Origin of the sequence: Perlucidibaca aquatica (assembly GCF_001676655.1) — a bacterium.
In the GTDB taxonomy this organism is placed as follows: Bacteria; Pseudomonadota; Gammaproteobacteria; order Pseudomonadales; family Moraxellaceae; genus Perlucidibaca; species Perlucidibaca aquatica.
The window spans coordinates 1-109,982 of sequence record NZ_LZDB01000003.1; the positions used below are offsets into that span (position 1 = coordinate 1).

Annotated in this window: 127 protein-coding genes, 2 tRNA genes and 1 pseudogene (1 of these 130 running past the window's edge); 86 read left to right on the forward strand and 44 right to left on the reverse strand. The window is 55.5% G+C overall.

Annotated features, from left to right (window positions below):
- The 29 genes from A8710_RS12125 to rplQ form a co-directional block, all read left to right on the forward strand.
- Nucleotides 1-123, forward strand: a 123-nt coding sequence (locus A8710_RS12125) for an EF-Tu C-terminal domain-related protein (protein ID WP_454557329.1), incomplete at its 5' end; no start/stop codon positions are given.
- 252 nt (nt 124-375) lie between these two features.
- Nucleotides 376-687, forward strand: coding sequence for a 30S ribosomal protein S10 (gene rpsJ / locus A8710_RS11150; RefSeq protein ID WP_022957085.1), 312 nt, complete (start codon nt 376-378; stop codon nt 685-687).
- A 53-nt stretch (nt 688-740) separates the two neighbouring features.
- Nucleotides 741-1,379 carry a 50S ribosomal protein L3 gene (gene rplC / locus A8710_RS11155; protein ID WP_068860819.1) on the forward strand — a complete coding sequence of 213 codons (639 nt, stop codon included), beginning with the start codon at nt 741-743 and terminating at the stop codon, nt 1,377-1,379.
- Complete coding sequence (gene rplD / locus A8710_RS11160) at nt 1,376-1,993, forward strand: 50S ribosomal protein L4 (RefSeq protein ID WP_454557330.1); 618 nt, start codon at nt 1,376-1,378, stop codon at nt 1,991-1,993. Before rplC ends, rplD begins: the two co-directional genes overlap by 4 nt.
- Nucleotides 1,990-2,295, forward strand: coding sequence for a 50S ribosomal protein L23 (rplW, locus tag A8710_RS11165; protein WP_068860823.1), 306 nt, complete (start codon nt 1,990-1,992; stop codon nt 2,293-2,295). The genes rplD and rplW overlap by 4 nt, the downstream gene beginning before the upstream one ends.
- A gap of 17 nt (nt 2,296-2,312) precedes the next feature.
- Entirely contained in the window at nt 2,313-3,137 is an 825-nt protein-coding gene (gene rplB, locus A8710_RS11170) for a 50S ribosomal protein L2 (RefSeq protein ID WP_068860825.1), read from the forward strand.
- 19 nt (nt 3,138-3,156) lie between these two features.
- Nucleotides 3,157-3,432: a 30S ribosomal protein S19 gene (rpsS, locus tag A8710_RS11175; RefSeq protein WP_068860827.1), complete on the forward strand. Its 276-nt coding sequence runs from the start codon at nt 3,157-3,159 to the stop codon at nt 3,430-3,432.
- 10 nt (nt 3,433-3,442) lie between these two features.
- On the forward strand, nt 3,443-3,778 hold the full coding sequence (rplV, locus tag A8710_RS11180; protein WP_068860829.1) for a 50S ribosomal protein L22: 336 nt from the start codon (nt 3,443-3,445) through the stop codon (nt 3,776-3,778).
- Nucleotides 3,779-3,790: 12 nt separating this feature from the next.
- A complete protein-coding gene (gene rpsC / locus A8710_RS11185) occupies nt 3,791-4,492 on the forward strand; it encodes a 30S ribosomal protein S3 (protein ID WP_068860831.1) in 702 nt (233 codons plus the stop codon).
- An 11-nt stretch (nt 4,493-4,503) separates the two neighbouring features.
- Nucleotides 4,504-4,917: a 50S ribosomal protein L16 gene (gene rplP, locus A8710_RS11190; protein WP_068860833.1), complete on the forward strand. Its 414-nt coding sequence runs from the start codon at nt 4,504-4,506 to the stop codon at nt 4,915-4,917.
- Nucleotides 4,917-5,108, forward strand: a complete 192-nt coding sequence (rpmC, locus tag A8710_RS11195) for a 50S ribosomal protein L29 (protein WP_068860836.1) — start codon at nt 4,917-4,919, stop codon at nt 5,106-5,108. Before rplP ends, rpmC begins: the two co-directional genes overlap by 1 nt.
- Before the next feature lie 2 nt (nt 5,109-5,110).
- Nucleotides 5,111-5,377, forward strand: coding sequence for a 30S ribosomal protein S17 (rpsQ, locus tag A8710_RS11200; protein WP_068860838.1), 267 nt, complete (start codon nt 5,111-5,113; stop codon nt 5,375-5,377).
- 84 nt (nt 5,378-5,461) lie between these two features.
- Nucleotides 5,462-5,830 (forward strand): 50S ribosomal protein L14, encoded by a 369-nt coding sequence (gene rplN / locus A8710_RS11205; protein ID WP_068860840.1) that lies wholly within the window; start codon nt 5,462-5,464, stop codon nt 5,828-5,830.
- Nucleotides 5,831-5,842: 12 nt separating this feature from the next.
- Nucleotides 5,843-6,160, forward strand: a complete 318-nt coding sequence (gene rplX, locus A8710_RS11210; RefSeq protein ID WP_068860842.1) for a 50S ribosomal protein L24 — start codon at nt 5,843-5,845, stop codon at nt 6,158-6,160.
- 15 nt (nt 6,161-6,175) lie between these two features.
- A complete protein-coding gene (gene rplE, locus A8710_RS11215; RefSeq protein WP_068860844.1) occupies nt 6,176-6,712 on the forward strand; it encodes a 50S ribosomal protein L5 in 537 nt (178 codons plus the stop codon).
- Nucleotides 6,713-6,721: 9 nt separating this feature from the next.
- Nucleotides 6,722-7,027: a 30S ribosomal protein S14 gene (gene rpsN, locus A8710_RS11220; RefSeq protein ID WP_068860846.1), complete on the forward strand. Its 306-nt coding sequence runs from the start codon at nt 6,722-6,724 to the stop codon at nt 7,025-7,027.
- Between the two features lie 12 nt (nt 7,028-7,039).
- Nucleotides 7,040-7,432 carry a 30S ribosomal protein S8 gene (rpsH, locus tag A8710_RS11225; protein WP_068860848.1) on the forward strand — a complete coding sequence of 131 codons (393 nt, stop codon included), beginning with the start codon at nt 7,040-7,042 and terminating at the stop codon, nt 7,430-7,432.
- 12 nt (nt 7,433-7,444) lie between these two features.
- Complete coding sequence (rplF, locus tag A8710_RS11230; RefSeq protein ID WP_068860850.1) at nt 7,445-7,978, forward strand: 50S ribosomal protein L6; 534 nt, start codon at nt 7,445-7,447, stop codon at nt 7,976-7,978.
- A gap of 15 nt (nt 7,979-7,993) precedes the next feature.
- Complete coding sequence (gene rplR, locus A8710_RS11235) at nt 7,994-8,344, forward strand: 50S ribosomal protein L18 (protein ID WP_068860852.1); 351 nt, start codon at nt 7,994-7,996, stop codon at nt 8,342-8,344.
- Between the two features lie 10 nt (nt 8,345-8,354).
- Nucleotides 8,355-8,852, forward strand: a complete 498-nt coding sequence (gene rpsE / locus A8710_RS11240; protein WP_068860854.1) for a 30S ribosomal protein S5 — start codon at nt 8,355-8,357, stop codon at nt 8,850-8,852.
- A 4-nt stretch (nt 8,853-8,856) separates the two neighbouring features.
- A complete protein-coding gene (rpmD, locus tag A8710_RS11245) occupies nt 8,857-9,033 on the forward strand; it encodes a 50S ribosomal protein L30 (RefSeq protein WP_068860856.1) in 177 nt (58 codons plus the stop codon).
- Between the two features lie 2 nt (nt 9,034-9,035).
- Entirely contained in the window at nt 9,036-9,467 is a 432-nt protein-coding gene (gene rplO / locus A8710_RS11250; protein WP_068860858.1) for a 50S ribosomal protein L15, read from the forward strand.
- A gap of 41 nt (nt 9,468-9,508) precedes the next feature.
- Nucleotides 9,509-10,840, forward strand: coding sequence for a preprotein translocase subunit SecY (gene secY, locus A8710_RS11255; protein ID WP_198341703.1), 1,332 nt, complete (start codon nt 9,509-9,511; stop codon nt 10,838-10,840).
- A gap of 36 nt (nt 10,841-10,876) precedes the next feature.
- On the forward strand, nt 10,877-10,993 hold the full coding sequence (gene rpmJ / locus A8710_RS12130; RefSeq protein WP_082968850.1) for a 50S ribosomal protein L36: 117 nt from the start codon (nt 10,877-10,879) through the stop codon (nt 10,991-10,993).
- Nucleotides 10,994-11,100: 107 nt separating this feature from the next.
- Nucleotides 11,101-11,457 (forward strand): 30S ribosomal protein S13, encoded by a 357-nt coding sequence (gene rpsM / locus A8710_RS11260; protein ID WP_068860859.1) that lies wholly within the window; start codon nt 11,101-11,103, stop codon nt 11,455-11,457.
- A gap of 35 nt (nt 11,458-11,492) precedes the next feature.
- Entirely contained in the window at nt 11,493-11,882 is a 390-nt protein-coding gene (rpsK, locus tag A8710_RS11265) for a 30S ribosomal protein S11 (protein WP_068860861.1), read from the forward strand.
- 15 nt (nt 11,883-11,897) lie between these two features.
- Nucleotides 11,898-12,521, forward strand: coding sequence for a 30S ribosomal protein S4 (rpsD, locus tag A8710_RS11270; RefSeq protein ID WP_068860863.1), 624 nt, complete (start codon nt 11,898-11,900; stop codon nt 12,519-12,521).
- Between the two features lie 23 nt (nt 12,522-12,544).
- Nucleotides 12,545-13,552 (forward strand): DNA-directed RNA polymerase subunit alpha, encoded by a 1,008-nt coding sequence (locus A8710_RS11275; protein ID WP_068860865.1) that lies wholly within the window; start codon nt 12,545-12,547, stop codon nt 13,550-13,552.
- Nucleotides 13,553-13,583: 31 nt separating this feature from the next.
- Entirely contained in the window at nt 13,584-13,970 is a 387-nt protein-coding gene (gene rplQ / locus A8710_RS11280) for a 50S ribosomal protein L17 (RefSeq protein ID WP_068860867.1), read from the forward strand.
- A 76-nt stretch (nt 13,971-14,046) separates the two neighbouring features.
- Here rplQ and uvrA read toward each other — a convergent pair whose 3' ends face one another.
- Nucleotides 14,047-16,878: an excinuclease ABC subunit UvrA gene (gene uvrA / locus A8710_RS11285; RefSeq protein ID WP_068860869.1), complete on the reverse strand. Its 2,832-nt coding sequence runs from the start codon at nt 16,876-16,878 to the stop codon at nt 14,047-14,049.
- Between the two features lie 144 nt (nt 16,879-17,022).
- Here uvrA and A8710_RS11290 point away from each other — a divergent pair, with 144 nt between their 5' ends.
- From A8710_RS11290 to gspD, 6 genes are all read left to right on the forward strand, one after another.
- The gene (locus A8710_RS11290) at nt 17,023-18,384 is read left to right on the forward strand and encodes an MFS transporter (protein ID WP_068860871.1); all 1,362 of its coding nucleotides are present in this window, start codon (nt 17,023-17,025) and stop codon (nt 18,382-18,384) included.
- A gap of 67 nt (nt 18,385-18,451) precedes the next feature.
- Nucleotides 18,452-18,970 carry a single-stranded DNA-binding protein gene (gene ssb, locus A8710_RS11295; RefSeq protein ID WP_068860873.1) on the forward strand — a complete coding sequence of 173 codons (519 nt, stop codon included), beginning with the start codon at nt 18,452-18,454 and terminating at the stop codon, nt 18,968-18,970.
- Nucleotides 18,971-19,124: 154 nt separating this feature from the next.
- Entirely contained in the window at nt 19,125-19,466 is a 342-nt protein-coding gene (locus A8710_RS11300) for an H-NS histone family protein (protein WP_068860875.1), read from the forward strand.
- A 176-nt stretch (nt 19,467-19,642) separates the two neighbouring features.
- On the forward strand, nt 19,643-20,374 hold the full coding sequence (locus A8710_RS11305; protein WP_068860876.1) for a hypothetical protein: 732 nt from the start codon (nt 19,643-19,645) through the stop codon (nt 20,372-20,374).
- A 12-nt stretch (nt 20,375-20,386) separates the two neighbouring features.
- The gene (locus A8710_RS11310; protein WP_068860878.1) at nt 20,387-21,229 is read left to right on the forward strand and encodes a type II secretion system protein N; all 843 of its coding nucleotides are present in this window, start codon (nt 20,387-20,389) and stop codon (nt 21,227-21,229) included.
- A 5-nt stretch (nt 21,230-21,234) separates the two neighbouring features.
- A complete protein-coding gene (gspD, locus tag A8710_RS11315) occupies nt 21,235-24,060 on the forward strand; it encodes a type II secretion system secretin GspD (protein WP_068860880.1) in 2,826 nt (941 codons plus the stop codon).
- Here gspD and A8710_RS11320 read toward each other — a convergent pair.
- The 8 genes from A8710_RS11320 to A8710_RS12500 all read right to left on the reverse strand — a co-directional run bounded on the left by A8710_RS11320 (nt 24,057) and on the right by A8710_RS12500 (nt 29,750).
- Nucleotides 24,057-25,361 (reverse strand): ABC1 kinase family protein, encoded by a 1,305-nt coding sequence (locus A8710_RS11320; protein ID WP_068860882.1) that lies wholly within the window; start codon nt 25,359-25,361, stop codon nt 24,057-24,059. The two genes, gspD and A8710_RS11320, sit on opposite strands and share 4 nt — an antisense overlap.
- A gap of 6 nt (nt 25,362-25,367) precedes the next feature.
- Nucleotides 25,368-25,964, reverse strand: a complete 597-nt coding sequence (locus A8710_RS11325; RefSeq protein ID WP_068861063.1) for a malonic semialdehyde reductase — start codon at nt 25,962-25,964, stop codon at nt 25,368-25,370.
- Nucleotides 25,965-25,971: 7 nt separating this feature from the next.
- On the reverse strand, nt 25,972-26,661 hold the full coding sequence (locus tag A8710_RS11330; protein ID WP_068860884.1) for a pirin family protein: 690 nt from the start codon (nt 26,659-26,661) through the stop codon (nt 25,972-25,974).
- A 107-nt stretch (nt 26,662-26,768) separates the two neighbouring features.
- Nucleotides 26,769-27,350 carry a 5'-methylthioadenosine/S-adenosylhomocysteine nucleosidase family protein gene (locus tag A8710_RS11335; RefSeq protein ID WP_068860889.1) on the reverse strand — a complete coding sequence of 194 codons (582 nt, stop codon included), beginning with the start codon at nt 27,348-27,350 and terminating at the stop codon, nt 26,769-26,771.
- A 10-nt stretch (nt 27,351-27,360) separates the two neighbouring features.
- Entirely contained in the window at nt 27,361-27,894 is a 534-nt protein-coding gene (locus A8710_RS11340; RefSeq protein WP_068860890.1) for an adenine phosphoribosyltransferase, read from the reverse strand.
- A gap of 21 nt (nt 27,895-27,915) precedes the next feature.
- Nucleotides 27,916-29,040, reverse strand: a complete 1,125-nt coding sequence (locus A8710_RS11345) for a 5-(carboxyamino)imidazole ribonucleotide synthase (RefSeq protein ID WP_068860892.1) — start codon at nt 29,038-29,040, stop codon at nt 27,916-27,918.
- Between the two features lie 15 nt (nt 29,041-29,055).
- Nucleotides 29,056-29,577 carry a 5-(carboxyamino)imidazole ribonucleotide mutase gene (gene purE, locus A8710_RS11350; protein WP_068860895.1) on the reverse strand — a complete coding sequence of 174 codons (522 nt, stop codon included), beginning with the start codon at nt 29,575-29,577 and terminating at the stop codon, nt 29,056-29,058.
- 44 nt (nt 29,578-29,621) lie between these two features.
- Nucleotides 29,622-29,750 carry a hypothetical protein gene (locus A8710_RS12500; protein ID WP_264753544.1) on the reverse strand — a complete coding sequence of 43 codons (129 nt, stop codon included), beginning with the start codon at nt 29,748-29,750 and terminating at the stop codon, nt 29,622-29,624.
- Between the two features lie 96 nt (nt 29,751-29,846).
- On the opposite strand from A8710_RS12500, the gene A8710_RS11355 reads away from it, so the two are divergent.
- From A8710_RS11355 to crcB, 3 genes are read left to right on the forward strand one after another with little or no spacing between them, the layout of a single operon-like run.
- Nucleotides 29,847-30,386 (forward strand): hypothetical protein, encoded by a 540-nt coding sequence (locus A8710_RS11355; RefSeq protein ID WP_068860897.1) that lies wholly within the window; start codon nt 29,847-29,849, stop codon nt 30,384-30,386.
- Between the two features lie 2 nt (nt 30,387-30,388).
- Nucleotides 30,389-31,792, forward strand: a complete 1,404-nt coding sequence (gene mpl / locus A8710_RS11360) for a UDP-N-acetylmuramate:L-alanyl-gamma-D-glutamyl-meso-diaminopimelate ligase (protein ID WP_068860898.1) — start codon at nt 30,389-30,391, stop codon at nt 31,790-31,792.
- Nucleotides 31,789-32,163 (forward strand): fluoride efflux transporter CrcB, encoded by a 375-nt coding sequence (gene crcB, locus A8710_RS11365; RefSeq protein WP_068860900.1) that lies wholly within the window; start codon nt 31,789-31,791, stop codon nt 32,161-32,163. The genes mpl and crcB overlap by 4 nt, the downstream gene beginning before the upstream one ends.
- 33 nt (nt 32,164-32,196) lie before the next feature.
- Here crcB and A8710_RS11370 read toward each other — a convergent pair whose 3' ends face one another.
- The gene (locus tag A8710_RS11370; protein WP_068860902.1) at nt 32,197-32,928 is read right to left on the reverse strand and encodes a TerC family protein; all 732 of its coding nucleotides are present in this window, start codon (nt 32,926-32,928) and stop codon (nt 32,197-32,199) included.
- Nucleotides 32,929-32,936: 8 nt separating this feature from the next.
- Complete coding sequence (gene ppnP / locus A8710_RS11375) at nt 32,937-33,248, reverse strand: pyrimidine/purine nucleoside phosphorylase (RefSeq protein WP_068860904.1); 312 nt, start codon at nt 33,246-33,248, stop codon at nt 32,937-32,939.
- Nucleotides 33,249-33,407: 159 nt separating this feature from the next.
- Here ppnP and A8710_RS11380 point away from each other — a divergent pair, with 159 nt between their 5' ends.
- The 3 genes from A8710_RS11380 (at nt 33,408) to A8710_RS11390 (ending at nt 36,964) form a co-directional block, all read left to right on the forward strand.
- On the forward strand, nt 33,408-34,064 hold the full coding sequence (locus tag A8710_RS11380; RefSeq protein ID WP_157686408.1) for a C40 family peptidase: 657 nt from the start codon (nt 33,408-33,410) through the stop codon (nt 34,062-34,064).
- 125 nt (nt 34,065-34,189) lie between these two features.
- Nucleotides 34,190-35,578, forward strand: a complete 1,389-nt coding sequence (locus A8710_RS11385) for a PhoH family protein (RefSeq protein WP_068860908.1) — start codon at nt 34,190-34,192, stop codon at nt 35,576-35,578.
- Between the two features lie 207 nt (nt 35,579-35,785).
- Entirely contained in the window at nt 35,786-36,964 is a 1,179-nt protein-coding gene (locus A8710_RS11390; RefSeq protein ID WP_068860909.1) for a type III PLP-dependent enzyme, read from the forward strand.
- A 79-nt stretch (nt 36,965-37,043) separates the two neighbouring features.
- Here the strand turns inward: A8710_RS11390 and A8710_RS11395 are convergent, their stop codons facing one another.
- A complete protein-coding gene (locus A8710_RS11395; RefSeq protein ID WP_068860911.1) occupies nt 37,044-38,873 on the reverse strand; it encodes a monovalent cation:proton antiporter-2 (CPA2) family protein in 1,830 nt (609 codons plus the stop codon).
- A gap of 150 nt (nt 38,874-39,023) precedes the next feature.
- Between A8710_RS11395 and ppa the strand changes: the two genes are divergently transcribed.
- Nucleotides 39,024-39,548, forward strand: a complete 525-nt coding sequence (ppa, locus tag A8710_RS11400; protein WP_068860914.1) for an inorganic diphosphatase — start codon at nt 39,024-39,026, stop codon at nt 39,546-39,548.
- Nucleotides 39,549-39,777: 229 nt separating this feature from the next.
- On the forward strand, nt 39,778-40,179 hold the full coding sequence (locus tag A8710_RS11405; RefSeq protein ID WP_068860915.1) for a hypothetical protein: 402 nt from the start codon (nt 39,778-39,780) through the stop codon (nt 40,177-40,179).
- A 122-nt stretch (nt 40,180-40,301) separates the two neighbouring features.
- Here the strand turns inward: A8710_RS11405 and A8710_RS11410 are convergent, their stop codons facing one another.
- Nucleotides 40,302-41,270, reverse strand: coding sequence for a glutathione S-transferase family protein (locus A8710_RS11410; protein ID WP_068860917.1), 969 nt, complete (start codon nt 41,268-41,270; stop codon nt 40,302-40,304).
- A 127-nt stretch (nt 41,271-41,397) separates the two neighbouring features.
- Here A8710_RS11410 and A8710_RS11415 point away from each other — a divergent pair, with 127 nt between their 5' ends.
- The gene (locus A8710_RS11415; RefSeq protein ID WP_068860919.1) at nt 41,398-42,384 is read left to right on the forward strand and encodes a putative solute-binding protein; all 987 of its coding nucleotides are present in this window, start codon (nt 41,398-41,400) and stop codon (nt 42,382-42,384) included.
- Nucleotides 42,385-42,391: 7 nt separating this feature from the next.
- Here the strand turns inward: A8710_RS11415 and A8710_RS11420 are convergent, their stop codons facing one another.
- From A8710_RS11420 to A8710_RS11435, 4 genes are all read right to left on the reverse strand, one after another.
- Entirely contained in the window at nt 42,392-42,889 is a 498-nt protein-coding gene (locus tag A8710_RS11420) for a thermonuclease family protein (protein WP_068861065.1), read from the reverse strand.
- An 85-nt stretch (nt 42,890-42,974) separates the two neighbouring features.
- Nucleotides 42,975-43,051 (reverse strand) — tRNA-Met (locus A8710_RS11425).
- A gap of 103 nt (nt 43,052-43,154) precedes the next feature.
- Nucleotides 43,155-43,628 carry a hypothetical protein gene (locus tag A8710_RS11430; protein ID WP_157686409.1) on the reverse strand — a complete coding sequence of 158 codons (474 nt, stop codon included), beginning with the start codon at nt 43,626-43,628 and terminating at the stop codon, nt 43,155-43,157.
- A 17-nt stretch (nt 43,629-43,645) separates the two neighbouring features.
- Nucleotides 43,646-44,251: a phosphoribosyl-AMP cyclohydrolase gene (locus A8710_RS11435; protein ID WP_068860924.1), complete on the reverse strand. Its 606-nt coding sequence runs from the start codon at nt 44,249-44,251 to the stop codon at nt 43,646-43,648.
- Between the two features lie 129 nt (nt 44,252-44,380).
- On the opposite strand from A8710_RS11435, the gene A8710_RS12455 reads away from it, so the two are divergent.
- The 3 genes from A8710_RS12455 (at nt 44,381) to A8710_RS11450 (ending at nt 47,489) form a co-directional block, all read left to right on the forward strand.
- The gene (locus A8710_RS12455; RefSeq protein WP_068860926.1) at nt 44,381-45,133 is read left to right on the forward strand and encodes a helix-turn-helix transcriptional regulator; all 753 of its coding nucleotides are present in this window, start codon (nt 44,381-44,383) and stop codon (nt 45,131-45,133) included.
- 68 nt (nt 45,134-45,201) lie between these two features.
- Nucleotides 45,202-47,037: an ATP-binding protein gene (locus tag A8710_RS11445; protein ID WP_198341699.1), complete on the forward strand. Its 1,836-nt coding sequence runs from the start codon at nt 45,202-45,204 to the stop codon at nt 47,035-47,037.
- On the forward strand, nt 47,034-47,489 hold the full coding sequence (locus tag A8710_RS11450; RefSeq protein WP_068860930.1) for a response regulator: 456 nt from the start codon (nt 47,034-47,036) through the stop codon (nt 47,487-47,489). The genes A8710_RS11445 and A8710_RS11450 overlap by 4 nt, the downstream gene beginning before the upstream one ends.
- Here A8710_RS11450 and ychF read toward each other — a convergent pair.
- From ychF to lolB, 7 genes are all read right to left on the reverse strand, one after another.
- Nucleotides 47,479-48,570: a redox-regulated ATPase YchF gene (gene ychF, locus A8710_RS11455; protein WP_068860932.1), complete on the reverse strand. Its 1,092-nt coding sequence runs from the start codon at nt 48,568-48,570 to the stop codon at nt 47,479-47,481. The two genes, A8710_RS11450 and ychF, sit on opposite strands and share 11 nt — an antisense overlap.
- Before the next feature lie 37 nt (nt 48,571-48,607).
- On the reverse strand, nt 48,608-49,198 hold the full coding sequence (pth, locus tag A8710_RS11460; protein ID WP_068860934.1) for an aminoacyl-tRNA hydrolase: 591 nt from the start codon (nt 49,196-49,198) through the stop codon (nt 48,608-48,610).
- A gap of 90 nt (nt 49,199-49,288) precedes the next feature.
- Entirely contained in the window at nt 49,289-49,885 is a 597-nt protein-coding gene (locus A8710_RS11465) for a 50S ribosomal protein L25/general stress protein Ctc (RefSeq protein ID WP_068860936.1), read from the reverse strand.
- A 122-nt stretch (nt 49,886-50,007) separates the two neighbouring features.
- Nucleotides 50,008-50,958 carry a ribose-phosphate diphosphokinase gene (locus A8710_RS11470; RefSeq protein WP_068860938.1) on the reverse strand — a complete coding sequence of 317 codons (951 nt, stop codon included), beginning with the start codon at nt 50,956-50,958 and terminating at the stop codon, nt 50,008-50,010.
- 30 nt (nt 50,959-50,988) lie between these two features.
- Nucleotides 50,989-51,063 (reverse strand) — tRNA-Gln (locus tag A8710_RS11475).
- Nucleotides 51,062-51,940 carry a 4-(cytidine 5'-diphospho)-2-C-methyl-D-erythritol kinase gene (ispE, locus tag A8710_RS11480; protein WP_227513030.1) on the reverse strand — a complete coding sequence of 293 codons (879 nt, stop codon included), beginning with the start codon at nt 51,938-51,940 and terminating at the stop codon, nt 51,062-51,064. Before ispE ends, A8710_RS11475 begins: the two co-directional genes overlap by 2 nt.
- Entirely contained in the window at nt 51,937-52,560 is a 624-nt protein-coding gene (lolB, locus tag A8710_RS11485) for a lipoprotein insertase outer membrane protein LolB (protein WP_068860940.1), read from the reverse strand. Before lolB ends, ispE begins: the two co-directional genes overlap by 4 nt.
- A 186-nt stretch (nt 52,561-52,746) precedes the next feature.
- Here lolB and hemA point away from each other — a divergent pair, with 186 nt between their 5' ends.
- From hemA to A8710_RS11520, 7 genes are all read left to right on the forward strand, one after another.
- Nucleotides 52,747-54,024, forward strand: coding sequence for a glutamyl-tRNA reductase (gene hemA, locus A8710_RS11490; protein ID WP_068860942.1), 1,278 nt, complete (start codon nt 52,747-52,749; stop codon nt 54,022-54,024).
- Nucleotides 54,021-55,103: a peptide chain release factor 1 gene (prfA, locus tag A8710_RS11495; protein ID WP_068860944.1), complete on the forward strand. Its 1,083-nt coding sequence runs from the start codon at nt 54,021-54,023 to the stop codon at nt 55,101-55,103. The genes hemA and prfA overlap by 4 nt, the downstream gene beginning before the upstream one ends.
- Nucleotides 55,093-55,998 carry a peptide chain release factor N(5)-glutamine methyltransferase gene (prmC, locus tag A8710_RS11500; RefSeq protein ID WP_082968854.1) on the forward strand — a complete coding sequence of 302 codons (906 nt, stop codon included), beginning with the start codon at nt 55,093-55,095 and terminating at the stop codon, nt 55,996-55,998. The genes prfA and prmC overlap by 11 nt, the downstream gene beginning before the upstream one ends.
- Nucleotides 55,985-56,740, forward strand: a complete 756-nt coding sequence (locus A8710_RS11505) for a HesA/MoeB/ThiF family protein (RefSeq protein ID WP_198341700.1) — start codon at nt 55,985-55,987, stop codon at nt 56,738-56,740. The genes prmC and A8710_RS11505 overlap by 14 nt, the downstream gene beginning before the upstream one ends.
- Nucleotides 56,741-56,745: 5 nt before the next feature.
- A complete protein-coding gene (locus A8710_RS11510) occupies nt 56,746-58,053 on the forward strand; it encodes an ABC1 kinase family protein (protein ID WP_068860946.1) in 1,308 nt (435 codons plus the stop codon).
- 112 nt (nt 58,054-58,165) lie between these two features.
- On the forward strand, nt 58,166-59,194 hold the full coding sequence (locus A8710_RS11515) for a hypothetical protein (protein WP_068860948.1): 1,029 nt from the start codon (nt 58,166-58,168) through the stop codon (nt 59,192-59,194).
- Nucleotides 59,191-60,183 carry a hypothetical protein gene (locus A8710_RS11520; protein WP_068860950.1) on the forward strand — a complete coding sequence of 331 codons (993 nt, stop codon included), beginning with the start codon at nt 59,191-59,193 and terminating at the stop codon, nt 60,181-60,183. Before A8710_RS11515 ends, A8710_RS11520 begins: the two co-directional genes overlap by 4 nt.
- On the opposite strand, the gene A8710_RS11525 is transcribed toward A8710_RS11520, so the two are convergent.
- The 11 genes from A8710_RS11525 to aroQ form a co-directional block, all read right to left on the reverse strand.
- Nucleotides 60,173-61,795 carry a response regulator gene (locus tag A8710_RS11525; RefSeq protein WP_068860952.1) on the reverse strand — a complete coding sequence of 541 codons (1,623 nt, stop codon included), beginning with the start codon at nt 61,793-61,795 and terminating at the stop codon, nt 60,173-60,175. The genes A8710_RS11520 and A8710_RS11525 overlap by 11 nt on opposite strands.
- A gap of 51 nt (nt 61,796-61,846) precedes the next feature.
- Nucleotides 61,847-64,111, reverse strand: a complete 2,265-nt coding sequence (locus tag A8710_RS11530) for an NADP-dependent malic enzyme (RefSeq protein ID WP_068860954.1) — start codon at nt 64,109-64,111, stop codon at nt 61,847-61,849.
- Between the two features lie 125 nt (nt 64,112-64,236).
- Nucleotides 64,237-65,523, reverse strand: coding sequence for a phosphoribosylamine--glycine ligase (purD, locus tag A8710_RS11535; RefSeq protein WP_068860956.1), 1,287 nt, complete (start codon nt 65,521-65,523; stop codon nt 64,237-64,239).
- Nucleotides 65,524-65,829: 306 nt separating this feature from the next.
- On the reverse strand, nt 65,830-67,428 hold the full coding sequence (gene purH, locus A8710_RS11540) for a bifunctional phosphoribosylaminoimidazolecarboxamide formyltransferase/IMP cyclohydrolase (protein ID WP_068860958.1): 1,599 nt from the start codon (nt 67,426-67,428) through the stop codon (nt 65,830-65,832).
- Nucleotides 67,429-67,438: 10 nt separating this feature from the next.
- On the reverse strand, nt 67,439-67,720 hold the full coding sequence (gene fis / locus A8710_RS11545; RefSeq protein WP_454557331.1) for a DNA-binding transcriptional regulator Fis: 282 nt from the start codon (nt 67,718-67,720) through the stop codon (nt 67,439-67,441).
- Between the two features lie 26 nt (nt 67,721-67,746).
- Nucleotides 67,747-68,748: a tRNA dihydrouridine synthase DusB gene (dusB, locus tag A8710_RS11550; RefSeq protein WP_157686413.1), complete on the reverse strand. Its 1,002-nt coding sequence runs from the start codon at nt 68,746-68,748 to the stop codon at nt 67,747-67,749.
- A 5-nt stretch (nt 68,749-68,753) separates the two neighbouring features.
- A complete protein-coding gene (locus A8710_RS11555) occupies nt 68,754-69,332 on the reverse strand; it encodes a DUF3426 domain-containing protein (RefSeq protein WP_068860962.1) in 579 nt (192 codons plus the stop codon).
- Nucleotides 69,333-69,356: 24 nt separating this feature from the next.
- Nucleotides 69,357-70,256, reverse strand: coding sequence for a 50S ribosomal protein L11 methyltransferase (prmA, locus tag A8710_RS11560; RefSeq protein WP_068860964.1), 900 nt, complete (start codon nt 70,254-70,256; stop codon nt 69,357-69,359).
- Between the two features lie 103 nt (nt 70,257-70,359).
- Nucleotides 70,360-71,700 (reverse strand): acetyl-CoA carboxylase biotin carboxylase subunit, encoded by a 1,341-nt coding sequence (gene accC, locus A8710_RS11565; protein WP_068860966.1) that lies wholly within the window; start codon nt 71,698-71,700, stop codon nt 70,360-70,362.
- Nucleotides 71,701-71,715: 15 nt separating this feature from the next.
- A complete protein-coding gene (gene accB / locus A8710_RS11570) occupies nt 71,716-72,198 on the reverse strand; it encodes an acetyl-CoA carboxylase biotin carboxyl carrier protein (protein ID WP_068860968.1) in 483 nt (160 codons plus the stop codon).
- Between the two features lie 19 nt (nt 72,199-72,217).
- Nucleotides 72,218-72,664 (reverse strand): type II 3-dehydroquinate dehydratase, encoded by a 447-nt coding sequence (aroQ, locus tag A8710_RS11575; RefSeq protein WP_068860970.1) that lies wholly within the window; start codon nt 72,662-72,664, stop codon nt 72,218-72,220.
- A 379-nt stretch (nt 72,665-73,043) separates the two neighbouring features.
- Between aroQ and coxB the strand changes: the two genes are divergently transcribed.
- Genes coxB through A8710_RS11595 form a run of 4 tightly spaced genes read left to right on the forward strand, consistent with a single transcriptional unit; the run spans nt 73,044 to nt 77,343 of the window.
- On the forward strand, nt 73,044-74,228 hold the full coding sequence (gene coxB / locus A8710_RS11580) for a cytochrome c oxidase subunit II (protein WP_082968859.1): 1,185 nt from the start codon (nt 73,044-73,046) through the stop codon (nt 74,226-74,228).
- Complete coding sequence (ctaD, locus tag A8710_RS11585; RefSeq protein ID WP_068860972.1) at nt 74,225-75,841, forward strand: cytochrome c oxidase subunit I; 1,617 nt, start codon at nt 74,225-74,227, stop codon at nt 75,839-75,841. The genes coxB and ctaD overlap by 4 nt, the downstream gene beginning before the upstream one ends.
- 3 nt (nt 75,842-75,844) lie before the next feature.
- A complete protein-coding gene (locus A8710_RS11590) occupies nt 75,845-76,393 on the forward strand; it encodes a cytochrome c oxidase assembly protein (RefSeq protein WP_068860974.1) in 549 nt (182 codons plus the stop codon).
- Nucleotides 76,394-76,425: 32 nt separating this feature from the next.
- A complete protein-coding gene (locus A8710_RS11595) occupies nt 76,426-77,343 on the forward strand; it encodes a cytochrome c oxidase subunit 3 (protein ID WP_068860976.1) in 918 nt (305 codons plus the stop codon).
- 7 nt (nt 77,344-77,350) lie between these two features.
- Here the strand turns inward: A8710_RS11595 and A8710_RS11600 are convergent, their stop codons facing one another.
- Nucleotides 77,351-77,557, reverse strand: coding sequence for a DUF2909 family protein (locus A8710_RS11600; protein ID WP_068860978.1), 207 nt, complete (start codon nt 77,555-77,557; stop codon nt 77,351-77,353).
- Nucleotides 77,558-77,616: 59 nt separating this feature from the next.
- Between A8710_RS11600 and A8710_RS11605 the strand changes: the two genes are divergently transcribed.
- From A8710_RS11605 to A8710_RS11640, 8 genes and pseudogenes are all read left to right on the forward strand, one after another.
- Nucleotides 77,617-78,912 carry an SURF1 family protein gene (locus A8710_RS11605; protein ID WP_068860980.1) on the forward strand — a complete coding sequence of 432 codons (1,296 nt, stop codon included), beginning with the start codon at nt 77,617-77,619 and terminating at the stop codon, nt 78,910-78,912.
- A 25-nt stretch (nt 78,913-78,937) separates the two neighbouring features.
- On the forward strand, nt 78,938-79,933 hold the full coding sequence (locus A8710_RS11610) for a COX15/CtaA family protein (RefSeq protein WP_157686411.1): 996 nt from the start codon (nt 78,938-78,940) through the stop codon (nt 79,931-79,933).
- A gap of 1 nt (nt 79,934) precedes the next feature.
- Complete coding sequence (cyoE, locus tag A8710_RS11615) at nt 79,935-80,834, forward strand: heme o synthase (RefSeq protein WP_068860984.1); 900 nt, start codon at nt 79,935-79,937, stop codon at nt 80,832-80,834.
- Nucleotides 80,835-80,988: 154 nt separating this feature from the next.
- Complete coding sequence (locus tag A8710_RS11620; RefSeq protein ID WP_022956916.1) at nt 80,989-81,201, forward strand: cold-shock protein; 213 nt, start codon at nt 80,989-80,991, stop codon at nt 81,199-81,201.
- A 590-nt stretch (nt 81,202-81,791) separates the two neighbouring features.
- A pseudogene (locus A8710_RS12460) lies at nt 81,792-81,986 on the forward strand (cold-shock protein); the annotation flags it as partial.
- A gap of 22 nt (nt 81,987-82,008) precedes the next feature.
- A complete protein-coding gene (gene rhlB / locus A8710_RS11630) occupies nt 82,009-83,334 on the forward strand; it encodes an ATP-dependent RNA helicase RhlB (protein WP_082968862.1) in 1,326 nt (441 codons plus the stop codon).
- A 186-nt stretch (nt 83,335-83,520) separates the two neighbouring features.
- A complete protein-coding gene (locus tag A8710_RS11635) occupies nt 83,521-83,835 on the forward strand; it encodes a DUF485 domain-containing protein (RefSeq protein WP_068860987.1) in 315 nt (104 codons plus the stop codon).
- Nucleotides 83,832-85,736, forward strand: coding sequence for a solute symporter family protein (locus tag A8710_RS11640; RefSeq protein ID WP_068860989.1), 1,905 nt, complete (start codon nt 83,832-83,834; stop codon nt 85,734-85,736). Before A8710_RS11635 ends, A8710_RS11640 begins: the two co-directional genes overlap by 4 nt.
- Before the next feature lie 91 nt (nt 85,737-85,827).
- Here A8710_RS11640 and A8710_RS11645 read toward each other — a convergent pair whose 3' ends face one another.
- The 5 genes from A8710_RS11645 to A8710_RS11665 form a co-directional block, all read right to left on the reverse strand.
- Nucleotides 85,828-86,790 carry a polyprenyl synthetase family protein gene (locus A8710_RS11645; protein ID WP_068860991.1) on the reverse strand — a complete coding sequence of 321 codons (963 nt, stop codon included), beginning with the start codon at nt 86,788-86,790 and terminating at the stop codon, nt 85,828-85,830.
- A 75-nt stretch (nt 86,791-86,865) separates the two neighbouring features.
- Nucleotides 86,866-87,339: a Csu type fimbrial protein gene (locus A8710_RS11650; protein ID WP_198341701.1), complete on the reverse strand. Its 474-nt coding sequence runs from the start codon at nt 87,337-87,339 to the stop codon at nt 86,866-86,868.
- Nucleotides 87,321-89,552: a fimbria/pilus outer membrane usher protein gene (locus A8710_RS11655; RefSeq protein ID WP_068860993.1), complete on the reverse strand. Its 2,232-nt coding sequence runs from the start codon at nt 89,550-89,552 to the stop codon at nt 87,321-87,323. Before A8710_RS11655 ends, A8710_RS11650 begins: the two co-directional genes overlap by 19 nt.
- Nucleotides 89,552-90,268, reverse strand: a complete 717-nt coding sequence (locus tag A8710_RS11660; protein ID WP_157686412.1) for a fimbrial biogenesis chaperone — start codon at nt 90,266-90,268, stop codon at nt 89,552-89,554. Before A8710_RS11660 ends, A8710_RS11655 begins: the two co-directional genes overlap by 1 nt.
- Before the next feature lie 11 nt (nt 90,269-90,279).
- On the reverse strand, nt 90,280-90,771 hold the full coding sequence (locus tag A8710_RS11665) for a Csu type fimbrial protein (protein WP_082968857.1): 492 nt from the start codon (nt 90,769-90,771) through the stop codon (nt 90,280-90,282).
- 273 nt (nt 90,772-91,044) lie between these two features.
- Between A8710_RS11665 and rplU the strand changes: the two genes are divergently transcribed.
- The 8 genes from rplU (at nt 91,045) to A8710_RS11705 (ending at nt 96,825) form a co-directional block, all read left to right on the forward strand.
- Nucleotides 91,045-91,356, forward strand: a complete 312-nt coding sequence (gene rplU / locus A8710_RS11670) for a 50S ribosomal protein L21 (RefSeq protein ID WP_068860996.1) — start codon at nt 91,045-91,047, stop codon at nt 91,354-91,356.
- Between the two features lie 30 nt (nt 91,357-91,386).
- Entirely contained in the window at nt 91,387-91,647 is a 261-nt protein-coding gene (rpmA, locus tag A8710_RS11675) for a 50S ribosomal protein L27 (RefSeq protein WP_068860997.1), read from the forward strand.
- Between the two features lie 130 nt (nt 91,648-91,777).
- Nucleotides 91,778-93,010, forward strand: coding sequence for an Obg family GTPase CgtA (gene cgtA / locus A8710_RS11680; RefSeq protein WP_068860999.1), 1,233 nt, complete (start codon nt 91,778-91,780; stop codon nt 93,008-93,010).
- Between the two features lie 86 nt (nt 93,011-93,096).
- On the forward strand, nt 93,097-94,221 hold the full coding sequence (gene proB, locus A8710_RS11685) for a glutamate 5-kinase (protein WP_068861001.1): 1,125 nt from the start codon (nt 93,097-93,099) through the stop codon (nt 94,219-94,221).
- Nucleotides 94,214-95,134 carry a drug/metabolite exporter YedA gene (yedA, locus tag A8710_RS11690; RefSeq protein ID WP_068861003.1) on the forward strand — a complete coding sequence of 307 codons (921 nt, stop codon included), beginning with the start codon at nt 94,214-94,216 and terminating at the stop codon, nt 95,132-95,134. Before proB ends, yedA begins: the two co-directional genes overlap by 8 nt.
- A complete protein-coding gene (locus A8710_RS11695; RefSeq protein WP_068861004.1) occupies nt 95,131-95,832 on the forward strand; it encodes a hypothetical protein in 702 nt (233 codons plus the stop codon). Before yedA ends, A8710_RS11695 begins: the two co-directional genes overlap by 4 nt.
- The gene (locus tag A8710_RS11700; protein ID WP_068861006.1) at nt 95,829-96,533 is read left to right on the forward strand and encodes a hypothetical protein; all 705 of its coding nucleotides are present in this window, start codon (nt 95,829-95,831) and stop codon (nt 96,531-96,533) included. The genes A8710_RS11695 and A8710_RS11700 overlap by 4 nt, the downstream gene beginning before the upstream one ends.
- 94 nt (nt 96,534-96,627) lie before the next feature.
- A complete protein-coding gene (locus tag A8710_RS11705) occupies nt 96,628-96,825 on the forward strand; it encodes a hypothetical protein (protein ID WP_068861008.1) in 198 nt (65 codons plus the stop codon).
- Here A8710_RS11705 and A8710_RS11710 read toward each other — a convergent pair.
- On the reverse strand, nt 96,813-97,529 hold the full coding sequence (locus tag A8710_RS11710; protein WP_068861010.1) for a helix-turn-helix domain-containing protein: 717 nt from the start codon (nt 97,527-97,529) through the stop codon (nt 96,813-96,815). The genes A8710_RS11705 and A8710_RS11710 overlap by 13 nt on opposite strands.
- A 131-nt stretch (nt 97,530-97,660) precedes the next feature.
- Nucleotides 97,661-97,924: a 30S ribosomal protein S20 gene (gene rpsT / locus A8710_RS11715; protein WP_068861012.1), complete on the reverse strand. Its 264-nt coding sequence runs from the start codon at nt 97,922-97,924 to the stop codon at nt 97,661-97,663.
- Between the two features lie 165 nt (nt 97,925-98,089).
- Between rpsT and murJ the strand changes: the two genes are divergently transcribed.
- The 11 genes from murJ to A8710_RS11770 all read left to right on the forward strand — a co-directional run bounded on the left by murJ (nt 98,090) and on the right by A8710_RS11770 (nt 108,997).
- Nucleotides 98,090-99,649: a murein biosynthesis integral membrane protein MurJ gene (gene murJ / locus A8710_RS11720; protein ID WP_068861014.1), complete on the forward strand. Its 1,560-nt coding sequence runs from the start codon at nt 98,090-98,092 to the stop codon at nt 99,647-99,649.
- Between the two features lie 58 nt (nt 99,650-99,707).
- Complete coding sequence (ribF, locus tag A8710_RS11725; protein ID WP_068861016.1) at nt 99,708-100,655, forward strand: bifunctional riboflavin kinase/FAD synthetase; 948 nt, start codon at nt 99,708-99,710, stop codon at nt 100,653-100,655.
- A 10-nt stretch (nt 100,656-100,665) separates the two neighbouring features.
- Nucleotides 100,666-103,503, forward strand: coding sequence for an isoleucine--tRNA ligase (gene ileS / locus A8710_RS11730; protein WP_068861018.1), 2,838 nt, complete (start codon nt 100,666-100,668; stop codon nt 103,501-103,503).
- Nucleotides 103,496-104,023, forward strand: coding sequence for a signal peptidase II (gene lspA, locus A8710_RS11735; RefSeq protein ID WP_068861020.1), 528 nt, complete (start codon nt 103,496-103,498; stop codon nt 104,021-104,023). Before ileS ends, lspA begins: the two co-directional genes overlap by 8 nt.
- Complete coding sequence (locus A8710_RS11740; protein ID WP_068861022.1) at nt 104,020-104,472, forward strand: FKBP-type peptidyl-prolyl cis-trans isomerase; 453 nt, start codon at nt 104,020-104,022, stop codon at nt 104,470-104,472. Before lspA ends, A8710_RS11740 begins: the two co-directional genes overlap by 4 nt.
- An 18-nt stretch (nt 104,473-104,490) precedes the next feature.
- Nucleotides 104,491-105,441 (forward strand): 4-hydroxy-3-methylbut-2-enyl diphosphate reductase, encoded by a 951-nt coding sequence (ispH, locus tag A8710_RS11745; protein WP_068861024.1) that lies wholly within the window; start codon nt 104,491-104,493, stop codon nt 105,439-105,441.
- 100 nt (nt 105,442-105,541) lie between these two features.
- The gene (locus A8710_RS11750) at nt 105,542-106,042 is read left to right on the forward strand and encodes a hypothetical protein (protein ID WP_068861025.1); all 501 of its coding nucleotides are present in this window, start codon (nt 105,542-105,544) and stop codon (nt 106,040-106,042) included.
- Nucleotides 106,039-106,797 carry a PilW family protein gene (locus A8710_RS11755; RefSeq protein WP_068861027.1) on the forward strand — a complete coding sequence of 253 codons (759 nt, stop codon included), beginning with the start codon at nt 106,039-106,041 and terminating at the stop codon, nt 106,795-106,797. Before A8710_RS11750 ends, A8710_RS11755 begins: the two co-directional genes overlap by 4 nt.
- Complete coding sequence (locus A8710_RS11760) at nt 106,790-107,326, forward strand: hypothetical protein (protein ID WP_068861029.1); 537 nt, start codon at nt 106,790-106,792, stop codon at nt 107,324-107,326. Before A8710_RS11755 ends, A8710_RS11760 begins: the two co-directional genes overlap by 8 nt.
- On the forward strand, nt 107,323-107,892 hold the full coding sequence (locus tag A8710_RS11765; RefSeq protein WP_068861031.1) for a GspH/FimT family protein: 570 nt from the start codon (nt 107,323-107,325) through the stop codon (nt 107,890-107,892). Before A8710_RS11760 ends, A8710_RS11765 begins: the two co-directional genes overlap by 4 nt.
- A 25-nt stretch (nt 107,893-107,917) precedes the next feature.
- Nucleotides 107,918-108,997: an NAD(P)/FAD-dependent oxidoreductase gene (locus tag A8710_RS11770; protein ID WP_068861033.1), complete on the forward strand. Its 1,080-nt coding sequence runs from the start codon at nt 107,918-107,920 to the stop codon at nt 108,995-108,997.
- On the opposite strand, the gene A8710_RS11775 is transcribed toward A8710_RS11770, so the two are convergent.
- Nucleotides 108,994-109,251, reverse strand: a complete 258-nt coding sequence (locus tag A8710_RS11775) for a PP0621 family protein (RefSeq protein WP_068861035.1) — start codon at nt 109,249-109,251, stop codon at nt 108,994-108,996. The two genes, A8710_RS11770 and A8710_RS11775, sit on opposite strands and share 4 nt — an antisense overlap.
- A gap of 71 nt (nt 109,252-109,322) precedes the next feature.
- Here A8710_RS11775 and A8710_RS11780 point away from each other — a divergent pair, with 71 nt between their 5' ends.
- Nucleotides 109,323-109,982, forward strand: the 5' end (the start) of a protein-coding gene (locus A8710_RS11780) for an NAD+ synthase (protein ID WP_068861037.1). It continues 966 nt past the right edge of the window; 660 of the gene's 1,626 nt are visible here — the first part of the coding sequence; it begins with the start codon at nt 109,323-109,325; its stop codon lies off the right edge, out of view.

The window sequence follows — 109,982 nt, forward strand, 5'->3', positions numbered from 1 at the left end:
GACAACATCAAGGTGAACGTTGTCCTGATCGCTCCAATCGCTATGGAAGAAGGTCTGCGCTTCGCCATTCGTGAAGGCGGTCGTACCGTCGGCGCGGGTGTTGTAGCTAAAATCTTCGCCTAAGGGTGAGTCAATGGGCCTGTTTCGACAGGCCCATTGAGTGGTAAACAATACTTAGCGGTATTGTGGGTGGAATATAAGGACTTTGCGTGATTAGTAGTTGCGCAACGAATAGATATCCACTACTATGCGCCACCCCTGACAACAGGGTGGTGTTACAGCCGGGGCATTGTTCCCGGACCGGTTTGTGAGAAGCCTTCCCCTGATAAGCAAGTCAGTGGTGGGCTAGTTCTTTTTTGCTTTGGAGTTGCTGGAATGGCTAGCCAGAGAATTCGCATCCGCCTGAAGGCGTTCGATCATCGTCTGATCGACCAATCGGCGCTTGAAATTGTCGAAACCGCGAAGCGTACAGGTGCCCAGGTTTGTGGCCCTATCCCGATGCCTACGCGTATCGAGCGCTTCAACGTCCTGACGTCTCCGCACGTCAACAAGGATGCGCGTGACCAGTACGAAATTCGTACTCACAAGCGTCTTGTGGACATCGTGATGCCAACGGATAAGACCGTTGACGCACTGATGAAGCTGGACCTCGCCGCTGGCGTGGATGTTCAGATCAGCTTGGGTTGATCGTTCAGCATTGAGTCTCTTGAGAGATCAAGTTGCTAAAGAGGTTTGAATAAATGGCTATTGGATTAGTCGGTCGTAAGTGCGGGATGACCCGCGTGTTCACGGAGGCTGGCGTTTCTGTGCCGGTCACTGTGATCGAAATCGATCCGAACCGCATCACACAAATTAAGTCGCTGGAAAGCGATGGCTACCAGGCTGTTCAAGTAACAACTGGTGAGCGTCGTGCTTCTCGCGTAACCAAGGCCATGGCTGGTCACTTTGCTAAGGCAAGTGTTGCAGCGGGTCGTGGCGTTTGGGAATTCCGTGTTGCTGGCGAAGAGGCTGCAGGCCTTGCCGTTGGCGGTCAGCTTGAAGTTACGCTGTTTAGCGTTGGTCAGGCCGTAGACGTTACCGGTGTTTCTAAAGGTAAGGGCTTCCAGGGTCCAGTTAAGCGTTGGAACTTCCGTACGCAAGACGCTACCCACGGTAACTCTGTATCGCATCGTGTCCATGGTTCCACTGGTCAAAACCAGAGCCCAGGCAAGGTGTTCAAGGGCAAGAAGATGGCCGGCCATATGGGTGCTGAGCGCGTCACTGTCCAGGGTCTGGAAATCGTTTCCGTTGATGTTGAGCGCAGTGTGCTCGTCATTAAGGGTGCCATTCCGGGTGCTACCGGTAACGACGTCATCGTACGTCCGTCCGTTAAGGCCTGAGGGAGATTAACGTGAACCTGAAGACTGTTTCCGGAGCAGCCTTAGAGCTCTCCGAAGTTGCCTTCGGCAAGGACTTCAATGAAGCCCTCGTACACCAAGTTGTCGTCGCCTACATGGCTGGCGCACGTCAGGGTACTAAGGCTCAGAAGTCCCGCGCAGAAGTCAGCGGTGGCGGCAAAAAGCCGTTCAACCAGAAAGGTTCGGGCCGTGCACGTGCCGGTTCGATCCGTAGCCCAATCTGGCGTGGTGGTGGCAAGAGCTTTGCTGCCCGCCCACAAGACTGGGATCAAAAGGTTAACCGCAAAATGTATCGCGGTGCCATGCAGTGCATTCTGGCCGAACTCGTTCGCCAGGATCGTTTGGTTTTCGTTGATGACTTCACTGTCTCGGCGCCAAAGACCAAAGAACTGCTGGGCAAGCTCAATGCTCTGGGTCTGAAAAATACCCTGATCATTACGGATGCTGTTGACGAGAATCTTTATCTCGCCGCACGCAACCTGCCGCATGTCGAAGTTATCGACACCACGGCTGTTGATCCGGTGAGTCTGATTGGCTTTGAGAAGGTGCTGATGTCTGTACCTGCAGCCAAGAAACTTGAGGTGGAACTGGGATGAACACAGAACGTCTGTTGCAGGTATTGCTTGCGCCGCATGTCTCTGAGAAGGCCACGATGATTGCTGAAAAGCATAATCAAGTGGTGTTCAAAGTTCGTCGCGACGCCAACAAGCTGGAAATCAAAAAGGCCGTGGAAACACTGTTTAAGGTCGAAGTTGCGTCGGTTAACACCACGCTGACTAAAGGCAAGAGCAAGCGTTTCGGCGGTTCCCTCGGTCGTCGTCAAGACTTCAAGAAGGCTTATGTCTCCTTGAAAGATGGCGCTCAAATCGACTTCGCCGCAGCTGTTGCAGCTGAGTAAGGGCCGGGAGTACTGACATGCCAATCGTAAAATGTAAACCGACTTCCCCGGGTCGTCGCTTTGTTGAGAAGGTCGTTCATGACCATCTTCACAAAGGTCGTCCGCACGCTCCGCTCGTTGAGAGCAAAAAGCGTTCCGGTGGTCGTAACAACAATGGCCATATCACAATGCGTCACATTGGTGGTGGTCACAAGCAGCTTTATCGCGTCATCGATTTCAAGCGCGGCAAGGACGGCATTCCGGCCGTTGTTGAGCGTATTGAATATGACCCGAACCGTACCGCGCATATCGCTTTGTTGAAGTATGCTGATGGTGATCGTCGTTACATGGTGGCCCTCAAGGGTCAGCAAGTTGGCGATGCTGTGATGTCCGGCGATGCCGCTCCGATCAAGGTCGGTAACGTGCTTCCGCTGCGTAACATGCCGCTCGGTTCGACCATTTGCTGCATCGAATTGAAGCCAGGCAAGGGTGCACAGTTAGTGCGCTCGGCGGGTACTTCGGCTCAGTTGCTCGGTCGCGACGGTGCATACGCCATTGTGCGTCTGCGTTCGGGCGAAATGCGCAAGATTCATGTGGATTGCCGTGCTGCCTTCGGCGAAGTGTCCAACAGCGAGCACAGCCTGCGCTCACTGGGTAAGGCTGGTGCCAGTCGCTGGCGCGGTATTCGACCAACAGTTCGTGGTATGGCCATGAACCCGGTTGACCATCCGCACGGTGGTGGTGAAGGCCGTAACAAGGGCATTCAGCCGGTGTCGCCATGGGGCACGCCATCCAAGGGTTACAAGACCCGTAACAACAAGCGTACGAGCGGCATGATTGTCCGCGACCGTCGCGTCAAGTAATGGGTAGAGGAGAGCCACTATGCCTCGTTCACTGAAAAAAGGTCCGTTTGTAGACACTCACCTGTTCGTTAAGGTGGAAGCTGCAGCGGCCGTACATTCCAAGAAGCCCATCAAGACCTGGTCGCGTCGTTCGATGATTCTCCCAGAAATGGTTGGCCTGACAATTGCCGTGCATAACGGCAAGCAACATATCCCGGTCCTCGTGACTGAGCATATGGTCGGCCACAAACTGGGTGAGTTCTCGCCGACTCGTACCTATCGTGGTCACGCTGTCGACAAAAAGTCGAAGCGATAAGGAGAGCATGATGGAAGCTATCGCCAAATTGCGTGGCGCGCCGATCTCGGCCCAGAAAGCCCGCCTCGTCGCTGACCAGGTTCGTGGTTTGAAGATTGAGCTGGCGCTGAACACGCTGACGTTCAGCAACAAGAAGGCTGCTCACTTTGTTAAAAAAGTGATCATGTCGGCTATTGCTAACGCCGAACATAACCAGGGTGCGGATGTGGACGAACTTCGTGTCGCCACTATCTGTGTGGATGAAGGCATCACGCTGAAGCGTATTCAGCCGCGTGCTAAAGGTCGCGCTGATCGTATCAGCAAGCGTACCTGCCACATCACCGTCATCGTGGCCGAAGGCAAGTAAGGGGCTGAAGAAATGGGTCAGAAAGTTCATCCAATCGGTATTCGCCTGGGCATCGTTAAGAAGCACAACGCGAACTGGTACGCCAGCCCGAAGCAATACGCTGAATTCTTGCTCGCCGACCTCCAGGTGCGCGACTTCCTGAACGAGCGCCTAAAGGCAGCTTCGATCAGCAAGATCCTCATCGAGCGTCCGTCCGAGAATGCGCGCATCACGATCTCCACAGCTCGCCCAGGCGTTCTGATTGGTAAGAAAGGTGAGGACGTAGAACGTCTGCGCCGTGATGTTGCCAAGCTGATGAAGATGCCGGTGCAGATCAACATCGACGAAATCCGCAAGCCGGATCTCGATGCGAAGTTGGTTGCAGACAGCATCGCGTCGCAGCTCGAGCGTCGTGTGATGTTCCGTCGCGCCATGAAGCGCGCTGTACAGAACTCCATGCGTGCCGGTGCTAAGGGTATCAAGGTCGAAGTTTCGGGTCGTTTAGGCGGCGCTGAAATCGCACGTACCGAATGGTACCGCGAAGGCCGCGTGCCACTACATACCCTGCGTGCAGACATCGATTATTCGATTGTTCGTGCAGAAACAACTTACGGCTGTATCGGCGTCAAGGTGTGGATTTTCAAGGGCGAAATCCTTGGTGGTATGGAGCAGGTAGCTGCCCCGACCCCAGTGGAAGAAGCTCGTCCCGCCAAGAAGCGCGGTGCGAAGAACTAAGGGGTTGAGAGATGTTACAGCCTAAGCGTACCAAGTTTCGTAAGGTCCATAAGGGCCGCAACACGGGTCTGGCACTTCGTGGCAGTTCCGTGGCATTCGGCACGATCGGCCTGAAGTCGATTGAGCGTGGTCGTATTACGGCCCGTCAAATCGAAGCTGCTCGTCGTGCAATTTCCCGTCGCGTAAAGCGTGGTGGCAAGATCTTTATCCGTGTTTTCCCGGATAAGCCGATCACACAAAAGCCACTCGAAGTACGTATGGGTAAAGGTAAAGGTAGCGTGGAATACTGGGTTGCCGAAATTCAGCCAGGCAAGATGCTGTACGAAATCGAGGGTGTTGCTGAATCCTTGGCTCGTGAAGCCTTCACCTTGGCTGCCGCTAAGCTTCCTTTGAAGACCACTATCGTGACTCGGACGGTGATGTAATGAACGCCAAAGAATTGCGTGAAAAAAGCGTCGAAGACCTGAACAAGGAACTCGACAACCTGAACCGTCAGCAGTTCACTCTGCGCATGGCTCAGGCCACTGGTCAGCTGACTCAAAACAGCAAGATCGGCGTTGTTCGTAAGAGCATCGCTCGTATCAAGACCCTTCTGACCGAGAAGCAAGGTAACTGATCATGACGGAACAGAACCAAATTCAGCGCACGCTGACCGGCAAAGTCGTCAGCAACAAGATGGACAAGTCCATCACTGTTCTGATTGAACGTAAAGTCAAGCACCCGGTGTACGGCAAGTACATCACTCGCTCGACCAAGCTGCATGCGCATGATGAACAAAATGTTTGCCAAGAAGGCGACATTGTTACGATCTCCGAGTGCCGTCCATTGTCCAAAACTAAAAATTGGACTTTGGTGGCTGTCGTCGAAAAGTCCGACGCTCGCTGAGTTTGAATTGCGGCCGAAGGCCGCATCAGTTATCATTTCGCGCCCCGCGAGTCGGGGTCCCATTTTTTGGGTTTGGAGAGAGCAATGATTCAGACCGAAACGATGCTCGAGGTCGCTGACAACAGCGGCGCTCGTCGCGTCATGTGTATCAAGGTATTGGGCGGTTCGCACCGTCGTTATGCCTCGGTCGGTGACGTCATCAAGGTCACAGTGAAGGAAGCGATTCCTCGTGGCAAGGTCAAGAAAGGCGACGTAATGAACGCTGTTGTAGTGCGTACCAAAAAAGGTATTCGCCGCGCAGACGGTTCGTTGATTCGTTTTGATGACAACGCCGCTGTGATTCTGAATAACAACAAGGCACCGATCGGCACCCGTATTTTCGGGCCGGTGACTCGTGAACTGCGTACAGAACAGTTCATGAAGATCATCTCCCTCGCGCCTGAAGTGCTTTAAAGGTAAAGAGTGATGGCAAAGATCAAGCGTGACGACGAAGTGGTCGTGATTGCAGGCAAGGACAAGGGTAAGCGCGGCAAAGTTGCAAGCGTTCTCGAAGGTCGTGTCGTTGTCGCCGGGATTAACCTGGTGAAAAAGCATGTCAAGGCCAACCCGAACAAGGGCGAGCAGGGCGGTATCTTGGAGCGCGAAGCGTCCCTCGATATTTCCAATGTCGCTTTGTTCAATCAGGCAACCCAGAAGGCAGACCGAGTCGGTTATAAGGTACTTGAAGATGGCGAGAAGGTTCGCGTATTCAAGTCCACCGGCGAAGTTGTCGACATCAAGTAAGGTAGATTGGTTGAAATGGCCAGACTGAAAGCTGTTTACAAGAACGAGATCGCGCCTAAGCTGCAGGCGGAGCTCGGTCTCAAGAATGTGATGGAGATTCCTCGCATCACGAAGATTACTCTGAATATGGGAGTGGGCGGTGCTAGCCAAGATAAGAAGCTTATCGATGGCGCCGTGGCCGATATGCAGCTGATTTCTGGCCAGAAACCCGTTGTCACGCTCACTCGTAAATCCATCGCTGGCTTCAAAATCCGCGACGGTTGGCCCATTGGCTGCAAAGTGACGCTTCGCGGCGACATGATGTACGAATTCCTGGATCGACTGATTGGTATCACGATTCCTCGTATTCGCGACTTCCGTGGTTTTAGCCCGAAGTCGTTTGATGGTCGCGGGAACTATAGCCTCGGTATCAAAGAACAAATCGTGTTCCCTGAAATCGAATACGACAAAATCGAGAAGCTCCGCGGTCTCGACATCGTCATTACCACATCGGCTCGCACCGATGAAGAAGGTCGCGCACTGCTGCGTGCCTTCCAATTCCCGTTCAAGTGAGACTGAATCATGGCTAAGAAAAGCATGTTGAACCGCGAAGCCAAGCGCGAAAAGCTGGTCGCGAAGTACTCCAAACTGCGCGGCGAATTGAAGGCCACTATTGCTAGCGTGACTGCGACTGACGAAGAGCGTTGGGCTGCCATTCTGCGTTTGCAGGATCTGCCACGTGATTCGAGCCCTTCGCGTTTGCGCAATCGTTGCGGCATCACAGGTCGTCCTCACGGTTTCTTCCGTAAGTTCGGCTTGGGTCGTATCAAACTGCGTGAAGCAGTGATGCGTGGTGATGTTCCCGGCGTCGTTAAGGCCAGCTGGTAAGAGGATTTTAGAATGAGTATGCAAGATACCGTTGCGGACATGCTGACCCGCATCCGCAATGCCCAACGCGCCGGCAAGCCGACCGTTGGCATGCCATCGTCCAAGCTGAAAGTGTCCTTGGCGAAGCTGCTGCAAGATGAAGGCTACATTGCTTCTGCTGATGTTTCGGCGGAAGTGAAGCCGGTACTGACGCTCGCCCTCAAGTATTACGAAGGCAAGCCAGTTATCGAAGAAATCAAGCGCGTGAGCCGTCCAGGCCTGCGTATTTACAAAGGCAAGGATGACCTGACCCGCGTTAAGCAGGGTCTGGGCATTCTGATTGTCTCCACCAACAAGGGCATCATGACTGACCGCGCCGCACGTGCTGCTGGCGTTGGTGGTGAAGTCATCGCTCTCGTTTCGTAAGGATGACTGAAGATGTCTCGTGTAGCTAAATCGCCGGTCACTATCCCTGCTGGGGTTACAGTGACCATTAACGGTCAGGATGTGCAGGTTAAGGGCGCCAAGGGCGAACTCTCTACCGTATTGCATAGCCTGGTCGCTATCGCTCAGGAAGGTACTGAGCTGAAGCTGAGCCCGCGTGAAGACTCGCAGGCTGCGTGGATGCAGGCTGGTACCGCTCGTGCAGTAATGAACAACCTCGTTATCGGCGTTTCTGCTGGTTTCGAGCGTCGTTTACAGCTCATCGGTGTGGGTTATAAGGCTGCGGCTAAGGGTAAGGTTCTGAACCTCGCTCTCGGTTTCTCGCACCCTGTTGACTACAACCTGCCAGAAGGTGTGACCGCGGAAACGCCAACACCAACTGAAATCATCCTGAAGTCGGTCAACAAACAGTTGCTCGGCCAGGCCGCCGCCAATGTGCGCGCTTATCGTCCGCCAGAGCCTTATAAGGGCAAGGGTGTGCGTTACGTAGGTGAAAATGTCCTACGTAAAGAAGCGAAGAAGAAGTAACGGGTAGGTATCGTCATGAACGAAAAGAAAGTAGCTCGCCTGCGCCGTTCGCGCAGCACGCGCATCAAAATTCGCGAACAACGTGCAGTGCGTCTCTGCATTAACCGCACCCCACGCCACATGTACGCACAGCTGTTTTCGGCTTGCGGCGGCACAGTTCTGGCTCAGGCTTCCACGCTTGATGCGGTTCTGCGCGATGGCGCTACCGGTAACGTCGATGCAGCCCAGAAAGTGGGTGCGCTGCTCGCTGAACGTGCTAAAGCTGCGGGTGTCACTAAAGTGGCATTCGATCGCTCTGGCTTTAAGTATCACGGCCGTGTCAAAGCACTGGCTGACGCCGCGCGTGAAGCCGGTCTGGAATTCTAAGGGTTGAATCATGGCTAAGCTTGAACAAAACGAAGGTTTCGTCGAGAAGCTGGTTGAAGTCAACCGAGTTTCCAAGACGGTGAAAGGCGGTAAGATTTTCGCTTTTACAGCACTGACAGTGATTGGCGATGGCAATGGCCGCGTTGGTTTCGGTCGCGGTAAAGCACGTGAAGTTCCAGCGGCCATTCAAAAGGCTCTGGAAGCTGCTCGTCGCAACATGATCCAGGTTGATCTTAATGGCACAACTATTCAGCACCCAATCAAGGGTCAGCACGGCGCAACGCGCATTTACATGCAGCCTGCTTCTGAAGGTACTGGCGTTATCGCTGGTGGCGCTATGCGTGCTGTTCTGGAAGTTGCTGGCGTGCAAAACGTGCTCGCTAAGTGCTACGGCTCGACCAATGCCAATAACGTGGTTCACGCTACGTTCAATGGTTTGTCGTCCATGACTAATGCTGATCAGGTCGCTGCTAAGCGTGGTCTGACAGTTGAAGAAATCCTGGGGTAATCAGATGAAAACCATCAAGGTTACGCAAGTGCGCTCCAGCGCACACAAACTCAAGAACCACAAGCTTTGCTTGTTGGGCTTGGGTCTGCGTCGCATCGGCCATTCGGTTGAAGTGATTGATACGCCGTCAAACCGCGGCATGATCAACAAGGTTCACTACCTTGTGAAGGTGGAGGGTTAATCATGTACCTGAATGATCTGCAACCGGCCGAGGGTTCGACCCACGCGCCAAAGCGTCGCGGTCGCGGTATCGGTTCTGGCTTAGGCAAGACCGGTGGCGTGGGTGTTAAGGGCCAGAAGTCACGTGGTAAGGGCAAAGTCCGTACCGGTTTCGAAGGCGGCCAGATGCCATTGTATCGTCGTCTTCCAAAGTTCGGCTTTACTTCGCTCAAGCAACAAGTAACGGCTGAAGTTCGTCTTTCCGAAATCGCTCATGTTGAAGGCGAAATCACATTGGATAGCCTGAAGGCTGCCAATATTGTTCGTAAAGACATGGTTCGTGCTCGCATCATCCTGTCGGGTGAAGTGGCTCGTGCCGTAACTGTTAAAGGCGTTGCAGTGACCAAGGGCGCGCGCGCTGCTATTGAAGCAGCTGGCGGCAAGGTCGAGGAATAAGCACGATGGCAAACACCGGTAACAAGCAACAAGCGCGTGAGATGCTCCAAAATCCTGGTATGCAAAAAGGCATGTCCGAGCTTTGGCAACGTATCGGCTTTTTGTTGTTTGCTTTGCTGGTGTTTCGCCTCGGCGCCCATATTCCTGTTCCGGGCATCAATCCGGATCAGCTAGCCGCCCTGTTTGACCGCAATAAAGACACCATCTTGAGCTTGTTCAACATGTTCTCGGGTGGTGCTTTAGAGCGTATGTCCATTCTTGCATTGGGCATCATGCCGTACATTTCGGCCTCTATTATTATGCAGCTGGCTTCGAGTGTGATTCCTTCCCTCGAAGCGCTGAAGAAAGAAGGTGAGTCTGGCCGTCGTCAGATTAATCAATACACGCGGTACGCTACGGTCTTGCTGGCATTAGTCCAGGCCATTGGTATGTCAGTTGGTCTGCAGTCCCAGGGCATTACCATCGCTACGGGTATGGCTTTTTATGTTCCCGCCATTGTCTCCCTCGTTGCCGGCTCTATGTTTTTGATGTGGCTTGGAGAACAAATTACCGAGCGCGGTGTAGGCAACGGTATTTCCATGCTTATTTTTGCCGGTATCGTTGCGGGTATGCCCAGCGCAATTGGTGGAGCACTTGAGTCTGCTCGTCAGGGTGAAATCAGTGTTATTGGTTTGATTGTTGTGGGTGTACTTGCGCTTGCTGTCGTGGCTGCTGTGATCTTTATGGAGCGCGGTCAACGTCGTATCACAGTGCAGTACGCTCAGCGTCAGCAGGGTAGAAAAGTGTTTGCGGCACAGCAAAGCCACCTTCCTTTGAAGTTGAACATGGCTGGCGTGATCCCTGCTATTTTTGCTAGCTCGTTGCTCTTGTTCCCAGCGAGCTTGGGGCAATGGTTTGCTCAGGCGCCTAATCCAAATGCTGTTCAGCGTGCCCTGCAAGAAGTATCGCTGTTGTTGGCTCCCGCACAGCCTTTGTACTTGGTCTTGTTCGCAGCCTTAATTATTTTCTTCTGCTACTTCTATACGGCGTTGGTATTTAACCCTCGTGACGTAGCAGACAATTTAAAGAAGTCGGGTGCCTATATTCCAGGTATTCGTCCGGGCGAGCAAACCAGCCGCTATATCGATTCTGTTCTTGGTCGTCTGACCCTGATCGGTGCAATTTACATTGCTGCAGTGTGTTTGCTGCCGATGATTTTGCAAGTTGCCTTCAATGTGCCGTTCTACCTCGGTGGTACGTCCTTGTTGATCGTGGTGGTGGTGGTCATGGACTTTATGTCTCAGGTCCAGTCCCATCTGATGTCCCATCAGTATGAATCCCTGATGAAGAAAGCCAACCTCAAGGGTTTCGGCCCGGCTGGCCAGATTCGTTAATTCGTTCATCACTGATTTTGTTGGAGAAGTTGAACCATGAAAGTTCAAGCCTCAGTAAAGAAAATTTGCGGCAACTGCAAGATCGTTCGTCGTAATGGAAGCCTGCGGGTTATTTGCAGCGCGGAACCGCGCCACAAACAGCGCCAGGGTTAATTCTCAGTTATTGGTTGCTTTAGACTGTTGGAGTCGTTAGACTCTCGCGCCTTTCGTGCATAGTCTGAATCACCAGTCTGATACGCCAAGAAGTGGAGTAAAGGTCAATGGCTCGTATAGCCGGCGTCAACATTCCTGATAACAAGCATGCGGTCATCTCGCTGACCTACATCTTTGGTATCGGTCGCACAACATCTGCCAAGATCCTCGAGGCAGTTGGTATTGCTCCGGCTACTAAGATTAAGGAGCTAACAGATGCGCAGCTAGATCAGGTGCGTGCTCAAGTGGCTACTGTTACAACAGAGGGTGACCTCCGTCGTGAAGTATCCATGAACATCAAGCGTCTCATGGACCTGGGTTGCTACCGTGGCATTCGCCACCGTCGCGGTCTGCCGGTTCGTGGTCAGCGCACTAAGACCAATGCTCGTACTCGTAAGGGTCCGCGCAAGGCACTTAAGAAATAAATTTCATTCATTCTGCTGAACTCGGAAGCTAAAAGATGGCAAAAGATAATTCGCGCGGTCGCAAGAAGGTGACCCGTCAGGTCACCGACGGCATCGCGCACATTCATGCTTCTTTTAATAACACCATTGTGATGATTACCGATCGTCAAGGTAACGCACTGGCCTGGGCCACCTCCGGTGGTCAGGGCTTCCGCGGTTCCCGCAAGTCCACCCCATTTGCCGCCCAGGTGGCCGCCGAAGTAGCTGGTAAAGCTGCCCAGGAATACGGTCTAAAGAATCTGGATGTGCAAGTTAAGGGTCCGGGCCCGGGCCGCGAGTCCGCCGTGCGTGCTTTAAACGCAGTGGGTTATAAAATTAATAGCATTTCAGATGTGACGCCTATCCCGCACAACGGGTGTCGTCCTTCCAAAAAGCGTCGCGTGTAAGAGGAGACTGGGAAAATGGCTCGTTATATTGGTCCCAAGTGCAAGCTCTCCCGTCGCGAAGGCGTCGATCTTCAATTGAAGAGCGGCGTCCGCGCACTGGATTCGAAGTGCAAAGCGGATACCCCACCAGGTCAACACGGCGCGTCCCGCAAGGGTCGTATGTCGGACTTCGGTACCCAGCATCGTGAAAAGATGAAAGTTCGTCGTATCTACGGCGTGCTTGAGCGTCAGTTCAGCAACTACTACAAGGAAGCTGCCCGTATTAAGGGTGCTACCGGTGAGAACTTGCTGCAACTGCTCGAATCGCGTCTCGACAACGTTGTTTATCGCATGGGCTTCGGTTCGACCCGTTCGGAAGCACGTCAGCTGGTTAGCCACCGTGCCATTTTGGTCAACGGTGTTCGCGTCAACGTCGCCTCCATTCAGGTGTCGGCTGGTGATGTGATTTCTCTGCATGAGAAAGCTAAAGCGCAGCTGCGTGTTAAGAATGCTCTGGAACTCGCTGCACAGCGCGGCATTCCAGCATGGTTGACCGTTGATGCGACGAAGATGGAAGGTACTTTCAAGTCTCGTCCTGAGCGCAGTGATCTGTCTTCAGATATCAACGAAAACTTGATCGTTGAACTGTACTCCAAGTAATCGATTGATTTGAGGTCTCTTCCATGTCACAGGTCAATGAGTTTCTGACACCGCGCAGCATTGCTGTACAGGCTGTCAGTGGCAACCGCGCCAAGGTGACCCTGGAGCCGCTAGAGCGCGGCTTCGGTCACACATTGGGTAACGCGTTGCGTCGCATTCTGCTCTCGTCCATGCCTGGCGCTGCCGTGGTGGATGTTGAGATTGAAGGCGTTGAACACGAATACAGCGCCATCGAAGGTGTTCAGGAAGATGTCATTGAAATCCTGTTGAACCTGAAAGGCCTTGCTATCAAGTTGTTCGAACAACAGGAAGCTGTTCTGCACATCGACGCTAAAGGTCCATGCGTAGTTACAGCCGGTGATTTAACGATTCCACACAATGTTGAAATCGTTAATCCAGAGCATGTCATTGCCACATTAGGTAGCAACGCTCATCTTAAGATGAAGCTGCGTGTTGCTCGTGGTCGTGGTTATGAGCCAGCTGACTCGCGTTATGACGACGAAGAAACGCGTCCGATTGGCCGTCTGCTGCTCGATGCTTCGTTCAGCCCTATCCTTCGCGTTGCTTATGTCGTTGAGAGTGCTCGTGTAGAACAGCGCACTGACCTCGACAAGCTAGTGATTGACTTGGAAACCAATGGCACCATCGAAGCAGAAGAAGCGATCCGTCGCGCTGCTACGGTTTTGCAACAACAGATCTCGGTCTTTGTAGACTTAGAGTCTGATGCTGCTCCGGTTGCTGCTGGTGGCGCAGGTCCGGATGTAGATCCGATCTTATTGCGTCCGGTTGACGATCTGGAATTGACTGTTCGTTCAGCCAATTGCTTGAAAGCAGAAAACATTTACTACATTGGTGATCTGGTCCAGCGCACCGAAGTAGAATTGCTGAAAACGCCGAACTTGGGCAAGAAGTCGCTGACCGAAATCAAGGATGTATTGGCTTCCAAGGGCTTGTCCCTCGGTATGCGCCTTGATAACTGGCCTCCGGCTAGCCTGCGTAACGATGACCGTTTGAATTTTCGCGGTCGTTGATCGGCAACTGAATTAGTGTAGGAAAACTGCCATGCGTCATCGTAATAGTGGTGTAAAACTCGGCCGCACCAGCAGCCACCGTATGGCCATGTTCCAGAACATGGCAGTGTCTCTGTTTGAGCACGAACTGATTCGCACAACTCTGCCGAAAGCGAAAGAACTTCGCCGTATCGCCGAACCGCTAATCACGCTTGCCAAGCACGACAACGTTGCAAACCGCCGTTTGGCATTTGCTCGTACGCGTTCGAAAGAAATCGTCGGCAAGTTGTTCACTGTTCTCGGCCCACGCTACAAAGAGCGCAATGGTGGTTACCTGCGTGTTCTGAAAGCTGGTAACCGTCCTGGTGACAACGCGCCTATGGCGTACGTCGAACTGGTTGATCGTGCCATTGCTGGTGCAGCGGTTGATGCTGAATAAGCATTAATGGTTGAGTTAAAAAAACCGGCTTAGGCCGGTTTTTTTTCGTCTGTATAGTCGCTCTTGGCGAGGCAGCTTAGCGCTGCATGGCCAAGAGCGGAGCTAAAAAGCGCCCGGTATGTGATAGCTCTACTAGGCAAATCTGCTCAGGAGTGCCAGTCGCTAGGATCTCGCCGCCGCTTTCGCCGCCCTCTGGCCCTAGGTCTATGACCCAGTCCGCTGTTTTAACGACATCTAGGTTGTGCTCAATAATGACGACCGTGTTGCCTTGGTCGCGTAGGCGGTGAAGCACGCCCAGTAATTGCTGAATATCATGAAAGTGTAGGCCGGTCGTGGGCTCATCCAGAATGTACAGCGTACGCCCGGTGTCACGTTTTGAGAGCTCTCGTGACAGCTTCACACGCTGCGCTTCGCCGCCGGACAATGTGGTGGCTGCCTGACCCAGTGTGATGTAAGACAGCCCCACATCCATTAGCGTCTGTAGCTTCCTCGCGAGTGCAGGAACGGCATCAAAGAAATCACGTGCAGCTTCCACGGTCATCTCTAAGACTTCAGTGATGTTCTTATTTTTATAGCGAATGTCTAATGTTTCGCGGTTATAGCGTTTGCCTTTGCAAACATCGCAGGGCACATACACATCGGGTAGGAAGTGCATTTCAACCTTAATAACGCCATCGCCCTGACAAGCTTCGCAGCGGCCACCTTTCACGTTAAAGGAGAATCGGCCGGGTCCGTAGCCGCGAGATCTTGCTTCTTGAGTTCCGGCAAAGAGCTCGCGTACTGGGGTAAAAATACCGGTATAGGTTGCCGGATTAGAGCGCGGGGTGCGGCCAATCGGGCTTTGATCAATATCAACGACCTTATCTAAAAGCTGCATGCCTTCAATGGCATCGTGTTCGGCTGGTGTCCTTTCGGCAGCCCCGTTAAGTGCATGTGCGGCAACGGGATACAACGTGGCATTGATGAGGGTGGACTTGCCGGAGCCTGATACGCCCGTGACACAGGTCATTAGCCCCAGCGGAATTTCTGCCGTGACATTCTTCAGGTTATTTCCGCGGGCACCGACCAGCCGGAGTACTTGCTCTGGATTATACGGATGGCGCTTCTTGGGGATTTCAATGCGCTTACGCCCGGAGAGGTAATCCGCTGTTAAGGAGCCTTCGGTGCTCAGTAGGTCTTCATAGCTGCCCGAGGCAATGACACGTCCGCCGTGTATGCCGGCGCCGGGGCCAATGTCGATGACATAATCCGCAGCTCGAATAGCGTCCTCGTCATGTTCAACGACGAGAACAGAGTTACCTAGATCGCGCAGATGCACCAAGGTCGCCAGTAGTCGCTCGTTGTCTCGTTGATGTAAGCCAATGGATGGCTCATCAAGCACATACATGACACCGACTAGGCCGGCACCGATTTGTGATGCCAAGCGAATACGTTGCGCCTCTCCACCCGATAAGGTGTCTGCCGAGCGGTCGAGACTGAGATAGTCTAAGCCCACGTTCACCAGGAACTGTAAGCGTTCGCGAACTTCCTTCAGGATCTTTTCGGCTATCTCGCCTTTCGCGCCCGGTAAGCGCATGAGCGCAAAGGTTTCGTTAGCCTTAGCGATAGGGAGTCTCGAAATCTGCGGTAAGTTCAGTTCGTTGATGAATACGTTGCGCGCTTCGCGTCGAAGTCGTGAGCCGCCGCAGTCGGAGCATGGGGCAGAGTTAAGTAGCTGGCCCAGCTCTTCGCGCACGCTATTCGATTCGGTTTCGCGATAGCGTCGCTCGAGGTTTGTGAGAATCCCCTCGAAACTGTGCTCACGAATCACTTGCTTGCCGCGGTCGCCCACATAAGTGAACTGAATCTCATCGTCTCCAGAGCCATGAAGCAGGATGTGTTGAATCTTTGGGGTGAGTTTTTCCCACGCGGTATCAAGCTCGAAGCGATAGTGCTGGGCTAATGATTCCAGCATCGCATAATAATAAAAATTGCGACGGTCCCAGCCCTTTATCGCGCCCTCAGAAAGTGAAAGCTCGGGATGATTAATCAGTCGTTTGGGGTCAAAAAACTGCTTAACACCTAGGCCGTCACAGCTTTGGCAGGCACCTGCGGGGTTATTAAATGAAAATAAGCGAGGTTCAAGTTCGGTAATGGAGTAACCGCAGTGCGGGCAGCTAAACCGTGCGGAGAAGACTTGCTCTGGCAGGCTGCCATCTAAGCTGGCGATCCAGGCCACGCCCTCGGCAATGCGTAATGCCGTTTCGAAGGATTCGGCCAGGCGTAGGCTGAGGTCGGGGCGTACTTTAAAGCGATCAACCACTACCTCAATCGTGTGTTTCTTTTGTTTGTCGAGCACCGGCGCTTCGTCTAAATCGACGACAAGGCCGTTAATGCGAGCGCGCACAAATCCTTCCGCTTTGAGTTTCTCAAAAACATGAAGATGCTCGCCTTTGCGCTCACGAATGACGGGGGCGAGTAGCATCAGCCCCGTACCTTCAGGCAACGCCAAAACATGGTCGACCATTTGGCTGACGGTTTGAGCGGCAAGCGCAACATCATGATCTGGGCAGCGCGGGGTGCCGGCCCGGGCAAACAGCAGTCTTAGGTAGTCGTGAATTTCCGTGATGGTGCCAACCGTGGAGCGCGGGTTGTGGGATGTGGACTTTTGTTCAATAGAGATGGCTGGCGAGAGCCCCTCAATATGATCCACGTCCGGCTTTTCCATGAGGGATAGGAATTGCCGCGCATAAGCCGACAGCGACTCAACATAGCGGCGCTGGCCTTCCGCATAGAGCGTATCAAAGGCGAGTGAGGACTTACCGGAGCCGGACAGCCCCGTGATCACCACAAACTTGTTGCGTGGAATATCGACATCAATATTTTTTAAATTGTGGGTTCGGGCCCCGCGAACTTTAATGCTACTCATGCCGTCTCAGCGCGCTCGTAAAAATCAATCAAGCAGTATACGCAAAACTCATGGCATGGCGCAGAGAACAGACTGTTGCGTGTTCAGTTCTTCGAGGCGAAAGCACTGTTACACTATCGCCTTTCTATAGAGTGTTTGTCTGAAATGTCCCGTTATTCGCCACTCGAGCGCCGCGCTGTCTTTTCGTTGTCAGGCCTTTTTTCGCTGCGAATGATTGGTCTTTTCATGATCCTGCCGGTCTTTTCTGTCTATGGCACGACGCTGAGTGGCGCAACTCCGCTCTTAATAGGCCTGGCAGTGGGCGCATACGGGCTGGCGCAGCTGATGCTGCAAATCCCCTTTGGTTTATTGGCGGATCGTTATGATCGCCGCCGGTTAATTCTGATTGGATTGGCCCTGTTTGCTTTGGGTGGTGCTATTGCTGCGCTCTCAACGTCGATCTGGGGCGTGATTTTTGGGCGCTTTCTGCAGGGCTCGGGCGCAATTTCTGCGGTTGTGATGGCCTTAATGTCGGATACCGTGCGTGAAGAAAATCGCACCAAAGCCATGGCGACGATAGGCATGAGTATTGGTGTTTCATTTGCAGTCGCCTTCGTGCTTGGCCCGGTGCTGGCGAATGCGGTAGGGCTATCGGGACTATTTGCTGCTACTGCGCTGATGGGCGTTGCGGCGATCTTCATTGCGCTGAAGTTCGTGCCAAGGGCGGCCGTTGCTCGAAGGCAACTGCCGCTGCGCTATCGCGAGCAACTGGTGGCACTTTCGCGTCATCCTGAATTATCGCGGCTGAATATGGGCATTTTTACCCTGCATTTAGTCATGACAGCCTGTTTTGTGGCGTTGCCGCCATTGCTCGTTTCCGCAGGCTTGCCCGTGGCAAAACATGGCTGGTTATATTTGCCGGTTATGCTGCTGGCATTTATTGCGCTGATTCCTGCCGTGATTGTGGCTGAACGACAGCAGCGAATGAAGGAGGTCTTCCTATTTGCCATCGTCATGCTCGCGATGGCGATGGTGGCACTGTCGCAGGCACAGGGCTTGGTCGCGTTAATTGCAGCGGTGTGTCTGTTCTTTTTCGCCTTTAATCTGTTGGAGGCCTTGTTGCCGTCGCTGGTCAGCAAAGTCAGCCCTGCTGGTAGCAAGGGAACGGCGATGGGGATATACAGTAGTAGCCAGTTTCTGGGGGCTTTTTTGGGTGGCATTCTCGGCGGCTTAAGCCATAGTTTGCCGGGGCAGCTCAGTATCTTTGTGATTCTTGCGCTCGTGGTATTACTTTGGATAGGGCGTGCTGCAGGAATGAGTCAGCCGCGTTATGGCAAGAGCCTAACACTCCAGCCGTTACCCGGCGTATTACTGACAACAGCACAGATTGAGGCGCTGCAAGCACTGGTGGGCGTGGAAGAGCTAGTGCACTTGCCGGAAGAGTCTGTGGTGTATTTAAAAGTTGATCCAAAGCAATGGTCAGACAGTGCCTTGTCCGGCTGGCCAGTGAAAATTTTACCGACGTGACTAGCGGGGCGCCGATGCGTGCTCTACAGTTCTGTCACAACAATAAGCCCTTGGGGTGGAGTGAGTTATGCGTGGCGTTAACAAAGTCATTTTAATTGGCAATTTGGGCAAAGACCCCGAAGTGCGCTATCTGCCATCAGGCGGCGCTGTGGCAAACATTACCGTAGCCACGAGTGAGTCTTGGAAAGATAAAAATACCGGTGCGATGCAAGAGCAGACGGAATGGCATCGTGTGGTTTTTTATGGCCGTTTAGCTGAAATTGCAGGCGAGTATTTGCGCAAGGGCTCTAAGGTTTATTTAGAGGGCTCATTGCACACGCGCAAATGGCAGGATAAACAAACCAACCAAGATCGATATAGCACTGAAATTAAGGGTAACTCCTTGCAAATGCTAGACACCAAGGGTGGCGGGCAATCCAATAGCTATGAGGGCGGCGAAGATCAGAGCATGCCTAATTATGCAGACTTTGATGCGCCAGCCGCTCAAGCTCCACGCGCGGCAGCGCCAAGGCCTAATCCGTCTGCTCCAGCCCGCCCTGCGGCTCCAGCAGCAATGGAAAGCTTTGATGACGATATTCCCTTTTAATGGGATCAAGGCCAATGTGATTTTCTGAATTAACCCCTGACTTTCAGGGGTTAATTATTTTAAACAGTAAATTTATTCATTAAGCCTTGTTGACTGCGCTCATAATGGATATATTTCGCTAGTTATTTATTAATCAGCACTTGAGGGTATATTCATGGCTAAGCAGTTAAATGCAATGTCTGTTCAGGAATTGGAAGCCCTGATTCAAAAAGCGCAGGAGCTCATTGATGCCAAGAAGGCACAAGCCAGCAAATTGCAAGGTGCACGTGCTGAAATCGAGCGTATTGCTCGTGAGGCAGGTGTAAGCGTTGCTGAGTTGGTCGCACAGGCTGGCGGCGGTAAAGTGGCCAAGGCGGCCTCAACGCGCCCACCGGTTCCTGCGAAGTATCGCAATCCTGCAGATGCCAGCCAGACCTGGACGGGCCGTGGTAAGCGCCCACGCTGGTTGGCCGATGCCATTGCTGCCGGCGCTGCTCAAGATAGCTTTCTCATCTAAGCTATGGTCGTGCGGTAACTGAAAAAGCCACCCTTGCGGTGGCTTTTTTCGTTCACGCAAAACACACAAGCATGAAGGTGTTTTCAGGCTATTATCACGAACCTTTACAGTGTGCTGACATTGGGTCGCGGGGTCGGCGAGGATATGCGGTGTTAGGAAGAAAGCAAAAATGGTTCATGATGGCGATGCCCATTGTCATTGTGCTTCTTGTTTCACTGGTGCTTCATGCGCCGGCTAGCTTAGTCGTTTCACGACTAGCACCGGTGATGGCGGCAAATGGCGCCGATGCGGGTAGTGTCGCCTTGGGCGGAACCTTGCTTGACGGTCAATTGCAAACGCGACGTCAAGGCATGCCTCTTTACATTGCTTGGCAGTTACAGCTGAGTTCGCTGTGGCGTTTTGCCTATGGCGCTGACCTCATCTTGGGTGGTCCGGTCGCACTAAAAGCTAACTGGCAGAAGCAACCCGGCCAGTGGTCCTTGCAGGTTACGGATGTGCTTACTCAGGCGGGCGATGCCAGTTGGCTGTTGCCGCAATTGGTGATGCCGGCGTGGCGCAGCGACACCATGCAGTTTGCTCGCAACACAAAGGGCGAGTGGCTTAATGCGTCGGGCGAGCTAGTGACTCAAGGCGGTTTGCTGAGACTGAACTTGCAAGGCCAAATTCAGGAAATGCAAATTCCTGCAGCCTTACTGCGCTGGCGTATCGTTAATCAGAACTTGGTCGGCGAGTTGTCGCAGCGTGCTGATGGCGGCGCCTTAGCTGCGGTAACATTAACGGCAGATCAGCGCATTCAGTGGCAAATCCGTGAGCGACTCCTGCGACTGAAGCCGGGCTATCTTGGCAAGAATGATTTGGACTTGGTGGTGTTGACGGTGTCAGAGCCGTTATCGTCCCAGGGCGGTTAATAGGAAATGATGATGGATTCAGCGCAGTGGCGAGATCGATGGCAATCCTTATGGCGAGATCCTGCGGGGTCGGTGATCGCCATGCTTGCCCTGACGCTGGTCGCAACCCTAGTGGCTTGGCAGTTGGGTAAAGTTCTTTGGGTGTTTAGCGCGGGCGCGTCACAGCGCTTGCAGCCCCCTGCGTCAGGGCCGGTGGTGGTCTTGCCGTCACGAATTGAGCCGCAACGTATTGCTGGACTGTTTGGTGAGACAGAAAGTGCCCCGGCGGCATCCAGCGAGCAAAGCACCACCTTGCAACTCAGGCTGGACGGGGTTATGACGAATCCCTCGCGTCAGCTTGCGAGAGCATTTATTGCGGATCGCACAGACAATAAAGTACAAATTTATCGCCCGGGCGATGCCTTGCCGGGTGGTGCAGAGCTGTTGCGCGTAGAAGAAAGTCTGGTGGTATTAAGCCGTAACGGACAAGAAGAAACACTGCGTTTTGATAAGCCTGGCACACCAGCGCCGGGAGCTAACGCACCGAATACCCCAATGCCAAACACCGCTGCACAAACACAAAATGCCTTGGGTGCTGCCGCTAGTCGCTTAGCCAACTCACCGATGGCCGCGTTGCGACAGATGGGCTTGCGCCGAACGTCGCAGGGATACATCGTGAGCATCACGGCACCCAAAGACATGCTGCAGCGCTTCGGCTTGCAGCCCGGTGATCGCATCGTCAGTGTCAATAACCAAGCAGTGGGTAAAGACCTTGATGCAGACCAAAAAACCATGAGCCAGTTGCAACAGGCGGGCAGTGCTCGCGTGGAAGTGCAGCGTGGCGCACAAACCATCACACTCGAACAGAAATTGTGAGCCTCATGAACATGCCTCCTTTGAAACCCCTCGCACTTAGTCTGTTACTGCTGATGGCCCCCTCCGTGTGGGCGGAAAAGACGTGGAAAATTAACCTGAAAGATGCCGACATTTCTGCGCTTGTGAATGAAATGGCGGAAATCACCGGTAAGAACTTTGTCGTTGACCCTCGTGTTAAAGGCAATGTCACGGTTATTTCCAGTCGCGCCATGTCATCGTCGGAGCTGTACGAGCTATTCCAAAGCGTTTTGAGCATTAATGGCTTTGCAGCGGTACCGAATGGCCCTGTCATTAAAATTCTGCCAGATACCAATGCGCGCCAATCCGGTGTGCGTGTGGATGCTGCGGGCCTGGGTAGCGGTGAAACGTTGGTGACCCGCGTCATCATGCTTCAGCAAGCGAATGCCAATGAGCTGTTAGCGGCCCTGCGCCCCATGATGCCGCAGTTTGCACACATGGCCTCGGTGCCGGGTGCCAATGCCTTAATCATTTCGGATCGCGCGAATAATGCCGACGCCATGGAGGCGGTGATTCGTGAGCTGGATAGTGGGCAGCCAGACGATGCGATTGAAATTATTCCGTTGCGGAATGGTAAAGCCGAAGACCTCATTAATATATTAGAAACGATGGAGGCTGGCGGTGCGGCGGCCGGTCGTGATGGCAAGGCGCCGGGCAAGGTACGCATTGTGGCCGATGAGCGAACCAATCGCTTGCTGGTGCGCGGCGATAAGGCGTTGCGTGATCGTGTTCGCGCCATGATCCGTAACTTGGATGAAGCGCCCGAGCAGAGTGATGAGGTCGTTAAGGTCTTCCGCTTGAAATATGCCAATGCTCGCCAAGTCGCTGAAGTGTTGCGTGGCGTGCTGGCGGATGAGAAAGATAAATCCAGTACCACGACGAGTGCCGGAGCGAGTTCGCCATCGAGCGGCACCACCAACCTCAGTAGCAATGGTGATAGCGGCTCAGGTCGCAGCCAGCCGGGCACAACCACGATTACCGTGGGCTCATCCAGCCTGATTGCCGACGAGTCACAAAACGCCCTTATTGTGCGGGCTAGCCCTCGCCAAATTCGCCAAATCGAAACCATCTTGGTCGACTTGGACTCGCGCCGTGCGCAGGTGCTAATCCAGGCCGCGATTGTTGAAGTCTCGGGTGATAACGCAGCCCAGCTCGGCGTGCAGTGGGCCTATGGCTCGCCCACCTCCGGTGTTGGTGTGATTAACTTTAATAACGCAGGCGCGAGTGCCGTTAGTTTGGCCACGGCGGCCGCTACCGGGAATTTCGCCAGTGCGGGCATTGGCCAAGGCGCGCTCTTAGGTATTGGCACATCCAGCAAAGACAGTAATGGCGACCGCACCTTCATTGGGGCATTGATTCAGGCCCTGAACTCGGTCGCCGACGCTAACTTGCTGTCGACACCCAGTATCATGACCTTGGTCAATCAAGAAGCCAAAATTGTGGTGGGTCAGAACGTGCCGTTTATTACCGGCTCGACGGGTACGGCAGGCTCCGGCGTCACCAACCCCTTCACCACCATTCAACGCCAAGATGTGGGTATTACCTTGAAGGTCACCCCATCGCTGAGCGAAGGCGGCACCGTGCGCCTAGATGTGGAGCAGGAAGTATCCTCTGTGGTGCCCTCCGTTGATGGCATTCGCTCCTCCGACATCATCACCAATAAGCGCTCGATTAAAACCAGCATTTTGGCTGACGACGGTCAGACCATTGTATTGGGCGGCTTAGTTCAGGACGATGTGAAGAAGTCGACCAGCAAAGTGCCTTTCTTGGGCGACTTGCCGGGCGTGGGCGTGCTGTTCCGTGCCACCAGCGAATCACGGGTAAAACGCAATCTGTTGGTGTTCTTACAGCCCACTATTCTTCGTGATGCAGCGTCTGCTGCTGCGCTGACGCAGAAGCAATATGCCTCTGTGCGTCGCGTGGACTTGGGTCTGGATAAGGAAGGTCGTCTGACGCGTTTGCCTGCAAATATCCAAGAGATCTATCAGGGCGGCTTGCAGCGGGATGCGCGCAATGCGCCAGTAAAGGCCGCACCTGCGCCAGTGGCGCCAGCAGCCAATGCGCCTAAAGCCCCAGCGTCAGCGGCTCCAGCGCCTGTAAAGGCGCAAACGCCGGCGCCACAAGCGCGTAACGATGAAAACGCCCCCCAGGTGTATGCCGCCGATAATGCCGCAGCCATTCAGGCTCAGCCGTTGTCGTTGGCCGACGTGGAGACACAAGCGCTTCGTCCTCAGCCTGCACCTGCCGCCGCGCCCGCGCCCGCACCTGCACCGCGCCGGGCTGTTCAACCAGCCCCCTCGCAGGCCAGCTATGTGCCGCCATCAACAAATCCTGACCCCAGTGCAAAGCCATTCAGTGCGGTCTCCGCAGACCCTGTAGCGGCAGCGTATGCACCGTATCAGCCGGTACAGCAAATCGACGCACGACCCGCTGAGAGAGTTGAGCCAGCCAGTAAGGTGCGCGAAGAGTCTGACTTCAGGCCACAGGCTAAGCCTTTCATGGACGATCAGGATCCCGCCTTGCAAGCGGAGCAAACGCCACCGACTTCGAAAAAGAAGTCGAAAAAGTCAGAGCCGAAGTCTGCGCCTAGCGATCGCCCTGGGATGCGCAAAATCACCACGGCCAGTGGTGGCGTTTATTACGTGCCGGAAAATCCAACATCGACCCCTGAGCCAGGTGCTGCTCAGGCACAGCCTGCCGCAACCACAGCGTCGGGCAGCGAAAAGTCCGGCATGCGTGAGATTCGTACCAGCAGTGGTGCGGTGTATTACGTACCAGACACCGCGCCAGCTGAGTCCTCCAGCGCGCCTTAAGGCGTGGGTAATACGGTGTGCAGTAATGGCCTGAGTGCCAACTGCGCACCGAGTTGCCTTAAGTTCCAGTAGTGTCCGCCCAAGGCACGATTGACCATCACGGTTTCTGGTACGGGTTGAAAGGCCCGCCAATGTGGCAGTGACTCGCGACTCAACGCAATCACCCGTTCAGCCAGGGGGAAGCGGCCAAAGTCGGTGGGCTCCTCGCTAAAACTCTCCTGCATCAAGTCCAGCCACGGTCTATAAAACGACGCTGCTAGCGCCGGCGTATGTTCCGTTTGGCGTGCGCCCAACGCAATTAAGCCGTGCTCAATGGCGGCGCTATCGCCCGCGAGAGCAGCACGAGTCATGTTGGCGTAGCAACGCAAAATATGCGGCGAGACTTTTTTGATGCAGCCGAAATCGTAAATCACCAGTGAGCCATCCAGCCTTGCGGCGAAGTTGCCCGGATGGGGGTCACAGTGAATTTCGCCAAACTGATAGAGCTGACGACCTAGGGCCTGAAACAGCGTTGCCGCGATTTGATTGCGTAAGTTCTGGTCGTAGCGCTCATCGAGCTGGCCTAGGCTATCGCCTGGTTCGAAGCTCAGGGTGAGTACGCGGGTATTGCTCAGCTCGGTCAGTACGGCGGGAATCACAATGCGCGGATTGTCCGCGTGATAGTGCCGAAAACGCTCAATAGCGGCGGCCTCAATGCGGTAATCCAGCTCAGCTTTTAGGCTCTGCTCAATTTCACGGAAGAGGGCGTCGAGAATGTCATTTTTAACGGGAAGCACTCGCGCTATTTTGAGTGCAACTTTTAGCTGCTTGAGATCGGCCGCAACAGCGGCATCCACGCCGGGATACTGCACTTTCAGCACGACTTCTCGGCCATTGTGTAGGCGGGCGCGATGCACTTGCGCGAGCGATGCACTGGCAATGGGCTGTTGCTCAATGTCGAGGAAATGACGGTTGAGGTCCGGGCCAAAGGCCTCTTGCAGGCGGGGCAGTATCGCGCTGAACGGTTGTGCTGGCGCATCGTTTTGTAAGCGCGTGAGCGCATCCACCAGCTCGGCAGGCAGAAGGTCGCGGTATTGCGAGACCACTTGCCCGACCTTCATCACCGCGCCTTTCATTTCGCCCAGCGTGGCCGCGATCTCCGTGCCGATGCGCGTGTACAACGCGGCATCTTGGGCGTTGCGTACGCTGCCATCTTGCCAAAGCCGCTGCCAGCGATCTCGGGCGGCGTGGCCGCTAATGCGAGCGGTCATGCCGGCCAGTTTGAGCAGGCGTTTCGTGGTCGGGCGCGGTGTGTCGGTCATAAAGCCTCAGCAGATGCGGGCATACTCCGCAAAGTCGGGTCGGGGTGCGCGGGGGTGTAAGCGCGAGTGGTCACCATACCCGAGATTAATCAGTAAATTGGATTTGACAGACGTGTCTTTGAAAAAAGTTGCATCTACGCCTGCGGCATCAAATCCGGACATGGGGCCTACATCCAATCCTAATGACCGCGCAGCCAGCATGAAATAGGCGGCTTGTAAGCTGCTATTGCGCAGTGCAGTTTCCGCGATCAGCGCGTCATTTCCCGCGTACCAACTCCGGGCGTCGGCAAAGGGAAAGAGGCGGGGTAAATGCTCTGGGAAGTCATAGTCCATGCCGACGATCACGGTGACAGGTGCTGCCAAGGTCTGCTCAATATTGCCCGGCGCTAAGTGCGGTTTTAGCTGGGCTTTGGCTGCTTCGCTTTGCACGAAGACAAAGCGTGCGGGCAGGGCATTAGCCGCTGTTGGGCCTTGAATAGCCAGGGCATACAGCGCATTTAGCGTGTCTGCGCTCACAGGCGTATTGAGCCAGTGATGATGGGTGCGAGCCTCACGGAAAAGTTGGTCAAGGCTAGCGTTCGATAGGGCGGATAATGTCGTCATGGTCATCTCACGGTAGATCAAAGTAGAGGAATTCGCTGTCGTCTTCGGCCTGCAACGTCAGTTCAGTTTCATCGTGTATGGCGGCGCCATCACCGGCCATGAGCAGTTGCCCATTCACGCGTATACGGCCGGAGATGAGCTGAAGCCAGGCCTTGCGACCTTCATGAAGCGCTTGGCTCAGCTGCTCATGGGTAGACAGGATGCCGCGATAAATGCGGGCATCTTGGCGTATGGGTAGCGCCTCAGGAGCTTCGCCATCTGGGGCGACAATACAGGTCAGTCCTGATGTGCGCTCGAAGCTTTTTTGCGCATAGCGAGGAGCCAGGTCGCGGACATTCGGCTGCAGCCATATTTGCAGTAGCTCCACTGGCACATCGCCGCGATTCATTTCACTGTGCTCAATGCCGGTACCGGCGCTCATGAGTTGAAACTCGCCAGCGGTGATGTCGGCAATGTTGCCTAGGGTGTCGCGATGACTCAGTGTGCCGCTGAGAACATAGGTCAGAATTTCCATGTTGTCATGGCCATGCTGACCAAAGCCTGATTTGGCACGAACGATATCCTGGTTAATCACGCGCAGGACAGAGTGGCCCATGTGCTTGGCGTCGTAATACCCAGAAAATGAAAAGCTATAGCGCGCCTGAAGCCAGCCAAACTGGCCTTGGCCGCGCTCATCGCTAGGGCGACGTGTGATCATGACGACCTCCGGTTGGGTGTAGGAGGTCAGCTTAGTGGTCTGAGTGTTTCGTTTAAAGCCTCAATTAGACAACACATTGTTGCCAAAAATGATGCTAATGGGTCGGTTTAGCGGGCGTGCTCAGCCACGCACCGGTGGACAGCATCGGCTAATTGATCTGCGGCAAGGATGACCGCACTGGCCCAGTCGTTGGCCGCTTGACCGTCGGCACCATCGGTAATGAATTTGAGGCAGACAAAACGCTGTTGCTGCTGATGGCAGACTTTCGCCAGCGCATACGCCTCCATGTCGATGGTGTCGAGCGTGAGCTGTGGGTGAGCGGCCGTCACGAAGCTATCACCGGTGTAGCAGGTAACCTGTTGGAAGTCGGAGACCGGTAAGCCATTGCTCAGCACAATGGGGGCTTCGAAAGGGGTTTCGCCTAACGCGAAGCCCATGGCGGTGGCATCCATATCGCGCTGATGAAACTGAGTGGCTACAACCACTTGGCCCGCTGTTAGGGTGTGTGAACCTGCGGAGCCAGCGTTAATGACTAGGCTAGGCGTGTCGCCCTGCGCCAGTCGCTGCATGAGGGCAATGGCGGCATTCACCTTGCCCACGCCGGTATAGAGAATCTCAAAGCCCAGACTATCCAAACGGTTGTTAGCGTTTTCTTGCGCTAGGGCCAGTACCAAAAGCGGCTTGCTCATGCGGTTTGTCTCAATAAGTCCACAAAGATAAAGGGGCGTTGCCTTGGCATTGATAGTTGTTCAGCGCGGCTAGGTTGATCAATACCACAGCGCCACTAATGTCATGCCCAGCTTGAAGGCAAAGTGCTTCTGTGGCGCCTAAGGTGCCGCCGGTGGCTAACACATCGTCGATTAGCAGCACGCGGCGTGGACTCACGGTGGCATTCATTTCCAGCGTGTCTTCCCCATACTCCAGTGCATAGCGCTGACGGAACACGGGAGGAGGTAGCTTTCCGGGTTTGCGAACCATAATCACGCCCTTACCCAGCGCCTGAGCCAGACCGGCGGCGAGCAAAAAACCGCGAGATTCAATACCCACTAAAGCATCAATGCCATTCCATTGTTCCGGAGTGAGCAGTGCTTGCAGCGCTTGCACCGTAGCGCTGAAGTGTTCGGCTAGGAGCGGTGACATGTCACGAAACAGAATGCCGGGCTGAGGAAAGTCCGGCACTAGGGTGATCGCCGATTCAAGCTCGGCCAAGGACATTGGGGCGGCGCAATTCATTCAGGGGCTCCGCGCCAAGGCTTAGCGCGATAAGTTTAATGCCATGGGGTTGGGCAGCACTTCAGCCAATCGGCTCATGCGCATTTCAAGCTCTGGATACGAGTCGGCGGTGACGGTGATATGGCCTAGCTTCCGACCGTCGCGCTCACTTTTGCCATACAGGTGCAAGTGGGCATCGGTGACATTCAGCACATCATGGGCACTGGGGTGCTTGCCGATGATGTTGATCATGGCGCTGGGCTTTTCCGCACGGGTCGAGCCCAAAGGTAGGCCGGCCACGGCACGCACATGGTTTTCGAATTGCGAGCTGTGTGCGCCTTCAATGCTCCAGTGACCGGAGTTGTGCACACGTGGCGCAGTCTCGTTAGCCATCAAGCCGTGACGTGTTTCAAACAACTCCAGCGTGAGCACACCAACATGGCCGAGCTCGCGCAAAATCGACGAGATATAGCGCTCAGCGGTGAGCTGCGTATTTTCATCGAGATGGGGCGCGGGCACGATGGAGTGGCTGAGGATGCCGCCATGGTGATGGTTCTCTGCCAACGGATAAAATAGCGTAGCGCCGTCTTGGCCGCGCACGGCAATGATCGAGAGCTCACGCTTGAACTGAATAAACTCTTCGGCGATTAGCGGGACATGAGCGCCCAGTTTTTGCCAGCACGCAGAGATTTGCGTGGCATCACGCAGTAGGAACTGACCTTTGCCGTCATAACCTTCAGTGACGGTTTTCACCACGAGGGGTAGGCCCAGTGCGGCGACCGCATCGTTCAAGTCCGATTCAGCACGAATTTCGTGGTAGCGCGCCGAAGGAATATTTAACGCAGAAAACAGCTGTTTCTCGTTGAGACGATTTTGCGACACCGCCAAGGACTTCACCCCGGGATAAACCGGCTTGCTTTTGGCGATGGCCTCGACCCAGCCCGTGGGAATATTTTCAAACTCGTAGGTGAAGACATCGGCGCTATCAATAAACGCTTGCAGGCTGGCTTCGCTATAGGTGTCATCGCCAAAGCGTGGGCCTAATGCCGCAGAGGGGCAATCCACGGCTTTGTCGAAGAAGGCAAATGACAAGTTTAGCGGGTAGCCCGCCAACGCCATCATGCGACCAAGCTGGCCGCCGCCAAGTACACCAATGCGCAGACTCATGTCCGATTCCTCAAGTTATACGCCGGTCACGCCCGGAATAGGGTTGGCCAATACCGTGTCTGTCTGACGCGCACGGAAGGCTTCAATGGCTAGACGCAGCTTGGGATTATTCAGCGCCAAAATCTGTGTTGCCAACAGGGCCGCATTGATGGCGCCGGCTTTACCAATGGCGAGTGTGCCAACCGGAACACCACCTGGCATCTGAACAATCGATAACAAGGAGTCCAGGCCGTTCAGCGCTTGCGATTGCACTGGCACACCGAGCACGGGCAGTGACGTTTTGGCCGCGCACATGCCGGGCAAATGCGCTGCGCCGCCGGCCCCGGCGATGATGACCTGAATGCCACGGCCCATGGCTGCATCGGCGTAGGCAAAGAGCTTGTCGGGGGTGCGATGGGCGGAAACGACTTCGGCTTCGAACGCCACGCCTAAATCCCGCAAGGTATTGGCGGCATGTTCCATGGTGGCCCAATCGGATTGGGAGCCCATGATGATGCCAACGAGAGGCTGTTCACAGTTGTCGCGAGATGTGCTCATGGTGTCCGTGCCGAGTGGGTGGAAAACCGCGCATTTTCCAATAATCAGGCGGTCAGGGCAAGGCCAGTAATGGCAGAGGCGGCCGCGATGGCCAAGGTCAGCAAAAACAACAGGAAGAGAAAGCGCCAAAACGGCTTAAAGCTGGTCGGCATGGGTTCGCGTTCGAGGGGCATTAGACTAACTCCGGGGCATTTCTGTGCAAATCATCGAGTGACGGCGGCGCGGGTCTTTGCGAGAATCACGCGGCCTAATACTACGCAGAGTGTGTGATGAAAGCTGTTTTGTCGATGGGTTGGCAAGTGATCTGTTTTCGCGCGGGCCCCGATGCCCTGCCTTATGCACCGCGCTTATTACTGCCTTTAGTGGCGCTCAATTTATTGATTAGTTTTGCATTGCAAACGCTGGGCGGCGACAGCAATACCGATAAGCCGGTAGTGGCCCTATCTGCCATGGCCATGGGTGCCGAAGCCCTGTGGCTAGCGTTCCTGCTGCAGCGGCGCGAGTGGATCAATCGTTGGGTGCAGTCCTTTATGGCGTTAGTTTTGGTTGATACCTTAATTACGCTGATGGCCGCACCACTGGCCATGCTGTTAGCTCAAGGCGGCGGTGTCTTTATCACGCTGGCGGCGATGGTGCAGGTGGTCATGACCTTGTGGAGTCTGTCTGCACGCGGCTTTGTTTATCAGCACAGCTTGGATATTCCGCGTTGGAAAGGGGTATTGCTGGCATTAGTGCCTTTGTTTATTGTCATGCTGCTGACGCTGCAATTCTTCCCTGAACTCATCCCCGCGCCGCCGCAAGGAACTTGATCATGCACATTCATATTCTCGGCATCTGCGGTACGTTCATGGGCTCGCTGGCGGTACTGGCGAAGTCCTTAGGGCATCAAGTCAGCGGCAGTGATGCCAGTGTGTATCCGCCCATGAGCACGCAACTAGCGGCTCAGGGTATTGACCTTATGGAAGGTTATGCTGCCGAGCATCTTCAACCGCGCCCTGATCTGGTCATCATTGGTAACGCCATGAGTCGCGGTAACGCCGCGGTGGAATATGTTCTGAATGAAGGCATTGCCTATACCTCGGGGCCGGCGTGGTTGGCGCAACAGGTGCTGCAAGGCAAGCATGTGATTGGCGTTGCCGGCACGCACGGCAAAACCACCACGACCACTATGGTGGCTTGGGTGCTGGAGCAGGCCGGATTGCAGCCCGGCTTTTTAATTGGCGGCGTGCCGCAGGGGTTTGATGCCAGCGCCCGCTTGGGTGGCGGCCAATATTTTGTTGTGGAAGCAGATGAATACGACTCGGCTTTTTTCGATAAGCGCTCGAAGTTTGTTCATTACGCGCCGCGCACGGCTATTTTGAATAACCTTGAATTTGACCATGCCGATATTTTCGATGACCTCGCGGCCATCCAAAAGCAGTTTCATCACTTGGTTCGCACCGTGCCGGGCCAGGGCCAAATCCTGATGCCGGCCGATGAGCCGGCGCTTGATGAGGTGATTGCGAAAGGCTGCTGGACGCCGGTAGCCACGATGGCGTTGGTCATGTCTGGCCTAGCCCAAACGGGAGCGTCAGCGCCGGTCTGGCAAGCTGAGGCACTTACGCAAGATGGCTCCTCTTACGCGATCTGGCATCAAGGCCAATGCTATGGGTCAGTGAACTGGCCACTGACCGGCTTCCACAACGTCCGTAATGGCTTAGCTGCGATAGCAGCGGCGGCGCATGTGGGCGTTGAAGTCACGGTGGCGATTGCCGCGTTATCGGCGTTTCCCGGCGTTAAGCGTCGCATGGAGCAGCTTGGCATAGTGGATGGCGTGACCGTCTTTGACGACTTTGCTCATCACCCCACGGCGATCCGCACCACCTTAGAAGGCTTGCGAGGACGTGTAGGTCAGCAGCGCATTTGGGCCGTGATTGAGCCGCGCTCTAACACCATGCGCTTGGGTGCGCACAAGGACGGGCTGGCGGCTTCGGCGGCGGCAGCGGATCAGGTTATCTGGTATCAGCCCAGCGGTTTAGATTGGGATTTAGCTCCCGTCGTGGCGGATAGCCCTGTGCCCGCGCAAGTGGCGTCGGATGTGGCCGCCGTGGTGGCGCGCCTTGTTGCTGAGACTCGCCCCGGTGATGCGGTGGTGATTATGAGTAATGGCGGCTTTGGTGGCATTCATCAAAAACTACTGGCGGCCTTGCGGGAAAAATCCGGAGTAGTGGCGTGAATGCGCTGGCAGTAGCCGTTGGCGCGGCTATTGGGGCATTGATACGGTGGAGTTTGGGGCTAGGGCTTAATGCGATCTGGCCAGCATTGCCACTGGGTACCTTGGTGGCGAACTGGGTGGGGGCTTATTTAGTTGGGGTGCTGGCGGCGCTTATTAGCGTTGGCGCGGCGCTGTCAGAGCCTGTGCGGCTGCTGCTGATTACGGGCTTGTTGGGCGGCCTAACCACCTTTTCCACCTTCTCGATAGAGGCGGTAAGCCTGCTGCAGCGCCAGCTCTACGGGCCGGCTTTCTGGCACATCAGTTTGCATGTTGCGGGATCACTACTGCTGACCTTTGCTGGCTATGCCAGCGTGCAAGCGATACGGGGCTAGGCGCAAGGCCTGCCCCGTATCACTTAACCGCGATTACTTCAGCGCCCGACGCTTACGCATGCGGATGTTGAGTGCTTCAACAGCGACCGAGAATGCCATCGCGCCATACACATAGCCCTTGTCTACGTGCTGACCGAAGCCTTCCGCAATCAACAGCGTACCAACCAGAACCAAGAAGGCCAGTGCCAACACCTTAACGGAGGGGTGGGCATCAACAAAGTCACCAATCGGCTTGGCGGCAAACATCATCACAGCAACCGAGAGCATGATGGCGATGACCATGATTTCGACGTCTTGCGCCAGGCCCACGGCGGTAATGACCGAGTCTAGCGAGAACACAATATCAATGATCGCGATCTGAACAATGATGGCGGCAAAGTTCGAGCTCACCGCGGCGGCAGATGTGGTGGCCTGCGTTTCCGTGCTTTCACCCTCAACAGCGTCGAAGATTTCGGTAGCACTTTTCCACAGCAGGAAGAGGCCGCCGCCAATAAGAATTAAGTCTCGACCGGTGACGACGACATCGGCGACGGTAATTAAAGGCTCCGTTAAACGCATGACCCAGGTAATCGACAGCAACAAGGCGATACGCGACACCATGGCCAAGGCAAGGCCGAAATACCGAGCGGCGGCCCGCTTTGAGGCTTCCACTTTATTGACCAAAATCGTCAAGAAAATAATGTTGTCGATGCCCAGCACGATTTCGAGCAGGCTTAAGGTAGCAAGGGTGACCCACGCTTGCGGGTCGGCAATCCATTCAAACATAGCGGTTCTCAGGCAAAGTGGCAGACATAATCGAGGAGCTCCAGCGTTTCAATTTGAAAGCTGGAGTTACCGGGCACGCTAAACGATTGACCGGTGGCGTACTCCTGCCAAGTGCTTTCGCCGGCAAGCTGAACGCGGCAGCGACCGCCAATCACTTCCATGATTTCCGGTGCGCCGGTATTAAACGTTAACGAAGACGGGAAAATGACGCCGATAGTTTTCTTGCTGCCATCGGCAAACAAGACACTGTGACTGACACAGCGGCCATCGAAATACACATTGGACTTCTTCACTACGCTGACATTGTCGAACTGACTCATTGAAACGATTCCTGCGCACTGCGCTGCAACTGGGGTGTGCGGATTCTAGGGCGCATTGGCTTGGTAACCAAGACTTGTCATGCATCCGTCATAAAAACTTCATGGCTCTGACTTGGCCTCGCCGCAGGACTGTCATGCCGGCTGGTAACACTGCGCGTCATGAAAAGAACTGCATTGACCTTCTCGTGGCATGCGGCCGTGAATGATCCGGTTGTCATGCCGTCGCAGCCCTACGCCCAGTTGCGTGAGCAGCTAAAAACCGGCGACCTCGTGCTTTTCTCGGGACGATCGTGGGCCGCGCGCTTGGTGCGTGGTTTTACCGGCAGCCGCTGGTCACATGTTGGCTTGGTTGTGCGCTTGCCGGAGCACCCGCAAACACCACTGCTCTGGGAGGCTACACGAGCCAGTAAAGTCCAGGACATTGTTCAGGGCTGTGCCTTTGATGGGGTTCAGTTGGTGTCTCTGGACGATCGCGTAGCCGGATATCAGGGCTTGGTTGCCGTGCGTCGCTTACAGGGCGTGGTGACTGATGCGCAAGCGCGTCATCGCTTGGATGAGTTAATGCTGGCCTGGCAAGCAAAGCCCTACCGTAACTTTGTGCGCCAACACCTGAGCTTTTGGGTTAGGGGTGAGCAGGGCCTGGCCTTTCAGAAAGGAGGCTTCTGCAGTGAGCTGGTCGCGGAAGTTTATCGTCAGTGGCGGTTGCTGCCTGCAGATATGCCGGCGCGTAATTATGTGCCGCGAGACTTCGCGAGTGAGGCGGGTGTGGTGCTACTCAAGGGCGGATTATCGCCCGCCTGTCTGCTGTCTATTTAATTGTTGGATAAATGAGCGCCGTGGGCTTTTAAGCCTCAAGAGCTTGGAGTAGCTTAGGCCTTATGCGTTGACTGAGGCGCTAGCAAAAAGCGCTGCGACGCATCCCCCCCTTTGGAGGTTTGCGCATGACCGATCGCCCCGCAGATACCCGTCGCAAAGCCTACGTCCTTGATACCAACGTCCTGATTCACGACCCCAACGCCCTGCTGAACTTCGAAGAACACCAAATTCTTATTCCCATGACCGTGTTAGAGGAGCTGGATAAGCTCAAGTCCGGCAAGGCCTCCGTCTCTGCAGAGTGCCGTGCGGCTATCCGCATGATTGATCGTGTGCTGGGCTCGGCCGAGCCGGAGCAGATTCGGCAGGGTGTGCCGATTTGGCGCGATGCTGAGCGCAAGTACTTGGGCACGCTGTCGGTGCTGATGGATCAGCCTGAGGGTGGCGTACAGACCTTAGCGAACTCCCTCAACGACAACAAAATCATCAATCTCTTGGTGTCGCTGCAGGTAGCAGATCAGCAGACGCGTATCGTGTTAGTGACCAAGGACATCAACATGCGCTTAAAGGCGCGGGCCTGCGGGTTGGCGTCTGAGGACTACACCAACGACCAGTTGGTGTCGGATGTAAAGCAGCTCTCTAAAGGCTATGCCGAATTTGAAGGCTCATTTTGGGAGCGCTTCAGCGGGGTAGAAACCGTTCAGGCCATTGGCGAAACTCGGCATTATTTACGGCGTGAAGATTGGGATGCCCCCGTGTTCGCCAACCAATTTGTGGTGGATGAACAGGGCTTTATTGGACGCGTTCTGTCTGTCAGTGCCGAACAGATTGTGTTGCGTAATATGAGCCATGAGCGATTGATGAATCAGGAAGTGTGGGGGCTGCGGCCACACAATATTCATCAGGCCATGGCGCTGGATTTATTGCGCGATCCCTCGGTTCATTTGGTGTCATTAACGGGGCCGGCGGGATCGGGTAAGACGATTTTGGCGCTGGCAACGGCGATCGAGCAGAGCATTGAGGAAAAACGCTTTAATAAAATTATTGCAACGCGCTCCACCCCGCCGCTGGCGGAAGAGCACGGCTTTTTGCCAGGCACTGAAGAAGAAAAAATGGATCCGTGGCTGGGCGCCATTAGCGACAACATTGAAGCGCTGCATTTGCACGACGAAAGCCCCAAGGGCTCCATCGCCTATGTAAAGGAGCGCGCCAACATTCAATTTAAGGCACTTAACTACATTCGCGGTCGTAGCTTTCAACGTGCCCTGATTTTGATTGATGAATGTCAAAATCTCACGCCGCATCAAATGAAGGCCATTATTACTCGAGCCGGCGAGGGTTCGAAGGTGATTTGTCTGGGCAATTTGGCTCAGATTGATACGCCGTATCTGACGCCAACAAGTTCGGGATTAACCTATATGTGCGAGCGTTTTAAAGGCTTTGCTCATGGCGGTCATATCCAATTAGAGGGTTCGCCACGCTCGGTATTGGCCGAGTACGCGGAAAATAACCTGTAATGCGCTGGAAGGCGGGGGCAGAAATATTTTTCGGTAGCCCCCTGCATTCTTGATTGTGTCATCTTTTGGCTTTAACCTTCGCCGCGTCAGAGCCAGGGCGAACAAGCCGTCGAGCAGCGCAGCAACCTGACACCGAATGAGCCTCTAGTGACCGTTGTGCGACAGTCGAGCTAGGGGCTTTTGTCTTTTTCATGACCTTTGGGATATTTGCACATGCGCCTTTCTGACTACTGCTCCGATGCCGAGTGGGCGAAGATCAAAAAGCTGGCTGATGAGAAGGAAACGCCGTTTCTCGTCGTCGACCTCGAAATCATTAAACAAAAGTATGTTGAGTTAACAACCTGCTTTCCTGCCGCAAAAGTGCACTACGCGCTGAAGGCCAACCCGGGTCAGCCAGTGATTGAGCTGTTGCGCGACCTCGGTTCCAACTTTGACTGTGCGTCGAAGTTTGAGCTCAGCAAGGTGCTAGACAGTGGCGTTTCGCCGGACCGTGTGTCTTACGGCAACACCATTAAGAAGGCCGCACATGTGAAGTGGGCCTACGAGCAAGGCATCCGCCTGTTCGCCACCGACTCCAAAGCGGATTTGCAGAACATTGCGGAATACGCGCCCGGCTCGAAAATTTTCGTGCGTATCTTGGTAGAAGGCGGTGAGACCGCCGAATGGCCGCTGTCGCGTAAGTTCGGCTGCCACCCGGACATGGCCATTGATTTGCTGGTGCAGGCCAAGAACCAAGGCCTGATTCCTTACGGCATCTCCTTCCACGTCGGCTCGCAGCAGAAAGACATCGCGGTTTGGGATGCGGCGCTGTCGAAAGTGAAATACATGTTCGACTGGATGAAATTCGAAGAAGATGTGTCGCTGAAGATGATCAATCTCGGTGGCGGCTTCCCGGCCAACTACATTTCCGAAGTTAACCCGATTCAAGTTTATGCCGAAGAAATCAACCGCTACCTGCGCGATGACTACGGTGATGACGTGCCGGAAATCATTCTTGAGCCGGGTCGTTCGCTGGTGGGTGAGTCCGGTGTACTGGTATCGGAAGTGGTGCTGATTTCGCGCAAGTCGCGTACCGACTTGAAGCGCTGGGTCTACACTGATGTTGGTTTGTTCCAAGGCCTCATGGAAACCATGGGCGAGTCGATCAAGTACCCGATCTACACGGAAAAGATGGACGAGCATGGCAACCAGGAAGGCAGTGTGGTGCTTGCCGGCCCGACCTGCGACTCCACCGATATCATGTACGAGAATGTTGGCTACCACCTGCCGCTGAGCTTGGCGCCGCGCGATCGCCTGTACTGGATGACCACGGGTGCGTACACGAACTCGTATAGCTCGGTAGAGTTCAACGGCTTCCCGCCGCTGCAAACCTTCTATGTGAAGTAAGCTGTCGGTGAGATGAAAGAGGCCCGCCATGAGCGGGCCTTTTTTTGCATTAAAATTCGTACAGTTAAGTCGCTACTGACTAATCCTTAGGTGGCTCTGAAGGGGTTACTGAGGGTGGTTCAGAAGGAGCCTCTTTTGTCTTTTTGGCCGCCCGACTATCACTCTCAAAGAGCCCCTCTAATTCACGCATGGCCTGTTTGGCGCTCTCCACCAATGCCGATTCGTTCTTGTAAATCGCTTGCTGTCTTAGCATGAGTTGATCGTCATACTCTCTAAATCGGTTAACGCTCAGGTCAGCACTAACCTTGTTAAAACCAATGTTAATTAAGACATCTCTGGCCATTTCTAAGCTGGTACCCAAGGTTTCACGATGCACCACATTAATGCCGAGATCCATGAGTCGATAGGCATGCATGCGATCGCGAGCTCGCGCGAAGATTGGTAGTTTAGGGAAGTAGTGGCGAACGATTTGCGCCGTGCGTAGCGACTCTTCAACATCGTCGATGGCGAGTACCATTAGTTTTGCTTTTGCAGCGCCAGCGGCCTCTAGCAATGCCAAATTATCGAGCTTGCCGTAGAAGACGGGATTTCCGAATCGACGCACAAAGTCGACTTGGCGTGCGCTGCTTTCCAAGGCGACGAACTGAATTCGATGGACGCGCAAAACGCGGGCGATGATTTGTCCGACACGACCAAAGCCGGCAATGATGACCTCATGCTCTGGCATGTCCTCGAGTGAATCAAACTTGCGTTCTTCGCGCCCATTCCAATGCGTTTCCAGAACATGCTCTAAGAGCCAAAAACCAATAGGTGTTAATGCCATCGAGAGCGTGACAATGAGTACGAGGCTCTCGCCTAAGGTGGATGACATCAGCCCGAGGCCGACAGCGCTGGTAAACACAATAAATGCAAACTCCCCACCTTGCGGAAGCGTGACGCCTAGGCGAATAGAGGTTTGCAGGTCGTTGCCATGCCAGCGCCCTAAGAGACCCAATATTAGTCCCTTAGCAAGCATCAAGCCGAGTGCGCCCAAAATGATCCACTGGGGCTTTTCGGTTAACAGGGGCAGGTTGGCGGTCATGCCCACCGACATAAAGAATAGACCGAGCAAGAGCCCTTTAAACGGTTGGATTTGAGCTTCTAGTTCGTGTCGATATTCACTGTCGGCTAGCAACATTCCCGCCAAGAATGCGCCTAGCGACATGGAGAGATGGATGGAGTCCATCAGCCAAGTCACGCCCACGATAATGAAGAGCGCGGTACCTGTGAACAGCTCGGGTGTATGACTGTTTGCGATGAAGCGGAAGGCGGGTCGCACGAGAAAGCGGCTGGCCAGAATAAGGCCGGCGAATGCCAATAGAACGGGGCCCCAATTGGGGATGTCGTGCTCTGCGGAACCACTTGTGGCCAGCAGCGGCATTAGCGCTAGCAAAGGGATTACGGCCAAATCTTGAAAAAGCAAAATAGCAAACGCTTGTCGGCCATGACGGGCGCTTAGCTGATTTTTTTCGGCCAGTAACTGAAGGGCAAACGCCGTTGAGGACATCGCCAGACCCGCACCGGCGATGAGGCTGACCGTTGGGCTTTCGCCCCATAGCCAGAGTATGCCGCCGAGCAACACGGTGGTAACGACCACCTGGAGGCCACCCAGGCCAAAAACAGAGCGCCTTAGTACCCATAGTCGACTGGGCTCTAGCTCTAGTCCGATTAAAAACAGCAGCATGGCCACGCCGTATTCAGCAATTTCGACCACGACGGTCGTATTCTCGATGAAGCCGGAGACATGTGGCCCAATCAAAATGCCGGCAAGTAAATAGCCGATGACCGCCGGCAGGCCGCTGCGCTTGGCCAGTGGCACCACAATGAGTGCAATGCCCAAAAGAAAAGCGATGGATTCAATACCGTGCATAGTGACTGTTTCTCCTCAGGCTTGATTTGTATCACAGCATGCAAAGAAACGGATGACGGCTGACGCAACTTGGCGATGGTCTGAGCGCCCAAGTGCGCTGACTGACGCTATAATGCGCAGCAACTACCACCCTGCACCTGAGGCCTAGACATGAGCTACAACCAGATTCCTGCCGGCAAAGATGTTCCTAACGACATTTATGTTGTGATCGAAATTCCGGCCAACCACGCCCCTATCAAGTACGAAATTGACAAGGATGCCGATGCGCTCTTTGTTGACCGCTTTGTTGGCACCGCCATGTTCTATCCGGCGAACTACGGCTATATCCCAAACACCCTGTCGGAAGATGGCGATGCGCTCGACGTGCTCGTAGTCACGCCGTATCCGGTGGTGCCAGGTGCCGTCATTCGCTGCCGCCCGGTTGGTAAGTTGAAGATGGAAGATGAGTCTGGCATTGACGCCAAACTGATCGCTGTTCCGCACGACAAGCTCACGCCACTGTACAAGCACGTGAAGGAATACACCGACCTGCCCGAGCTGCTGCTCAAGCAAATCGAGCATTTCTTTGCGCACTACAAGGATCTGGAGCCAGGCAAGTGGGTCAAAATCACGGGCTGGGAAGGCGCAGACGTAGCTAAAGAAGAAATTCTTAAGTCCATCGAAGCTGCGAAGTAAGCCACTGGCGGGAAACAGAATTTTTCTGTTTCCCGTTCACTTTTTCTGGTGCAATGCCGAAAAAGTGAACGATGAGTCACAAATAGTTTAATCACCTTGTTTTATTGTCTGACAATTTATTGCCTGCCTTTTGATCTCCCTCCATAAGATGCGTTCCAAGGATGCAGACATCAACGACGCCGTCGCTGAGTGCATTCAAGATTTTCCAACCTCGTTAAGGAGATGAAAAATGGGTGAACTCAAGAACCTCGTTGCTGACAACCAGGATATCGTTGTTCGTGTAAAGGCCGCTGGCCGTCAGGCTGCAATGGCTGGTTTGGGTCTGGTTGAAGTACTGAAGGCTGAAGGCGAAAAGCTGCAAGCCATTGACTTCAACGCCAAGGGCGAAGAACTGAAAGCCAAGGCTCTCGAACTCAAGACCAAGCTGCAAGCTGTAGATGTTAAAGCTGAAGTAGAAGGCCTCAAGGCTCTCGACCTGAACGCTAAAGCAGAAGAGCTGAAGGCTCTGGCTGTAGAACTGAAGGGCAAGGTTCTGGCTGTAGACGCTAAAGCCGAAGTTGAAAAGCTGCTGGCTGACGTACAGAAGTTATTTGCTGAGCTGGTCGCTAAGGGCGAACAGCGCGCTGCCTAAGCCTAGAGCTTAGTTGCGCCGATCGCCCTCACGGGCGATCAACCCCGCGTTCGCTGAACGCAGATGCATGCAGTACCCTCTTGGGGCGGCGCTAGCCGCCCTTTTTTTTGAAAAAAACTGACTTAAAGCGCGCCGACTCGTTGGGCTACCCAGGCTTGATCTGCGTCGCTTAACGCGTGATATCCCGCTTGCAGGTTGTGCCATGATTTGGCCGGATACTTTTGCGCGGGTTGTGCAAAGTCATGGCCCTGTAAATTGACTGAGAAGGGCGTGTCCGCTCCCTGACTCAATGCGGCAGCATTGGCCCTGGCCCACGGTAAGTAGGTGGCGGCAAGTTCATGTTCAAGCACCGGTAGCAACGTGCTTTCTAGGCTCTCCCAGCCTTCACAGGCTCCTTGGCCCAGCCCTGCAGGAGTCATGCAGCGCTCCACCCACGCGGCTAAGTGGGTGAAAGGCTGTAATCGTGAGCGCGGCGTGGGGTCGCTATAAAGTTCGTAGTACAAACTGCCCAATCCCAGATCGGCAGCACTGAGTTGCTCGCCAAAAATAAACGAGCGCGATGCCAGATGGGCATTAAGTCGCGTAGCACTTTCCTGTAAATAGCGTTCGAGCAGGGGCTTGTTGGCCTCGGTACAACCCAAAGGCGCGCTTCGCGTCATCAAATGATTGCTAATTAAGGTGGCAAACTTGCTCGGATCGACGCCGGGCGGCACGCTAGCGGTGGCAATACGCATCCCCGCATCAATTCGGTCTGCTTCATAGTTCCAGCGATAATGAAACATGGGCTTCACCAGCCATTCGTCTGCGGCTTCTTCAAGGGCATTGGATAAAAAGTTCAACACCGGGTCCGCTAAGCGAATACTGGGGCTGGGGTGCGCTGCTTCGAGGTAGTCGAGCATGGGCGTGGAGTCTTGCATGGCGCCGCCAGGGGTAAGCAATAAGGGAATCAGAGGAACCTTGGCGTGCTCACGAAACTCAGCCTCGTTAGCTTGCGACCGGAGCACCCACTCGAAGGGCAATTGCTTGAAACGGAGCAGGGCGCGGACCTTGACGGAATAGGGTGAAACTTCCATGCCAAATAAACGGTACATAGTTGAAATCTCTCTGGATGACTTGTGAGTCGAGCCTATTGGGTTTGTTTACGGTATGGAATAGTCTGCTGTTCAAGTTTTAGCTGCATTTCGCCAAAAAATAAAAATAAACGAGAAGGAATCTGGGATGAAAATTAACGCAGCAGCCATTCTCCTCGGTGTCACCTTGGCAGCACAGGCCCAGGCTCAAACCTTTTGTGTTTATGACCCGACGGGCGCTCAAGGCCCGGGCTTCGCGTTTGCTAAAGATTATGCGCTGGCTGCTAAGGCATGGGGTGTCAGTATCGTTTTAAAGGCCTACACCGACGAACGCGTGGCATCCGAGGATTTCAAGGCAGGGCAGTGTGATGGCGTGGCAATCACGGGGCTGCGTGGCCGCCAGTACAACAATTATGTCGGCAGTATTGATTCCATTGGTTCCGTGCCTTCATACCGGCATTTGCGCACCGTGCTTCAGGTGTTAGCGAGTCCGCAAAGCGAAGCTAATATGAAGAGTGGTGCTTATGAAGTTGTCGGCGTTTTTCCGCTAGGGGCGGCCTATGTTTTTGTGCGAGATCGCAGCATTAACTCCATCGAGAAAGCGGCAGGCAAAAAAATTGCGGTACTGGATTTTGATAAGTCGCAAGCAAAACTCGTGCAACAGCTAGGGGCACAACCTGTCTCTTCAGACATCACCAACTTCACCACCAAATTTAATAATGGTCAGGTCGATATAGTGGCGGCCCCGGGCATCGCCTATAAACCGTTTGAAATGTACAAAGGGCTGGGCACTACGGGAGCGATTTACCGATTCCCGTTAATTCAGCTCACGGGCCATATGATTGTGCGCAGTGAGAGATTCCCCGCGGGCTTTGGTCAGAAGTCGCGTAGCTTTGTGCTCACGCAATTGGATCGCGCAGATGCCACGATTAAGCAAGCGGAAGACGGAATTCCCGCTAAGTACTGGCTGGACTTGAGCGAAGTAGATAAAGAAAAATACACGCTGATGATGCGAGAAGCGCGGATTCAGCTCACCAAGGATGGCTTTTACCATCCGAAAATGATGAGTCTCTTAAAGAAGATTCGCTGCAAAATTGAGCCCAGCGCAGCCGAGTGCGCCGATACCATCGAGTAATTACTCCCTAGGGGGCTTTGGATTGGCGTTGTAAGTGCCGCCACTGCCAAGGTGGCATGCGCTCCTGCTCTGGTAGTGCCCAAAGTCCCAGCGCTTGCTTTCGGGCTTCCTGCTCGTCGAGTAGTAGCGCTGGTCGTTTTAAGTGGCGGCGATAAACCCAAGCCGCTCCTTGGCGCACCATTTCCGCATTGATATCAACCCCATCTGCTCGAACTTGGCCCACGATGCGGCCATATTGATCAATATCGATCACGGTGACTTCTACCGTCTTTTTCAATGCCAGCGACACCAAAAGCTGTTTGGCGCGATGGCCATAGGGCTGGGCTTTTTCCGGGCTATCAATTTCAGCCAGCCTGACTTTGATGCGCTGATAATCAGCATCGATCAGGGTCAGCGTGTCGCCATCCGCAATATGGATGACTCGGCCATTGAGCACCGATGTGGCGTAGGCCGGGGGTGCAAGGCTACAGAACAGGACTAGGAATAACGCTAAGAGTGGCTTCATAACGCTAGGCTCAAAAACAAAAAAGGCCAGCATGGGGGCTGACCTTTTTGTCGCAAACGCCAACCCATGGGTGGGAGTGCAAAGATGGTGGCTACGGCTGGACTTGAACCTGCGACCCCAGCATTATGAGTGCTGTGCTCTAACCGACTGAGCTACGTAGCCAAGAGGCCGCGAATCTTAGTTTTCGAGTCGCGGCCTGTCAAGGTTTTCACGCTATTCTGCCGGTCTAAAACAAGCTTATCGTCCAATGCGACCTAATCTCGTATTAAGTCGCATCCGATTTCTGTGGTTTAAAGTGCACTTCAAACTGCTCGATTTGCTCCACCGTGAAACCATTGTCTACTGCCTTTTTTACGTAGCGGTGACTTAGCTCACAATTGCCGGTCGGTTGCACCTGCTTTTGTTTAAAAATCCCCCAGCCTGAAGTGACAACCGTGGCGCAAACAAAGCGATTGTCATCGCTCTCAAAGATCACTTGCGATTGAGCTTTGTCGTAGCGCAGACCGGGAATTGCTACACGATAGTGGTCTGATGTTTCACTTAACGCGTGATAAAAATCGACCTCCACCCAAGCACGCCCTAGCGCCTCGTTAACTACAAAGCTTTTCGACTTGGCAGGCTGCATGGAGCTAGCGGGAAGCTTCAGAATGGGCTCAGTACTATTGCTCGCGTGTGCAGCTGAAATTCCAAGCCAAAGACTTGCTAATACACCCAAATATCCTCTTGCCATACGATGCATGATTCAACACTCCTGACTTAAGGTTTTACGGGAAGAGATGAGTGATGAAGTACGATTCGTAACGCCCCTTTGTCATCGCGCACATAACCCCAGGTTTTATCAACGGTCGTGACTTTGCCGGTCTTGTCTGTGAGCAAGACGTTACCCATGGACAGTGCCGTATTGCCATGGAGTTGAATGGCGACATTACGAATCTCAGCCGAACGCCATCCCTTCAGCGCAAAGCCGCTGTCTTGGGGGTAGCGTTTGTTGTCGCCAACAAAGTAGGCAAGTGCGCCTTCGCGGGTTGTGCGAAAGGTCTGCGGTGCAGTGGTTAGCGTAGGTTTAAACAGCACCGGACCGTATTGGTAACCATAAGCGGCATCAATAACGGCGCCAGCAGTTGCCTTTGCTTTTGCAATTCCACCCGACTCATAGTCGCTAGCAATTTTGACTAACGCATTGCCCCAAGCGATTTGGGCAGATAAAACGTCGGCTTCGGTAATATTGCCGCTGACAACGGGAGCTGAATTACCGGTATGACGGGTGTTTGTTGAATCGGCCAGTGCGGGGCTAGTCAAAGCAAGGCTGCTTGTTAAGGCCAGTCCAAGTGCAATTTTACGAGAGCTAATTTGCTTCAACATGGGATATCTCCAGAGTCATCCGTCCAGAAGTGGACTGAGATGATTGTTCATGCTGCACACTGGTTTTTAGTCTGCCCATTGGCATATATTAATATCTGCTATATGGCATATATTGATTGAGCATTACCTATGCAAGATGGCTCTGTTAGAGCGCTACGTAACGAACTACGTGGCAAGGAAAGTGAGGCCAGCCGGCTAAGACTTCTCGAGTCCAGTGCCTTGGCCTTAGCCAATGCGCCGGATGTAAAGATCGCACTGGCAGAGGTGCTGGGCTTGGCCGTTCGCCACCTTGCTGCCGACAGTGGCGTTATTTTAAGTCTAGAGCCGGGTGGCTTAAGCGTGGTGGCTGCTCAGGGCAATGTCTTGCCGGTGGGCGCGAGAGTTTTGTTGGGCGGCGTGCTCGCAAACGTGATGCAGTCGCCTCATCAACCCCTGTTGCGCGAGCATATTGAAAGTCGCTTACGATTAGGCGCGGCGGCAAAAGTAGCCCTGGAGTTGTTACTGCCGTTGCGCTTAACGAATGCTTCTCAAGGCCTGCTGGCCATAATTTCTGATGGCAGCAACATCCTACCAACGAGCGACGATATCGCTACGATGCAGGCCCTTGGGGTCTTAATCGCCGGCGCTATTCAGCGGCCAAACCCCAGCAAACCTAAAAGTTCACGACGTGCGGCGGCAACGGCCATGGCCCAGTTGACGCCACGTGAGCAGCAAGTACTGGTGTTACTGCCGCGTGGCTTAAGTAATGCCGAAATTGCACAGCAATTAGGTATTGCGACGGGAACGGCGAAGATCCATGTTGAACGAATTTTGCATAAGCTCGGGCTAGGCGATCGCACGCAGGCGGCGGTAAGAGCAGTGGAGTGGGGCTACAAATTATGACGACGCGCGCATTACATTGGCGAGATTGGCCTATAGGGTTAAAGAGTTTGGCGGCAGTCGCAGTGCCCATGGCACTTTTGCTGTTTGCGTTGGTATTCAGCTACCGCATGCAACAAGAAATTAATAATGCCGATGCCGATTTAAGGCATGCCTTATCCATTCAAACAGATATTCAAACCTTGCATTTATTAATCGCAGAGGCGGCTACGGGTGTCCGAGGTTTTTTGTTATCGAATCGTGAGGACTTCCTCGAACCGTACCGCAAAACACAAAAAGCACTGCCTCAGGCGCTGGAGCATCTGAGTGCCAAGGTTCGGGATAAGCAGGTAGATGTACATCTCAATAGAGTCAAATCGTTATGGCAGCTTAAGCAGGCCAGTCTTGAAAAGCTGCGCACCACAGGCAGCTCCATGCCCCCTGCTGAGTTGCGTGCGCATCTGATTGAGAGCAAGAAAATTTTGGATGATTTGAGGCGAGAAATTCAGGCCATGTATGCGCGAGAGACAGAGGTTGTCAGTGCTTACTCGATGGCAGCGAGCGCAGCCTTTACGCGGAGTCTATGGGTAGACGCGATTATCAGTATCTTAGTATTGCTGAGTGGGGTGGCCGCTTTTATGTTGCTTTTTAGCGGCGTTGTGACGCGAGTTCAGCGCTTGGCTACCAATGCGGAACGCCTGTCGCGAGGCGAGCCACTGGATATGTTGCCCGCTGCAAAAGATGAGCTAGGTCTGCTGGCTGAGCGGCTGCAAAATGCCAGCGTCTTGCTCGCGGCTAGAGCCAACGAAGCAAGCTCTGCGAGCTTAGCGAAAACGCGCTTTTTATCTCGAACCAGTCACGAATTGCGTACCCCCCTCAATGTCATCTTGGGTTTTGCGCAGATTCTCGAAAGTGACCTCCAAAATACGCAGCAGTCGGCCGCCGTGTCACAAATTTTGGTTGCCGGACGACACTTGCTGAGTTTGATTGATGAGGTGCTAGACATTGCGCGAATAGAGTCCGGAGACATGCGCTTAAGTCTGGAGCCACAAGCCTTACGGGAGTTATTGGATGAGGTGTTGGACTTACTTAAGCCGTTGGCGAGTCAGCAAAAAGTTGGGCTCGAATTTGTCGCAATACCCGTGGGCATCATGGTGTTGGCGGATCGCCAGCGTTTGCGCCAAGTACTGATCAACTTGGTCTCTAATGCGATCAAATACAATCGTTTGGGCGGTAAGGTTTATATCGGTGCCGTCGTGGATGGTGAGCAAGTCAGAGTCATGGTGAGAGACACAGGGCAGGGCATTCGTCCCGAGGACTTACCTAGGCTGTTTTCTCCTTTTGAGCGCTTGGAGGCTGAGCAAACGGGTATTGAAGGTACTGGCCTAGGGCTGGCGGTGTCACGCCAGCTGATGTTGTGCATGAAGGGCGATATTGATGTGCAAAGTAGCGTCGGGCAAGGAAGTACGTTTTCTCTGCAGCTACAGCGTGCGTATGGCAGGGTTGAGTTAGAAGCAGTTGGCGTTCCACTTGCCGAGACGCCATTAGATTCTTCGCAGGTGCGGCGTCGAGTGCTAGTGATTGAAGATAACCCATCGAACGTGGCACTCATGCAGGCTTTACTGGCCAGGCGACCCGAGTGGGGTTTACTTATCGCAACGGATGGCGAAGAAGGGTTGAGTATGGCACGTCAAAACCGCCCCGAATTGATCTTGCTCGACCTGCACTTGCCGGGCCTTGGGGGTGAGGAAGTTCTGACCCAGCTGAAAAAAGAGTCGGTCGGTGAGCCCTGTAAGGTCATCGTCATTAGTGCGGATGCAGTGCCTAGTACCCAAGCTCGCCTACGGGCACTCGGTGCCCATGACTACCTCACCAAGCCAATTGACGTTAAGCGGTTTCTAAACTTGTTAGATGAGACTTGTGCATGAGTAGCGATGATTTTTTTGCATCCAGAATTTTATTGGTCGATGACCAGCCGGCAAACCTCAGGCTGCTTGAGGAGCTCTTGGCGCGAGAGGGCTTTAGCAATGTCGTGAGTACGACGGAGTCAGAGCAGGTGCTGGATATTTACAATGCGTTTGATCCGGACTTAATCGTGCTCGATTTAATGATGCCGGGGCTGAGTGGTTATGCCGTGTTGGAGCGCATTGAGCGACAGCGTCAAGCCGACGAGTTTCGACCGGTCTTGGTGTTGACGGCCGATGCGACCAGCCAGGCAAAGCATCGTGCGCTTGCGTTAGGCGCAAAAGACTTTCTGACCAAGCCCTTCGATGCCGTTGAGGCGATGCTGCGCGTCTGGAACTTACTCGAAACTCGGCACTTGTATAAGCGCTTAAAACGATTAATTCCAGACGCGCTAGAGCTGCCTGTTAGACGTTAAATCTAAAGTGCAGTACATCGCCATCTTTGACGATGTAGTCCTTACCTTCTAGTCGCCACTTGCCCGCTTCTTTTGCGCCAGCTTCACCCTTGTATTGGATGAAGTCGTCGTAGCCGATGCACTCCGCACGAATAAAGCCTTTCTCGAAGTCCGTGTGAATGACCGCCGCCGCCTTTGGCGCGGTGCAATTAACGGGGATGGTCCAGGCGCGAACTTCCTTTACGCCAGCAGTAAAGTAGGTGTGCAAATTGAGCAAGCCATAACCCGCACGAATCACGCGGTTCAGGCCGGGCTCGTCCATGCCTAGGTCACCGAGGAAGGCGATTTTGTCTTCCTCATCAAGCTCGGCAATTTCCGCTTCGAGCTTGTTACAGATCGGCACCACAATGGCCTTTTCGCTGGCCGCGAGTTCACGGACCTGATCCAGCAGCGGATTGTTGTCGAAGCCGTTTTCATCGACGTTAGCGATATACATGGTCGGCTTTAGCGTGAGCAGGCCGTAGGACTTGATGGCAAACTTTTCATCGGCATCCAGGTCCACGCTACGGGCGGGCAGGCCTTCATCAAGTGCAGGCTTAATCTTGTCGAGCACCGCCTTAATGGCCAGCGACTCTTTGTCGCCTCCCTTGGCCAGCTTGGTGACGCGCAGCAGGGCCTTATCGACCGCATCGAGGTCGGCCAGTGCCAATTCGGTATTAATGATGGCAATGTCATCGAGCGGGCTGACGCGACCCGCAACGTGAATCACGTTGTCATCGTTGAAGCAGCGCACGACATGGGCAATAGCATCAGTTTCGCGGATGTTGGCGAGGAATTTATTGCCCAGGCCTTCACCTTGCGATGCGCCAGCGACGAGGCCGGCGATATCGACGAATTCCATGCTGGTCGGGATGACGCGCTCAGGCTTGACGATGGCGGCAAGGGCGTCGAGACGGAGGTCCGGCATGGGCACCACGCCAGTATTCGGCTCGATGGTGCAGAACGGAAAGTTCTCGGCAGCGATGCCGGCCTTAGTGAGGGCGTTGAACAGGGTGGATTTGCCGACATTGGGCAGTCCGACGATGCCGCAGTTAAATCCCATGGTAATTCCATCCCGACGCCGCAGCGTCATCAATACATCAAGTCGTGGCTTTGAAGCCGTTAAGGGTGTTCATGACGCGGGCCAGCTCGCCAGCCATGATGGCCTCGCGATGACGCAGGGCTTCATCAAGCGCCTTGTCCATTAGCTCTTGTTCACTGCGGGGTGCTTTGCTCAACACAAAGCCCGACACCAGCGCGCTGTCGCCGGGGTGGCCAATGCCGACGCGCAGGCGGTGAAAACCGTTCTGGTTGCCGAGCGCGCTGATGCTGTCGCGCAGGCCATTGTGGCCACCATGACCGCCGCCGGTTTTGAGGCGGATTTGGCCCGGGCTGAGATCGAGCTCATCGTGAGCGATGAGAATTTCAGTTGGGGCAATTTTGTAGAATCCGGCGACGGCTGCAACGGCCTGTCCCGAGCGATTCATAAATGTTGTGGGGATGAGCAAACGCACATCTTCGCCCTGATGCGACACACGGGCGATCAGCCCAAAAGACTTACTGTCTGCCGTGAGGCGAGCGCCTAGCTGTTCGGCTAACCGGGTCACAAACCAAGCACCGGCGTTATGCCGTGTGTCAGCATATTGAGCTCCGGGGTTGGCAAGGCCAACGATTAGGCGAATGGCGGTCATGCTCGCAACTCTATCAGGCAGTCATACGATTTGGCAGGAACGAAAAACGGGGCCTGAGCCCCGCTTTTGCGTTTAACCAGCGGTCGGCGCTTAGGCGTCGACTTTGCTGGCGTGCACGTTGGCAACGGGCTGGTCGTGGTCGTGACCGAGCGCGAGCACCGGAATTTCCACGCCGGCTGGCAGGACCAGGTCGGACAGGTGGAGGGTGGTGCCAACATGAACAGCAGCCATATCAACGGCAATGAACTCTGGCAGGTTGCTTGGCAAGCAGGCCACTTCAACTTCAGAAGTGAAGTGAGTGATTTCGCCGCCTTCCAGCTTCACACCAACACACGTATCTTGGTTGAGGAAGTGCAGAGGAATCTTCATGGTCAGCTTGTGAGCCGCGTCAACGCGCAGGAAGTCTGCGTGCATTGGCAGGTTCTTCACTGGGTGACGTTGCAGTGCCTTCAAGACAGCTGCTTGTGGCTGCCCATCAACAGTGATGGTCAAAACGTGCGAGTAAAACGCTTCGTTTTCCAAGGCCTTGACGAGTTCACGCAGTTCCAGCGTGATGGACTGAGCAGCAGCGCTGCCACCGTAAATAACGGCAGGCACTTTCTGTTCCAGACGACGAAGGCGGCGGCTCGCACCTTTCCCTTCGTTCGTACGGGTTTGCGCATTAAGCGTAAAGTTTGCAGCGGACATCGTGTTTCTCCGTTGGGCCCTGGGCTTGCGACCAGCTCAGGGCAATCATCCGGTCACCGCGGCGCGGTGCTCCGGTTTTCGTCAGCCTTATGAGGGGCTGACAAATGCGTTCAGCGCAGCGTTCAGAATAAATCGAACATCGCGCTGATGGATTCTTCATTGTTGATGCGGCGCAGTGTTTCTGCGAGCAGTGCCGACATCGACAGCTGGCGGATTTTACCGCAAGCCTTGGCCTCGTCCGAGAGCGGGATGGTGTCGGTCACCACCAGTTCATCGAGCGTGGAGTTACGAATATTTTCGATGGCAGGGCCAGACAGCACGGCGTGAGTGCAATAGGCCACAACGCGGCGTGCACCATGCTCTTTCAATGCGCCAGCGGCCTTGCACAGGGTGCCGGCGGTGTCGACCATGTCATCTACGATGATGCAGTCGCGACCACGGACTTCGCCGATGATGTGCATGACCTGCGATTCGTTCGCTTTCGGGCGGCGCTTGTCGATGATGGCAAGATCGGCATCATCCAACTGTTTGGCAACGGCGCGGGCGCGAACCACACCGCCGACATCTGGCGAAACCACAACGAGGTTTTGATATTCCTGACGCTCGATGTCGGCGAGCAGCACCGGTGAGCCGTAGACGTTATCTACTGGAATGTCGAAAAAGCCCTGGATTTGGTCGGCGTGCAGGTCGACGGTGAGCACGCGGTCAACGCCGACCGTGGTCAGCATGTCGGCCACGACTTTCGCAGTAATCGGTACACGCGCCGAACGCACGCGGCGATCTTGGCGCGCGTAGCCGAAGTACGGAATGACTGCCGTGATGCGACCCGCACTGGCACGACGCAGGGCGTCGGCCATGACGATCAGTTCCATGAGGTTGTCGTTGGTTGGCGCGCAGGTGGATTGCAGGATGAAGACATCCTTGCCACGTACGTTGTCGTTGATTTCAACGGCAATTTCGCCATCCGAGAAGGTGCCTACGTGAGCAGCACCGAGCGGAACATGCAAATGACTGGCGACTTTGCGGGCCAGCTCAGGATTGGCATTACCAGTAAACACGACAAGATTGGGCATGATGACGAATCGTCTCGGCCGGACAGAAAATGGCAGGGGCGGCTGGATTCGAACCAACGCATGGCGGGATCAAAACCCGCTGCCTTACCGCTTGGCGACGCCCCTATATACGGTGTGGTCGGAACAGTGTGTCCAATGCGCGATGCGCAGGGGAGACATTCTGTCCGCGACTGATGAAACCTTGGACTGGACTTGCGGCCAGGATTTTAGCGGCGTGATCGGCATCAGGACAAGCTAAAAATACACAAGCCCCTGTTCCCGTCATGCGCGCTGCTCCGTGCTGCGCCAGCCATTGCAAGGCTGCATCTACGGCGGGAGACAATTGCCGAACGACTTTTTCGAAGTCATTTCTGGCGGCTCCCGCTGAGAAGGCGCGCAGTGTAATGGGGTCGGAATTACGTGTCAATTCTGGATGTGAAAAAGCTGCTGCTGTGGCGATATGTGCGTCGGGTGTGAGTACAACAAACCAAGGCTCTTCAATCACAACGGATTCCAGTTGCTCGCCGACGCCTTCGGCCCAGGCTGCGTGACCATGAATGAACACGGGCACATCAGCACCGAGTGTCAGGCCTATGCGGGCAAGCTCCGGTAGGCTGAGGTGGGTCTGCCAAAGGGCGTTTAAGCCCAGCAGAGCAGTCGCTGCATCGGAGGAGCCTCCACCCAGACCGCCGCCCATGGGCAAGCGCTTATCCAAATGCAGGCTGGCGCCCTGCGTGCAGCCGGTAGCGGCCTGAAGTGCGCGGGCGGCACGAACGATCAGATTGTCTTCGTGAGTTACGCCGGGCAGGTTGCCTTGAAAGTAAATGTCACTGTCGGCACGGCGCATGAAGTGCAGGGTGTCGCCGTGCTCAAGGAATTGAAACAGGGTTTGCAGGGTGTGATAGCCATCGGCTCGTCGCCCGGTGATATGCAAAAACAGATTCAGCTTGGCGGGCGCGGGCAGGCTAAACGCGTTCAACCAGGTCATGTTTTCACGGGTCATGGCGTGAGACCTGGGGTCTGGGCGGTAGCAGGGGTACTTGGCGTCCATTCATTAAGGGACAGCACCAAGCGCGTCCCCTCTTGCGAAACAATCATGCGCTCAGGAATACGATAGCCCTGAATTAGCTGTTCGCTGGTGATACGAACCTGCCAGCCATTCTCGTTGAACTCACGGACACCTTCGTTGCTGGGGAGTGTTTGCACCGGGGTTTTACTGTCTTTGGGCCAGCCCATAAACCACGCATTAAAGTGGGATAGCGGCACGCGAATGCTGGTCAATGCTTGCAGTAAACCTTCCCCGTCGGCGCTTTCATGGCGTCCCAGCCAGGCATTCTCCACGGTCACCAGGCCGTTGCGTCCCACGAGCGTGGTGAAGCCCTGATTCAGTGGCCCCGCCGCGTCGGCTGAGAAGTCGCCGTCTTGGCGCTGCCAACGGTAAGTGGCTGAAATACTCTGGCCCAAAAAGCGGAGACCCACCTTGCCTTTGGCTTCCCAGTGAGTGAGCGCACGTGCGTCAGCTGTGGCAGTTGCTAGCTCAGGTGGGGCAGTGGTGATCGTTGGGTTGCTGGCGCAGGCGTTTAGCAGTATTGCGGCGCTGATGGCGATAAAAGTACGCAACATGAAAGAGTCCTGTGGAGCTTCAAGGGAGGCAGTCTAGCAAATGCGCCGTGAAGATTTGTTTTTGTTGATCTGATCCCTCACAATTCGTGCGTTTTCAAACGGCTGCCTTATGCAGCGACTGTTTTTCCGCACGTTTCCGTCAACTTGGCTGTGCTGGGTTGCGGCTATCACGACACAGGGTCGGGCATGGGGCTGCTGGCGTTCGGCATTAATCACAAATCGGCTTCCGTAGCCTTGCGCGAGCGTGTGTCTTTTGCGCCCGAGGTTTTGCCGAGTGCGTTAATGGCTGCCTGCCAAGCGACAGGTTTGCGCGAATTGGCGCTGATATCGACCTGTAATCGTACCGAGTTTTATGCCGCTTCCGATGCACCTGAGGCGGCTGCCGTGGCGTTATTAGACTGGCTGGCGAAGCATCAGCAATTGCCCAGCCCCGAGTTGAGCGCGGTGGCCTATAACTTTACGGCTGAAAAAGCCGTTCAGCACGCCATGCGAGTTGCCGCGGGCCTCGACTCCATGATCTTGGGTGAACCGCAAATTTTGGGGCAAATGAAACAGGCGCACCGAGACGCTATGGCCGCAGGCACCCTAGGTCCTGAGCTTGAGCGTCTGTTTCAGAAAACGTTTGCCGCTGCTAAGCAGGTTCGGACCGAAACGGCGATTGGTGTGAGTCCGGTTTCAATCGGCTTTGCTGCCGTCAATTTGGCCAAACAGGTTTTTGAGTCCCTGCAAGACACGCGCGTTTTGCTGGTTGGTGCCGGTGAAATGAACACGCTGGTGGCGCGGCATTTACGCGAGCAAGGTGTGACTGAGCTGTTGCTGGTCAATCGTACCTTGGCGAATGCCGAAGCGTTGGCGCAGAGCGTGCAAGGTCAGGCGCTGCCGTGGTCGTCGTTGGATTCGGCGTTGGCCAGTGCAGATATGGTGGTGTCGTGCACGGCCAGCACCCAAGCGGTCATTACCCGCGAACTCGTAGTGCAAGCCCTTAAGCGTCGTCGCCACAGACCGTTGTTACTGATTGATATTGCCGTGCCGCGTGATGTCGCGCCAGAAGTTGCTGAACTTGAGGATGTCTATCTGTATACCGTGGATGATTTACAAGGCGTGGTGGATGCCGGTTGGCGTGAGCGCCAACGTGCGGCGGAAGTGGCTGAGGTGCTGATCAGCGAACACGTGAAGGCATTTGCCGTGCAGCAACGTATTCTTCAGGATGGCGCACACTGGATTCGCCGCCTTCGTCAGCAGGCCGCATCGGTCGCCGATATCGAGCGCGAGAAAGCCCTTGATGCCTTGCGTAAAGGGGGCGATGCCGAAGTCGTTCTAGCAAGGCTTCAGCATAATTTAATGAATAAATGGCTGCATGCCCCCACCGTGGCACTGCGCCAATTAGCCAGTGAAGATAATGCCCAGCAGCTGCCCGTGGCGCTGCGGGTAATGGGACTCAATCAGGAAGATAACGGCGCATGAAAGACTCTATTCTTGCGCGTCTCGACCAGCTCGCGGAGCGTTTCGAGGAGCTGAACGCGTTACTTGGCGATGCCGGGGTGATCAATGACCAGCCCCAGTTTCGCAAATTGTCGAAAGAGCATGCCGAAATTGAGCCGGTGGTGCAGGTGCTATTGGCGTATCGCCGCACGCAAGCCGATCAAGCCGCCTCGCGTGAGTTGCTGACGGACCCTGATTTCCGGGAGTTGGCCGAGCAGGACATTCGCGATGCTGATCAGCGGTTAGTAGAGTTAGAGGCCGAGCTTCAGCGTCTCATGCTGCCGAAAGACCCTAACGACACCTGCAATATTTACCTAGAAGTGCGTGCCGGAACGGGCGGCGACGAAGCGGCCATTTTTGCCGGCGATTTGTTTCGCATGTATAGCCGTTATGCCGAACGCATGGGCTGGCGATTAGAGGTGGTGTCGAGCAATGCCGGCGAGCATGGAGGCTTTAAAGAAGTCATCTCGCGGGTAGAAGGTGATGGGGTGTATGGCGCACTCAAGTTTGAGTCTGGCGCGCACCGTGTTCAGCGTGTACCTGCTACGGAATCGCAAGGACGTATTCATACCTCCGCCTGTACGGTGGCGATCTTGCCCGAGTCCGAAGAGATTGCTGCGATTGAGATTAACCCAGCCGATTTGCGCATAGACACCTATCGATCCAGTGGTGCCGGTGGCCAGCACGTCAACAAAACGGACTCTGCCGTTCGTATTACGCATTTGCCCACGGGTGTGGTGGTGGAATGCCAGGACGAGCGCTCCCAGCATAAAAACAAAGCTCGGGCGCTATCGGTACTGGGTGCGCGCTTGCTTGCGCAGCAACAGCAAGCGCAGCAGTTAGCGTCGGCCACGATGCGCCGAAATCTGGTCGGCTCCGGCGATCGCTCCGAGCGCATTCGAACCTATAACTTTGCCCAAGGTCGCGTTACCGATCACCGCATTAATCTCACGCTCTATCGCCTTGATGAAGTTTTGGGCGGCGATTTGAATGAGCTGCTGCAGGCGCTTGCTACCGAGCATCAGGCTGACTTGCTGGCGGCCTTAGCCGATGAGCAGTAAGCGCTACACGCTGGCACAGTGGCTGCAACAGGCGGAAGCCGGCTTTCGTGAGCACGCGCAGTGGCGAATTCCCGGCGTAGCGGACCAGTCGCCTCGCCGTGAGGCACAGTGGTTGCTGGCTGCCGCGTTATCGCAGACGCAGGCTTGGCTGATGACATGGCCGGAGCGCGAGCTCACCGAGGCGCAACTCATTCGTGCTGAGGATTGGCTGGCGCGGCGACTGCAAGGTGAGCCATTGGCTCTGCTGCGTGGCGAACATGAGTTTTGGTCGCTCCCCTTAACGGTCACGGCCGACACCCTGATTCCCCGCGCCGATACCGAACGCGTAGTCGAAGTTGCGCTGGGTTGTCTGGCGCAGTCCGACCTTAGTGCACCGGATATCTTGGATTTGGGCACTGGCAGTGGCGCGATTGCGTTAGCCTTGGCACATAGCCTGCCACAGGCGCATCTCGTTGCTGTTGATCGCTCTGCGCCAGCACTGGCAGTGGCCGAGGCAAATGGCCGCGATCTGGGCTTGTCGGTGCAGTGGATACTCAGCGATTGGTTCAGTGCACTGGGTACGATGCGGTTTCATTTAATTGTCAGTAACCCACCGTATTTAGCTGAGGATGACCTGCACTTACTCCATCTACAACATGAGCCGCGATCGGCGCTGGTGGCAGAATCGAACGGGATGGCGGATTTATGGCAGCTAGTCACCATGGCCCCAGCGCATTTACAGGATCACGGTTGGCTCCTGCTCGAACACGGCGCAACGCAAGCAGAGGCCGTGCGCGAAGCGCTGCAGCAACGTGGCTTTGAGCAGGTACAAAGCTGGCAGGACTTAGCCGGTCAGGACCGAGTCAGTGGAGGCCAATGGTGCGTATCCGCGGAGAGTACACTTGCTGACCGATGACCAGCTGCTGCGATATCACCGGCAGATACTGCTGCCGACGTGGGATATTGCCGCGCAAAGCCAAATTGCCTCGGCCTCGGTTCTGGTGGTTGGCTTGGGTGGTTTGGGTTGCCCCTTGGCGCAACAACTTACGCTAGCGGGTATTGGCCGCTTGCTGCTGGCGGATTTTGACCGTGTAGAGCTAAGTAATCTGCAGCGCCAAATGCTGCATCACGATGCCGATATTGGCCGCTTTAAGGTCGAGTCTGCCCGCGACAGTTTGTTAGCGCTTCGTGCCGATGTGGTCATTGATATCCTGCCTGAGCGTATGGATGAAGCGCGTTTGATGCAGGCTTTAGCCAGTGTCGATGCGGTCGCCGATTGCTGCGATAATTTCGCCACCCGTGATTTGATTAATCGCTGTGCTTGGGCGCTGAAAAAGCCGGTGATTTCGGCAGCGGCTATTGCTTGGCAGGGTCAGTTGAGTGTCTTTGATGCGACGCAAGCTGAGTCGGCCTGTTACCGTTGCCTCTATCCTGAGAGTGACGACGCCGCGCTGACGTGCAATGACAATGGGGTAATGACCACAACAGTCGCCGTGATGGGCAGTTGGCAGGCGCAAGAAGTGTTGAAAGTGTTAACGAAAACAGGAGAGTCGCTGTGCGGGCAGCTCCTGTTATGGGATGGCAGAGTCAATGAGGTGAGGCGTGTGCGAACGCCCCGCGATCCGGCATGTCCGGTATGCAGCAATCAGGGAGATTGAAAGAGATGAATCACTACGCAAACTGGGGCAATGCGCTGAAGGGCTTGTTCCGCATTAGCCAGACCACCACGGTTCTCGCCGCCACAGGGCTGGCGTGGGCTGCGGGCGAACGACCGCCACTGCCGCGCCTGTTACGTCTGACCTTCGAGCGCTTAGGGGCAACCTATGTGAAGCTGGGACAGTTCGTGGCGAGCTCGCCGTCCATTTTTCCGGCCGAATATGTCACGGAGTTTCAGCACTGCCTGGATAAAACTGAGCCGCTGCCGTTCAGCATCTTGAAACAAGTGCTGGAGCGCGAGTTGAAGCGTCCTTTAAGCGAGATTTACAGCGAGATTGATGAGATTCCACTCGCCTCAGCCTCGGTTGCTCAGGTGCATGCTGCGAAGTTGCTCAATGGCGACTCCGTCGTTATCAAAATTCAAAAGCCCGGTGTTGAGAATGTATTGCTCACCGACTTGAACTTTCTGTATGTGGCTGCGGTATTGCTCGAACGTGTATTGCCTAAACTGAAGTTTGCTTCCCTGTCGGGCATCGTCAGCGAAATTCAGGCCTGCATGATGGAAGAGGTCGATTTCTACAAAGAGGCCCGCAACGTAGAACAATTCCGTGAGTTTTTGAAAACCTCGGGCAATACCCAGGCCACAGCACCCAGAATTTATCCGGAAGCCTCGAGTTTGCGCGTATTAACCATGGAGCGTTTCTACGGCGTGCCGCTCACGGACTTAGAGACGATTCGCAAATACACCAAAGATCCCGCAGGCACGCTGGTCGCGGCGTTGAATACGTGGTTTTCCAGCCTCATGTTGTGCGAAAGCTTTCACGCCGATTTGCACGCCGGCAACCTCATGGTGCTGACCGATGGGCGTCTAGGTTTTATTGATTTCGGCATTGTGGGTCGTATTGCCCCGGAAACCTGGTCTGCCACCATGAGCTTCATTGAGTCGCTGAGCAGTGGCGATTTCAAAACCATGGCGGAAAGCATGGCGGTCATTGGTATGACCAAGCGCAAAGTCGATCAAGAGAAGCTCTCGCGAGACTTAGAGGCGATTTATGGGGCAGCGACTCAGGTTGATCCTGAGCAAGTCATGAATGCCCTGAATAATGACAACGAGATTAATAAGTTAATGCTCGAGGTGGTGGCGGTAGGCGAGCGTCATGGCATCCGATTCCCGCGCGCTTTTGCTTTGTTGCTGAAGCAAATGCTCTATTTCGACCGCTACATTCGTATTTTAGCGCCCGACATGAACCTGTTCGATGATGACCGGATTGAGTTCATGGCACTCGGCGATGGAAAGCCCGCCTTGCTGCATTAATGGCCCGCGTTAAGGCGCGGTATTAACTCTGTAGCAATTCGTCTCACACCCCTCGACGCGGTGCGTGCAAAGTGCCAGCCTGAAGCTTCGCAAGGTGATCCAGGAGGACATCATGCAAGGCTTCATAAGGCGATTGTTGCTTTCTGGCATGGTAGCCACCCTACCCACGGGCGCTTATGCCCAATCTTGCCTGAGCTACGACAGTGCCGGCGATTTCATGGGGTGGGCAGACTATCCGCACTGCCTGGTCGATCAGCACACCCAGTCCACCGTGCGTTGGCTTGATGATTGGTTCAGCCAGCCTCCCTCAGACTCCGCCAGTGAGCTGACCACAGAAACAGCATTAGCGCAGGCGCGGCTTCGTCTGATTAATGAATGGGTGCTTGATGACCGAGGTGAGCTGACTCCCGCTCTGCGCTTACGGGCGAACTTGGCATTGCCGCAACTGGCCCGGCGTTTGTCGCTCATTTTTGAAGATGAGAACGGTCAAGCGCGTCGAGTCGCTGGCGTGCCGGCGGTGAATGAAGCGGCGTTCGCTTTACGCTGGGCTGTGCTCAGTCTCAAACGGTTGAATATTGATACGGATGTGGGCTTGCACAGCACCACGGACCTCTTTGTGCGTGCCCGCTTACAGCAATCCATTGCCTTAGCCGAACACGATGAGTTGAAACTTTTTCACAGCGCCCGCTATGGCATTCAAGAGGGCTGGCGAGGGCTACAAAACATCGAGTGGTCGCATGCGTTTAACCACTATCAGGTAGGCGTTGTGTATCACCAATTGGACTATGAGCAAGAGAGTGCGGATGACGGTATGCGCTGGAGTCGTGGCGTGTTGCTGGCAGAAGAGCGCTCGAAAACTACCACGGTATCTTATGGTTTTAGTCAGGAAGGGCGAACACGACCGAACTGGAAAACACAGAGTGATTCACTCTGGTGGCGCTGGCGGCAGCAAGTGGCAAGGGAATGGTTTTTTGTGGAGTTAGAACCCCGCTTGACGTATAGCCATCTGGGCAACGAGGATACGCAGCCGTCGTTGACGCTGCGTTTTGAAGTGCTGTGGGGCGGCTCGGCAACAGCCCCCCAGCTGTATCGTCCAACGTCACACCTGGAGCCTGAGATTGGGATGTCGCTAACACCATGAAGAGTGCGTTTCGTCAGCAACTCCCCGGCATCACCGGAGGGTTTGATCAATACCTTGAATTTGGCGTAGACACGCGCACGCATCATGCATTTTGGTTAAGCCGCCAACTGTTATCGCGCCCCTGGCAGACGACGATTCAGCGTCGAGTCACCCTGGGCGTCAGCCAGGCCGGGGCTGGTGAGTCTTGGTTGTTACAAGATACAGATGCCTGTACAGGGCACATGAGCCTGCCGACGTTCTGGCCCATTGAGCAATACAACAGTGCCTCTGGGAGTTTCCTTAGCAGTGAGGAAAGTCTGCTCCAAGGGCGTTTATTTACTAAAGGCGGTCATGCCACGTGGCGATTGCGGGGGAGCAGCCCCGTCGATCCGCAATCGCTGCATTGGCCTTCCGGCGGCATGCGTTGCCAACCCACGCAATGGTTAGGCGAGATAGAGGCCGGCGGCGCGTCACTCTCCGGTTTATTTGTCGGCGCACGCGTTCAGTATTGGGGTCGCGTAGCGCCTATTGGCATGGCCTTACTTTCCGTGCCCAAGCTCGGCGGCGATGCACAAGTGCAGCTCACGGCGATAGGCCAGTTTGCCGGGCGTGCAGGCGCATTAAGCGAGCGTTTGAATGGAGCGGTAGGCATCTTGCGGGTGGGCGATGAAACCTATCGTTTCGACCGCTGGTGGCCGGCAGGGACCGTTGCGCCATCGCGCTTGGATGCCTATCGCTGGATGGCCACGCTGGCTAGCTCCACGCATCGTTTGGAATTGGTGGCAGATGGCGGCAACCCACGGATTACCCCGTGGCAAGGGCTGGTCGATCACACCCCGGAAGGGCTAAGGCAGCTGCTGCGCATTACCCCGTATGCTGCAATTCATGCGCGTTTGTTTGAGCGCGGCAGTCAGATCGCACTACAGGAATGGCGAAGTGATGAGGCCTTACTGATGACGCTGGCCGGTGACACTCCCCACTTGCCGGAAGGGCCTAGCGCTACGCCTTAGCTTCTGGCTTTGCACGCCAGCGCTGCAGCAGTTCATGCAAGGTTCGCATGTCGATAGGCTTTTGCAGGAAATCATTCATGCCCGCTTCGCGGGCTTGCGTTTCGTAAGCCGCAGACACATGTGCAGTGATGGCCACAATGGGAATATGGGCTGCGCTAGCAAAACGGTGTTTGCTGGCTTCAGCGCGCCAGAGCTGGGCGGTGGAGATACCATCGAGGCCAGGTAGGTCGCAATCCATCAGGACTAAGTCGAAGTGTTGCTGTTTTAGGCAGGTTAGGGCTTGCTGCCCATCGCCCACCGAGTGGGGCTGGCAACCCAATTTAAGTAGCAGACCGGTCAGCACCTGTTGCACCCACGGATTGTCCTCAACGACCAGAACGTGCATGGCCGGTAGCTTCGTCATGGACGTGGGAGCCGCGGGTAAGGGCTTAGCGAGCGAGGGTTTGGGCTTCTCTGGCTGGCGGCGCGCTGGCTTGACGAGGGGGGCTGGCTGCTCCAGTGCATGGAGCAGCAGCGGTGCAGCCAGCAGATGCCAAATCATGATGACTTGATAGGGCTCTGCCAGGAAAGGCACCCAGCCTCGCAGTGCAACATCGTTGTAGATTTGACCGCAAAGGCCCGCAAACATGACCGCGAAATAAAGTTTTGCACCGTGAACGCTTTGCTGCATGGGCAACCAAAGCATGCTGATGATGGTCGCAATACTGAGTAGGCGGAGACAATCCGCCCATTCAATGGCGAGCGTTACGCTCTGGCTGATGGTATTCAGCATCCAAAGCAGGTTGAGGAGGATGGGGACGCATAGGAAGCGCCGCATACCCGTAGGCAGTAGATCGCGTTGTATCAGGAATTGCCGACAGAGCAGGAGGTGGGCAATGCTCAGCAAGCTACCACTGATTTGAATCAGGCCATGCAGAGAGCCGGGAACATCTAGCCACCAATACCCAAGCACGCCTCGGTCAGCGAGCGCGCGCAAGATCACGGTGAAAATCACCGACGCAAATATCCAGCGCGTAGGAATGCTCAGACGGGCAGAGCGAAGGCCAACAATTCCCAGCACGAGGCCGCCCAGAAGACCGATGCCAACGCCATAGATTCCGGCACTATTTTGCGCGTCGCGAAACAGGCTGTTTTCGATGTTAAGGCGAATGGGCGTTGCCAACGGGTACGAAGAGCTAAGCCGCAAAAAGATCTCGGACTTACCCTCAGGGATCTCTAACTCAAAACTGTAGCCTAAGCCGTTGATATCGCCCCGTGGCATGAGCTCATTCGCGCCAGCGCGACGTGTTAGCCATTGTCCTGACGCGATGGGGCTGATGACTTCAATCCGACCCACATTGGCGCGAGTAATCTCTAGGATGCGTTGTTTCGCTAAGCCTTGGTTATCAATCTTAAGCCGCAATAAGACGGGATGATCAACGTAGCCCTTAGCAAGAACGGCTTGATCGAGTGCCTGCCAAGTGGGTGAGGCAATATCGAGCCAAGGTGCCAGCTCCAAGCGCTCGTTGGTGCTGTCGATGAGTAAGGTGGGGGCGAGCTTTGCTTGCGCCAAACTACCTAAGGTCAGCAGGCAGAGGCTTAGGCAGAACCGGAGAAGTAAGGACGTTTTCATGACCCCCGAGCCTACACTAGCTGGGCGCGAGGGTCATGAAATACAGACGGGTTACTGACGACTGATCGCTTCAGCGACAGTCAGTGCGGTCATGTTGACGATACGGCGAACGGTCGCACTGGGCGTCAAAATGTGCACGGGCTTTGCGGCGCCCAGCAGGATAGGGCCGATGGTGACGCCATCGCCACAGGCTGTTTTCAGCAAGTTAAAGGCAATATTGGCGGCATCGACGTTGGGCATGATGAGCAGGTTCGCCGAGCCCTTCAGGCGCGAGTTCGGGAACAGGTTCAAACGAATGCTTTCGTCGAGCGCGGCATCACCGTGCATCTCGCCATCCACTTCCAGTTCCGGCGCCATGTCCTGAAGGAGTTGGAAGGTTTCACGCATTTTGCGTGCACTTGGCGTGTTTTCATTGCCGAAGTTGGAGTGCGACAACAGCGCCACTTTCGGGGTTAAGCCAAAGTTACGCACGGCCTCGGTGGCCTTGAGCGTGATATCCGCCAGCTCTTGCGCCGTGGGGTCCGGATTGACGTAGGTGTCGGCAATAAAGAGCGTACGGTCTTGCAGCATGATGACGTTCATGGCGGCATAGCCACGGCAGTTTTCTTGCAGGCCAATAATTCGGTCGATGTATCGCAAGTGCAGATCGTAATTAGCGAAGGTGCCGCAAATCATGCCGTCGACTTCACCAAACTTGGTCAGCAGAGCGCCGATTAAGGTGGTGCGACGACGTACTTCACGCTTGGCGAGCTCAATGCCCACGCCTTTGCGTTCCATGATCTGGTGATAGTGCTGCCAATAAGTGGCGAAGCGCGGATCATCGTCTTGGTTGACGATTTCAATATCGACACCGGGACGGATACGCAGGCCGAGCTTTTGAATCTGCGTCTCGATAACGGCGGGGCGACCAATCAGAACAGGGCGAGCTAAGCCTTCATCAACCACGATTTGAACGGCACGCAGCACGCGATCATCTTCGCCTTCACAGTAGGCAATTTTTTGTGGCTGCGCTTTTGCTTTCGCAAAAACAGGCTTCATCAGGAACGCCGAGTTATAGACGAACTCGGACAGACGCTGGCGATAAGCATCAAAGTCTGCGATGGGGCGAGTCGCAATGCCCGAATCCATTGCCGCTTTGGCGACGGCGGGTGCAATCGCCATGATTAAGCGTGGATCGAGCGGGCCAGGAATCAAATACTCACGACCAAAGCGACGGGCTTCGCCGCTGTAGGCCGCCGAGTCCGAAGACTCCACGTGAGCCATCTGAGCGATTGCGCGCACACAGGCTACTTTCATGGCTTCATTAACGGTGCTGGCACCCGAGTCCAGTGCGCCACGGAAAATGTATGGGAAGCAGAGCGCATTGTTGACTTGGTTCGGGTAGTCCGAACGGCCCGTGGCGATAATGGCGTCGGAGCGCACGGCCTTGACCAGCTCTGGCAGAATTTCGGGAGTTGGGTTGGCCAGCGCGAAGATGATCGGGTCAGCATTCATCTGCATGACCATGTCTTGGCTCACGATGCCGGCTGTCGACAGGCCAATGAAGACATCCGCGCCTACGAATAGGTCCGCTAAGGTGCGCGCATCTGTTTTTTGCGCAAAGCGTTGCTTGCTCTCGTCTAAGCCGCTGCGATCGCTGTGAATAACGCCTTTAGAGTCGGTGACGTAGATGTTCTCACGCTTGGCACCGAGCGAAATCAGCAAGTCCAAGCAGGTAATTGCGGCTGCACCGGCGCCGGAGCAAATGATTTTTACATCGCCGATGTCTTTCTTGACCAGCAGCAGGGCGTTGAGAACGCCGGCACCAACAATGATGGATGTGCCGTGTTGGTCATCATGAAACACCGGAATTTTGCAGCGCTCGCGCAGCTTCTTTTCGATGTAGAAACATTCAGGCGCTTTAATGTCTTCTAAGTTGATGCCACCAAACGTGGGCTCAAGCGAAGCAATAATATCGACCAGCTTATCGGGGTCGCGCTCATTGATTTCGATGTCAAACACATCAATGCCCGCAAACTTTTTGAACAGCACGCCTTTGCCTTCCATGACGGGTTTCGACGCCAAGGGGCCGATGTCACCGAGGCCCAATACGGCCGTGCCGTTGGTAATCACGGCAACCAGATTGCCACGCGCGGTGTAGCGAGAAACAGTGGAAGGGTCACGCGCAATTTCTTCGCAAGGCGCGGCCACACCGGGTGAGTAAGCGAGAGCAAGGTCGCGCTGGTTCACCAGTTGTTTGCTGGGCGTTACGTTAATTTTGCCGGGCTGCGGGAACTCGTGATAGTCCAACGCCGCTTTGCGCAGTGCCTCATCCATTTATTTTCTCGCTCGAACGATTGCCAATGCTGTTAGGAAATTGCAAGCGCGAGAGTATAGCATCGGCTTGCAATGAACGGCCTGTACAAAGCGACGGGCGTGTGACCGTCGGGTTTTGCCGTACTTTATTTGCTGAGTTCGCGTGCCACGGCGCGATAGCCAATGTCATTGCGGTGGTATTCGCCAGTCCATTGGATTTTCGCGACTTCCGCGTAGGCGGCGGTCTGAGCCTCCAAGACACTCACGCCGAGGCCAGTCGCGCACAGCACGCGCCCACCGCTGGTGACGACTTGGCCATCTTGAAGGGCGGTGCCGGCATGAAAGACTTTGGCGTCTTGACCTTCTTGGCTCAAGCCATGAATGACATCGCCCTTGCGAATGTCGCCAGGATAGCCACCCGCTGCCATCACAACGCCTAGCGCAGCGCGTGGATCCCAGTCAGCCTCGATTTGATCCAAGGTGCCTGCAATGCCCGCTTCCACGAGCGCAACTAATGAGCTGCGCAGTCGCATCATCACCGGTTGTGTTTCGGGGTCGCCAAAACGGCAGTTAAATTCGATGACCTTAGGCGCACCGTTGTCATCAATCATCAAGCCAGCATAGAGAAAGCCGGTATAGGGATGGCCTTCGCTGATCATGCCATTCACCGTCGGCATAATGACTTCGCGCATGACACGTGCATGCACTTCAGGCGTCACCACGGGCGCGGGGGAATAAGCGCCCATGCCGCCCGTATTCGGGCCGGTATCGGCATCGCCAATGCGCTTGTGGTCCTGACTCGTGGCCATCGCTAGGGCATTCTTGCCGTCGACCATAACAATAAAGGATGCTTCTTCGCCCTCAAGAAACTCCTCAACGACCACGCGAGCACCCGCCGAACCGAACTTGTTACTGGCGAGCATGTCGATGATGGCTTCTTCAGCCTCTGCCAATGTCATGGCCACAATGACACCTTTGCCTGCGGCTAAGCCATCGGCCTTGATGACGATGGGCGCACCCTTTTCGCGAACATAGGCGAGGGCGGCATCGGTGTCGGTAAAGACTTGGTAGAACGCGGTAGGGATGTTCTGGCGCGCGAGGAAATCTTTGGCAAAGGCTTTCGAGCCTTCGAGCTGGGCAGCATGCTGAGTCGGCCCCCAGATTTTCAGGCCAGCCGCACGGAAGGCATTAACCACGCCATTGACCAGTGGAGCTTCCGGACCAACTACAGTGAGTGCGATGTTTTCGGCCTGCGCGAAGGCAACCAGTGCGGCATTGTCCAGGATATCTAGCGCGACATTGCGGCACTTAGCTTCGGTGGCGGAGCCTGCATTACCGGGGGCGACGAAGACGGTTTCGACACGAGGATCCTGTGCCAGTTTCCATGCTAGGGCGTGTTCGCGGCCACCGGAGCCGAGGAGCAGAATTTTCATATCTAGCAGTCTCACATAGTCTTATTCGAGAGGACGCGGGTGTGGGTGAGCACTGCTTGGGACCGCCTCAAGTACATCCCAGCAGTGCTCACCCACACCCGCACCCGTGGTCAATCCAGAGTCGTCGTCACTATTCCGCTACTGGAGCTAATGCACCAGCCTGAGCTTTAGCGCTGAGCGGTCAGGCGGGCTTATCTCTGGCAGGGACGTTGCGCGCCATGGATGGCGCGCAAGAGCCTACAAGGACGTACTCGCGGCGTTCCCTGCCAGAGATAAGCTCACCTGACCGCGGAGGCCCTAAAAAGCTCAGTGCCTAAAATGGCGCATCCCAGTAAACACCATGGCAATGCCGGCTTCATCAGCCGCAGCAATCACCTCGGCATCCCGCATCGAGCCACCCGGTTGGATGATCGCCACAATGCCTGCTTTGGCGGCGTTATCAATGCCGTCGCGGAACGGGAAGAATGCGTCCGAGGCCATGACCGCGCCTTGCACTTGCAGGCCAGCATGCTCCGCTTTAATGCCGGCGATGCGGGCGGAGTTGACGCGACTCATCTGGCCGGCGCCTACGCCCACGGTCTGGCGATTTTTCGCATACACAATGGCGTTTGACTTCACGTACTTCGCCACTTTCCAAGCAAAGATCAGATCATGGATCTCGGCTTCAGTGGGGGCGCGTTTGGTCACGATTTTCAAGTCCGTGTCCTTGATCATGCCAAGGTCTTGGTCTTGCACGAGCAGGCCGCCGGTGACGCGCTTAAAGTCCCATTGCGCGTTGCGCGAAGTAATGTCTGGTAATGCGCCGCAGGTCAAGACACGAACATTCTGCTTAGTCGCTGTGACGGCCAACGCTTCAGCGGTGACGCTGGGAGCGATAATGACTTCAACAAATTGACGATCGACGATGGCCTGAGCGGTGTCGGCATCGAGTTCACGGTTAAACGCGATGATGCCGCCGAATGCCGACTCCGGATCGGTGGCGTAGGCCAGGTCGTACGCTTTACGGATGCCGCCTTCGGCATCGAGCACGACAGACACGCCGCAGGGGTTGGCATGTTTCACGATGACGCAAGCTGGCTTGGCAAAGCTCTTCACGCACTCCAGCGCGGCATCGGTATCGGCGATGTTGTTGTAAGATAACTCTTTGCCCTGAAGCTGCGTAGCAGTGGCAATCGAGGCTTCTTTCGGCGCGGCTTCTGTATAGAAGGCAGCGCGCTGATGTGGATTTTCGCCGTAACGCAGGTCCTGCGCTTTGAAAAACTGGGTATTGAAGGTGCGAGGAAAGGTATCGCGTGCCGTGAGATCGCCCTTGGTGGCGCCGACTAAGCCGCCGAGGTAATTGGCGATCATGCCGTCGTAGCCGGCGGTGTGTTCGAAGGCTTTTACCGCCAAGTCGAAACGCGTTTCGTAAGACAGGCCACCGCTGGCCTTCACTTCTGCCAGCACACGATCATAGTCACTGGCACTTACCACGATGCCGACATGGGCGTGGTTTTTCGCCGCAGAACGGACCATGGTAGGGCCGCCGATGTCGATATTCTCAATGGCGTCCGGCAGTGTGCAGTCGGCTTTGGCGACCGTCGCCGCGAACGGGTAGAGGTTAACCACCACCAGATCGATGCCACCGATGTTGTGCTCAGCCATGATCGCGTCATCTTGACCGCGACGACCGAGAATGCCGCCATGAATCTTCGGGTGCAGCGTTTTCACGCGACCATCCATCATTTCTGGAAAGCCGGTGTAGTCCGAGACTTCAGTCACGGCTACGCCTTCTTGTTGCAGCAGTTTGAAGGTGCCGCCGGTAGACAGCAGATGCACGCCGCTGGCAGCCAGCTCACGCGCAAATGCCACAATGCCAGTTTTGTCGGAGACGCTGATTAAAGCGCGCTGCACGCGTTGAGTCATGGTCGCTTCCTCAGTTCATCAGGCCGTGTTGCTTAAGCTTTTTACGCAGCGTGCCGCGGTTCAGGCCCAGAATTTCGGAGGCGCGGGTTTGGTTGCCACGGGTGTACTCCAGTACCACTTCGAGCAGCGGTGTTTCTACTTCGGCAAGAACCATCTCGTAGACTTCGCTGGCGCGTTCGCCATCCAGATGCGCGAAATAGTTGCGCATGGCCAGCTCGACATGGTCGCGCAGGCTTTGGTTGGGGCGGGTGCTGGTGCTGGTCAGCGGTTTCTTCATGACGGACATGTCCATGGGGTGGTGCTCTCGTGTCAATGGCATCAAGCGGCGGCATCCGGCCACCGGCTATCTGCTCGGCGCAAAAAATACTCACTCACCAGCCGAATCTGCTGGTCAGCATTAATCAGGGTGTTGAACTGCCGGCTGAGCGCTTGGCCCTCCGGCAGATAGTCGGCATACCAGCCCAGGTGCTTGCGTGAGAAACGCACGCCGAGATCCGGGCCGTAGAACGCGTGCAAGCTGCCGAGGTGGCGCAAGACGATATCGCGCTGTTCCGCCAGATTAGGGGGCGGTAGCAGGTCGCTTGTTCGAAGGTAGTGTTGGATCTCGCGAAAGAGCCACGGACGTCCGTGAGCTCCCCGGCCGACCATAATACCATCGCAGCCAGTGTGCTCAAAGACTCGCCGCGCTTTTTCCGGTGAAGTAATGTCACCATTTGCGAGTACGGGAATGCCGACCGACTGCTTAATGGCAGCAATGGTGTCGTATTCAGCGTCACCCATGTATTTGTCGGCTCGCGTGCGGCCATGCACAGCCAACATGGCGATCCCTGCATCCTCCGCAATGCGCGCGATGGTCGGGCCATTACGGTTGTCGCGATTCCAGCCAGTACGAATTTTCAGTGTCACCGGCACATCCACGGCGGCGACCACGGCAGCGAGAATGCGCTCGACCAAAGGCTCATCCTGCATGAGTGCCGAACCGGCGAGCCGGTTACAGACTTTTTTCGCAGGACAGCCCATGTTGATGTCGATGATTTGCGCGCCACGCTCAACATTTTGGCGCGCAGCATCGGCCAGCATGTCGGGGTCGTAACCCACGATCTGTACCGTGATGGGGCCGGGTTCGCCGCTGTGATCCATGCGGAACTTGGATTTGTTGGTGTGCCACAGGCGTGACTCCGACGACACCATTTCCGACACCACATGCCCTGCGCCTAATTCACGGCAAAGCTGGCGAAACGGGCGGTCAGTAACGCCGGCCATGGGGGCGAGTGCCAAGGGCGCATCTATCGCGTAGGGGCCGATGTGCAGTGGCTTCAGCCAGTTCATGGCAGCGGACTCAGCTCAACGGCGGCGTAGGCCGGCCAGGTGCCGTTTTCCCGCGCCAGCAATTGAATGGGCAGGCTGATACGAAGGGGTTGATCGCTACTGGCCAGCGAAGACAGTCCAGAAGATTTTGCCAGGTAGGTGCGTGGCGCTATGTCGAGGGCGGTGATGCGAACGCCATAGCTGTCACGCAGGCTCAGTCGCAGCGTTGGCCACGGCTGCAGGATATCCGCACGATTGATAAGGCGGGCATCAAGCTGATAACGATGCGGATCTTGCTCGCTGACTCGCCAGCCTAAGTCAGTCACTTGCCAGGCGTCTTTTACCTGCGGGCGCAACAATTCATAGGGCGTGCTGGCCAAAAGGGGATTCAGTGCGTTACGAACAGCACCTTGTTGTAACCAAAAAGCCTGAGTCAGCCAAAGCCCTTCGAGCACAAGTACGCAGGCAGCGAGCATCGCCAAGACCAGCCAACGTCGGCGCCGTTTCACTGGCTGCGCGCGGTCGAGCTGCACCGGCAAAGCCAGTGCGTCGAGTGCAAGCGTTGGCCGATCAGTGGCGGGGCGGTGGTCTGTCATGTGTTCAGGCTCGTCATTTTTCGCTCACGCAATGCGCTTGCGGCCAGACAATCGGCACCAGTCTTCATCCTTGATGCCGAGTCCGTCCATGTCACACCACTGGCCGTAGATTTCGCGCAGCTCATCGACTTGCGAGGTGATGATGCCAGACAACGCGATATCGCCGCCGGGCTTGAGGAAACTGGTCAGCGTCGGTGCCAGCATGCCCAGCGGGCCAGCGAGAATATTGGCGACGACAACATCGGCACCTTCGCCGTTATTGAAATCAGCTGGCATGTCTTCGGGCATGAAGACGCGAACGCGATCTGCAACACCATTGCGCTCAGCGTTGTCACGGGTGGCGGTCAGCGCCTGTGGGTCGAGATCGACGCACCAAGCTTCACGCGCACCGAGCAGCAGGGCGGCGACCGCCAGAATGCCCGAACCGCAGCCGTAATCGACCACGACCTTGCCTTGCAGATCAAGGCCATCGAGCCATTCCATGCAGAGAGCGGTGGTTTGGTGGGTGCCGGTGCCGAAGGCTAAGCCCGGATCGAGCAGCAGGTTGATGGCGTCGGGTTGAGGCGGTGGTGTCCAGCTCGGTACCACCCAGAGGCGGTCGCCGAAACGCATGGGATGGTAGTTGTCCATCCACGCGCGTTCCCAGTCTTTGTCTTCCAGCACTTCGATGCGATGGGGCGGCAGGGCGTGACCGAGCTGGCCTTCGAGAAAGTCGACAACAGCATCCATCTCCGAGTCCACCACGAACAGGCCGACCACGGTGGTGGCGTCCCAGAGCGGCTGTGCGCCGGGTGGTGGCTCCAGCAACGGTTGGTCGCCAGTGTCTTCCATGAGCACGGCGGCAGCGCCAGCGGTCTCCAGCAGGTCTTCAAAGCGGGGCGCGTCGGCCTTGCGGGTCTCGATCTTGATTTGCAGCCAGGACATGACGGCCTCCGAAAAAACTGGACGCGCAGTGTAGTCGTCTTGTTGGTGATTTTGTAGCCAGTCGGGGCGACAAAATCACCCCGCTGGCATCAAAATCGGCTGCTTAGCTCAGGCCGAGCTTCTTTTCGAGGTGGTGGATGTCCACGCCGCCTTCCAGGAAGGCCGGATCTTGCAGGATGACATCGCGATGTAGCGTGATATTGCTCTTGATGCCGTCAATGACAATTTCGTCGAGCGCGTTGTGCAGGCGCTTGAGCGCGATGTCGCGTGTCGGGCCGTGCGCAATCAGCTTGCCGATCAGCGAGTCATAGTTCGGTGGCACGCTGTAACCCGAATACAAGTGCGAATCCATGCGGATGCCGGGGCCGCCGGGCGCGTGGTAGTAGTTGACCTTGCCGGGGCAGGGCATGAAGGTCTTCGGGTCTTCCGCGTTGATGCGGCTTTCCACGGCGTGGCCTTGCAGCTTGATCTGGTCTTGCGTGACCGACAGACCAAGCCCAGCTGCTACACGCAGCTGCTCCTTGATGATGTCGATACCGGTCACCATTTCCGTGACCGGATGCTCGACCTGCACGCGCGTGTTCATTTCAATGAAATAAAAACGCTCGTTTTCATATAGGAACTCGAATGTACCCGCACCGCGATACTTGATTTGCTCGCAGGCCCGTATACAGGCGGCATAGACCTCGTCACGCAATTTTTGCGGGATGTGCGGTGCCGGTGCTTCCTCAACCACTTTTTGGTGACGACGTTGCAGTGAGCAGTCACGGTCGTAAAGGTGAATCGCTTTGCCTTCGCCATCGCCGATGACTTGAATTTCAACGTGACGCGGGTGTTGCAGGAATTTCTCCATATACACCGTGTCATCGCCAAAGGCCGCGCCTGCCTCGGCTTTGGTCACCATCAGTGATTCAAGAACATCCGCTTCATGATGCACAACGCGCATGCCGCGACCACCGCCACCCGCAGCGGCTTTAATGATGACGGGCAGACCAATGTAATTCGCCATTTCAATGGCGTTTTCCGCCGTTACCGCACCGTCTGAGCCGGGCACCGTGGGTACGCCAGCGGCTTTCATGGCAACGATCGCCGAGACCTTATTGCCCATCAGGCGAATGGATTCAGCGCGCGGGCCGATAAAGGCAAAGCCGGACTTTTCCACGGCTTCAGCAAAATCGGCGTTTTCGGCGAGAAAGCCGTAGCCAGGATGAATGGCCTGAGCGCCGGTGACTTCGGCGGCGGAAATGATGGCCGGGATATTCAAGTAAGACTGCTTGCTGGCTGCCGGTCCGATGCACACGGTTTGATCGGCGAGACGGACATGCAGCAAGTCGCGGTCAGCTTTTGAGTAAACCGCCACCGTTTTGATGCCGAGCTCTTTACACGCACGCAGGATACGCAATGCAATCTCGCCACGGTTGGCGATGACCACCTTGTCCAACATAGGGGTGATCTCCGCTTAGACGATAGTGAAGAGCGGCTGATCGAACTCGACCGGTTGGCCGTCCTCGACCAAGAAGCTTTCGATGACGCCAGACTTGTCGGCTTGAATTTGATTCATCATCTTCATGGCTTCAATGATGCAAACCGTGTCACCCGCTTTAACGGTACTGCCCACATCTGCAAAGCGCGCCGAGCCTGGTGCCGGTGAGCGATAGAACGTGCCAACCATGGGTGAGCGCTGCACAAAGCCCGTGGTGCTGGGTTCGCTGGCGGCCACGGCAGTGCCTTTGGTTGCGCTATCGCGTTCGGCAGGAGCTGGTGTGGCAGCAAAAGTTGCTGGCTGAGGCGCTGGCGCGGCATTGGGCAGGCTGTAGTGCAGGGCTTGCTGTGGACGATTACGAGCAATGCGAACGGACTCTTCGCCCTCGGTAATTTCCAACTCATCAATGCCTGATTCTTCTACCAGTTCAATCAGCTTTTTGATCTTGCGAATATCCATGTATGGCTCCTCAATAAAATTAATGTGCAGTCCGTAGCTCGCGCAGGGCATAGGTCAGGGCTAGCTCGTAGCCCAACGCACCTAGCCCGGTAATCACGCCGACGGCTTTGTCTGAAAGGAAAGAGTGCTGTCTAAACGACTCACGCGCGTGGACATTTGACAGGTGCACTTCAATAAACGGAATTTTTACCCCGAGCAGGGCGTCGCGCAGTGCGACAGACGTGTGAGTAAACGCTGCGGGGTTAATCAGAATGAATCGTGTGCCATCGAGACTGGCCTGATGAATGCGATCAACCAGCGCACCCTCATGGTTGCTTTGAAAGCAGGCCAAGCTGATGCCGGCAGATTCGGCCTGCGTTTGCAGGCGTTTATTGATCGCGTCTAGCGTGTCACTGCCGTAAAGGCCGGGCTCGCGCTGACCGAGTAAATTCAAGTTCGGACCATTGACGACCAAAATTGCAGGCATATCGAAATTCCAAGGCTTAAATAATGGCCAAACAATCGGCAATGATTGGCGCTAATTTCGGCGAAACAGCGACTAAACACTGAAAAATGCCGGTTCATTCTTGGTCGCCACCTTACCGAATGCGCGTGTTGCTCGCAATGACTGCAGCATGACGATTCCATGAAGTTACGACTAAATTCGTGGATATCCACCCTTCGTCGGAAGTCTCCTGCCAACCATCGTTTCGCTTACCCTTTCAATACGTGACTGAGTGGACACGCCCCTCCTAAGAAGCCTACTCTCCGGGGCATATAAATAGAGGTGAGCGCACACCGTGGCCGAAATGCCCCTGGCTGTTGCAAAGCTCACTCGTGTTCAGACACCAATCGAGGGCCGTTGCATGCGGAGTTCTGTCATTGTTCGTCTGCTTTTAGCTGTTCCGTTGTTATTCATGTCGCCGCTGCTTCTTGCTTCTAGCTCATGGGATATGACGCCGGGCGTCACCGACATCAGTTCGCAAGTCTTCCATCTGCATCGCACCATTCTGTATGTCTGTATTGCCATTGGTCTGGGCGTTTTCGGCATGATGTTTTGGTCCATCCTGCATCACCGAAAATCTAAGGGCGCAGTGGCCGCGCACTTTCATGAAAGCACGATGGTGGAAATTATTTGGACCGTCATTCCGTTCATTATTTTGATTGGCATGGCCATTCCTGCCACGCGAGTGCTGGTGGCTATGAATGACACCAGCGATTCGAGCATGACGGTTCGTGTCACGGGTTCGCAATGGAAATGGAACTACGAATACCTCACCTACGATGATGACAAGAGCGTTGGAGTCTCCTTCTACTCCGTGCTTTCTACGCCGCGTGAGCAATACGAGCGTCAGGGTAAGGGCTTTGGTGCAGGCAATTTGCCGGACTTTAAGGCGCACCCTAATTATTTGCTGGAAGTGGATAAGCCACTGGTGATTCCAAGCGGCCAGAAAATCCGTTTCCTGATTACGGCAGACGATGTCATTCATGCTTGGTGGGTGCCTGACTTTGCGCTAAAGCGTGATGCAGTGCCGGGCTTTGTGAATGAAATTTGGGTGGATGTGCCGGTGGGCAAAGAGGGGATTTATCGCGGCCGTTGCGCTGAACTCTGCGGCAAAGATCACGCCTTTATGCCCATTGTGGTTGAAGTAAAGACAAAAGCGGACTTCAAGCAGTGGCTGGCAGGTGCCAAGGTCCAGGCCGAGGCGGATGCAAAGGCTGCAGCCGCTTCTGTTGACTATAAGTACCCGTCCTTAGATGTAGCCATGAAGGAGGGTGAGGCCGTGTATGTGGCTCGATGTGCCGCCTGTCACCAAGTCAGTGGCGCGGGATTGCCGCCCATGTTTCCTGCACTTAAGGGCAGCAAAATCGCGGTGGAAAAAGCGCATTTGCAAGACCACATCAACATCATTCTGAATGGCAAAAATGCCATGCCAGCCTGGAAAGCCATCTTAACGCCGCGCGAAATGGCTGCGGTCACGACTTATGAACGTAATGCCTGGGGTAATGCCACAGGTGATCTGGTACAGCCTTCGGAGTTTGCTAAATGAGCGCAGAAGCTATGTCACACAGCACGGCCGCAGAAGGCCATGATGATCATGGGCATCACGCGCCATTGAAACCCTTTTTGCTGCGCATGTTTACCACCACCAACCATAAAGACATCGGCACGATGTATTTGGTCTTTGCACTGCTGATGCTGCTTTGCGGTGGCTTAGCGGCGATGGTAATTCGCGCGGAGTTGATGTATCCCGGCATGCAGCTGGTGCAGCCCGACTTCTTTAACCAGATGACGACCGTGCACGGCTTGCTGATGGTCTTTGGCGCCATCATGCCGGCCTTTACCGGCTTCGCAAACTGGATGGTGCCCATGATGATCGGTGCGCCGGATATGGCGCTGCCACGTCTGAATAACTTCTCGTTCTGGTTGCTGCCTTTTGCCTTCGCCATCCTGATTGGATCGGTGGTGATGTCGGTTTTGGGCATGGGGTCTGCTCCGAATTTTGGTTGGACCTTCTATGCGCCGCTGTCCACGACCTATGGTCCGGCCAGCACAGACTTCTTTATCTTCTCAGTTCACTTAATGGGCATCTCGTCCATTCTGGGTGCGATTAACGTCGTCGTTACCATCTTCAACTTGCGTGCTCCCGGCATGACCTTGATGAAGATGCCCCTGTTTGTTTGGACCTGGTTGATTACCGCCTTCCTGCTTATTGCCGTGATGCCGGTGCTGGCGGGCGTGGTCACCATGATGCTCACCGATCGTCATTTCGGTACCAGCTTCTTCGATGCCGCTGGTGGCGGTGACCCCGTGATGTTCCAGCATATTTTCTGGTTCTTCGGGCATCCCGAGGTCTACATCATGATCCTGCCTTCTTTCGGGATCGTCTCGGCTATTATTCCGGTCTTCGCACGCAAGCAGCTTTTTGGTTACCCCTCCATGGTGTACGCCACGGCCTCCATCGCGTTGCTGTCATTCGTGGTTTGGGCTCACCACATGTTCACCACCGGGCTACCCTTGGCGGGCTCGCTGTTTTACATGTACATGACCATGCTGATTTCAGTGCCAACGGGCGTGAAAGTCTTCAACTGGGTTGCCACCATGTGGCGCGGCTCCATGACCTTTGAAGTGCCGATGCTGTTCGCCATCGCCTTCGTGGTGTTGTTCACCATTGGCGGCTTCTCGGGCCTGATGCTGGCCATCACGCCAGCAGATTATCAGTACCAAGATACTTACTTTGTGGTGGCGCATTTCCACTATGTGTTAGTCACTGGTTCGCTGTTTGCGATTTTTGCCGGCGCCTACTATTGGCTACCGAAATGGTCCGGCCACATGTTCAATACCAAGCTGGCTCAACTGCACTTCTGGAGCTCATTGCTGTCGGTGAACCTGCTCTTCTTCCCGATGCACTTCGTGGGTCTTGCGGGCATGCCGCGTCGTTACGCCGACTACTCCATGCAGTTCGCTGACTTGAACTTCTGGATCTCGATTGGTGGTTTCTGGTTCGGTGCCAGCCAGCTGTTCTTCTTGGCGGTGTTGTTCACCATCAAGCGTCAGCCAAAAGCGAGTGCTAATCCGTGGGAGGCGCAAGAAGGTCTTGAGTGGACACTGCCCAGCCCTGCGCCCTATCACAGCTTTACTCAGCCGCCAGAGATTAAGTAACTCATGGATCGCAAACCTAGCCCATCAGCCCAAAGCCGCCAGTTGCGCTGGCTGGCTATTGGTGTGGTCGGCATGTTTGCGTTCGCTGTGTTCGCTATGCCGCCCATTTACCGCGTGTTCTGCGAGCTGACGGGTTTGAATGGGAAACCGTCACTCGCGAATGCACAGGCAAAGCCGGAAGCAGACTTAGATCGCACGGTGACACTAGAGTTTGTGACCTCCGTGGATGCCGGGCTGCCGTGGACCTTTCGCGGCAATCTCACCTCGGTAGATGTGCATCCAGGTCAAATTCATCGCGTCAGTTTTCAAGTTGAAAACCTGTCTGATAAAGCGGTGATAGGGCGAGCGATTCCCTCAATTTCACCGGCGGCAGGCACGGCGTTTGTGAAAAAAACACAGTGTTTTTGTTTTGAGCAACAAACCTTGGCGGCAGGGCAAGTGGTTGAGATGCCGGTGGTTCTTTACATCGATCCCGCGCTGCCGAAAAACATTAAAACCATCACGCTTGCCTATCGCTTTTATCGCCAGCCCGATATTGAGCAAAAAATCTAACGACTAAGCTCGTTGCTAGTAAGGAGTGTTGCATGTCATCGCCACAAGAAACACTGAAGCAGACGGATAAACCCTCCGCGTATTACGTGCCTGAAAGCAGCCCGTGGCCCATCATGGGCTCTCTCGTGCTTTTCATTCTGGTGATTGGCGCGGGCAATACAGTTCAAAGCCATAGCTTGTCAGGTATTGCGGCGAATGAAGGCCATCTGAATTTCTTGCTGCCCTTGGGTTTGGTCGGCCTATTTGTGCTGATGTACCTCTGGTTTCGCGACACGGTTCGCGAAAGTTTAGGTAATCGCAATTCGGCACAGATGGATGTGTCTTACCGCCAAGGTATGACTTGGTTTATTTTTTCTGAAGTCATGTTTTTCGCCGCCTTCTTTGGTGCTCTTTTCTATGCTCGCGTGCTGAGCGTGCCGTGGCTGGGCGGAGAAGGCAAAGGTGGCATGACGCATGAACTTTTGTGGCCACAGTTCCAGGCGCTCTGGCCTTTGGTCAAGATGCCCAGTGGCGAGACTACTCAAGCCATGGGCCCTTGGGGTCTGCCGTTTGTGAATACGGTGCTTTTGTTAACATCTTCGGTGACTCTGACGATTGCTCATCATGCGCTACTCGTGGGCGAGCGCCGTCGTCAGCTGCTGTTCCTATGTATCACGGCTGCTTTAGGTCTCACTTTCTTGGGCTGCCAGGTGCTCGAGTATCACCATGCCTATGCGGAAATGGGGTTAACGCTGCAGTCCGGCATGTATGGCTCTACCTTTTATATGCTGACAGGCTTTCACGGCCTGCACGTGACCATCGGTACCATCATGTTGATCGTGATGGCGTTGCGAACGCATAAGGGGCATTTAACACCAAGCAACCACTTCGCTTTCGAGGCGGCTGCTTGGTATTGGCATTTTGTGGATGTGGTCTGGCTGTTCTTGTTCGTCGTGGTTTATTGGTTGTAAGTCTGCGTCACAGTCCGTGTGGATCGATGACACCAAAGGCGCCCAGTACAAACAGCGAAGCGACAATGACAATCGACCACACAACCCGCATTTTTAGCGCCTGTAACATGCGCTGAGGGTCGCCCTCAGCGCCGCGTGACAAAGCTTTCAGCGCCGAAGCAAGCTGCCAAACAACTAGGCCTAACGCGAGCAGAATGACAATTTTAATGGCCAAAATGTGACTCCAGACATGACAAAGTGGAAGCCCAGTATAAGTTGTCTGAGCGAGCTGTCATGGCCGTAAAGACGAACGGTAGATCGTTGGTGTGGATCATTGTTGTGATACTGGGTGCGGCATTGCTGCTATCGCTTTCGGCCTGGCAATGGCAGCGCGCCGCAGAAAAAGAGCGATGGATTAAAGTGCAGGCGCTTTCGGCGCAGACGGATGTGATGTGGCTGGATGGCCATAAGAGCCGATTGTGGCAGTCTGGCCAACGAGTGAAGCTATCGGGCCGCTTTGAGCCTCAGTGCCGAGTTGCTCTAGATAACCAGCCGGTGAATGGAAAAACGGGCTATCAGCTGCATCAATTATTTCGCTTGGATAACAGCCGGCAGGCGGTTTTGGTGAATTTAGGCTGGTTGCCCAGCGATCGCCAGCAAGGGCCTGCCGTACCAGAAGCATTGAAAGAGCAGGCCGTCGTGATGGGCGATATTCAAAAGCCAGGACAATTTTATACGGCGGGAGGCGCAGAAATGCTTAACGGGTTGTGGCGTGTGGGGCGTGTCGATTTAGCAGAGTGGCAAGCCCGCTGCCAGACTGAGTTACTGCCTTGGGTGGTGCGACTGAGCCCGGAACAGAAGGGCTTGGGTTATCTGCGGGACTGGCGCCCAACAGAAACTCAGAAAATCGGACCAGACAAGCACCGAGCCTATGCGTTTCAGTGGTTGGCATTGGCCATTACCTGGTGCTTATGTTGGTGGCATTTAGCTCGGCGCTCATCGTCAGTGTCCACATTGAATAAGCAAAAGGGCGCTTCGCGCTGGGTTGTGATCGCCTTGTTGCTTAGCTTTACCTTGCCATTTTTTATCGGTCAGCTGGCATACGATCTGCACTGGATCGGCGGCGGTAAAACGAATAAGGGGCAATTATTCACGCCCCCAGTGGCTTTACGGGAGAGCTTTCCTGTCACCGATCAGCAGGCTTTGAATGGCCGTTGGTGGTTAAGTTATGTTTTGCCTGAGCAGTGCATGGCGGATTGTGCGCAGTCGATAACTACGTTGACGCGCTTGCAGGAAACGCTGGGTAAAGAGCGAGGGCGCGTCGGACTGTTATTAATTAAAACAGAGCGCAGTGCGTCCATTGCATTGCCTCCGGCCTCTAGTGAGATTCACTTAGTGACCGTGCAGCAAGCGTCGCTAAAGGCATTGGGTTTGAATCAGTCTGCGCGCTCCCCGTGGATGATCATGGACCCTCAAGGGTGGATCATGTTGCGATATGAGCCGCCGTTAACAGCGCCAGACGCCTTGATTAGCGCGCAAAACTTACTCGACGACCTGAAGAAACTGTTGAAGGCATCCCGCATTGGCTAACGTAAATCACTCCACACTAAAACGAGTGGCTCAATTCGCAATCCTGCTAACGCTCACGGTAATCCTTCTGGGGGCGTGGACGCGTTTACGTGATGCAGGTTTGGGCTGCCCTGACTGGCCCACTTGCTACGGCCATTTCACAGTACCCAGCTCAGCAGAGGCGCTGGCTCGCGCGGACGCCTTGTATCCGGGCCAAATGGTGGTGCCCGAAAAAGCATGGCCTGAGACGATTCATCGTTACTTTGCCAGTGCAATCGGGCTGCTCATACTGCTGCTTTCGACGTGGATGTTTGCTCAACGTCGCGCGACGACCTTGCCTTGGCGTCATGGCCTGTTTTTGCTGGCGCTAGTGTGTACACAAGGTGCTTTTGGCGCGCTCACTGTGACTGAAAAGCTCTATCCCCCGGTTGTTACCGCCCACTTGCTGTTGGGCTTTAGCACGCTCACAGTATTGTTCTTACTTTACTTGCGTCTAAGCCAGGCTTTTCCGCGAACGGGGGATGAAGGGATTCGGCGAATACGCTTTTGGGTATATCTCGCGGTCGCCGTAGTGGTAGGGCAAATTATGTTGGGCGGTTGGACGGCATCAAATTACGCCGCTACCGTGTGCACGGAGTTGCCGATTTGCCAGACCGGTTGGCCGGCACTCTTGCAATGGCGTGATGCCTTCAGTCTTACGCATGTAGATGATCTTAATTATGAATTCGCACCGCACCTAGACGCAGCCTCCAAAGTAACCATTCATGTCGCGCATCGCGTAGGCGCTTTCGTTGTGGTCGCTACCGTACTCATGCTGGTCACGCAATTGCTCAGAAAAGCCGCAACCGCTCGCTATCGTACGTTTGCCTGGGTGATTGCGGGTGCGCTGCTCATTCAGGTGGGCTTAGGTGCCGCGAACGTGCTATTCCAGCTTCCCTTATGGAACGCCGTGGCGCATAACGTATGGGCGGCTGTATTCCTTCAAATACTGGTGGCGCTCGCGTTTGCCGTCCACCAAGAAAATAATAAGTTAAGAGGTTGAGATGTCGACATTGCCCGTAGTGAATGCAACGCCCATGTGGCGTGAATATTGGGCATTAACCAAGCCGCGTGTAGTGGCCATGTTAATGGTCACAGCATTGGTGGGCATGGTTTTGGCGCCTCATGAACGCTTACCCGTTTGGCAGTACATGGCAGCGATTGTTGGGCTGTGGGCTGGTATGGCCTCTGCGGCGGTCATTAATCAGTGGGTCGATCAGCAAATTGATGCGGTGATGACCCGCACGCAACATCGCCCGTTGGTTCAAGGGCAAATGCAAGGCTCTGCTGCCCTGGCTTGGGCCGGCTTTCTGGCTATCGTATCCATGGTCGTGTTAACGCTTTGGGTGAACCCACTCACTGCATGGCTCACGGCACTGGGTATGGTGGGCTATGCTGGCATCTATACCCGCTATTTGAAGCGTGCAACGCCGCAGAATATTGTCATTGGCGGGCTCTCCGGTGCATTGCCGCCATTACTCGGCTGGACGGCCGTTACGGGTGAAATGTCGCCGCACGCCTGGTTATTAGTCCTCATTATTTTTGTTTGGACGCCGCCGCATTTTTGGGCATTAGCGATTCACCGGCGCGACGAGTATGCCAAGGCGGGAATTCCGATGTTGCCCGTTACGCATGGGATTGAGCTCACGAAGCAACTGGTTTGGTATTACACCGTGTTGTTGGGCTTAGTGACACTCTTGCCTTATTTGGTCGGTATGAGTGGGATTATTTATCTCGTCGGAGCGTGCCTCTTTGCTTTTCTATTTGCGCGCGAGGCATGGATATTAAAAACGACGGACAAGCCGGGGCAGGCCATGAAAACCTTTGGTTTTTCATTGGTCTATCTCTTAGGTTTGTTTGCAGCATTATTGCTAGACCATGTTTGGTTGAATTGGATGGCTTGACAAAATATGCGCGACTTGCTTGCACTCGACTATCTTTCCGTGTTTAATCAATTCGCCCGTGGGCATCATCACCTCGTAACGCTATGTTTTATCATGCGCCAAAGTTTGATGGCCGCCACACGGCTATCCGATACAGAGTTTTTTGAGGTTGATTATGTCGCAACGTGAGCAAGGCACCGTGAAGTGGTTCAACGATGCCAAGGGTTTTGGTTTCATTCAGCGTCAAGCTGGTGAAGATGTTTTCGTCCACTTCCGCGCCATCCGTGGTGACGGTCACCGCTCCCTGCGGGACGGCCAGAAGGTCGAATTCAGCGTCGTCAAGGGTCAGAAGGGCTTCCAAGCCGAAGACGTTCTGCCGCTGGATTGATGCACCTTTTGTGGTGAGCCTTCGGGCTCACCACAAAACCCAAATAGCGGGCTTACCCGCTTTTTTTATTTTTGCTGCATCGGGAGCCGGGCTCAACCTGTCATTCTCGGCTATTGGTATTGGTAGCGTGTTGGCCCGATGCCCAACCGAGCTCAGTGTGTCGAGTCTTTTTCATGCGTAGCAAACAAGGTCTTGCGCTGCTTTTTTCCTTGATGGGTCTGGGCTATGCCCTAAGCGGCCTCTTCATGTTGGTAGCCCCGAGCCTCTGGCTCAAGTTTTTCCCCCTCGCTTTTTCTCTTCCGATTGATGCAAACAGTGAGTTTGCTGTTCGCTTGTTGGCCGTTGCTGAACTTAGCATGGCGCCGCTGTTTTTCTGGTGCGCACGCAATTTAAAGCGCTGCCGAACCATTCGTTTGACCTTAACGCTGCAGGCTACGGGCGTTGCTGCCGTCGTTTTGGCCTCCTTAGCGTCACAAGACGGCGGTGTTTCTGCACAAATCCCATCGGTAATTCTGGTGCTGTTGCCTGCGCTGATCTTGCTGGTCTTAAGCATTCCTAGCCGCACGATTCGTGTTAAAGGGCCGCGTGAGCAAGGCTCGGTCAAATGGTTCAACGCCAATAAAGGCTTTGGCTTTATTACCCGCGATAACGGCGATGATGTGTTTGTGCACTACCGTGCGATTCGCGGCGAAGGCCACCGTACATTGCGTGAGGGCGAGCGCGTCGAGTTCTTCCTAAAGCGCGGTGATAAGGGCTTGCAAGCTGACGATGTGCAGATGATCTGACATGACTATCGATGAGCTCGACATGTCCATAGAAACTCCTGCCGTAGAGGCTGAGGCGCTGCCACAGCCTGAGTTGATCAAAGTACGCTTCAACGAGCTTCCTGTGCCGTCTGCCATTTTGCAGGCGGTGACCGATCTTGGCTTCGAGTACTGCACGCCCATTCAGGGGCGTGTTTTGCGTTTCACCTTGGCTGGTCACGACGCCATTGGTCGTGCCCAAACGGGTACCGGAAAAACCGCCGCTTTCTTAATTACGGTAATTGCCGATCTGCTGAAGAACCCGCCTTCCGATGAGCGTTGTTTAGGCGAGCCGCGCGCCTTGGTTTTAGCGCCAACGCGTGAGCTGGCATTGCAAATTGCCAAAGATGCAGCGGATCTGGGTAAGTACGCCGGTCTCTCCGTCGTCACACTAGTGGGCGGCATGGACTACGAGAAGCAGCGTAAGCAGCTCGCGGCAGCGCCAGTCGATATCATTGTGGCCACGCCAGGACGGCTGATTGATTTTGCTAACAAGCAAGAGATCTATCTCGATCAAGTTGAGCTGCTGGTGATTGATGAAGCCGATCGCATGTTGGACATGGGCTTTATTCCTGACGTGAAGCGCATTGTTCGCCTGACGCCGCCCAAGACCCATCGTCAAACATTGTTGTTCTCCGCCACCTTCACCCCGGATGTGATGAACTTGGCCGGGCAGTGGACCTACCATCCTGTCACGGTAGAGATTGAGCAAGAGCACGCCACCAATGCCTTGGTCGAGCAAAAAGTCTACATCGTGACTACCGAGCAAAAAATTCCTCTGTTGCTCAACCTCATCACGCAGCAAAAACTGGAGCGCGTGATGGTGTTTGCCAATCGCCGCGATCAGACCCGCCGTCTGACGGACATTTTGAAGGCACACAATGTGTCTTGTGCATTGCTCTCTGGCGATGTGCCGCAGGAAAAGCGGGTCAAGACCTTAGAGAATTTCCGCGAAGGTAAGATCAGTATCTTGGTGGCGACTGATGTGGCAGGCCGTGGCATTCATGTGGATGGCGTTAGCCATGTTGTGAACTTCACCTTGCCAGAGCAGCCCGATGACTATGTGCACCGTATCGGTCGAACAGGTCGTGCTGGCACCTTGGGCACGAGTATTAGCTTCGCCTGTGAGGATGATGGCCACCTCATTCCTGAGCTGGAAAAAGCGATTGGTCGCAAGCTGGACTGTGTGCGTCCACCGGAAGAGCTTTTAGCTGAAATCGCTGAAGTGAAGGTGATTCATGGCGCCAGTGGCGCTGAACCTGCGCCGCGCAAGCCTAGGCCCGGCGGCTCCACGGGCAATGCAGGGCGTCGCCCGCCACCGCGCCGATAAAGTACTCGACTGAGCCAAAGCCACCTTCGGGTGGCTTTTTTTTATCTTAGCCAAAAGTCGTGTAGCGAATTTTTCTGTAAAGCATAGTCTCGTTTGTATGGCTACGTAGTTCTCAGCCTGATTTTGGTTCCAGAACCTTTAAAGACTCGCGCAATACACACTCGTTTAAAAGATAAGGAGCACGAGATGTCTAAAAACCATGATTGGGAGGCGATAGCCGAAAGCCCAAAATTTAAGCAGCTTGTGGCTCGGAAGCGGGTTGTTCTTTCCGGACTCATGTTGTTCTCAGTCTGCTACTACTTTCTTTTACCGCTGGGTGCGGCTTATTACCAAGATTTATTTAAACGACAAATATGGGGGCCGGTAAATGTAGGACTCGTCTTCGCATTGTCTGAGTTTGTCGTGGCGTGGACGGTAGCGGTCATTTATTCCCGAATTGCTAATAAAGAGTTTGATGTACTGGCAGCCAAAATTGTTGCTGACGCGGAGGCAAGCAAATGAATAAAAGTCTGTTAATGGGTGGATTGCTGGCATTGGGCGTTCCTACCTTGGCTTGGGCTGCTGAAGGTGCTGTTGCGCCAGAGTATCGTCTGATGACGTTTATGGTGTTCGGCGCCATCATTATGCTGACGATGTTTGTCACTTACATGGCATCAAAAAAGGTGCATTCAGCATCCGATTTCTATACCGCCGGCGGAGGCATATCTGGCCTACAAAATGGCTGGGCCATTGCAGGAGACTATCTCTCTGCGGCTTCTTTCCTAGGTATTGCAGGGCTGATCTCCCTCTACGGCTACGACGGATTTATGTACTCTGTGGGCTGGTTGGTGGCCTATATTACGGTGCTGCTGGTGATTGCCGAGCCTTGCCGAAATATTGGTAAATACACCCTGGCCGATATCCTGGCTTATCGAAATGATCCGAAAAAAACACGGGTGGTCGGTGCGATCTCCGTGATTACGGTGTCTACGTTTTACCTGACTGCGCAAATGGTGGGTGGTGGCGTGTTGGTGAAAACGCTGATCGGTATCGACTATGAGATATCGGTAATGGCAGTGGGTGTGCTGATGTTGGCTTACGTACTTTTTGGCGGCATGGTGGCCACTACGTATGTTCAAATCATCAAAGCGATTTTGTTAGTCATTGCGTCAATCATTCTTGTCATGCTGGTCTGGGCTCCCTACGGCTTTAGCCTCCCTGAGTTTTTAACGGCGGTTGTGGGGGATGCAAAAGTACAAGGGCAAGTAGCAAAGCTATTGGGTGATAGTGCCGAGACCATGTCGCCAGCGGAGCTAGGGCAACGCTTTTTGGAGCCTGGCCTATACCTTAAAGACCCACTGGACCAGATTTCCTTGGGCATGGCACTTGTCTTTGGTACGGCGGGTCTGCCTCACATTTTGATGCGCTTTTTTACGGTACCAAATGCTCAGGAAGCGCGTAAGTCTGTCATTTGGGCTATGGCCATTATTGGCGGCTTCTACGTGCTGACACTGTTCTTGGGTATGGGAGCAGCCATTCATGTTGGCGCGGCAGACATTGCGCTCATTGATAAGGGTGGCAACATGGCTGCACCCCTGTTAGCGCAGTATTTAGGGGGTGGCGCCGACTCCATGATGGGTAACTTCATGCTGGCTTTTGTGGCAGCGGTGGCCTTTGCCACGATTGTGGCCGTGGTTGCCGGGCTGGTACTCGCTGCAGCCTCGGCGATGGCGCATGACATCTATGTCGGCGTGATTCGCGGGGAGCATGCAACTTCGGCGGAGCAGGTTAAGGCTGCACGTATTTCCACCGTCATCGTGGGTGCCATGGCGATTGCCATCGGCATCGCGGCCAAGGGTCAGAATGTGGCGCATCTGGTGGCGCTGGCCTTTGCGGTTGCGGCTTCGGCAAATCTGCCGTGTGTGCTGCTGACATTGTATTGGAAGCGCTGCAATACGGGCGGCATTATGGCGGGGATGATCATTGGGACAGTCTCCGCGATTGCATTAGTGATGGTGTCGCCTAATATGACCTACCCACTAAAAGTTAAGGCGGATGCCACAAAATTGATAGCCGAAGCGCCGGCTAAACGGGCGGGCTTTGAAGCCAAACTGACAGATGCTGCTTTGATTGGAAGTGCACGTGTGACGACAACAAAGGCATTGGCCAAGTTGGAGAAAGATGTCACGAAAGCTGAGGAAGATCTGATTAAGTATGCTGACAAAACGACATCAATGATGGGTTTAGAAGAGCCGTTGATCAAGCTTAAAAATCCAGGGATTATCTCCATTCCATTAGGTTTTTTAGCGGTAATTTTTGGATCGCTATTATGGGGACGTGACCGTCGTTCAGAAGAAAAGTGGACAGAGCTGTATGTGAGGCAGAACACAGGGCTAGGTGCATCCAATGCACATGCACACTAAGTTTTGAATTTGGCAGTGTCACTTCAGATGTGATGAAAAGCGGGGGTCAGCAACATCGATCCCCGTTTTTTTGCCTGAGAAATACCTGAAATTAGGCGTTTCTAGCAACCGAGAGTCTGGCCAGGCCTTGCAGAGCGGCGCGATGCGGTGTGTCGGGGAGGCAGGCAACGGCGGCTACAGCGGCCTCAGCTTCGGCCTGAGCTCGAGCTAGGCTGTAGTCGAGTGCGCCACAGCGCTGAACCAGCTGGATGATCTCTTGCAGGTGGTCAAGGCCGCCCGTTCGGATGGCATTGCGCACCATATCGGCCTCGTTGGCGCTGGCCACGGCCATGGCACGAATGAGAGGCAGCGTAGGCTTACCTTCAGCGAGGTCATCGCCCACATTTTTGCCCATGACATCGGCGCTACTGGTGTAGTCCAGCACGTCATCAATGATTTGGAAGGCAGCGCCTAGGTGGCGAGCATAGGTGACCGAAACGGCACGCCATTGATCGCCGGTCAGCGATGCCGAGCATTCTGCGGCGGCCTCAAACATCTTCGCAGTCTTGCCGTAAATCACTTCTAAATAGCGCGCTTCTGTAGTGTCGGGGTCATGCTGATTGATCAACTGCAGAACTTCGCCCTCGGCAATCACGCAGGTGCCATCCGACATGATGTCGAAAATAGCTTGGCGTTGCAGGCGCGCAATCATTTGGAAGGCACGGGACACTAGATAATCGCCGACCAAGACGGCGGTGGCATTGCCCCAGTGGGCATTGACCGTTGGGCGGCCGCGACGCAGCGAGGACTCATCCACAACATCGTCATGCAGCAGGGTGGCGGTATGCAGCATTTCGATGATGGCTGCGACATCAATATGTGCACTGCCGGTGTAGCCGCAAGCGCGAGCCATTAACAGGCTTACCAGCGGGCGCAAACGTTTGCCGCCACTTTGCACAATGTATTCACCGACTTCGCTGACCAGTGGTACGCGAGATTGCAGGTTGGCCGAAATGCAGGCATCAACGGCAGCAAAATCGTCTTTGACGAGGTTCAGGATGTCTTTGAATTCCATGAGGAGGAAACTATTGAGCAAAAGAATCCGCGAATGCTATCAGCCAACGCCGCCTGCGACTACCGTTCAAGCGTGCTAATACGCAACGGTCACGGTAATGGTGTCACTGTAACTGCCAGAAGGGGCGTTGATCTGCCCGGCGGGAATGCGCCCATAAATGGGGTAAAGCCGGTTTACGCCAATCCCTAAAATGCTCAGTAAAAAGCTATCTGATACCGAGCTGCCCCCAGATCCCCAGACCGAGGAACGGAGAGGGTCTGAGTATAGGTTGTAGTTTAAAATATTGGCGCTTTGGCGTAGCTCGCGGGCAGCGGAGTTGCCGCTGTTACCTGCCGAAAGCGAAATGGAGTAACTCACCAAAATGCTGATAAAGGATGAGCAGGTCACAGTTAAGGTGGTTTGGCTGTCCGTGGCAATACCTAGGGTGCCACTATAACTACCAAAGGCTAAGCTGGGTGTGCTTGCTGAGCAAGTAAGCGCGTGGCCTTGGCCGCAAAGGCTTAGCAACAATACCGCCGTACTGACGCGTTTCATTGCGCGAGCTGGCATGTGAGCACTCCTGTCGAGTGACCCGGTGGAAGGGTGTCTATGGTGCATTGGCGATTATCGGGCAGCATCACGCTGAGCATTTGGCTTCGCCACCGCGCCGGCACGTAGATTAAGCCATCGAGTCCGCTGGGTAGCGTGGCCGTCTCGCCATGCACGCTCAGGCTGCTGCCGGTCGGCAGCGGCTCTCCCGTACTAAGTAGTGCCTGCCATGCCTCGCTATATTGGGGGTCTGAGCGAGCTAAGCGTAATGCGGCAATGCCGCGAGGTGGGCGAACCAGGCTTTCCATTTCGCCTAGCTGAAGGCTCATAGGCAGGTCCTCCCAGCCCAATCGGATGGGTAAGGTTTGATACGGCCAGATGTCGGTGAGCAGGCGTTGGCCATGCCGATCGGTTTTGCCGCTGGGCTGATTGTTGGCATAGACAGTCACCTGGGGCATGCCGGTATCAACGACCAGAAAACCCTGAGGGATGGGCTTGCTCCAAAACACATTTCCGGGCACCCAAGCGAATGCTGTGGAGATGCTCGTTTGGGCGCTCGTCACGCCATTGCGATCGCCGAGCCCCATGCGGATGTTCCCATGGTCACCTAGAAACTGCAGGTTGGCTTGGTTAACCAGCTCATGCTGCCGAACTTCACTGGCAATTCGCCCGCTCCAGGCAGATGCTTGGGGCTGCCACGACACATTCAATTGCAGACCAAAACCATCGGGGTCGCGCTGTGTAAGTTGTACATCGCTTTGCCAGCTGGAGTTAAGGCGTTGGCTCATCCCTACGCTGCTGTTGAGGCCGAAGCTCGGGCTGTGAATCAGGCTGAGGTACAGCTGGCGGTCAGAGTTTAGGCTCTGATGCCAAGACGCTGTCGTTAAGCGAATGCTATCGCGATCGCGGCGCTGCTCGTCGCTCCAGCCTAGGCTAATGCTGCTGTTGGGCGTGAGTCGCCAGCCGGTTTGGGCTCGAAGGCTACGTGCCACTGCGCCCGGATCTCGGCCTAGCTCAATGAACTCAGGGCTTGAGACGCTGCCCTGAATTTGAATGTTTCCGCGCTGTGATAACCATTCATAGCCAGCGAGTGCGTGTTGGCCCCAGCCGAGATCGTTGTCGTGGGAGAGACCCCAGCCGGTTTGGAAAAGCCCCCAGCGTGCATGGCTCATGAGCCATTCGCCTTGCAGGCTTTCGCGTTGATGCTGCCAGTCCGCACGAATACCCCAGGTGCCTGAGTCTTCCGTTCCCTGACGCAAACGCGCGCTAAGGAAGCCGGATGTGTAGGTGTCGTTCTGGGTGGCAAAGCCTTCGCGCAGTCGTCCGATATCAATGTGATAGTCACGTAGCCCGGCGCGAAGCAATTTGGGGCTGGTATAAAAGGGCTGGCTGATGCGGGTTTCTCGACCCAAGCTATCTTTAACAATGACCTGAATGTCGCCAGCGCCGTTAATGCCTGTCTGCGTATCTAAAGCATATGGGCCTGAGCTTAAGCGATTGCTTTGGCGAAGTTGGCCATCAATATAGAGTTCGGCGCTGGACGGCAATGTGGCTTCGCCCCGAAAGCTGGGTAAAGGATAGGTGGCAACTTCGGGGCGTTGACTAAAGTCACTGCCCCAAGAAAGCCCTCCAAAGCGTACATTGGGGCTTAAGCCAAAGCTGTTATTTAAAATATCGCCGACTTTCAGTGCCGTCATGTTGCTGGCGATATCCCAACGCACTTGGCTGTTGAGTCGCTGGCTACCCTCACGAAGAAATACATGATTCGAATGCCATAGTCCGCCGAGTGTGCTGAGGCTAAAGCCTGCTTGGGTCGCCAGACGGACAGGTTGATTCTGGGTTTGGAAAGCAAAAGTATCTAAATTGACAAAGCCTCCCACGGCGTTGGGAAGGGTTACCGTATTAAACGGCTCTTGGTTTGTGTAATGCCGTCGGGGCAGCTGGGCGGCGAGCTGAAGGCGCATGGTGCACGCATCCACACGATGGGGGATAGCACTTAACAAATACCACTGCCCGTCGGCTGTCTTTAGGGTTTCACCGGGTAGCACGCTAAGTCCGGTCCACGCTAGGTAATCACGCTCGGAAAGCCACACCTTGCCCTGCTCATCCATGCGGATTCTGCCCATGATCGGTTCAGTCTCTGCCTCACGTTCAATCGCTACTAGCTGGATACCAGCACTGAGTGTCTCTTGGCACTCGCGGTCAAACCAGATAGGGGCGGGTAGGCTGTCCATTAGCTAGTGGGTGCTGAAAGTACTTGGACTTGTTTGCCTTGGTCCGACAGCGTTTCAACCTGCAGCGGATACGCAGAGGGCGCTATGGGGAGTGGAATGGCATGCTGCTGTCCGGGCAGTACGTAAAGTAAGCGGCTGGCCTCCAGAAGGACGCGTTGTTCTGCGTCAGTCACCTTAAAAAAGGTAAAACGCTGATGTCGATTTCCCAAATTTTTCAACTGAATTTGATGGCCGGATTCTTCGCTTTGAAGCTCCCAGTCCAAACGACTGACGGGCAAGTTAGTGGCTTCAGCAAATAAGGGTAGGCTCAATGCCAGTGTGACTTTAATCCCATCTGTATTGTCGGCAGGGTTCGGAACTTCTTGCAGAACCACCCGAAATGCTTGCTCGGTTGATGGCGGTTGCGTCTGTTGCAGCCAGCCCACACGAACCAGTTGCTTAGCACCAGGCGCCAACCTAAATAAAGGCGGCGTAAGCATCATGTCTTTTGTGACTTCACTTCCTGACATGTCTTCACTGTTCACCCAGGTCATGACTCGTCCCTGGACCAGTAATGGTTTTGAGCCTGTATTAGTGACGGTAAGCGACGTCATTTGCTGTTGGGGCTTGAGGCTGAGCTTCAGCGGGCTAACGGCGAGGCCACTCGCTTTCAAAGGCATGCTCATGACTGAGATGCCGATGAAAGCGACAGTGCTGAGCAGTCGGAGAGTATTCATGACGGTCATACTTAAAAAGTGACCGTCATGGTCAGGGTGTCGGAGTAGCTGCCTGCCGTAACGGTCTGATTAGCTGCAATAGAGCCATAAATCACAGTAGGGACGGCAACCCCTAAGCCTGTACCTGTTACGCCTGTGCCCGCAGAGTTGCCCCAAGTGGCCCCAGCCAGTGTGTTCGAGAGGGTGTAATCCAAAGTGTCGACCTCGGTTGCATGCTTCATTTTTCGCGTGCTAGCACTGGAGCCATACAAACCGTTGCTGATGTGAAGGGTATAACTGCTACCCAAGCTACAGGTCACGTTTACGCTAGTTGTGCCCACGGAGGGCAGCGTAAAGCTGTAGGTACCAAACGCTAAATCACTGATGGTTGAGAGGGTGCAGGCATTAGCTACCGTGGCGGTGACATTGAAATTTGCGGTCGCGGTAGCGGCGTTACTATGGCCTGCAATCAACGCCAAGCACATCAGGAGTGCCGGTCGGACGGACTTTGCGGAAGTTTTCATGTGATGCCTCTGTCATTGAGTGTTTACATTTCTATACTCGGCGCGCCTGTTGGCTGGTTCATGCTCTTAGCGTGGCTTTATTGTGCAGAAAGTGTTCGTTTTGAGCGGCTTTCGTAGCCTGTGTGTTTGTCAGTGAAGGCTTGCAAGCCGGAGCACTTTTCCCTATCATCACGCGCCTTGCGAATTTTCTCGGTCCCGGGTTCTTCCAACTGCATCAATCGCTCATCCGAGCCAGATGCGACCCGCCCCGATTGATGCTTGATGGAGCAGTGTATGTACGCAGTTATTAAGAGCGGTGGTAAGCAACACCGTGTAGTAGAAGGCGAGCGCCTGAAGGTTGAGCTTCTGGCTGTTGAGCCAGGCCAAGTCATCACGTTTGACGACGTGCTGATGGTCGTTAATGGCGACAACATCCAAGTCGGTACGCCAATCGTTGCCGGTGCCAAGGTCACAGCCGAAGTGCTGGACCACGGTCGCCACGATAAGATTCGTATCGTTAAGTTCCGTCGTCGTAAGCACTACCGTCGTCAGGCGGGTCACCGTCAGTACTACACTGAACTGAAAATCACGAGCATCAGCGTCTAACGACGTTCTGCGCAAAGAGAGAATAGAGACATGGCACATAAAAAAGCTGGCGGTTCTACCCGCAACGGTCGCGACTCAGAAGCCAAACGACTTGGCACAAAAGTTTACGGCGGCCAAACCATTCAAGCTGGCGCGATCATCATCCGTCAGCGTGGCACGCAATTCTGGGCTGGCGAAAACGTCGGCATGGGTCGCGACCACACCCTGTTTGCCAAGGCTCACGGCGTTGTTCGCTTCGTGACCAAAGGCGCATTCAACCGTAAGTATGTCGAAGTGGTTGCCAGCGCCTAAGCCATGGCTTAGTTGCGTTGATAGCCCTCGGCTGAGCACACGGCTCGGTTGATGACAGAAAGGCCCCGCCGCAACGCGGGGCTTTTTTGTTTGCAGTGGGCGTGCGGGGTTCATTTAGGAGCAGGACAGCATGCGTTTCGTCGATGAAGCGGTGATCAAAGTGGTGGCGGGTGATGGCGGCAATGGCTGCATGAGCTTTCGTCGCGAAAAATTTATCCCGTTTGGCGGACCCGATGGCGGCGATGGCGGCCACGGCGGTTCGGTTTGGGCCGAAGCCGATGTGGGCGTTAACACGCTGGTGGACTATCGCTACCAACGCCAGTTCCGCGCTGATCGCGGTGGCAATGGTCGTGGTGCCAATTGCACTGGCAAAAGTGGCGATGACGTGGTGCTGAAAGTGCCGGTTGGCACGACCTTGCTCGATGAAGTGACGGGCGAAATGCTCGGTGACTTGACCGAAGATGGTCAGCGCATCTTGCTCGCACGCGGCGGTCGAGGCGGCTTGGGTAATATCAACTTTAAGAGCTCGACCAATCGATCGCCCCGTAAAACAACCGATGGTATTCCGGCGGAACAGCGTGAGCTGCGACTGGAGCTTAAGGTGTTGGCAGATGTGGGGTTGCTGGGCTTGCCCAATGCAGGCAAGTCCACCTTTATTCGTGCGGTGTCGGCGGCTAAACCTAAAGTTGCAGATTATCCCTTCACCACGTTGGTGCCTAACCTCGGCGTGGTCGATGTGGATAGACATCGTTCCTTCGTCATGGCCGATATTCCCGGCCTCATCGAAGGTGCATCTGATGGTGCGGGCTTAGGTATTCGCTTTCTGAAGCACTTAGCGCGCACGCGCTTTTTGTTGCATCTGGTGGATATCGCGCCGTATGACGAGACGGATCCTGTGCATGCGGTGGAAGTCATTGCGAATGAATTGGAAAAGTTCTCGCCAACGCTCGCGAGTTTGCCGCGCTGGTTGATTTTAAATAAGACGGACTTGGTGCATTCGGCGGAAGAAGTCGATGCTCGTTGCAACGACATCGTGGAGCGCTTGGGCTGGACTGGGCCGGTATTTCGGACCTCAGGACTGACCAAAGAGGGCGCGATGGCGGTCTGCTACCGCTTGATGGAAGCGATCGAGGAGCAGCGTGCAGCTGAGGCGGCTGATCCCGCGCTGGCCGAAGCCGAACAAGCGAAGCGCGAGCAGTTGGTCCAGGAAGGTCGCGACCGCATTCGTGAGCTGGATGTTCGCCGTTCGGCAGAGCGTCGTGCACGCCGTTTGGGTATTGATTTGTCTGAGCTGGAAGGTGATGAAGACGACGATTGGGATGAAGATGCCGAAGATGCACCGGAAATCATCTATCGTCCGTAAGCGGCTTGAGCCCTAGCGCGCAAGGCCGCACAATCGCGGCTTCGTTATCGTCTTAGCTACCGTTTAGGTTTTCGGGATTTCGCATCATGTCTCTGCACCGCTCGCGCCTTCAGCATGCCCGTCGCTGGGTCGTCAAAATCGGCTCGGCCTTGCTCACCGACAATGGGCAGGGCTTAGATCAGGCCGCGATGGCGGCTTGGGTGGCGCAGATGGTGGCGTTGAAGGCACGCGGCATCGAGCTCATTTTGGTGTCATCGGGTGCTGTGGCAGAGGGCATGGTGCGCATGGGGCTTACCCAGCGTCCTGAGTCTGTGCCGGCCTTACAAGCCTGTGCCGCCATCGGCCAGATGGGCTTGGTGCAGGCCTATGAATCGCATTTTCGTGAGCACGGCGTGCGTACGGCGCAGGTGCTGCTCACGCACGATGATCTTGCCGATCGTCAGCGCTATCTCAATGCACGCAGTACGCTACGCACCTTGATGGACTGGGGTGTGCTGGCCGTCATCAATGAAAACGACACCGTGGCGACCGACGAAATCCGCTTTGGCGACAACGACACCTTGGGCGCTTTGGTGGCTAATCTGGTCGAGGCCGAAGCGCTGATCATCCTGACCGATCAGGAAGGCATGTTCGATCGCGACCCGCGCAATGACCCCGATGCCGTGTTGTTGCCTGAAGTTCAGGCCATGGACGAGCGTTTACTGGCGATGGCCGGCGGCGGTGGCAAGTTCGGCCGCGGCGGCATGGTCACGAAAGTGCGCGCGGCGCGTCTGGCGGCCCGTTCGGGCTGTGCCACAGTGATTGCCAGTGGCCGGGGTGTTGATGTGCTGACGCGTATTGCCGATGGTGAGGTGCTGGGCACGCTGTTGTTGCCTGAGCAGGACCGACTGGCGGCGCGAAAGCAATGGTTGGCAGGGCATTTACAACATGCTGGCCGGCTGGTGCTGGATGCCGGTGCGGTGAAGGCGCTGCAAAGCGGTGGCCGAAGCCTCTTGCCTGTCGGCGTGCGTGAAGTGCAGGGCACGTTCTCTCGCGGTGAAGTCGTGGCTTGCCTTGATGAGCAGGGCCAACAGGTCGCCGTGGGCATGGTCAATTACAGTAGCGATGAAGCGTGCCGAATTGCTGGCCAGGCTTCTGAGCGCATCGAAAGTCTGCTCGGTTACGCCGACGCGCCAGAACTGATTCATCGCGACAACATGGTGGTTGTTTAGCGCCGTGGTCGGTCAGCGCGGACGTATCCTGCTGGCACTGACATCACTCTATTTAGTCTGGGGCTCGACCTACCTCGCCATGCGCTGGGCCATCGAAGGCATGGCGCCGCTGTTTATGGCGGGCGTACGGTATCTCGTGGCGGGCGGCATCATCTACGCATTTCTCGCCCTGCGCGGGCATCCCCACCCCAGCGTGAAGCAATGGCGCAATGCCGGTTTTGTCGGCACCTTGTTGCTGGTGGGCGGCAATGGCGGCGTTGGCTTGGCGATGGAAGCGGGCGTGAACTCGGCGCTATCAGCCACGGTGGTGGCCTTAACGCCACTTTGTGCCGCACTTTTTGCACGCCTCTGGGGGCAGCGGACCACCGCGCGCGAGTGGTTGGGGTTGTTGCTGGGCGTGCTCGGCATTGTCTTGCTGAAGCAGGGCGAGGGGCTGGCCGGCTCCGTGTTTGGTTTTGCCGTGCTGATCTTTGCGGCGCTGATCTGGTCGTTCGGCTCCATGTGGGGCAAGCATCACGAGCAACCCAATGTCTGGATGACCAGCGCCGTGCAAATGTTGGTGGGCGGCGGTGCGCTGCTCATGGCGAGTCTGCTGCGCGGTGAGGCCTGGGGGGCTCCCGCATCAGCACAGAGCTTTTGGGCGTTGATGTATCTGATTTTTATCGGGGCCATCGTCGGCTTCTCTTCGTATGTCTATCTACTGGCAACTGTGCGCCCCGCACTGGCAACCAGCTATGCCTATGTCAATCCGGTGGTGGCGGTGGCTCTCGGCGTCTGGCTCGGTGGGGAAACGGTGGATGCCGCTGAGCTCTGGGGGCTGGCGGTGATTCTGATGGGGGTAGTGCTGGTGTGCTGGCCGGTTCCATCGGCTTCAGATCAGTCGAAACAAATTTCACCGAAGGCGAATCAATGAACCTACGACAGTGGTTGTTTTTTCTTGGCCTGACCCTATTGGCTGCCATGCTGGGTGGCGCATTTGCCGGCTGGTGGTTGTTCCAGCATGTGGATGCCCGCGTCCAGCTCAAGAACCAGCCCATGGTGGTGTCATTGCCTGAGGCCTTTGCGGTGAGTGCAGATGTACTGAATGTGCTGGACGTTCGCATTGATGGCGAAGTATCGGCACGCGTGCCCGTTAATCAGCTCATTACAGTGCCTATTCGTGACACGCTCAAGGTGACCGCCTCGGTGGATAGCGACGTGCCCATTCGTATGACGGTGCCTGTGCGTGAGCGCGTGTCTGTCGATCAAGTGGTTCATGTGGATACGCAGGTTCAGGTTCGTGTACTGGGCCGTGATTTAACGCTGCCGGTACGCGGCGATGTGCCAATCAAAGCGATGATTCCAGTGAATTTGGATATTCCGGTAGATCAGCGTGTGCGCGTGCGCTTCAGTACGCCGGCGGATGTGCGCATCGATCAGCCCTTACGGATTCCGCTGAAGGCGGTTATTGATACGGTGGTGCCGGTGCATAGCCAGTTGCGCGTGCCGGTGCAGTCTGCGTTACAGGCCAATATTCGTGTGCAAGGCCCGGTGCCTGCTGTGATTGAGCATGCGGACCTACGCTTGCCGCTGCGTGACTTGGCGCTCGACGTGAAGCGCAAGCAGCCATGACCCTAACGCCTCGTCTGGCCCTGACCGTATCGCTGATGGCGATGCTGACCTGCGTCGTGGGAGGCGGGTTGGGTGTGCTGATCTATCTGCGTTTAGTGGTTGGCATGGATTTGAGTCAGCAGCAGATATTGATGCGGCTGCCTGAGGGATTGCGCGCACTTGTAGACATCACCGATCCGGTGCCGATAAATATTGACGGCTTGGTGAATGCGCGAGTTCCTATTGATCAGACCTTTCAGCTCCCTTTGAAGGGGAGCTATGTTGCGCAAGTCGAGTTCAATGCCCAGATCCCGTTGAAAACGACCGTCACCTATCGTGGCAGCATTCCCATCCGGGCGTTTGCGGATCTGCGCGGCAGCACCGCCTTGGTGGTGAACTCGCGCTTTTTGCCTCAATTCGATTTGATGGCACGCGTGCCGTTGAACTTCGATCTGCCCATTACGCTAACCGTGCCCATAGAGACTGAAATTGCATTGGCTTATCGCGGGCCCTTGCAGTTTTCCTTAAACCAGCAGGTGGCAGTACCCGTCCGTACGACGCTAAACACGCAATTTGCCCTGCATCGGGAAGCGCAAGCGCCGGTGCTGGCAAAAATTGGCCTACACGTTCATGCGCCCTCGGCAGCAATTCCTGTGCTTATCGAGCAGGCTGACCTTCGCCTGCCCATTCAGCAGCTTACGTTGCAAGGCAGCGCGCCCTAGTCACAAGGTGCGATCCAAAGTTTGATCTGGGTCAATAACGCCAAGTCAGCAGAGTGGTGTCATAGCCTCATCAGTCATGAAGAGGAGAAAGGCCATGTTGATGGAGTTATTGGGAACCTGGAGTGGGTTTTTATCGTTTGTCGTTATTGTGCTGTCGGCAGTGGGTATTCCACTGGGGGTGATGTGGGCTTTGATGCGTCAATACAAAGGACCCATTGAGTTAGCGCATGAGCCTCAGGCACCTGATCATGTGCAGCATTCGGCCTGGCGTAATCAGCGTTACGAGCATTGAACCTGAAGGCGCGCGTTGAGTCCGGGCAGGTCTTTCAGCGTGATCTGGCGGCCTGCCACGGTAATCAGGTTATCGTCTTGCAGTTTGTGCAGGGTACGGCTCAGCGTCTCTAGGGCTTGGCCGAGATAATTGGCTAAGTCTTCTCGCGTCATGGTCAGGCGCAGCGCTTGAGCAGAAAGGCGACGCCTGGACTGCCGCGCTGACCAGCTCAACAAAAAGCTCAGCACGCGCTCTTCGGCACTGGTCTGGCTGAGCATGTGCATACGTTGGTAGTCGGCGCGAATCTCATTGCTCATGATTTGAAAGAGATGGCTTTGCAGCTCCGGTAGTTGCTGCGACAGTCTGCTCATGGCATTTATCGGCAGCTCACATAGCCCCGTCTTTTCAGTGGCAATGGCGGTGCTCGCGCAATGCGACTGCGCCAAATTATCCAAACCGATGACTTCTCCCGGCAAATAAAAACCGGTGATCTGCGTTGATCCATCCGCCTGCGTCATAACCGTTTTCAAAGAGCCGGATTGAACGGCGTATATCGCACGGGCGCTATCGCCTTGGCGGTAGACACTCTCGCCTTTGCTAAGCAGATTTTGTGAGTTGATCAAGCTGCTCAGCTGTTCCAGCGCTCTTGCCTCAAAGCTGGGCGGGAAGCACACCTTGTGCAGCCCGCATTCAATGCAGCGGGAGGATGGCGAGGTAAGAGACATGAGGCGTATTCCACCACTAGGATTTACCAGAAGCATATCAGCAGGCATAAAAAAACCGGTCACGAGGACCGGTTTTTTATCCACACGCTTTTCGTCCGCAAAGAGCCTGTTAGGCGCAGCGAACGCAGAGCTTAGGCGAGAGCCTTGATCTGAGCGTTCAGGCGGCTCTTATGACGAGCAGCCTTGTTCTTGTGGATGATGCCCTTGTCGGCGATACGGTCGATGACCGGAACAGCAACAGTGTAGGCAGCTTGCGCTACGGCCTTGTCGCCGGCGGCGATGGCGTTCACGACTTTCTTGATGTAAGTACGCACCATGGAGCGCAGGCTCGCATTGTGCAGGCGCTGCTTGTCGTTTTGACGAGCGCGCTTCTTGGCTTGTGCAGAGTTGGCCACAGGGCGACTCCTAAATAAATCGGTGAATAAAGTGTCTCAAATATGCGGGTTTGCATATCTAAAATCAGGCGCGCAATGATGCCGATCCCATCGCACTAAGTCAACTACTCTGGTGGCGATACTGGGGCGGCTGGGCTAACATCACGCCGCGCATCAGGAGTCGTCATGTCTAACCCACCATTGCAGTCTACCAACAGCCGCTTGTGGCGCTCGACCTTTATTGTCAGTGCGATGACGCTGCTGTCCCGTATTGCGGGCTTGGTGCGAGACATGGTGTTCATGAATTTGTTCGGTGCCGGCAAGCTCATGGATGCCTTTTTGGTGGCCTTTAAGATTCCTAATTTTTTACGACGATTATTTGCAGAGGGTGCTTTTTCGCAGGCGTTTGTGCCGGTCTTGTCGGACGTACGGGCTCAGCGTGGCGATGCTGCTGTGCGTCAGTTGATCGATCATGTTGCTGGCTCGCTGACGCTGATCATCGGCAGCATTAGTGCGGTAGCGATTGTGTTTGCCCCGGCTATCATTTTTGTCTTCGCGCCAGGCTTTCGTGAGGATGCGCTTCGCTTCGACCTCGCCGCCGACATGCTGCGCATCACCTTTCCTTATCTATTGCTGATTTCGCTGACGGCGTTTGCCGGCGGCATCCTTAATACTTACGGCCGTTTCGGCGCGTCCAGCTTCACGCCGGTGCTGATGAACCTGAGCATGATCGGCTGCGCAATCTGGTTGGCACCATTGCTAACCACGCCGATCATGGCGCTGGCCTGGGGCGTGCTCATTTCCGGCATCGTACAGCTTGGCTTTCAATGGCTGCCGTTGCGTCAGATCAATCTGGTGCCGCGCTTCAAGCCTAATTTCAAAGATCCCGATGTAAAACGCATTCTCACGCTGATGATTCCGGCCATGTTTGGCGTGTCGGTGAGTCAGATTAACTTGCTGCTGGATACCGTGCTGGCGTCGTTTCTGGTGGCCGGCTCGGTGTCTTGGCTGTATACCGCTGAGCGTCTGACCGAGTTGCCGCTGGGGCTGATCGGCATCGCCGTGGCCACGGTGATTTTGCCAACGCTGTCGGCCAAGCATGCGGAAAAGTCGGATGCCGAATTTCGCGGCACCATCGATTGGGCATTGAAAGTCATCGTCATGGTGGGTGTGCCGGCTTCGCTGGCGATGGGTATTCTGGCCGAGCCACTGATGGCATCTCTGTTTCATCACGGCGAGTTTGACCGCACGGATGTAGTGAAGTCGGCCATGGCCTTGCAAGCACTGTCTGGCGGTATTCTGGCGTTCATGCTCATCAAAGTCTTTGCCCCGGCGTTTTATGCTCGCCAGGACGTGAAGACCCCGGTACGCATCGGCATTATTGCGATGGTGGCTAACATGGTGTTCAACCTCATGTTGGTCTGGCATTTAGAGCATGTTGGTTTGTCGCTGGCCAGTACGTTGTCGGCCTTCTTAAACGCCGGGCTGCTTTATAAAGGCCTGCATGAGAAGGGCATTTATCGTTTTGAGCGGCATTGGATAAAATTAGCCCTGCGTTTTGCTTTGGCGAACGCCGTCATGGTTGGCGTACTGTTGGCTGTCACTCCCGATAGTCTCTGGTGGTTGGATAATCCGGGTTGGTCGCGGGTGGGCTGGGTGTTGCTGATTTGTGCCGGTGGTGCTGCGAGTTATGGTCTGGCGTTGTTGGCTGTGGGATTCCGGCCACATGAGCTGCGCCATCACTGATGCGCATCCTTTATACTGCGCTGCTTTTTCACGCTGACGCCTTAACGAGTTTGCCCTCATGCAGCTAATTCGCGGATTGCACAATTTGCGCCCCGAACATCGGGGCAATGCCGTGACCATAGGTAACTTTGATGGCGTGCACCACGGTCATCAAGCCATGGTGGCGGCGTTGAAGCAGCGCGCTGATGCCCTGGGTGTGCCTGCGTTGGTGATGTGTTTCGAGCCGCAACCCCAGGAATTTTTTGCTGAGTCAGCCGGTCGTGATGCGCCCGCGCGCTTAATGACGTGGCGAGACAAAGTAGAGGCGCTGGCTGAGGCCGGTGCCGATCGGGTGTTGTTGGTGCGTTTTAATGCGCGTTTTCGTGCCTATACCGCTAACGGTTTTATTGATGAGCTGTTGGTGTCGGCCTTGGGCGCGCGCCATGTGCTGGTTGGCGATGACTTTCGCTTCGGTTGTGATCGCAGTGGTGATCACGCCTTGCTGACGGCCCGTGGCCAGCTACAAGGTTTTTCGGTCGGGCAGATGCCGACGGTGACGGTGGCCGATGAACGCGTCAGCAGCACGCGTCTGCGCGCAGCCGTGGCTGCGGCTGACTTTGCGCTGGCCGAGGCGCTGACCGGCCGCCCGTTTGCCGTCGCCGGTCATGTTGTGCATGGCGACAAGCTTGGCCGCACGCTGGGCCTACCCACGGCGAATCTGCTCATGCACCGGCAGGTTCTGCCATTGCGCGGCGTTTTTGCAGTTGAGGTTTTCGGGGCCGATGCTGCTGCGCCAGAAAAAGCGTATCCGGGTGTGGCCAATGTCGGTTCACGGCCGACCGTGCAGGGCGTGCAAGCGCGCTGCGAAAGCTTTTTGCTGAATTTCAATGGCGACCTCTATGGTCGTCGCTTGCGGGTGGTGTTTCGCCACAAGCTGCGTGATGAACAGCGTTTTCCCTCTTTGGATGCGCTGAAAACGGCTATTGAGGCAGATGTTGCCGCAGGCCATGACTACTTTGCGGTGTAACGAGCGCTTTATGGATTACAAGAACACGCTGAACTTGCCTGAAACTGACTTTGCCATGAAGGCCAGCCTGGCCACGCGCGAACCGGCGCGAGTCGAGGCCTGGCGCGAAAAGCAGCTGTACGCGCAGATTCGAGCTGCGCGTGCCGGCGCACCGAAGTTCATCCTGCATGATGGCCCGCCCTACGCCAACGGCGACATCCATATTGGTCACGCCGTAAACAAAATTCTGAAAGACATCATCGTGAAGGCGAAAACGATGAGCGGCTTTGATGCGCCCTATGTGCCGGGCTGGGACTGCCATGGCCTGCCCATCGAGCTCAATGTCGAGAAGCAAGTTGGCAAGCCGGGCGTGAAGGTCAGCGCCAAAGAGTTTCGCGAGAAGTGCCGCGAATATGCCGCGTCGCAGGTGGCGCGTCAGTCCGTCGATTTCCAGCGTCTGGGCGTGTTCGGCGATTGGGAAAACCCGTATCTGACGATGAACTACACGCAGGAAGCCGACATCATTCGTGTGCTCGGCAAGATCGCCGGCAATGGCCATCTGCACAAGGGCTTGAAGCCGGTGCATTGGTGCATGGACTGTGCGTCGGCACTGGCCGAGGCGGAGGTCGAGTATCAGGATAAGACCTCGGCGGCGATTGATGTGGGCTTTGCTGTGGTTGATGCCGGTGATTTTTCCACACGCATTGGCGTGAATGTGCCGACGGCCGAACTCGTGATCTGGACCACCACACCGTGGACGCTGCCGGCCAACCAAGCCGTGTCGCTGCATCCTGAGCTGTCTTATGTGGTCGTGCGCGTGACTGTCCCTGGGGCTGAAGGTGCTGGTGCACTGCGTCACCTCGTGCTCGCCGAGTCGCTGTGGGAAGCCGCCGTCGCTCGCTATGAAGGCAGCGATGCCGTGGTGCTGGCGACATTCGCTGGCCAGGCGTTGGAAGGCTTGCAGCTTCAGCATCCGTTCTACGAGCGCGTGGTGCCGGTGATTGTCGGTGAGCATGTCACGGCCGATGCCGGTACTGGCGCTGTGCATACCGCGCCCGGTCACGGTCAGGACGACTTTGTCATTGGTCGCGTCTACGGTCTGCCGGTGGATAATCCGGTCGATGGCAACGGCGTGTTCCTGCCCAGCACGCCGCGCTTCGCCGGCCTGCATGTGAACAAGGCCAACGATGCCATCCTCGATGCCCTGCGTGAGCCGCGTGCCGATGGTTCCTTCGCGCTGCTCTGCTACAAGAAGATCCAGCACAGTTATCCGCACTGCTGGCGCCACAAGACGCCGATCATCTTCCGCGCTACGCCGCAGTGGTTTATCAGCATGACCCAGAACGGCTTGCGCGATAGCGCGCTGTCGGCCATCGAGCAAGTTCAATGGTTACCCGATTGGGGGCAGGCGCGTATCGAAGGCATGGTCGCCGGCCGCCCGGATTGGTGTATCTCGCGTCAACGTACTTGGGGTGTGCCGATCACGCTGTTCGTGCACAAAGAAACCGGCGAGCTGCACCCGCGCACGGCCGAGCTGATCGAGCAGGTTGCGCTGCGCGTCGAGGCCGAGGGCATCGAAGCCTGGTTCTCACTGGCGGCCAGCGAGCTGCTCGGCGATGAGGCCGATCAGTACGATAAGGCCACCGACACGCTCGATGTCTGGTTCGATTCCGGCGTAACTCATGCCTGCGTGCTCAAGCGTTTCGATGGCTTGCAGTATCCGGCGGATCTTTATCTGGAAGGCTCGGACCAGCATCGCGGCTGGTTCCAGTCATCGCTGCTGACGGCGGTCGCTGCCAATGGCTCGGCCCCGTTCAAGACCGTGCTCACGCATGGCTTCACGGTGGATGGTCAGGGCCGCAAGATGTCGAAGTCGGTGGGCAATGTCGTCGCGCCGCAGAAGGTCATGCAGACGCTGGGCGCGGACATCATCCGTCTGTGGGTCTCGGCCACCGATTATCGCGGCGAGATGTCGGTCAGCGACGAAATTCTCACGCGCATGTCCGACAGCTATCGTCGCATCCGCAACACGCTGCGCTTTCTGCTCTCAAACCTGAACGGTTTCGATCCGGTGCGCGATGCCGTCCCTGCTGACCAAATGCTGGCGTTGGATCGTTGGGTGGTCGATGCCGCTGCGCGTCTGCAGGATGACATCCGTGTGGCCTACGATGATCTGCAGTTCCACCAGATCTATCACAAGCTGCACAACTTCTGCGTGGTCGAGCTCGGCGGTTTCTACCTCGACATCATCAAGGATCGTCAGTACACCACGCAGGCACATTCCCTAGCACGCCGTTCGGTGCAGACCGCGCTGTGGGAGATTGCTGAGGCATTCGTGCGTTGGGCCGCGCCCATTCTCAGCTTCACCGCCGAGGAAATCTGGGAAGTGCTGCCGGGTGAGCGCGTCGGTTCGGTCTTCCTCGCCGAGTGGTACACGGGCCTGGCGCTTCTGCCGGAAGATCAGCCGCTGCTCACGCGTGACTATTGGACGCAGGTGTTGGCGGTGAAGTCGGCGGTGAACAAGCAGATCGAAGAGGCACGCAATCGCAAGGAAGTCGGCTCGGGGCTGTCTGCCGAGGTCGAGCTCTTTGTCAGCCCCGCACTGCATGAGTTGCTGACGCCACTGGGTGATGAGCTGCGTTTCGTTTTGATCACCTCGGCGGCCCGCCTGCGCGCGGGTGAAGAGGCCGGTGGCAGCGAAACCGATGTAGAGGGCTTGCGCGTGGCGGTATTGGCGTCAGCGCACAGCAAGTGCGCGCGCTGCTGGCATTACCGTGCCGACGTAGGTAGCCATGCAGATCATCCCGATATTTGTGCCCGTTGCGTCGTTAACGTGGCCGGAGCAGGTGAGGAGCGTAGTTATGCGTAACGATTCAGTGCTGCAAGGTGTTGCGCGTAAGCTTGTGTCTGCCCCGTGGGGTTGGTTGTGGATTGCCGTCGCGATTTTTATTGCCGACTATTTCACTAAAGTCTGGGCGAGCGAGACCCTGGTTTATGGTTGGCCGCGTTTCGTGCTGCCTTTCCTGAATTGGACGCTGGCGCACAATACCGGGGCTGCATTCAGTTTCCTGCATGATGCAGGTGGCTGGCAGCGCTGGTTCTTCGTGGCAGTGGGCGTCATCGTCAGCATCTGTTTGTTGGTCTGGTTGCAACGCCTGCCTGCCGGTTCGCGCTGGTTGCCGGTGGCGATTGTGCTGCTGCTCGGCGGTGCCTGGGGCAATCTCTACGACCGAGCCTTGCAGGGTTATGTTGTCGATTTCATCCATGTGCACTGGGCAGGCAGGAATTTCCCGGCGTTTAATATCGCGGATATTGGGATTTCGATTGGGGCCACCATGCTAGTTATCGATAGTTTATTTTTAGAAGCGCGGCGCGAGAATAAGTCATGAGTGCCGTCGGTCCGGGCAAGCGCGTGTGCTTGCATTTTTCGGTGGCGCTGAGCTCGGGTGAACAGCTCGATAGCACGCACGAGCGCAATGATCCGCCCACAATGGTGTTTGGTGATGGCAGCTTACTGCCAGCCTTCGAGGCAGCCATTGAGGGCATGCAGGCGGGTGAGCAAGGTCGTTTTGTCATTAAAAATGGCTTTGGTGAGTGGAACGAAGACAGTGTCCAGCACTTTCCCCGTCGCCAATTTGGCGAGCAACTGCTCGAGCCGGGCATGGTCATGCATTTTGCCGATGCCAGTGGTGCCGAGCTGCCGGGCATCATTAAAGATCTGCCAGAGGGGATTGTGGTGGTGGACTTTAACCACCCCTTGGCTGGGCGTGAGCTCGTCTTTAGCGTGGATATCCTGCGGGTCATGGATGCCGACGCTACCGCCGTGACATTGAATTAAGCGAGACAGGAGCCAGTCATGGACATCAAGCTTGCTAATCCACGTGGCTTCTGTGCCGGCGTCGATCGCGCTATCGAAATTGTCAATCGCGCGCTGGAAGTGTTCGGCCGCCCCATCTATGTCCGCCACGAAGTCGTGCATAACAAATTTGTCGTGGACGACCTGCGCAATCGCGGAGCCGTCTTTGTTGATGAGCTGGATCAAGTGCCCGACGATGCCATTGTGATTTTTTCGGCGCACGGCGTGTCCAAGACGGTACAGAGCGAAGCTGCTGCGCGGGGCCTGAAGGTGTTTGATGCGACTTGCCCCTTGGTCACCAAGGTGCATATGGAAGTTGCTCGTTATGCCCGAAGCGGTACCGAAGCCATTCTCATTGGTCATGAAGGCCATCCGGAAGTGGAAGGCACCATGGGGCAGTATGAGCGTCACTATGGCGGCGATATCTACCTCGTGGAAGATGAGGCCGATGTGGCCAAGCTGGTGGTGCGTAACCCTGAGAACCTCGCCTTTGTCACGCAGACCACGCTGTCGGTAGATGACACCGCACGCGTTATTGATGCTCTGCGCGCCAAGTTCCCGGCCATTCAGGGACCTCGCAAAGATGACATTTGCTACGCCACGCAGAACCGTCAGGATGCCGTGAAAACGCTGGCGGAGCAGTGCCAGGTTGTACTGGTGGTGGGCTCACCGAATTCGTCAAACTCTAATCGTCTGCGTGAATTGGCGGAGCGTATCGGTGCTCAGTCTTACTTGATCGACAATGCTGAGCAAATCGAAAAAAGCTGGCTGCAAGATGTGAAGGCCGTTGGCGTCACCGCCGGTGCTTCAGCCCCGGAAGTGTTGATCGCGCAAGTGATTCAGCGCCTCAGCGATTGGGGCGGCAATGTGCCAGAGGAACTGGCGGGTCGTCCTGAACACATTGTTTTCTCCATGCCAAAAGAGCTGCGGATTCCCGTTAAAGCGGTTTAAGTCTTCGCCGTTGGTCGTGCCGGTCGTCAGCGGAGGTCGCGAATAGCGCATTGCTGATCTAGCCTTTGTGACAGACAGGATGTCTGTGGCGGAGGCGAACATGACGGGCAGGGATCAGCGCGGTATGGGCTTGGCCGAGGCTTTAGTGGCCTTGGCACTGTTAGCGGTAGCCTTAAATGGGCTGCTGGCGGCGCAATGGCAAGCTAGGCAACTACAACAATCGGCGGCGACGCGGCTATTGGCGCTGCAAGCCCTACAAGACTTTGCTGCACGCTGGCGCCTGAATCCTCGCGGCGAATCCCGTTACCGTCTAGCCCTTGCCCGGCCCTTACCCCATCCCACAACGGTAGATGCCTGCGAGTCGCAAGCCTGCGATGCCGAGGCGCGAGCCTTAGCCGATGTGGGCGCACTGGCCCTGCAGTTACGCCGGGATCTGCCCCGCGTGCAATGGCAGTTGCAACCCTGTCTGGATGCGCCAGGTAGCTGCTTGCTGGTGGCTTGGTCTGGCACAGAAGCCAGTGCCGGCCCGGAGGGGGGCTGCCTGGATGCGAGCGGCGTACGCCTAGCGCAGGCGCATTGTTCGGTTTTGCTGCTGCCATGAAGTCGCAAACAGGCGTGGCATTGGCCGAGTGGCTGTTGGCCAGCGTGATCGGGATCATCCTCATGATGGCGGCTGTGGCGTGGTTAAGCAGCAGCTGGCAGCTCGCGCTAGCACAACGACAAGCCCTGCAAACGGCTAATGCCGGGCAATGGGCGCTGCAACGGCTTCGTCAACGGGCCGAATGGGCGGGGTTCGGTGGGGTACACCCGCTGGCGCTAGATAATGCGCGGGTGAGTGCCTGGCTCAGTGACAATAATCGGGGCTTGGGTAAACCGCTCAGCGATCAGCTGACGCTGCAATTTCTTGCGGATCGTGCGGTGCTGGATTGTGAAGGCACTCGCGTTTTGTCAGGCCAAGTGCTTGTTGAGCGTTATTTTGTCCGAGCCGATAGCAGTACTTCTGGCTGGGTATTGGCCTGCGATGCGGGGCAGTGCGATGCCAATACCTGCTCGCGCTTAGGCGATGCCGGCATCGCGCTGTTGGCCGATGTAGATAGCTTGCAGGTGCTTTATGGCCTTGCGCCCAGCGACACTTTGGCAGGCGCTTATATTGACGCCTCGGCCTTAAGGTCGATGTCGCCAGCGACGCGCGTGCATAGTTTAAGGATTGGCCTTTTCTTGCGTGGCAGTGAGCTCTTACCACGCAAACGCCGTTGGCAGCCTCCTGCCGATTGGTTAGGCATCAGTCTGGGAAGCATCACCGATGCACGCGCGCATCGCGCCCTGAGCCAAACGCTGGAGCTGCCCAATGGTTAAGCATGCCGGTGCTCAGCAGGGTTATGTGTTGTGGAGCCTACTGGTCATGCTCGGTGTCATGACGGAGTTGGCGATCACGAGCTTGCAGGTGGCGGCTCACGAGGGCATAGGCGTGCGCCTCACCGAGCAGCGTTTTCAACAGTCCCAATGGCTGGCTCTCATGGCGCATCAATTAGAGCGTTTGCCTGTGCCATCGCGCACAGATGCGGATATGCAGCAAATCTGGCATCCCTTGCGTGCGTCACCCAGTCAAGGATGTGGGCGGATGGAGCGCGTCTTGTTGACTCAAGAGCGGCTAAATTGCACCGCGATTCTTCAGCCGCTGATGTCAGCAGTGCATGAACCCGCAACATGGCAGTGGCGATTAAGCATCCTGCCGAATCACGAGGCGGAGCTTCAGGAAGGTACTGATCTGGCGGCCTTCCCCATGCTGAAGGCGCAAGCTTGGCAGCTTGAGCTGATCTCGGGGAGCCGCTCTGGCACATCCCCACAAGGGCTTTGGTTACGCTATGTGCAGGTATCACCATGAGGGCCCGCAAGATAAAGCAAAATGGCGCGTTGCTCGCGGAGCACATGCTTGTGCTCGCGTTAAGCGCATTCATGCTCGTGCTGGCGATGAGTAGTTGGTCGAGCTGGCAGCAAGCCAGCACGGCTCGCCAACTCGGTGTGCAATGGCAATTGGCGCTGATGCGTTTGCGCCAGCGAGCACTGACGGATGCTCGGGCGTGGACTCTGTGCACCAGTGCCGATGGCAAGGTTTGTCAAAGCGTATGGAATGCATCTTGGCTGGCCTTCGCCGATACCAACGGAGACAACCAACGACAGCCAAACGAGCCCCGTATGGTTTTCGGTCCGCCCATCCCGCCGAATTGGCGCATAGTCTGGAGAGGATTTAGACCCAGTACGGGCATCGTCTGGTCGGAATGGGGCGATGCGGCGTTATCCAATGGCACATTGACCCTCTGTGCCCCAAAAGCGCAGGATTCCTCCCTGCGTCAGTGGATAATCAGTAAGTCGGGCCGAGTGCGATTAGTCATGCCGGCCAGCTCCGCCAGTACGCTCAGTGCGGCGCGCGCCATTTGTGCGGCAATATAGTGGATGGGTGCTTAGGTTTTATGACATGCGTGTGATCGTAGTGGGTGGCGGAATAAATGGTTTGCTCAGCACGCGACTGCTAGCCGCTACGGGCGTTGACGTGACGCTGCTGGAGCGCGGAAGCATAGGCCAGGAAGCATCGTGGGCCGGTGGCGGCATCGTGTCGCCTCTCTATCCTTGGCGTTATCCACCAGCGGTCACTGCTCTGGCGCGATGGGCGCAGGCAGCGTATCCCGCATTAACTCAGGCACTCCTAAATGAAACCGGACTGGATGCTGAGTTCACACGCAGCGGCTTACTCTTTCTGGATACCTTGGATGCGCGCGACGCACAGGCTTGGGCGCAGCAACAGGGTGTTGCCTGTGACCTGTTGCAGACGAATGCCCTGCATCGGCGTTGGCCTGGGCTAGCGGGCGATGTTGAGCATGGGGTCTATTTGCCTGACGTAGCGCAGGTACGAAACCCACGATTGCTAAAGGCCTTACGTGCCGCTTTGGTTGGCCAGCAACGAGTCACACTGCGGGAGCAAGCAGAAGTGGTTCGGGTGGCGAGCCAGCCGAAACCGCAGGTGGTGTTAGCCCATGGCGAAAAGCTGGAGGCTGATGCCGTGGTGCTCACGGGCGGCGCGTGGACGCAACACTTGCTGCGTGACTTAGGTTTGACTCTGCCTATTCGCCCTATAAAGGGCCAGATGCAGCTGTATCAGCTTGCGCCGGGTGCGTTGAAAACCATGATATTGCGGAAAGGTCATTACGTGATTCCGCGCCGTGATGGACTCGTGCTGTGTGGCTCGACGCTGGAAGATACGGGCTTCGAAAAGTCCATTACGGAGACGGCGCATGCCACCTTGCGAGCCGCCGCGCTGAGCTTGTGGCCTGCACTGGCGCAGGCGCCTTGTGTGGCGCAGTGGGCCGGTTTACGTCCGGCTTCTCCCAATGGCATTCCGTTTATTGGCGAAGTGCCCAACCACCCCGGTGTGTGGGTGAACGCGGGGCAGTTTCGCAATGGTCTCGTGCTGGCACCAGCGTCCGCGCAATTGCTATGCGATCAGCTGTTGGGGAGGGCCGGCACTTTAGATGCCGCCCCCTACCAAATACTGCCTTAATCCTGAGGTGGGTTTTCGCGGAAATAACTGTCGCGGTGCGCTTCGCAACAAAAGACTTTGCCGCGCGATTGTGTGCTCTCGCCCACGGGGATATGGACCTGGCAATAGGCACACGCCAGCATCGCTTCCGGCGACTTTTCCGTAGTCGGGGAGGTGGGTGGGAGAGACGCCTGCTTGTCGAGCAGTTTCCTCACCAAGCGATAGCCGTACCACGCAATGGCTGCAAAAAGTAAAAAACGAATCAACATAGCCATCAGTGTTTCCTTCAGCTTGAACCTGTCCTCGTCTATCCTAGGCAACTTCGACACGACTGCAAACTAAAATCATGCCTTTACGCATTGCACTAGCTCAGCTCAACCTCTTAGTCGGTGATATTCCCGGCAATACCGGGCATTTAATTCAAGCGGCGGAACGGGCACGCGACCAAGACGGCGCGGATGTCATTGTCTTTCCCGAGCTCAGCCTGACAGGTTACCCGCCGGAAGATTTACTTCTACGCCCCAGCCTCGCGGTTCGCGTTGAGCAAGCGCTGGCGCAGCTCAGTGCGGTGCGCGGCATCACACTCGTTTTTGGTCTGCCGGAATCGCATGCGGATGGTCTGCGCAATGCCGCTTGGGCACTACGAGATGGCGTTGTGCTGGCACGTTATGCCAAGCAGCAGTTGCCGAATAATCAGGTGTTCGATGAGCACCGCTATTTTGTTCCCGGTCACGATGCCGTGGTGTTTGAGCAAAATGGTCTGCGTTTGGCACTGACTATTTGCGAAGACATTTGGCATGCAGGCCCTGCTCATGCAGCTCAGGCGGCAGGTGCAGACTTGATCTTGAACTTGAATGCTTCGCCATTTCACGCCGGCAAGGCCAGTGAACGGCAGCGCGTGGTTGCTCAGCGCTGTCAGGAAACGGCCCTGCCGGTGGTGTATTGCAATCTCGTGGGTGGGCAAGACGAGCTCATTTTTGATGGCGGCTCCTTTGTGCTGCAAGCC

Bases quoted from the DNA above. Each gene is read 5' to 3' on its own strand.
- A8710_RS11705 (WP_068861008.1), top strand. From the start codon at position 96,628: ATGTTGATGGAGTTATTGGGAACCTGGAGTGGGTTTTTATCGTTTGTC.
- rplF (WP_068860850.1), top strand. From the start codon at position 7,445: ATGTCTCGTGTAGCTAAATCGCCGGTCACTATCCCTGCTGGGGTTACA.
- A8710_RS12455 (WP_068860926.1), top strand. From the start codon at position 44,381: ATGCAAGATGGCTCTGTTAGAGCGCTACGTAACGAACTACGTGGCAAG.
- ribF (WP_068861016.1), top strand. From the start codon at position 99,708: ATGCAGCTAATTCGCGGATTGCACAATTTGCGCCCCGAACATCGGGGC.
- A8710_RS11760 (WP_068861029.1), top strand. From the start codon at position 106,790: ATGGTTAAGCATGCCGGTGCTCAGCAGGGTTATGTGTTGTGGAGCCTA.
- A8710_RS11275 (WP_068860865.1), top strand. From the start codon at position 12,545: ATGTCACAGGTCAATGAGTTTCTGACACCGCGCAGCATTGCTGTACAG.
- rplW (WP_068860823.1), top strand. From the start codon at position 1,990: ATGAACACAGAACGTCTGTTGCAGGTATTGCTTGCGCCGCATGTCTCT.
- pth (WP_068860934.1), bottom strand. From the start codon at position 49,198: ATGACCGCCATTCGCCTAATCGTTGGCCTTGCCAACCCCGGAGCTCAA.
- A8710_RS11510 (WP_068860946.1), top strand. From the start codon at position 56,746: ATGAATCACTACGCAAACTGGGGCAATGCGCTGAAGGGCTTGTTCCGC.
- A8710_RS11385 (WP_068860908.1), top strand. From the start codon at position 34,190: ATGACCGATCGCCCCGCAGATACCCGTCGCAAAGCCTACGTCCTTGAT.
- ctaD (WP_068860972.1), top strand. From the start codon at position 74,225: ATGAGCGCAGAAGCTATGTCACACAGCACGGCCGCAGAAGGCCATGAT.
- A8710_RS11410 (WP_068860917.1), bottom strand. From the start codon at position 41,270: ATGTACCGTTTATTTGGCATGGAAGTTTCACCCTATTCCGTCAAGGTC.
- rpsN (WP_068860846.1), top strand. From the start codon at position 6,722: ATGGCTAAGAAAAGCATGTTGAACCGCGAAGCCAAGCGCGAAAAGCTG.
- A8710_RS11325 (WP_068861063.1), bottom strand. From the start codon at position 25,964: ATGACGACATTATCCGCCCTATCGAACGCTAGCCTTGACCAACTTTTC.
- murJ (WP_068861014.1), top strand. From the start codon at position 98,090: ATGTCTAACCCACCATTGCAGTCTACCAACAGCCGCTTGTGGCGCTCG.
- rplO (WP_068860858.1), top strand. From the start codon at position 9,036: ATGTACCTGAATGATCTGCAACCGGCCGAGGGTTCGACCCACGCGCCA.
- A8710_RS11665 (WP_082968857.1), bottom strand. From the start codon at position 90,771: ATGAAAACTTCCGCAAAGTCCGTCCGACCGGCACTCCTGATGTGCTTG.
- accC (WP_068860966.1), bottom strand. From the start codon at position 71,700: ATGTTGGACAAGGTGGTCATCGCCAACCGTGGCGAGATTGCATTGCGT.
- A8710_RS11430 (WP_157686409.1), bottom strand. From the start codon at position 43,628: ATGCATCGTATGGCAAGAGGATATTTGGGTGTATTAGCAAGTCTTTGG.
- purH (WP_068860958.1), bottom strand. From the start codon at position 67,428: ATGACTCAACGCGTGCAGCGCGCTTTAATCAGCGTCTCCGACAAAACT.
- cgtA (WP_068860999.1), top strand. From the start codon at position 91,778: ATGCGTTTCGTCGATGAAGCGGTGATCAAAGTGGTGGCGGGTGATGGC.
- rpsH (WP_068860848.1), top strand. From the start codon at position 7,040: ATGAGTATGCAAGATACCGTTGCGGACATGCTGACCCGCATCCGCAAT.
- rpsS (WP_068860827.1), top strand. From the start codon at position 3,157: ATGCCTCGTTCACTGAAAAAAGGTCCGTTTGTAGACACTCACCTGTTC.
- A8710_RS11660 (WP_157686412.1), bottom strand. From the start codon at position 90,268: ATGAATACTCTCCGACTGCTCAGCACTGTCGCTTTCATCGGCATCTCA.
- A8710_RS11320 (WP_068860882.1), bottom strand. From the start codon at position 25,361: ATGACCGACACACCGCGCCCGACCACGAAACGCCTGCTCAAACTGGCC.
- purD (WP_068860956.1), bottom strand. From the start codon at position 65,523: ATGAAAATTCTGCTCCTCGGCTCCGGTGGCCGCGAACACGCCCTAGCA.
- A8710_RS11305 (WP_068860876.1), top strand. From the start codon at position 19,643: ATGATGGCGATGCCCATTGTCATTGTGCTTCTTGTTTCACTGGTGCTT.
- prmA (WP_068860964.1), bottom strand. From the start codon at position 70,256: ATGTCCTGGCTGCAAATCAAGATCGAGACCCGCAAGGCCGACGCGCCC.
- A8710_RS11650 (WP_198341701.1), bottom strand. From the start codon at position 87,339: ATGCCAGCTCGCGCAATGAAACGCGTCAGTACGGCGGTATTGTTGCTA.
- A8710_RS11590 (WP_068860974.1), top strand. From the start codon at position 75,845: ATGGATCGCAAACCTAGCCCATCAGCCCAAAGCCGCCAGTTGCGCTGG.
- A8710_RS11465 (WP_068860936.1), bottom strand. From the start codon at position 49,885: ATGTCCGCTGCAAACTTTACGCTTAATGCGCAAACCCGTACGAACGAA.
- gspD (WP_068860880.1), top strand. From the start codon at position 21,235: ATGAACATGCCTCCTTTGAAACCCCTCGCACTTAGTCTGTTACTGCTG.
- A8710_RS11765 (WP_068861031.1), top strand. From the start codon at position 107,323: ATGAGGGCCCGCAAGATAAAGCAAAATGGCGCGTTGCTCGCGGAGCAC.
- uvrA (WP_068860869.1), bottom strand. From the start codon at position 16,878: ATGAGTAGCATTAAAGTTCGCGGGGCCCGAACCCACAATTTAAAAAAT.
- fis (WP_454557331.1), bottom strand. From the start codon at position 67,720: ATGGACATGTCCGTCATGAAGAAACCGCTGACCAGCACCAGCACCCGC.
- A8710_RS11520 (WP_068860950.1), top strand. From the start codon at position 59,191: ATGAAGAGTGCGTTTCGTCAGCAACTCCCCGGCATCACCGGAGGGTTT.
- A8710_RS11710 (WP_068861010.1), bottom strand. From the start codon at position 97,529: ATGTCTCTTACCTCGCCATCCTCCCGCTGCATTGAATGCGGGCTGCAC.
- A8710_RS11415 (WP_068860919.1), top strand. From the start codon at position 41,398: ATGAAAATTAACGCAGCAGCCATTCTCCTCGGTGTCACCTTGGCAGCA.
- A8710_RS11310 (WP_068860878.1), top strand. From the start codon at position 20,387: ATGGATTCAGCGCAGTGGCGAGATCGATGGCAATCCTTATGGCGAGAT.
- A8710_RS11290 (WP_068860871.1), top strand. From the start codon at position 17,023: ATGTCCCGTTATTCGCCACTCGAGCGCCGCGCTGTCTTTTCGTTGTCA.
- A8710_RS11340 (WP_068860890.1), bottom strand. From the start codon at position 27,894: ATGAATTGCGCCGCCCCAATGTCCTTGGCCGAGCTTGAATCGGCGATC.
- rplP (WP_068860833.1), top strand. From the start codon at position 4,504: ATGTTACAGCCTAAGCGTACCAAGTTTCGTAAGGTCCATAAGGGCCGC.
- A8710_RS11620 (WP_022956916.1), top strand. From the start codon at position 80,989: ATGTCGCAACGTGAGCAAGGCACCGTGAAGTGGTTCAACGATGCCAAG.
- A8710_RS11775 (WP_068861035.1), bottom strand. From the start codon at position 109,251: ATGGCTATGTTGATTCGTTTTTTACTTTTTGCAGCCATTGCGTGGTAC.
- prfA (WP_068860944.1), top strand. From the start codon at position 54,021: ATGAAAGACTCTATTCTTGCGCGTCTCGACCAGCTCGCGGAGCGTTTC.
- ispE (WP_227513030.1), bottom strand. From the start codon at position 51,940: ATGACCCGTGAAAACATGACCTGGTTGAACGCGTTTAGCCTGCCCGCG.
- rplE (WP_068860844.1), top strand. From the start codon at position 6,176: ATGGCCAGACTGAAAGCTGTTTACAAGAACGAGATCGCGCCTAAGCTG.
- proB (WP_068861001.1), top strand. From the start codon at position 93,097: ATGTCTCTGCACCGCTCGCGCCTTCAGCATGCCCGTCGCTGGGTCGTC.
- rplU (WP_068860996.1), top strand. From the start codon at position 91,045: ATGTACGCAGTTATTAAGAGCGGTGGTAAGCAACACCGTGTAGTAGAA.
- coxB (WP_082968859.1), top strand. From the start codon at position 73,044: ATGCGGAGTTCTGTCATTGTTCGTCTGCTTTTAGCTGTTCCGTTGTTA.
- purE (WP_068860895.1), bottom strand. From the start codon at position 29,577: ATGAGCACATCTCGCGACAACTGTGAACAGCCTCTCGTTGGCATCATC.
- lspA (WP_068861020.1), top strand. From the start codon at position 103,496: ATGCGTAACGATTCAGTGCTGCAAGGTGTTGCGCGTAAGCTTGTGTCT.
- rplR (WP_068860852.1), top strand. From the start codon at position 7,994: ATGAACGAAAAGAAAGTAGCTCGCCTGCGCCGTTCGCGCAGCACGCGC.
- prmC (WP_082968854.1), top strand. From the start codon at position 55,093: ATGAGCAGTAAGCGCTACACGCTGGCACAGTGGCTGCAACAGGCGGAA.
- rpmA (WP_068860997.1), top strand. From the start codon at position 91,387: ATGGCACATAAAAAAGCTGGCGGTTCTACCCGCAACGGTCGCGACTCA.
- A8710_RS11740 (WP_068861022.1), top strand. From the start codon at position 104,020: ATGAGTGCCGTCGGTCCGGGCAAGCGCGTGTGCTTGCATTTTTCGGTG.
- rpsE (WP_068860854.1), top strand. From the start codon at position 8,355: ATGGCTAAGCTTGAACAAAACGAAGGTTTCGTCGAGAAGCTGGTTGAA.
- hemA (WP_068860942.1), top strand. From the start codon at position 52,747: ATGGGGCTGCTGGCGTTCGGCATTAATCACAAATCGGCTTCCGTAGCC.
- ssb (WP_068860873.1), top strand. From the start codon at position 18,452: ATGCGTGGCGTTAACAAAGTCATTTTAATTGGCAATTTGGGCAAAGAC.
- A8710_RS11635 (WP_068860987.1), top strand. From the start codon at position 83,521: ATGTCTAAAAACCATGATTGGGAGGCGATAGCCGAAAGCCCAAAATTT.
- accB (WP_068860968.1), bottom strand. From the start codon at position 72,198: ATGGATATTCGCAAGATCAAAAAGCTGATTGAACTGGTAGAAGAATCA.
- rpsJ (WP_022957085.1), top strand. From the start codon at position 376: ATGGCTAGCCAGAGAATTCGCATCCGCCTGAAGGCGTTCGATCATCGT.
- A8710_RS11405 (WP_068860915.1), top strand. From the start codon at position 39,778: ATGGGTGAACTCAAGAACCTCGTTGCTGACAACCAGGATATCGTTGTT.
- A8710_RS11700 (WP_068861006.1), top strand. From the start codon at position 95,829: ATGACCCTAACGCCTCGTCTGGCCCTGACCGTATCGCTGATGGCGATG.
- lolB (WP_068860940.1), bottom strand. From the start codon at position 52,560: ATGTTGCGTACTTTTATCGCCATCAGCGCCGCAATACTGCTAAACGCC.
- rpsK (WP_068860861.1), top strand. From the start codon at position 11,493: ATGGCAAAAGATAATTCGCGCGGTCGCAAGAAGGTGACCCGTCAGGTC.
- rpsD (WP_068860863.1), top strand. From the start codon at position 11,898: ATGGCTCGTTATATTGGTCCCAAGTGCAAGCTCTCCCGTCGCGAAGGC.
- A8710_RS11335 (WP_068860889.1), bottom strand. From the start codon at position 27,350: ATGAGCAAGCCGCTTTTGGTACTGGCCCTAGCGCAAGAAAACGCTAAC.
- A8710_RS11370 (WP_068860902.1), bottom strand. From the start codon at position 32,928: ATGTTTGAATGGATTGCCGACCCGCAAGCGTGGGTCACCCTTGCTACC.
- A8710_RS11330 (WP_068860884.1), bottom strand. From the start codon at position 26,661: ATGATCACACGTCGCCCTAGCGATGAGCGCGGCCAAGGCCAGTTTGGC.
- rpsC (WP_068860831.1), top strand. From the start codon at position 3,791: ATGGGTCAGAAAGTTCATCCAATCGGTATTCGCCTGGGCATCGTTAAG.
- A8710_RS11640 (WP_068860989.1), top strand. From the start codon at position 83,832: ATGAATAAAAGTCTGTTAATGGGTGGATTGCTGGCATTGGGCGTTCCT.
- rplN (WP_068860840.1), top strand. From the start codon at position 5,462: ATGATTCAGACCGAAACGATGCTCGAGGTCGCTGACAACAGCGGCGCT.
- secY (WP_198341703.1), top strand. From the start codon at position 9,509: ATGCTCCAAAATCCTGGTATGCAAAAAGGCATGTCCGAGCTTTGGCAA.
- A8710_RS11770 (WP_068861033.1), top strand. From the start codon at position 107,918: ATGCGTGTGATCGTAGTGGGTGGCGGAATAAATGGTTTGCTCAGCACG.
- aroQ (WP_068860970.1), bottom strand. From the start codon at position 72,664: ATGCCTGCAATTTTGGTCGTCAATGGTCCGAACTTGAATTTACTCGGT.
- rpsM (WP_068860859.1), top strand. From the start codon at position 11,101: ATGGCTCGTATAGCCGGCGTCAACATTCCTGATAACAAGCATGCGGTC.
- A8710_RS11395 (WP_068860911.1), bottom strand. From the start codon at position 38,873: ATGCACGGTATTGAATCCATCGCTTTTCTTTTGGGCATTGCACTCATT.
- ispH (WP_068861024.1), top strand. From the start codon at position 104,491: ATGGACATCAAGCTTGCTAATCCACGTGGCTTCTGTGCCGGCGTCGAT.
- rplC (WP_068860819.1), top strand. From the start codon at position 741: ATGGCTATTGGATTAGTCGGTCGTAAGTGCGGGATGACCCGCGTGTTC.
- rplV (WP_068860829.1), top strand. From the start codon at position 3,443: ATGGAAGCTATCGCCAAATTGCGTGGCGCGCCGATCTCGGCCCAGAAA.
- A8710_RS11515 (WP_068860948.1), top strand. From the start codon at position 58,166: ATGCAAGGCTTCATAAGGCGATTGTTGCTTTCTGGCATGGTAGCCACC.
- A8710_RS11355 (WP_068860897.1), top strand. From the start codon at position 29,847: ATGAAAGCTGTTTTGTCGATGGGTTGGCAAGTGATCTGTTTTCGCGCG.
- A8710_RS11530 (WP_068860954.1), bottom strand. From the start codon at position 64,111: ATGGATGAGGCACTGCGCAAAGCGGCGTTGGACTATCACGAGTTCCCG.
- A8710_RS11380 (WP_157686408.1), top strand. From the start codon at position 33,408: ATGAAAAGAACTGCATTGACCTTCTCGTGGCATGCGGCCGTGAATGAT.
- A8710_RS11555 (WP_068860962.1), bottom strand. From the start codon at position 69,332: ATGACAGACCACCGCCCCGCCACTGATCGGCCAACGCTTGCACTCGAC.
- rpmJ (WP_082968850.1), top strand. From the start codon at position 10,877: ATGAAAGTTCAAGCCTCAGTAAAGAAAATTTGCGGCAACTGCAAGATC.
- A8710_RS11435 (WP_068860924.1), bottom strand. From the start codon at position 44,251: ATGTTGAAGCAAATTAGCTCTCGTAAAATTGCACTTGGACTGGCCTTA.
- rplX (WP_068860842.1), top strand. From the start codon at position 5,843: ATGGCAAAGATCAAGCGTGACGACGAAGTGGTCGTGATTGCAGGCAAG.
- rplQ (WP_068860867.1), top strand. From the start codon at position 13,584: ATGCGTCATCGTAATAGTGGTGTAAAACTCGGCCGCACCAGCAGCCAC.
- A8710_RS11750 (WP_068861025.1), top strand. From the start codon at position 105,542: ATGACGGGCAGGGATCAGCGCGGTATGGGCTTGGCCGAGGCTTTAGTG.
- A8710_RS11300 (WP_068860875.1), top strand. From the start codon at position 19,125: ATGGCTAAGCAGTTAAATGCAATGTCTGTTCAGGAATTGGAAGCCCTG.
- A8710_RS11420 (WP_068861065.1), bottom strand. From the start codon at position 42,889: ATGAAGCCACTCTTAGCGTTATTCCTAGTCCTGTTCTGTAGCCTTGCA.
- rpmC (WP_068860836.1), top strand. From the start codon at position 4,917: ATGAACGCCAAAGAATTGCGTGAAAAAAGCGTCGAAGACCTGAACAAG.
- A8710_RS11645 (WP_068860991.1), bottom strand. From the start codon at position 86,790: ATGGAATTCAAAGACATCCTGAACCTCGTCAAAGACGATTTTGCTGCC.
- A8710_RS11445 (WP_198341699.1), top strand. From the start codon at position 45,202: ATGGCACTTTTGCTGTTTGCGTTGGTATTCAGCTACCGCATGCAACAA.
- A8710_RS11470 (WP_068860938.1), bottom strand. From the start codon at position 50,958: ATGCCCAATCTTGTCGTGTTTACTGGTAATGCCAATCCTGAGCTGGCC.
- ppa (WP_068860914.1), top strand. From the start codon at position 39,024: ATGAGCTACAACCAGATTCCTGCCGGCAAAGATGTTCCTAACGACATT.
- rhlB (WP_082968862.1), top strand. From the start codon at position 82,009: ATGTCCATAGAAACTCCTGCCGTAGAGGCTGAGGCGCTGCCACAGCCT.
- A8710_RS11345 (WP_068860892.1), bottom strand. From the start codon at position 29,040: ATGAGTCTGCGCATTGGTGTACTTGGCGGCGGCCAGCTTGGTCGCATG.
- rplB (WP_068860825.1), top strand. From the start codon at position 2,313: ATGCCAATCGTAAAATGTAAACCGACTTCCCCGGGTCGTCGCTTTGTT.
- rpmD (WP_068860856.1), top strand. From the start codon at position 8,857: ATGAAAACCATCAAGGTTACGCAAGTGCGCTCCAGCGCACACAAACTC.
- mpl (WP_068860898.1), top strand. From the start codon at position 30,389: ATGCACATTCATATTCTCGGCATCTGCGGTACGTTCATGGGCTCGCTG.
- A8710_RS11695 (WP_068861004.1), top strand. From the start codon at position 95,131: ATGAACCTACGACAGTGGTTGTTTTTTCTTGGCCTGACCCTATTGGCT.
- A8710_RS11450 (WP_068860930.1), top strand. From the start codon at position 47,034: ATGAGTAGCGATGATTTTTTTGCATCCAGAATTTTATTGGTCGATGAC.
- A8710_RS11655 (WP_068860993.1), bottom strand. From the start codon at position 89,552: ATGGACAGCCTACCCGCCCCTATCTGGTTTGACCGCGAGTGCCAAGAG.
- ppnP (WP_068860904.1), bottom strand. From the start codon at position 33,248: ATGAGTCAGTTCGACAATGTCAGCGTAGTGAAGAAGTCCAATGTGTAT.
- A8710_RS11755 (WP_068861027.1), top strand. From the start codon at position 106,039: ATGAAGTCGCAAACAGGCGTGGCATTGGCCGAGTGGCTGTTGGCCAGC.
- A8710_RS11595 (WP_068860976.1), top strand. From the start codon at position 76,426: ATGTCATCGCCACAAGAAACACTGAAGCAGACGGATAAACCCTCCGCG.
- cyoE (WP_068860984.1), top strand. From the start codon at position 79,935: ATGTCGACATTGCCCGTAGTGAATGCAACGCCCATGTGGCGTGAATAT.
- A8710_RS11605 (WP_068860980.1), top strand. From the start codon at position 77,617: ATGGCCGTAAAGACGAACGGTAGATCGTTGGTGTGGATCATTGTTGTG.
- ychF (WP_068860932.1), bottom strand. From the start codon at position 48,570: ATGGGATTTAACTGCGGCATCGTCGGACTGCCCAATGTCGGCAAATCC.
- ileS (WP_068861018.1), top strand. From the start codon at position 100,666: ATGGATTACAAGAACACGCTGAACTTGCCTGAAACTGACTTTGCCATG.
- A8710_RS11525 (WP_068860952.1), bottom strand. From the start codon at position 61,795: ATGAAAACGTCCTTACTTCTCCGGTTCTGCCTAAGCCTCTGCCTGCTG.
- A8710_RS12500 (WP_264753544.1), bottom strand. From the start codon at position 29,750: ATGCCCCTCGAACGCGAACCCATGCCGACCAGCTTTAAGCCGTTTTGG.
- rpsQ (WP_068860838.1), top strand. From the start codon at position 5,111: ATGACGGAACAGAACCAAATTCAGCGCACGCTGACCGGCAAAGTCGTC.